This window comes from Pseudoroseicyclus sp. CXY001, from assembly GCF_041714655.1.
GTDB lineage: Bacteria > Pseudomonadota > Alphaproteobacteria > Rhodobacterales > Rhodobacteraceae > Pseudoroseicyclus_A.
Map to the genome: position 1 here is coordinate 1762535 of NZ_CP168219.1, position 112958 is coordinate 1875492.

Consider the following 112958-nt stretch of genomic DNA (forward strand, 5'->3'; position numbering starts at 1 on the left):
CTGGTGGCAGGTGGCGGTGAGCGACCGCGGCCTCGGCATCGCCGGGAAGGATTGCGCGCGGATCTTCAACTCCTTCACCCGGCTGCACAGCCCCGATCAGGTGCAGGGCACCGGGCTCGGACTGTCGATCTGCAAGAAGATCGTCGAGCAGCGGGGCGGGCGGATCTGGTGCGAAAGCGCGCTCGGCGAGGGCGCGACCTTCCGCTTCACGCTGCCGGCCGCCGGGGCGCAGTCGTCACCCGCGAGCGCGCCCGCCAGCCCGGCCGCCAGCCGCCCGGGACCGCGCGATGCTGCCTGACATGGCCGCCCGCGCGCCCTGCCCCGCTCTGCCCCGCCTCACCCCCGCCCCTGGCCACGACGCCGCTTCCGGACCCGCCACCACCGGCCCTGGCCGGAGTGGCATGCGGCGCGCATTCCACCGGCGGTTGACCTTACGGCGACCACGCATAAGGTGGTTTCCGTAAGGACAGTTTGTTTGTCCGGTACCGGGGTGTTCGCCCATGGGCATGCGTTTGCGCCTGATGGCGCCGATGGTTGGTCTTGTCGTTCTCACGGCCCTCGCCATCGGGGCTCTCGTCTTCTTCTCTGCCAGGGCCGCGGTGATGCCGCAGGCGCTGGCGCGCTACGGGGCGCATTCCGTGCAGCTCGCCGAGATGCTGCAGACCGAAGCCACCCAGGCGCGCGAGAATCTGCAGGCGCTCTCCGCTTCCGGCATCGCGCGCGGCATCCTGCGCGCCTCGGAGGGCGGGGGGACCGACCCCGAGACCGGATTGACCCTTGGCGAGTGGCAGGCGCAGCTCGCGGAGAATTTCGTCGCCGAACTCGCCGCAGACCCCTCGATCCTGCAGCTCCGCCTCATCGGCGCGGACGGGATGGAGGAGGTGCGCGTCGACCGCGAGGCCTTCGGCGCCCCGCCCCGGATCATCCCTCCGGAGGGGCTGCAGGACAAGAACGCCTACCCTTACGTCTTCGAGACGCTGGAGCTCGCGCCGGGGGAGATCTACGTCTCCGATCTCAATCTCAACCGCGAATTCGGCGAGGTGCAGGAGCCGCATGTGCCGGTCCTGCGCCTCGCGATGCCGCTTGCGGCGCCGGAGGCGCCTCCGGGCGAGACCTACGGGCTCCTCGTGCTCAACCTCGACATGCAGGCGCCGCTGGAGCGGGTGCGGTCGAGCCGCGCGACCGGCCTCGTCTATCTGGTGAACGCCGATGGCGATTTCCTCCTCCATACCGATCCGTCACGCGAGTTCGGCTTCGACCTCGGCACGCCCTCCCGCGTCTCGGCCGAGATGCCGCAGGTTGCCGCGGCCCTTGCCGAAGAGCCGACCGGCGTCGCCCGCCTGCATCTGCTGAACGGCACGCCGATCGGCACCGGCTGGGCCTCGGTGGCGCTGGCGGGCGGGCCGGTGGTCACGATCATCCGCCTCGCGCCGGAATCGGAGCTTCTTTCCGGCTTCGCCATCGGCCGGGCGGCCTTGCTCGGCGGGCTCGCCGTCGCGGCGCTGGCGGCGCTTTTGGCGATGCTGGTGGCGCGGTCGCTGACGCAGCCCATCGAGCAGATGACGGCGGCCGTCGGCGACGGGGCCCGCCCCCGCCCCGGCGACCTGCCCACCTCTGCCCGGGGGGAGATCGGCACGCTGGCCCGCGCCTTCGCCGATCACATCGACCGCGAGCGCTGGTACGAAGAGATCATCGAGGGCGCCAGCGATGCGATCTTCACCCTGTCGCCTGCCGGCCGCGTCACCCGATGGAACCCCGCCGCCGCGGCGCTCTTCGGTGCCGACGCGGGGCGGATGCTCGGGCGGAAGGTGGACGAGTTCCTGGACGCCGCGGCCCGCGCGGAGCTGGTGGCAGGGCTCGGCCAGGCGATGAAGGGCGCGCGGGTGACGCTGGAGCTCGACGGCTGGCACAACCTCGACGGTGAGCCGCTGGCGCTCTCGGTCACCTGCTCGCCGGTGCGCGGCGCCGCCGGTCAGGTGACCGGCGCCTCGCTCATCGCCCGCGACATCTCGGCGCTCCGCGCGGCGCAGGAGACGCTTCGCGTCCTCGTCGAGGCCTCGCCGATCGGCAAGATCCTCGTCCGCCCCAATGGCACGATCGACATGATCAATGCCGAGATCGAGCGGCAGTTCGGCTGGAAGCGCGAGGGTCTCGTCGGCCGCCAGATCGAGACACTCGTGCCGAATGCCGCACGGGCCTCGCACCCGGCGCTCCGAGCGGAGTACCTCGCCGCGCCGGTGCCCCGCCGGATGGGCAAGGGCCGCGACCTGACGGCCCGGCGGCGCGATGGAACGACCTTCCCGGTCGAGGTGGCGCTCACGCCCGTGGCGACGCCGGACGGGCCGCGCATCCTCGTCGCCTCCATCGACATTTCCGACCGCAAGGCCGCGATGGATGCGCTGCGCGCCCGTGAGGAGGAGCTTCGCCGCTCCAATGCCGATCTGGAGCAATTCGCCTATGTCGCCAGCCACGACCTGCAGGAGCCCCTGCGGATGGTGGCGAGCTTCACCGAGCTTCTCGCGCAGCGCTACGGGGATCAGCTCGATGAAAAGGCGCAGAAATACATCGGCTTCGCCGTCGAAGGCGCGCGGCGGATGCAGCAGCAGATCAACGACCTGCTGGTCTATTCCCGCGTCGGCAGCCGAAAGGAGCCGCCGGTGGCGAGTGATTCCGGCGCCGCGCTGCGCCGCGTCCTCGCCGAGCTCGATGCGCGCATCCGCGAGACGGGCGCCGAGGTCGAGCTGACGGGCGACCTGCCCATGGTCTGCGCCAATCCCGGCAACCTGATCCGGCTCTTCCAGAACCTCGTGGCCAATGCGCTGAAATTCACCGGCGAGGCGCCGCCGCGCATCCGAATCGCCGCCGAGGAAAGCCCCGAGGGCTGGCATTTCACGGTGGCCGACAACGGCATCGGCTTCGACCCCGCCGAGGCGCAGCGCATCTTCGACATGTTCCAGCGCCTCAATGCCCGCGGCAAATACGAGGGCACGGGGCTCGGGCTCGCCATCTGCAAGCGCATCGTCGAGCAATACGGCGGCCGCATCTGGGCCGATGCCGCCCCGGGCCGCGGCGCCACCTTCCACTTCACCCTGCCGGCCGCCGTCGCCGGAACGGAGATCGCCTCATGAGCCTCGATCCGATCCGCGTCCTCATGGTGGAGGACAATCCGGCCGATGCCGAACTCGCCCGCGAGGTGCTGGAAACGGAGCGCCTGCATCTGGAACTGACCATCGCCGTCGATGGCCAGGAGGCGCTGGAGATCCTCTCGGCGGCGTCGCGCACCGGCGGCCCCCTGCCCGACCTCATCTTCCTCGATCTCAACGTGCCGCGCGTCCATGGCAAGGAAGTGCTGGCCGAGATCAAGCGCGACGGGCGGCTGAAGCTGATCCCCGTGGTGATCCTCACCTCGTCTTCCGCCGAGCAGGACATCGTCGAGACCTACGAGCTCGGCGCCAATTGCTATGTCACCAAGCCGGTCGACCTCATGACCTTCCAGAAGATCATCCAGACGATGGAGCGCTTCTGGTTCACCGTCGTGAAGCTGCCGCCGGTCTCGGGCGGGGTGCACTGAGCCATGGCCGGGGTGACGCGGCGGGTCCTCCTCGTGGAGGACAGCGAGGGCGATGCCGAGCTGGTGTCGGAGTATCTCGCCGGCGCGCAGCGCGATACCTACGAGATCACCCATGCCGGCTCCATGGAAGAGGCGGTGAGCTGCCTCGCCACCATGGCGCCCGATGCGATCCTGTGCGACCTGCGCCTGCCCGATTCCGTCGGGGCCGACAGCGTGCGCCGGCTCCATGGCGTCACCGATCTGACGCCGATCATCGTGCTGACCGGCATCGACGACGAGCAACTGGCGCTCGATTGCATCGACGCCGGCGCGCAGGATTACCTCACCAAGGCCGATGTGCAGACGCGCAATCTGGAGCGCGCCATCGGCTATGCGATCTCGCGCCACCGCGAGGCGGAACTGCGCGAGCTGCGCCAGACGGTCGAGCGCTATCGGACGCTGGGATCGCAATCCTCGCGCACCCTCGTCACCTCCGTCGTCGCCGGCATGGGACCGGTGAAGGACCGCCGCCCCGACCGGTTCGAGGATCAGGTGCTGCTCTACCGCAGCCTCCTGCGCGACTATTTCCTGCGTCAGCTCGAAAAGCGCCCGAAGCCCCGCGCCGCCATGGAGCGGCTGGTGAACGCCATGGGCGATCTCGGCGCCGGCCCGCGCGACATGGTCGATCTGCATCTCGCCGCGCTCGACAACCCGATGATCGAGGTGAGCAACGAATCCGGCCGGTCCCTCATCATCGAGGGGCGGCTCATGGCGCTCGAGATGATGGGGCTGCTCGTCGATTACTACCGCACCGGGCTCCGCCGGGGCGAGGAGGGGGGAGACGAGACATGAACTATCGCCTGAGGCTCTACGTGACGGGCCGGACCCAGCCATCGCAGCGGGCCATCCACAACCTCAAGGCGCTCTGCGAGAGCGAGCTCGCCGGGCGCTACACGATCGAGGTCATCGACGTGCTCGAATATCCGCGCCTCGCGGAGAACGAAAAGATCCTCGCGACGCCGACGCTGGTGCGCCAGCTGCCGGAGCCGGTGCGCAAGATCATCGGCGACCTCAGCGACCACGAAAAGGTCCTCCTCGGGCTCGACCTCGTGCCGGACGAGCACAACCGGGCGCGCGGGCTCGGCAGATATCGGGAGGAGGAGCCGAAGGACGATGTTGACGGGAGTGAGAGTGAATGAGCGAGATGCGTGAATTGCCGCGGCTCGAGACCGGGATCCCCGGCTTCGACCAGATCGCCAATGGTGGCCTGCCCGCCGAGCGCTCTACGCTGGTGGCCGGCACCGCAGGCAGCGGCAAGACCGTGCTGGCGTTGCAGTTCCTGGTGACGGGCGTCGAGGATTATGCCCAGAACGGCGTCTTCGTCACCTTCGAGGAAGCGCCGGACGACCTGATGCGCAACGTGCAGAGCTTCGGCTGGGACCTTGCCGGCATGGTGCGCGACGGCCGCGTCGCCGTGGTCGATGCCACGCCCGAGCCGGGGGAGGCGGTGATCTCCGCCGGGGCCTACGACCTCTCGGCGCTGATGGCGCGGATCGAGAACGCGGTGCGCCGCGTGGGGGCGCGGCGGGTCATCCTCGATGCCGTCGGCGGGCTCTTTCCGCAATTCTCCGACCCCAACACCATCCGCCGCGAGCTGCACCGCATCCTCGCGGGCCTGCGCAAGCTCGACGTGACCACCATCGTCACCATCGAGCGCACCAACGAGGAAGGCGGCATCGGCCGCTTCGGGGTGGAGGAATTCGTCACCGACAACGTCATGGTCGTGCGCAACCGGCTGGAGCAGGAGAAGCGGCGGCGGACCATCGAGATCCTCAAGTTCCGCGGCGCGACGCATCAGAAGGGCGAATATCCCTTCACCATCGACAGCGAGGACGGCGTGACTATCATCCCGCTTTCGGCGCAGGAGCTGACGCAGAGCTCCTCGGCCGTGCGCGTCTCGTCCGGCGTGGCCGAGCTCGACAAGATGTGCGGCGGCGGCATGTTCCGCGATTCCATCATCCTCGCCTCCGGCGCCACGGGGACGGGCAAGACGCTGATGGTGACCGAATTCGTCAAGGCCGCCATCCAGGAGGGCGAGAAGGTTCTGCTCATCGGCGCCGAGGAGAGCCGCGAGCAGCTCACCCGCAATGCCGAGGCCTGGGGCGTCGACTTTCTCAAGGCCGAGGAGGAAGGCACGCTGAAGATCATCTCGCGCTATCCCGAGGTGATGGGGCTCGAGGATCACCTCCTCCAGATCAAGCGCGACATCCGCGATTTCGGGCCGAAGCGCATCGCCATCGATTCCATGTCGGCCTTCGAGCGGGTGTCGACGCAGAAGAGCTTCCGCGAATTCGTCATCGGGCTCACCAGCCATATCAAGCATCTGGAGATCACCGGCCTTTTCACCAACACCACCTCGATGCTGGTGGGCGGCGAGTCGATCACCGAGACGCATATCTCGACGATCACCGACACGATCATCCTTCTGCGCTACGTCGAGCTCCTCGGCGAGATGCGGCGCGGGCTGACCGTGCTCAAGATGCGCGGCACCTGGCACGAGAAGGAGATCCGCGAATATGTCATCGACGGCAACGGCATGAGCATCCGCTCGCCCTTCCGCGGCGTGCACGGCATCCTCTCCGGCTCTCCGACCTATGCGCTCGACCTCGAGGCGGCGCAGCTCGGCAGCATGTTCGAGGCGGACCATTCCGGGAGTTGAGGCCACATATGCCGTCGAGGGCCCGCGGGCCGAGACGGCCTGCCACGTGCTCCTGGTGGAGGACAACGAGGGCGACGCCTTCCTGGCCCGCGACCGGCTGGCGCGCGCCCGCTCGCGGGCCTTCTCGGTCGCCTCGGTCACCAGCCTCGCCGAGGCGCGGGTGGCGCTGAGGGAGGCGCGGTTCGACGCCGTGGTGCTCGATCTCGGCCTGCCCGACAGCCGCGGCATCGAGAGCTTCCGCCGGCTCCGCCGCCGCGTGCCCTCGGTGCCGATCGTCATCCTCTCGGGCCAGAACGACGACGACGCGGCGCGGGCGGCGCTCCGCGAGGGGGCGGAGGATGTGCTGTCGAAATCCGGCGAGGGGCTCGAAAGCCTGCCCCGGGCGATCCTCTATGCCATGGAGCGCTTTCAGGCGCGGCAGGCGGATGCGCAGCTTCAACAGCTCATTTCCGACAATCCCGACGGAATGCTCGTCACCGATGCGGGCGGCGCCGTGCAATTCGTCAATGCCGCGGCGCTCGACCTCTTCGGCGTCGACCGCGAGACCTTCATGAGCCAGGAAATCGGCTTCTCCTTCGGCGATGACGCCATGTCGGAGGTGGAGATCCTGCGTGGCGGCGCGCGGCGGACGGCCGAGGTGCGGCTGGGCCATATCCACTGGCACGGGCAGCGCGCCGTCCTTGCGACGCTGCGCGACGTGACCGAGAGCCGGCACATGGCCGACCAGCTCCGTGAGGCGCAGAAGCTGGAGGCGGTGGGGCTGCTGGCCGGAGGGATCGCCCATGATTTCAACAACCTGCTTCTGGTCATCCTCGGCAATGCCGAATTCCTGCTCGACGAGCTGGCGCCCGGCGCGCCGGGCAGCGAGGAGGCGGAGCAGATCATCCGTGCTGCCGAGCAGGCGGCGATGCTCACCGGCCAGCTCCTCGCCTTCTCGCGCCGCGACGAGGCGGTGCCCGAGCTGTTCCGTCCATGCGAGGCGCTCCAGCGGCTCGGCGCCATGATCCGCCGCGTCCTGCCGCCCGACATCACGCTCGAGCTGCCGGCGGGCGCGGGCGAGGCGCTGATCGAGATCGCGCCGACGAGTTTCGATCAGGTGATCCTCAACCTCGTCTTCAACGCGCGTCACGCCATGCCGGGTGGCGGGCGGCTCACCATCTCGCTGGACGAGAGCGCGCCGCACGAGGTGCGGATCTCTGTCCGCGACACCGGCACGGGCATCCCGGCCGAGAACCTCACCCGCATCTTCGAGCCCTTCTTCACCACGCGCGCCGCCGGCACCGGCACGGGGCTCGGCCTGCCGACCTGCCGGCGCATCCTGCACGACGCGGGCGGCGAGATCCGTGCCGAGAGCCCGCCGGGCGGCGGCGCCTGCTTCACGCTCACCCTGCCCCGCAGTGCCCCGGCGCGTGCGGCCGGTGAAGGGGCGACGGCCGGCGAACCCGCGCCCGCGCCCGGCCCGCCGCCGCGCATCCTCTTGGCCGAGGACAATCCCGAAGCGCGGCAGACCATTGCCCGCTCGCTCGAACGCGCCGGCTACCATGTCGTCACCGCCGCCGACGGGCGCGAGGCGCAGGCGCTGATCGAGGCGTCCGGGGCCGAGGGGGCCGAGGGGTTCGACCTGGTGCTCAGCGATGCCGTCATGCCGCATATGAGCGGCGTGGCGCTGTCGCGCTGGCTGGCAGAGACGCGGCCTGCCCTGCCCTTCCTGCTGATCACCGGGCTTTCGACCGAGATCGGCGAGGGGCTCGGCGCGCCGCGCGAGGTGCTGCGCAAGCCCTTCGAGCGCGAGGCGCTGCTGGCAAGGCTGGCGGCGCTGCTGCCGGGCCCAACCTCCGGCCGTTAACCTCGCCTTAGCCCTGCCCGGGGATAGAAGGGGCCTGAGCTGCGAAAGACGGTCGGGGCATGGCACGCGATGAATGAGACGCTGCGGGGGCTGGTGTTCGATGACGAAGGGCCGGTGGCGGCGCTGCTCACCCGGCAGCTTGCCCGGGCCGGGGTCACGGCGCGCGCCGTGACCGGCACCGAGCGCTTCCTGCGGGCGCTTCTGGAGGAGCGGCCCGAGCTTGCCATCGTCGATCTGTCATCGCTGCGCACCAACGAGGCGCGGCTGGCCCCGGCGCTGGCCGCCACGGGCTTCGGCGGCGAGGTGATCCTGATCTCCGGCCTGTCCCGCGCGGCGCTCGAGGCGTCGCGGCTCTGGGCGGAGGCTCAGGGCATCCAGATCGCCGGCACGCTGCAAAAGCCGCATCGCGGCCGTGACCTGCAGGCGCTCGTCGAGCACTGGCTTGCCGGCCGGGCCTGCGGGCGCAGCCACAGCAAGGCGAGCTAGCCCCTAGCCCGCCGGGTCTTTCAGGCCCCGGATCACCAGCACCGCCCCGGGCGCGAGCTCCGGGTCGCCGCTATCGGTCGGGTGCGCCTCCACATCGTATTCGGCCGTCTTGTAGCTCGCCTTGCCGCTGCGGCTTTCGCCTGTCTCGAGCACCTCGGCGACGAGATCGGTGAGGTTGAGGCTGTCGAACCGCGGCTCCACCACCGAAAGCGGGCGGTCGATGTCATGCGCCTCCAGGAGGAATTGCGCGCCGATGAGCTCGCTGAAACGGCGGATGCGGATCGAGTGATCGACGAAGATCACCCCGACGCCGAGCAGCTTCAGCAGCGCCTCGGTGTTGCGGTTGAGCTCCGAGAGCATCTCGATCTTCCGCTCGTGCTCGGCCGAGACGGAGACGAGCTCCTCGTTCACCGCGTGCAATTCCTCGTTGGAGCTCTGCAGCTCCTCGTTGGAGGCCTGCAGCTCTTCGTTCGAGGCCTGCAGCTCTTCGTTGGACGCCTGCAGCTCCTCGCCGCTCGCCTCCAGCCGCTCGGTCACATGCTGCAGCGTCTCTTCGGTGAGGCGGAGGTCGCGCTCGAGCTCCTGGATGCGCCGGGTGAGGAGCGTCACGTCCTCGTTGCTGGAGGACGGCGGCTCCGCCTCGCTGCGGCTGCGGCGCTCTTCGGTGCGGGCCCCGGATTCCCGCTCCAGCGTCAGGGTCACGAGCATGAACCGGTGCTTGGTCGTCTGGTCGAGTGGCTCCAGCGTGACCGTGCAGGTCTGCTTCTCGCCGCCGCCGAGATCGATGTTGATCTTCCGGTCGTAGCTTTCGAGCTGCCCCTGGCGGAGCTTTTCCATGCCGACGTTGATCGTGAAATGCAGATCGGGATGGACTATGTCCTCCACCGTCCAGTCGGCGAGGTTGTTCATCGTGTCGATGAAGAGGCTCGCGGCGCCGAACCAGCTCAGCACATCGCCATCCGCGGTGATGATGATCGACGAGGGCGCATAGCGCTTCAGAAGCGCGTCGTAGCTGCGCACCAGCGTCTCGCGGTTGCGCAGCTCGGCGACGTCATGCGCCAGCGTCTGGGCCGGCGGGCGCGTGGAACGGGAGTCGTCGCGCGACCAGCCATCGTCGCGCGGGCGGTGGTTGATCTTCGTCGACAGAAGCGAACGGTCGACGATCTTGTGGTTCGACGACTTCTGGAAGAGCCGCCAGCGGCTGTTCACCACTTTGAATTCGGGGCCGAACCGCCCAAGGCTCTCGGACGGGCCGAGCAGCATGAAGCCGTCTTTCCTCAGCCCGAAGAGAAACATCGAGATGACCCGCGCCTGCGCCTCGTCATTGAGGTAGATGAGCAGGTTGCGGCACGAGATCATGTCGAGATGCATGAAGGGCGGATCGCTCAGCACGTCATGCACCGAGAAGATGATCTTCTGCCGCAGGATCGGGTCGACCATGTACTGGTTGCGGTGGGTGAGGAAGTATTTCTGGCGGATCCGCTCCGGCACGTTCGAGATCGACTCTTCCGAGTAGAGGCCGGCGGAGGCGATATCGATCGAGCGGCGGTGCACGTCGGTGGCGATGATGCGGAACTTCCGCTTCACGCCCGCCTCTTCCAGCGCCTCCGTCAGCTCGATCGCCATCGTATAGGCCTCTTCGCCCGAGGCGCAGCCGGGCACCCAGATGCGCAGGGGCTGCGATTCCTCCTCGGCATCGGCGAGCGTCGCGAAGGCCTCGCGGCGGACGGCCGTGATGGCGTCGACATCGCGGTAGAACCCCGTCACGCCGATCAGCAGATCGCCATAGAGCTCGTCGCGGGCACCGGAGTTGTTGGCCAGCAGGTCGTGGTATTCCTTGATGGAATTGAGCCCGCGCAGGTGCCGGCGGCGTTCGACGCGGCGCTGCACGTTCTCGGCCTTGTAGGCCGAGAAATCGATGTGAAAATTCTCCTCCAGGATCTTCAGGATGCCCTTGGCGGCATCCGGCCCCTCCGTCTCGCCGACCGGCATCTCCCGCCCGTGGTCGAGGATCTCGTTGATCGCGGCCGGCATCTGCCCCGCCTCGAGCACCCGGTCGACGGCGCCGGAGGTGAGAACCGAGCGCGGCATCGAGGCGAAGGACGCCTCCGACGGGCGCTGCACGATCACCGCGCCGCCCGCCTTGTGCAGCGCCTGGGCGCCCTTGGTGCCGTCGGCGCCGGAACCGGAGAGGACCACCGCCACCGTGCAGGCCGGCTTGCGATCCGTCAGCGACTGGAAGAGCACGTCGATCGGCAGGCGCGGCAGCGAATCCTCCGGCTCGTAGGTGCGCGTCTCGAAGTGCCGGCCCTTCAGTTCGACCATCTGGTTGGGGCGGTTGAGGTAGATCGTGTCGGGCTCCAGCAGCACCCCGTCGTCGATATGCAGGATCTTCAGCCGCGACTTGCGGCCGAGAAGCTCGTCCATCATCGACTTGTAGTCGGGCGAGAGGTGCTGGATCACGATGAACGCCCAGCCGGCATCCTCCGGGGCCGCCTCGAAGAAATCCTCCAGAGGTTCGAGCCCGCCGGCGGAGGCACCGATGGCCACGAGCGGGATCGTGGAGCCGTCGAGCTCCTCAGAGCCAATCGAACCCTCCATGACACGCCCCTTGTTAACAACTTGCCGTATGGGAAAGCGTATCACATACTTCGGGGTGCACAACGTGTGGAGTGACAAGTGGCGAGGATTCTGATCGCCGATGACGACGTCGATTATCTCGACGTTTTCTGCGACGGCATGCGCACCATGGGCCATGAGGTGACGCCCTTCACCTCCGGCGACCAGGTGGTCGAGGCCATGAAGACCCATGCCTATGACATTATCTTCCTCGATGTGCTGATGGCGCGCGGCGGGGCGATCTCGATCCTGCATGACGTGCGCATCGCCGACCCCGTCGTGCCCGTCGTCATCATCACCGGCCGGGCCGAAATGGCGAATTCGCCGGTCTTCCGCCACGGGCTGCGCCAGGCGCAGGCCAAGCTGCAGAAGACGACCACGCTCGGCGAGCTCGATGCGGTGGTCCGCAGCCTGACCGCGCCCCCCGGGTGAGCCGGCCGGGGGGGAGAGCCGCGTGAACCTGATTGCCGGCGAGCTCGGCCCGTTCGAAGCCTCCCCCGCTTATGACCTCACCCGTCTGGCCCGCATCGCCGCCTGGGGCGCGCTGGTGCTGGCGCTGGTGGCCGGGCTCGGCTGGGCTCTGGGGGCGGAGCGGCTCTTCCGGCTGCGGCTCGACTATCCAGCGATGGTGCCGCCGACGGCGCTCGCGGTGAGCCTCCTCGCCATCGGCCAGCTCATGACGCTCGCGGCGCCGGGGCCCGTCCAGAGGGGGGCGCTGCTGCCGATCCTCGGCGCCGGCGGCATCGCGCTCTGGGCCCTCGCCGGCAAACTGGCGCCGGAGGCGCAGCTCGGCGACGACCGGGTGGCGCTGGCGACCGCGGGCGGGATCTCCCTCATCACGGCGGCGCATCTGTCGCGCGGCGTGCCCGCCCTCAACGCGCGCCGCCTGCCGGAGATCATCGCCACGATAGGCCTCCTTCTCACCTGCGTCGGGCTCGACGGGTTTCTCTTCAATGCGCAAGACCTGAACGCCGTCATCCTCTTCAGCGGGCTCTCGGTGCCCACCGCCCTGTCGCTCTGCCTGCTCTTCCTCGCGCTCCTCCTGTCCAGCCAGGCGCCGACCTGGATGCTGCTGCTGCTCTCCACCGGCGCCGGCGGGCAGCTCGCGCGGCGCATCATGCCGGCAGCGGTCTTCGGCCCGGTGGCGCTCTGCTTCGTGGCGCTGATCGTGACCGAGCGGGGCTATATCAACGCCAACACCCGGCTCGCCGGGCTTTCCATCGCGCTCGTCGCCCTCGCCGGGCTGACGACGCTCCGGGCCGCGCGCGTCGCCGCCTCGGCCGAGCTCGAGCGGCTGACCCAGGACCAGCGGCTCCGCCAGGTGATCGACGCCATCCCCTCCGCCGTCTTCGTCTTCTCCGATGCGGCGCGGCTGGTGACCGTCAACGAGAGGGCCGAGGCGCTCCTGGGTGGCCGCCCCGCGCGGGCCTGGCTCGAAGAGGCGCCCTTTCATTCGCTGGAGGATCGCGAGCCGCTGACCGGTGCGGCCCATCCCTTTGCCCGGTTGATGCATGAGGACGGGCCGAGCGACCTTCACGCCGGCCGCATGACGCCGGACGGCGACGAACAGGCGCTGCATTTCACCGTCACCCGGCGGATCGACCCGTCGCGGCGGATGCGCCTGACGATCCTGACCATCACCGACGAGACCTCCGGCTGGGCGATGCGGGCGGCGATGGCGCGCAGCGACCGGCTGGATGCGATCGGGGCGCTGAGCGGCGGCATCGCCCATGAGGTGGCCAATATCCTCGGCGTCATCCAGCTCGCCGCCGATACCGGCGTGATGCAGCGCTCGATGGAGGGGCGGCTGAAGCAGCTCGAGGCGATCCGCCGGGCCTGCGCCCGCGGCGCCGGCTTCACCTCGCGTCTGCTCGCCATGACCCGCGACAATGCCGGCGGCGGCCCGAGCATCGACGTCGCGACGGTCCTGCACGACATCGTCTCCCTCGCCCGGCAGACCCTGCCGGCCGAGATCGCGCTCGAGGAGCGGATCTGCCCCGGCCCCTGCCCCGTCGCCTGCACCGCCTCGGAGCTGGAGACTGCGGCGCTCAACCTCATTCTCAACAGCCGCAACGCCATCACCGAAGCCGGGATGAGCGAGGGGCGGATCACGCTCGCGTTGGAGCGGCATGGCGATACGCTCCGCCTCAGCCTTCGCGACACCGGGCCCGGCATCGAGGCACGGGTGCTGCCACAGGTGAAGGAGCCCTTCTTCACCACCCGCCGCGAGACGGGCGGCACGGGGCTCGGCCTCGCGATGATCGACAGCTTCGCGCAGAAGATCGGCGGTGACTTCCGCCTCTCCTCCCCGCCGGGGGGCGGGGCTCTGGCGGAGCTCGACATGCCGCTCGCCGCCGGCGCGGCGGAGGACGAGCCGGACGAGCCCTCGGACGACCTTCTCGGCGTCTCGGTGCTGCTGGTCGAGGACGACCCGGAGTTCCGCGACACGCTGGCGGAATCGCTCATCTTCCTCGGCGCCCGCATCTATCGGGCGGAGGACGGGCCGGCCGCGCTGGAGCATCTGGACAACGGGGCAGAGATCGACCTCCTGATGACCGACATCACCCTGCCGAAAGGGCTGAACGGCTACGCGCTCGCAAGCGAGGTCACGCGCCGGCGCCCGGGGCTGCCGGTCATCTACCTCTCGGGCTATGCCGAGGGCCCTTCGGAGGCGGCCAAATCGGTGCCGGGGCTGCGGCTGCGCAAGCCCGTGCGCCTTCACGAATTGCCGAACGCCGTTCGCCTGGCGCTGCTCGGCCTTTGACAGGCGGGGCCGCCTGAAGCCCGCCCTCAGGCGATGGCCGCCAGATCGAAACCGCGGACGGCCGGGGCCAGATGCGCCGCATCCACCGGCCGCGCGAAAAGGTAGCCCTGCCCGTAGGTGCAATGGGCGGCGCGCAGGACGCGGAGCTGCTCCGGCGTCTCGATGCCCTCGGCGACGATCTCGAAGCCGGACTTCTCGGCGATGGCGATGAGCGCCTCGACCACGGCGAGGTTGCGCGGCCCGGCCCCGAGGCCGGAGACGAAATGCCTGTCGATCTTCAGGATGTCGATGGGCCAGGAGCCCAGATGCTGCAACCCGCCATAGCCGGTGCCGAAATCGTCCAGCGCGACCTTGGCGCCGCGCATCCGCAGCTCTTCCAGCGTGCGGAAGATCTGCCCCGTCGCCTCGCCCAGCATCACCTTTTCCGTCACCTCCATCGTCAGCGCCGGCCAGTCGACCCCGGCATCGAGGAGTGCGGTCTGCACATCGAAGACGAATTCGCGGTTGAGAAGGTCGAAGGAGGTGACGTTGATCGACAGGCTCGGCGGCGCGGCGCCGCAGGCCCTGAGGTCGCAGAACGTCTCGAGCGCCTGCAGCATGAGCGAGCGCGTCATCTCTTCCGCCAGGCGGTAATCCCCCAGGATCGCGGAGAAATTCTGCGGCGGCAGCACGCCGCGGTCCGGGTCGACCCATCGGGCCAGCACCTCGGCCGAATGGCAGGCCCCCGTCTGCAGATCGACGATGGGCTGGAAATAGGGAACGATGCGCCGCCCCGCCAGCGCCTCGGCGAAGCGGCGGCTGAGCTGCTGGTTGTGAAAGCGCTGATGGCCCTCTTCATCGAAGACGGTCGGCGTGCTCCGCCCGGTGCTTTTCGAGGCATAGAGCGCGGCATCGGCGAGCTGGAAGAGCCCCGCGAAATCCTCCGCCTGCGCGGGATAGAGGCTGGCGCCCATGCTCACCCGGCCGAGATCGGGCTTGCCGAGCATCGCCGTCGCCCGGAGGATTGCGTTGCGGCAGGAGGTGAGAAGGCTCGCCAGATAGGCGCGGCCATGTGAGGGCAGCTCGACCAGCGCCCCGAATTCGTCGCCGCCGATGCGCCCGAGGAGCGTGCCCTCGGGAAAGGCGCTGCGCAGCGCCCGCGCCACGGTCTTGAGATAGGTGTCGCCGAACTGGTGACCGTAGAGATCGTTCACCCGCTTGAAGAGATCGACATCGAGCAGGACGAGCGCCGCCTGCGGCTGGCCGGGCTGCAGCCGCGGGCGGCATTTCTCCTCGAAGGAGGCGGCGTTGACGAGGCCGCTCAACTGATCCGTCTCCGCCACCTGGCGCAGGTGCTGGACGCGCTTCTGGGCGACGACGAGATCGAGCTCCAGCGTCGTGCGGGCCCGGAGCGCCTCGAGCATGAAGGCGGAAAGCCGCGCCGCCGTGTGGCAGCCCCGGTCGAGGACGTCGACCGGCTGATCGGGGGACTTGTAGGCGAAGCCGAGCGCCCCGATGCGGATGCCTTGGGCGTCGATCACCGGGCAGGTGAGGAAGAGATAGGACTCGCCCCCGAGCGATTGCCACAAATGCGTCACGCCGGCGGGATCCTCCGCCGCGCGGCCGGGCCCGGCCGTGCCGATCAGGCGCTGAAGGCGGCTGCGAAGCGCCTCCTCCGCCGGGCCATTGGCCTTCGGCTCGGGCGGTGCGGCGGTGCTGTTGGCGACCGTGGCGGCCGGCGCCATGAAATCGGGGGAGAGCAGCAGCAGGCAGGCATCGGGCTCGGAGACGGAGCAGGCCATCTGCTCGACCATCTCGCGGAGCTGCCCGAGCTCTTCGGCGAGGAAGGCGCCCTCCTCGAAGGAATAGCCATCGCGGTGGCGGCTCATGTCTGCAGCCCTGCGGCCCCCTGCCAACGGCCGGGCGCCGCCGACCAGCGCGCCCGCCGCCGCGGCAGCGGCATCGCGGCGCTGCTGCAGGCTGCGGTCGAATTCGCGCAGGCTTTCCTGCAAGAGCCGGTCGGCATAGGCCCGAAGTGACAAGCCTCGATCCGTCTCGCGCCCAGCAGCAACCATCGCAACATTCCGAACTTCCGGCATTCAACAGGGCCGGTCCCGCCGGGACCCCGCCCCTTCCTCAACAACTCGGCTCAGGTTTGAGCCAAATCGTTGAGATCGCGTTAAGTTCGAAGAAAGGAACGCCCTACCAGAGCGACTTTCGATAGGCTTCGGCGAGCGTGACATCGAGCACATCGGCGCTCTCGACCAGTGCGAGCTGGTCGCGGAGGATCTGCCCGAGCGTCGGCATCTCGGCGCGGTCCGGCCAGCTCTCCGGCTTCCAGAGCTCGGAGCGGATGAAGGCCTTGGCGCAATGCATGAAGACCTCGCGGATCTTCACGACGAGCACCGCCTTGGCGGGCCGCCCGTCGACCCCGAGTTCGGCGCAAAGCCCCGCATCGAAGGTCAGCCGCGCCTCGCCGTTGATCCGCAACGTCTCCTGCATGCCCGGGATCAGGCAGAGGAGGCCGATGGCGGGGTTGTCGATGACGTTCTCCCAGGTATCCAGCCGGTTGTTGCCGGGCCGGTCGGGGATGGCGATGGTCTTCTCGTCGAGGACAGCGATGAAACCCGGCCGGTCGCCCTTCGGCGTCACATCGGCCCGGCCGCCCTGCCCTTCGGAGCCGATGGCGACGAAGGGGCAGCGGGCGAGAAAGGCGCGGCCATGGGCATCGAGCCCCGGCAGCACCTTGCGACTGGCCGCCTCTCCGACCGTGCCGTACCCGGCGCGAAGCTCTTCCCTGGTCTCGATGAATTTCATGCCTGTGCCCTTCCGCTGCCCCCGGCCCTGTCGGTGTTGCCGAGTCGCACTCCGCCTAACACTGGCGCAGAAGCGGGTGTATGGTCACGGCCGAAAAGCATGGAGCGGATCGATGAGCCCGGCGCGAAAAAGGGCCGTTGGAGACCGATCTCCATAGAAGTGGAAACCGCTGAAACCTCTGCGCGCAGACGACGATCGATCAAAGGATGGCGGACAGGGTGGGATTCGAACCCACGAGACGGTCTCCCGCCTACACACTTTCCAGGCGTGCGCCTTCGACCACTCGGCCACCTGTCCGGCGCGGGCTCCATCGCAAAACCGGGGCGGGATTGCAAGGGTGGATCGGGGCTCAAACGTGACTGCGGAGCGCCCTGCCCTCGGCGTCCGAAAGATGCGGCAGGCCGTTGAAGAGATCGAGGCGAAGGTGCCCTTGCCCCGGCACCAGCCGGTGGAGCGAGCTGTTCTCAATCTGCAGGGCCACATGCGAAAAGGCGGTGACGCTCAGCTCCATCGCCAGCTTCATCGCCATGGCGATCACGCCGCCGGAGGTGACGAGCATCACCCGCGTCGCCGCCGCCTCATCGAGGACGGAGCGGATGCGCGCCTCGAAATCGGCATGGCTTTCGCGCGGGGTGTCGATGCGGCCCTCCGCCCAGGCCGCCATGATCTGCGGCAGATGCGTGAGGAAGGTCTCGCGGCTGGTGGGAAACGGCAGGGCGTGGCGGGCATTGGCATCGGCGGAGAGGCCGAAGTAATCGAGCTCGTCGAGCCGCGGGTCCACCTCGGGCGCCAGGCCCATTGCCTCGCCGATCAGCGCGGCCGTCTGTCGCTGGCGCTGGAGCGCGCCGGAGGTGATGCGGGCCGGCGGCGGCTCGTTCTCCGCCAGCCAGGCGCCGAGGCGGCGGGCCTGCTCCTGGCCCTGGGGCGAGAGGCTGTCGTAGCTCGCCTCGTCCTGCGCGGCGCTTTGGGCCTGGCCATGGCGGACCAGCAGGATCTCGGGGGTCATGCGCGGGCCCCTCAGCGCGCCAGGCGGCAGGAGAGGCAGCCGGCGCCGCCCTGATCGCTGGCGCGGGGCAGCATGGTGCGATCGATGGGCGCCACCTCGGCGGGCGGCGCGTTGGCGGAGGGCTCGTCGGCGGGCGGCCAGTCGATCGGCAGGTCGGGGAGCGGGTCACCGCCCGGATCCGGCCGGGGCGCGGGGTAGAAGGTCACGTCCTCGGCGAAATACTGGTAGCTGTCGGCATTGCGGATGGCGCCGAGCGCATCGCGCCGCGCCATGCGGGCGCATTCCGACCGGGAATAGCAGAGGTCGTCGGTGTCGGCGACGACGTGGAAATGGCTCATCTCGTGGATGATCGTACCCTCGCGCGTGCCGTTCTCGAGCTCGGGCGCGCCGGGGCGATGGTCGGTCATGTTCGGCTGCGCGAAGAAGTTCGGGCAGAGATTGATGACGTAGGGCTGGTCCGGATAGACATTGGCATAGGTGTCGCGCAGGCATCCGTCCTCGCCCAGATTGGGGCAGACGGCGACCATCTCGTCGCTGAGCAGCGCCGTATTGACGGCCTTGAGATTGGTGCGCACCGCCTCGGCCCTGTCGCGGCTGAAGGTGCCGAACCAGCGGTTGTAGGCCTCGGTGTCGCCCACCTGCGCCGCCGCGACGAGAACGATGGCGCCGGCACCGGCGAAGGCCTCTTCCGCGATCAGGATCTCGGGCTTCTCGCAGCGCTCGAAGGTCGCCGCGCGGGCGGTGAGCGGCAAGACCAGAAGGAGGGCGGCGAGCAGGACGCGAAGAGTCATGGGCCGAACTTACCCCCCGGCCGGCGTGTCGCCAACCGGGGGAATTCCATGCCCCTCCTCCCCGCGCGCGGCGTCCTGCCGCAGGGTCTCGGGATTGCGCAGCCACAGGTCGTGCTGGGCGAAGGGGATCTCGATCCCCTCTTCGAGGAACCGTGCGTTGATCGCGTGGTTGAGGTTGTTCTGCACCTCGAGGATCGTGCCGATCTCGCGCAGGATCACGCGGATCTCGAAATCGAGCGACGAGGCGCCGAAGCCCATGAAGAGCACCTGCGGCGGCGGGGTGAGGATCACCTGCGGCTGCGCCTCGGCGATCTCGCGGAGGATGGCGTCGACGCGGGCGGTGTCGGTGCCATAGGCGACGCCGATCTTCACGATAAGCCGGCCGACGGCATTGCCGCGCGTCCAGTTCGTCACCTGGCCGGCGACGAGGTCGGCATTGGGGATGATGACGTCCCGGCGGTCGAAGGTCTCGATCCGCGTCGAGCGGACGGAGATTGCCCGCACGATGCCCATCTGCCCGCCCGCCTCGATCCAGTCGCCTTCCGAGATCGGCCGCTCGATCAGGAGGATGATGCCGGAGACGAAGTTGGATACGATGGTCTGCAGGCCGAAGCCGACGCCGACGGTCAGCGCACCGGCGACGATGGCGAGCGACGACAGGTCGACGCCGACGGCGAGGATGGCGACGAGCGCGGCGAGGAAGACGCCGATATAGCCGGTGCCGGAGACGATGGCGTTGCGGGCGCCGACATCGAGCCGCGTGCGCGGCAGGACGGCGGCGCGGAGCGTCGACTGGAAGAGCCGCGTGACGGCGTAGCCCAATGCGAAGAGCAGCAGGAAGATCAGGAAATCGGTCGGAGAAATGCGGCTTTCGCCAAGCGCATAGCCCTCGCGGACCCGCGCCCAGAGCTCGGTCAGATCCTCGACCCGCGCGCCCCAGATGAGCGCGAGGACGGGCACGGCGGCCAGCGCCAGGATGAGCGCGAGCAGCACGGGCAGGAGCGGCCCCGTCTCTTCCGTGCCATCCTCGCCGCTACCGGCGAGCGCGGCATAGAGATCGCCGATGAGCCGTTGCAGGAGCACCACGACGGCAATGAGCGCGAGGGTCAGGATGGCGGGCGGGATGACCGAGCCGGCGGCGGTGTCGAAGCCGAGCGTCGCCAGCACGGCGCCGGCGATGCCGGCGGCCATCGCCGCCTGTCCGAGCACGCGCATGAGCCCGCTCCGGTAGGAAGAGACGGCGGCGGCGCCCTCCTCTTCCTCTGTCTCGCGGCGGGCCATGACCTGGCCGAGCCGGAAGAGCACGAGGGCGAGAAGCAGCAGGATGGGAAAGCGCAGCACCGCCGTCGCCGCCTCGCCGCCCTCTCCGGCGGCCTCGGCGGCGGGCAGGAACCCCAGAAGGATTGCCTCGGCCCCGAGGAGCCAGCCCAGGGTCTCGGTGAGCCGGCTGGCGCGGCGGCGGCCGGCCTCGCCCAGCCCGGCGCTGGCCGCGGGGCCGCGCTGGAAGATCTCTCCGGCCAGCCAATGGGCGAGGAAGATGCTGATGCCCGCCTGCGGCACCGCATAGAGAAGCGGCGTGGCGCGCGGGCCGACAAAACCGCTCTCCTGCACGACCACGGCCAGCAGGAAGAGCCCGAAGACCGGCAGCGTCAGCGATACGACGGACAGAACCGCCCGGGCGACGCGGGCGCGCGGGCGTTCCAGCCGCTTCGGCGTCAGCCGGCGGAGCGCCCGGCGGGCGGGCCAGAGGAGCACCACGCCGATGAGGACGGCGATGAGAAAGCCGCCGGCATCGGTGCTGATGGCCGACCAGCGCGACGGGCTCTGCGTCCGCGCCGCGATCTCGGCGCCCACGGCCGCGGCGCCGGTGACGACGCTGCGGCCCGCCTCGACCCAGGCGCGCGGCGCCAGCGGGCTCGGGCCGCGCGCGAAGAGCTGCTCGGCCTGGGCGGCGCGGTCGAGGGCATCGATCTCGGCGATGAGGCCATTGGCCTCCGCCAGCCGCTCGGCGGCGAGAAGGCGCGGTGTCGCCAGCCGGCGCCGCTCTTCCAGAAGCGTCTCGCGAAGCGCCGTCACCTCGTCGGAGACATCGGCATCTTCGGGGCCGAGCGCGGCGATCTGGGCGTCGAGCGTCTCGATGCGGCCGGCGTGGATCGCCTGTTCGGCGAGGAAGGCGTCGCGCCACTCGCCCAGCTCGCGGCGGAGCGTGCGGAGCGCGAATTCGCTGCCGGCGCCGTGTTCGCTGAGCGAGGCGGCGCGGGCGGCGACGAGATCCCAGGTGTCCAGCTCCTCGTCATCCACGCGCGCATCGGGCCCGGGCGGGCCGGCGCGGGCGGCGGCGGCATCGGCGCCGACGCGCGGGGTGGCCGGGGGCTCGGCGGGGTCGGTGGTCTCGGCCGGGGACTCCTCGATGCCGGGGACGAGCGAGCCGAGCCCCTGCGCGGCGAGGGGCGCGGCGAGAAGGCAGGCGGCCGCAATGCAGGCGGCGAGACACCAGGCGCCGAAGCGCCGGGCCATGTCTCCCCCCTGACGGCCTCCCCTCACGCGTCCTCGAAGACGCCCGGAATCGAGGCGGGCCCCCGCTCCAGCCAGGCCGGAAGCGGCAGGTTCTTCGACTTCAGGAAGTCCGGGTTGAAGAGCTTCGACTGGTAGCGCGTGCCGTAGTCGCAGAGCACCGTCACGATCGTATGGCCCGGCCCCAGCTCCTTCGCGAGCCGCATGGCGCCCGCGATGTTGATGCCCGACGAACCGCCGACGCAGAGCCCCTCATGCTGCAGGAGGTCGAAGACGATGGGCAGCGCCTCCTCGTCGGAGATCTTGTAACCCATGTCTGGGCGGAAGCCCTCGAGGTTCTTGGTGATACGCCCCTGGCCGATGCCTTCGGTGATCGAGGAGCCCTCGGATTTCGCCTCGCCCTCCATGAAGAGCGAATAGATCGCCGAGCCGCCCGGATCGGCCAGCGCCACCTTCACCCCCTTGGGCTGCAGCGCCATGCCGACGCCGGCCAGCGTGCCGCCGGAGCCGACGGCCGCGACGAAGCCGTCGACCTTGCCGCCCGTCTGCTCCCAGATCTCGGGGCCGGTGCCCTTTTCATGGGCGTCGCGGTTGGCGGTATTGTCGAACTGGTTGGCCCAGATCGCGCCCTTCTCTTCGGTCTTCGCCAGCTCTGCGGCGAGGCGCTCGGAATAGCGGACGTAGTTGTTGGGGTTCTTGTAGGGCACCGCCGGCACCTGCACGAGCTGCGCGCCGGCGAGGCGGATCATGTCCTTCTTTTCCTCGCTCTGCGTCTCGGGGATGACGATGACCGTCTTGAAGCCCATCGAGGCGCCGACAAGCGCGAGCCCGATGCCGGTGTTGCCGGCCGTGCCCTCGACGATAGTGCCGCCGGGCTTCAGGTCGCCGCGGCGGACGGCATCCTCGATGATGTAGAGCGCCGCGCGGTCCTTCACCGACTGGCCGGGGTTCATGAACTCCGCCTTGCCGTAGATGTCGCAGCCCGTCGCCTCGGAGGCGGCGCGCAGGCGAATGAGGGGCGTGTTGCCGATGGAATGGGCAAGGTCGGCGTAGGTGCTCATGTTTTTGGCCTTATCTCTGCTGCCAGAATGTCTAGGCGCCGGGCGGCAGAGGTTCAAGCGGCGCCCCGCTCAGAGGGCCATGAGCATGGCGATGAGCGGGCCGATGTTTATCTCTCCCGAGCGGACGAGGCCGAGCGCCCGTTCCAGCGAGACGACATGCACGCGGATATCTTCCCGCTCTTCCTCCAGCCCGCCGTACCAGAGGTCTTCTTTTTCGAGCCGCGTCTCGCCGGCATAGCAATGGAAGAAATCCGTGTTGGTGCCGGGCGAGGGGTAGAAGGAGAAGAGATGCCGGAGCGAGGTGAGCGTGACGCCCGCCTCCTCCTCCGCCTCGCGGCGGGCGGCGGCCTTGGGCGTCTCGCCCGGGTCGATGATGCCGGCGACCGGCTCGAGGACCCAGGGGTTGGGGTCACCGCGCTTCGCCGGCCCCGGGCGGAACTGCTCGACCATGAGGACGAGGCCGGTGTCCGGGTCATGGGGCAGCACGAGCGCCGCGTCGGTGCCGGTGAAGACCTCGCGGGGCACGCCCGTCTCCCGCCCGCCGTCGAAGCGGCGGTGGGCGATGTCGAGCCCCGAGAGCTTGAAGAAGCTGCCGTGGGGCGGCGCGCTGGCGCGGAGCGTGAAGTCCCCCGGCGCCGGGCTGTGGCGGAGCGTCGTGGGCGCGGGCTCGCGCGCCGCACGGAGCTGCGCATCGGCGCGGACCTCCATCATCCGCCACTGGCGGCGAAGTTCCTCCGGCGGCAGCGGCGGCTCGTGGGCGGCCATCTCGGCGGCGGCGAGGCGGATGCGGGGGGCGTCCCCCGCCTGCCAGGCGGCGAGGCTCCAGGGCGTGCCGGTAGAGGTCTGCTCCTCCGGCGGGAGGTAGACTTCCGCCGGGACGGCCCCGCCCTCAACCTCCACGAGCGCCTCGCCGAGCCGGTAGCCCCAGGGCAGCTCGAACCTGTCGAGCCGCGCGCGGCGGGCCTCGTCCAGCCCCTCCCAGAGCAGCCCCTCGGCCGCGGCGCCCTCGCGGCGGACGAGCATGGGAAGGTCCACCCCCATCACCCGTTCGGCGGCCCAGCCTGGCAGACGCGCCGGCCTGGCCCGCCCCGCGCCCTCGCCGGCGACGATGGAGAAGAGCTCCGCATCGCGGAGCGTGCCATAGAGGAAGAGGGCCGCCATGGCGCTCAGCGCCAGTGATGCGAGGTGAATTCCACCAGCATGCCGATCAGGGCTCCGCCGATGGCGAGCGCCAGGAGCACCTCCTGCACCGCCACGATCTGCGCATTCTCCCACATGAAGCGGAAGACATCGACCAGAGCCTCGACCGGCCCGTCGTAGCGCTTGTCGAGCGAGCGGTCGATCATCTGCGCGAAGGAGAAGAGGAAGAGCGACCAGAGCGCCAGCGCCGCCGCCGTCGTCAGCCCGACGCCCACGGCGGTCACATAGCCCTGCCCGGCCCGGACGCCGAGGATCAGCCAGCCGACGACGAGGCCGATGGCGGCGTTGAGCCAGCCGAAGCGCGGCCCGACGACGCCATCGGGATAGAGCGGCTCCACCATCCCGGCGGCCGCCAGCGCCAGGCCTGCAAACAGGAGGGCCGCCACCATCTTCGCCGCCGTCGGCATCGCTCGCTCGCCTCCCAGGGCGGCCCGCGGGCCTCAGGCGGGCCGGCGCACCGTCATCTGCGTCACATCGCAGTTTTCACTGCGAAATGTGGCGGCACAGCCGGTGAGATAGAAGCTCCAAAGCCGCTGGAAGCGCTCGTCGAAGCCGAGCGTTGCAATCTCGTCCCAGCGGTCTTGGAAGGTCTCGTACCACAGGCGCAGCGTGCGGCTGTAGCTCTCGCCGAAGGTGATGGCGCCCGTGACGGCGAGCCCGGCCTTGTCGATCTCCTGGCGAAGGACGCCGGGAGACGGCAGCATCCCGCCCGGGAAGATGTATTTCTGGATGAAATCCACCGAGCGGCGATAGACGTCCCACCGCCGGTCCTGGATGGTGATGATCTGGAAGGTGCCCTGCCCGCCCGGCTTCAGCCGCTCGCGGACGGTGTTCCAGTAGACCGGCCAGTATTTCTCGCCCACCGCCTCGAACATCTCGATGGAGGCGATGCCGTCGTAGCGGCCCGCCTCGTCGCGGTAATCCTGCAGCTTGAGCGTCACCCGGTCGGCGAGCCCGGCCGCCTGCATCCGCTTCTGCGCAAAGGCGAGCTGGGAGGGCGAGATGGTCAGGCCGGTGACCTTCAGCCCCCGCTCCTTCGCCGCATATTCAGCGAAGCCGCCCCAGCCGCAGCCGATCTCGAGCACATGATCGCCGGGCGAAACGCCCATCTGGTCGACCATCGAGGCGTATTTCGCCGTCTGCGCCGCCTCGAGGCTCTGGGCGCCGCCGTCGAAGAGCGCCGAGGAATAGGTCATCGTCTCGTCGAGCCAGAGACCGTAGAACTCGTTGCCGAGGTCGTAGTGCGCCTCGATGTTGCGCTTGGCCTGCCGGCGGGTGTTGGAATGCAGCCAGAAGCGGATGCGCTCGAAGAGCGCCGGCAGCGAGCGCGAGGGGAAGCCGTCGAACACGGCATCGCCGGCCTCGTGGATGAAATCCATGAAGTTCTGCAGATCCGGCGTCGACCACCAGCCGTCCATATAGGCTTCGCAGAAGCCCAGATCGCCCTCGCGCAGGAGCCGCGCGAAGAGCTCGTCATTGTGGATGGTGATCTCGGCCTCGCGGCCCGGTTCCGCCCCCTCCAGCAGGAACTCGCGGCCGTCGGCCAGCTTCAGCACGCAGCGGCCGCGCGCGAGGCCCTTCATCTGCTCGAAGGCTGCAGCGAAATAACGCGGCAGGTCGCGCTGCCCTTCGGTGCTCGTCAACATCTTGAAAGGTCCCACCCTGCATCTTGACCGATACCCCTAATACGGCGGGCGGATGAGCGCAGTTCACTCCCGCCGCCGGGGCTGTAGAAGACTGCCCGCGCCGGCGCCGGGGAGCAAGTCCGCCACGGGCTTTCCGCAGCGGCAGCGCGTTCAGAGCTCGGCGTCGAGCGCCGCGATGAGCTGATCGACCTCGTCGGGGCTCGTGTAATGCGTGAAACTGAGGCGGAGGACGCCCTTGTCGAGCGGGATGCCGAGCGCCCCGAGCGGCCGCACCGCATAGAAATCCCCGCCCCAGGCCATGACCTTGTGGTCCGCGAGCCGCTCCGAGACGGGCTCCGCCTCCCCCTGCAACTCGAGCGCGATGGTCGGGGCGCGGGCGGCGGCGTCGCGGGGCCCGAGGAGGCGCAGGTCGTTGCGCCCGCCGAGGTAGTCGAGGAGCGGCGCCATCAGCGCCTGCTCGCGGGCCTGCATCAGCTTGTGGGCATGTCGCGCCGCCGCGGCCCCGGCAGCGGGCCCGCCGTGATGGGCCGAGAGCGCCTCGATGTAATCGGCGATCCCGGCCGAGGCGGCGACCTGCGCATGATCGGGCCCCGCGGGGGTGAAGCGCTTGTAAAGCGAGCCGTTGTTGAACGAATGCCCCTGCCCCGGCAGCGCCATGCCGAAGTCCTCGCGGATCACCATCAGCCCCTGATGCGGCCCGTAGGTCTTGTAGGCGGAGAAAAGGTAGACATCCGCCCCGAGCGCGCCGACATCCGGCAGCCCGTGTGGCGCGTAGGAGACGCCGTCGACCACCGTGCGCACCCCCGCCTCCCGCGCCAGCGCGCAGATGGCGGCGACGTCGTTGATGGCGCCGATGACGTTGGAGCAATGCGGGAAGCAGAGGAGCTTCGCCCCGTCGAGGAGCGCCGGCAGCGCCCCCATCGGCAGGAGCCCGGTCTCGGGGTCGAGCTTCCATTCGCGCACCTCGATCCCCGCATCGGCCAGACGCCGCCAGACGCCGGCATTGGCCTCGTGATCCTGCTCGGAGACGACGATGGCCTCGCCGGGCGTCAGCCAGCCGCGCACCGACTGGGCGAGCACATAGGTGTTCTGGCTGGTCGACGGCCCGAAAGAGAGCTCGTGCGTGGCGACGCCCAGCATCTCCGCCAGACGGGCGCGCGCCTCGTCCATCTCGGCCCCGCCGGCGGTGGCGGCGGGGTTGGGCGCATAGGGCTGCATCTTCCGCTCGCGGTAGAAGCGGGTCAGCCGGTCGATGACCGGCGCGCAGGCGTAGGAGCCGCCGGCATTCTCGAAGAAGGCCCAGCCGGCGAGCGACGGCTCTGCGAATGCGGGGAATTGCCGCCGCACCCAGCTCGTGTCGATATCCATGCCAATCCCCTCCACCTGATCCGCCGCAGGTCAGCCCGGGCGGGGCGGGAAGTCAATCGCGGGAGGCACCTTCCGCGACGGCCTTTCCCTGCGGCCGGAGCTGCCCTAGCCTCGGCCCATGAGCGAAGCCGCCCGCGCCCGCGAGATCATTGCCGCCCTGCCGCCGGAGGAGCGGGCGCGCCTGACCGCGCGCGCCGATGCCGCGGGACTGAGGCATCTGGCGCTCTACCTCGGCGCCATCGCGCTCTGCTCCTGCTGGATCGCCCTCCGCCTGCCGCTCTGGCCGGTGGTGCTGCTGCCGCAGGGGCTGCTGCTCACCTTCCTCTTCACGCTCGAGCATGAATGCACGCATGAGACGCCCTTCGCCTCCGGCCGGCTGGCGCTCTGGGTCGGCCGGGCCTCGGGCCTCGTGATCCTGCTGCCCTTCACCTGGTTCCGCGCCTTTCACATGGCCCATCACCGCTGGACGAACCTGCCCGGCAAGGACCCCGAGCTGGCGGTGCCCAAGCCCGAAGGCGCGCGGGCGATGCTCCTCCATTATACCGGCCTGCCCTACTGGGCGGGGCAGATCGCGCTTCTGGCCCGGCTCTCCGCGGGGCGCGCGGATGACAGCTTCCTGCCGCCGCGCCTTGCCGCGAAGGCGATCCGCGAGGCGCGGGTGATGGTGGCGGTCTATGCCGTGGCGCTGGCGAGCCTCGCGCTCATTCCAGCGCTCTTCTGGCTCTGGATCCTGCCGCTGATCCTGACCCAGCCGGCGCTCCGGGCCTATCTGCTCGCCGAGCATGGCGATTGCCCTGAGGTGGCGGAGATGCTGGAAAACACGCGGACAACCTTCACCACGAAGGCCGTCCGCTTTCTGGCCTGGAACATGCCCTATCACACCGAGCATCACGCCTGGCCGCAGGTGCCCTTCCACCGCCTGCCGGAGGTCCATGCGGCCTTCCGGGAGCATCTGAAGGTGACGGCGCCGGGCTATGCCGCCTTTACGCGCGGCTATCTCGCCCGGCACCGCTGAGGGTCAGTCCCGCCCCTCCGGCAGGGCCAGCGACAGGATGATCGCCGAGAGACCGGCGAGCGTGATCGGCGTCGCGACCACCTGCTGCACGAAGGTCGGTAGGTGCTGCGTCGCCGCCGGCACCAGCGTCACCCCGAGCGCGAGGCCGAAGCTGATCGCCATGATGTAGACCTTCCGCCGGTCGATGGGCTCGCTCGCGATGATGCGGATGCCCGCGACGGCGATGGTGCCGAAGAGCACCAGCGTCGCCCCGCCGAGAACGGAGGGCGGCAGGAGCCGGAAGAGCGCGCCGATGATCGGGAAGAAACCGAGGATCACGAGGATGCCGGCGATGTAGATCCCGACATGCCGGCTCGCCACGCCCGTCATCTGGATGACGCCGTTGTTCTGGCTGAAGGTCGTGTTCGGGAAGGTGTTGAAGATCGCCGCGAGGCCGGAATTCACCCCGTCGCCGAGGATGCCGCCCTTGATGCGCTTCATGTAGACGGGGCCCGAGACCGGCTGGCCGGAGATCACGGAGTTCGCCGTCAGGTCGCCCGAGGTCTCGATCGCCGTCACCAGGTAGATGAAGGCGATGGGCAGGAAGAGCGCCAGATCGAAGTCGAAGCCGTATTTGAACGGGATCGGCAGCGCGAAGATCGGCGTGCCGGCCATGGCCCCCCAGTTCACCTTGCCGAGGATCGCGGCGATGACGAAGCCGACCACGAGGCCGATCATGATCGCCGAGATGCGGATCATCGGGTTCTTGGTGAAGTTGAGCGCCAGGATCACGGCGACGACGACGAGGCCGAGGAGCAGGTTGGAGACGAGCCCCAGATTCTCTCCCGCCCCCGCGCCGCCCGCGAAATCGGTGAAACCGACGCGGATGAGCGACAGGCCGATGACCGTGATGACGATGCCGGTGACCGTCGGCGTGATGATCTTCGTCAGCCGGTCGATGAACTGGCTGAGGATGATCTCCACCAGGCAGCCGACGAGGCAGAGCCCGAAGATCATCGCGAGGATGTCCTCGTTCGAGCCGCCCCGCGCCTTGACGGCGAAGCCGGCGGCGAGCACCGCGCCGACGAAGGCGAAGCTGGTGCCCTGCAGGCTGAGAAGCCCCGAGCCGACCGGGCCGATGCGGTTGCACTGGATGAAGGTCGCGACGCCCGAGACGAACATCGCCATGGCGATGAGATAGGGGATCTCGGATCCGAGCCCCAGCGCGCCGCCGACGACGAGCGTCGGCGTGACGATGCCGACGATGGCGGCGAGGATGTGCTGCACGGCGGCGAGCGTTGCCGGGCCGGGTGCCGGCTTGTCGTCGAGCCCGTAGATCAGCGACGGCGCGCGGGTCTCCGGCGCCATGTCGCCCGGCCGCTCCGCCGGCATGTCATGAAGTGTCGTATCCGCCATCTGGTCCCCCTTGGCATGATGAAAGACCGGTCCCACCCGGCCCGGGATCATTGGAGCGCCGGAGGGCCGCCCCGCCAAGCACGGAGATGTGATCGGACGCGCCGCCGCGGCATCGCCTTGCCCCGGCGCGAAAAAAGCGGGCATTTTCGGGGAAAAGGAGAGCGCCATGACCGCCGAGGAGATCATCGAGGCCCTGAAGCTCGCCCCGCATCCCGAGGGCGGCTGGTACCGGCAGACCTGGGAGGGCGACGAGACCCCGCGCGCGGCGGGGACCTGCATCTACTTCCTCCTCCGCGCCGGCGAGCGGAGCCACTGGCATCGCGTCGACGCTGTGGAGATCTGGCACTTCTATGCCGGCACGCCGCTGACGCTTCGCCTCGCCCGGGCGGCGGAGGGCCCGGCGGAGGCGCTGCGGCTCGGGCCGGACCTCGCGGGCGGCGCGCGCCCGCAGGCCATCGTGCCGAAGGGCTGGTGGCAGGCGGCGGAGGCGGGGGACGGCTGGGCGCTCGTCGGCTGCACCGTCTCGCCCGGCTTCCGCTTCGAGGGGTTCGAGCTGGCGGGCCCCGGCTTCGACATCCCCGGAGAGCGCCCGTGAGCGCGCCGGTGGAGATCGACGCGCGGGGGCTGCGCTGCCCCCTGCCCGTCCTGCGGCTCAGGAAGGTGCTGGCGGAGCTACCGGAGGGGAGCCTCGTGCGGCTCTTCGCCGACGATCCGATGGCGGTGCTCGACGTGCCGCATTTCGCGCAGGAATCCGGCCACGAGATCGTGGAGGTAACGACGGCCCCGAACAGCTGGCTCCTCCGCCGCCGCTGAGGCCCGGATGTGACAACGCCCGCCCGGGTCTCCCCGGACGGGCGTGAGTGCTTCGGGTGGGGGCGACGTCAGCCGCGCGACCACCAGCCGCGGCGCTTGGGCTTGGCGGGGGCGGAAGAGGCCTCCTCCATCGCGGGCTCGCGTTCGGGTTCGGGCTCGGGTTCCGGCGCGGGCGCCGGGGCCTCGGCCGCAGCAGGCGCCTCGGCGGGCTCGGGCGCCGTGGCGGCCCCGTCCTCGTCGCCGGCGATGTCGGCCAGCGGCGGCGTGGCGACCGCTACAGGCTCGGCCTCGGGCTCGGCTGCGGCTTCCGCGGGGGCCTCCGCCTCCGGCTCGGCCTTCTTTCGGCGCGTGCGGCGGCGCTTGGGCTTCTCCTCCGCCTCGGCCGGAGCCTCGGCAGGAGCATCAGCGGGCGCCTCGGCAGCTTCCGCCGGCGCCTCCGGCGCGGCTTCGGCCTCGGCCTCCGGCTTCTTGCGGCTGCGGCTCCGCCGCCGCTTGGGCTTCTCTTCCGGCTCCGCCTCCGGCGTCGCCTCGGGCGCGGCGTCCGCCGCTACGGGCTCGGGCGCTTCGACCGGGCTGTCGTCGCCGGCATCGTCGCCGGCATCATCGGGGGCATCGTCGGAACTGTCGTCCGAGTTGTCCTCGTCGCGGGACTCCTGCCCCTCGCCGTTGCCGTCGCCATTGCTGCCGCCCCGACGCCGCCGACGCCGCCGGCGCTTCTTCTTCGGGCGGTCGTCTTCGGAGGCCGCGGGCGCCGGCGCCGCCGCCGGCGTCTCGCCGAGCGCGGCGGGGATCTCGTCCTCGTCCGGCGTCTCGTCACTGACCTCGGCCTCGGCCTCTTCCATCAGCTCCGGGCTCGCCTGGATGACGTTGCCCAGACCCTCGGGCACGGCACGCGTCGCCGTCTTGAACTTCTCGACCGTGTAATCGGGCGAGATGAGTGTGGGATCGCCCTCGAGCCGCACGGCCATGCCGTAGCGCTGCTCGATGCCGGCGATATGCTCGCGCTTGGAATTGTAGAGGAAATTGAGGATCCCCACCGGCGCCTTCACCAGTACTTCGCGGGAGCGGCCGCGAACGCCCTCTTCCTCGAGCTGGCGCAGGATGCCGAGCGCCACGTTGTCATCCGAGCGCAGGAGGCCGGTGCCGTGGCAATGCGAGCAGGGCTGCGTCGTCGCCTCCAGCATCCCCGGGCGGAGCCGCTGGCGCGACATCTCCAGAAGGCCGAAGCCCGAGATCCGGCCTACCTGGATGCGGGCGCGGTCGGTCTTCAGCTTGTCCTTCAGGCGCTTCTCGACGGCGGTGTTGTTCTTCCGCTCGTCCATGTCGATGAAGTCGATGACGATGAGGCCCGCGAGATCCCGCAGGCGCATCTGCCGCGCGACCTCCTCGGCGGCCTCGAGGTTGGTCTTCAGCGCCGTCTGCTCGATCGAGCCTTCCTTCGTGGCCCGGCCGGAGTTGACGTCGATGGCGACCAGCGCCTCGGTGATGCCGATGACGATATAGCCGCCGGAGGGCAGCTGCACCGTCGGGTTGAACATCGCCGCGAGCGTCGTCTCGACCTGATAGCGCGCGAAGAGCGGCATCGGGTCGATATAGGGTTTCACGTTCTTGGCGTGGGACGGCATGATCATCTTCATGAAGTCCTTGGCGTTGCGGTAGCCCGCCTCGCCCTCGACGATCACCTCGTCGATCTCGCGGCTGTAGAGGTCGCGGATCGAGCGCTTGATGAGGTCGCCCTCCTCGTAGATCTTCGCCGGCGCGACCGACTTCAGCGTCAGCTCGCGGATCTGCTCCCACATGCGCTGCAGGTATTCGTAGTCGCGCTTGATCTCGCTCTTCGTCCGCTGGCTGCCGGCGGTGCGGATGATGAGCCCCGCCCCCTTCGGCACATCGAGCTCGCCCGCGATCTCCTTCAGCTTCTTGCGGTCGGCGGCGTTGGTGATCTTGCGGGAGATGCCGCCGCCCCGGGCGGTGTTCGGCATCAGGACGCAGTAGCGGCCGGCGAGGCTCAGGTAGGTGGTGAGCGCCGCGCCCTTGTTGCCGCGCTCTTCCTTGACCACCTGGACCAGCATGATCTGGCGGACCTTGACGACCTCCTGGATCTTGTAGCGCTTCGGCCGCGCCTTGCGGGCGGGGCGGACGTCGTCGCTGTCGTCGTCCTGGCCGGCGCTCTCGATCGTCGTGTCCTTGTCGACATGCTCGACGGCGGTGTCGTCATCCTCCTCCTCGGCGGAGGGGGTCTCCACCGGGGTCTCGGCGACCGTTTCCATGGGCGAGGCGCCTTCCGGGGTCTCGCCGTCCTCGCCCTCGTCCTCGCCGAGGTCGATCGTCTCCATCCCCGCGGCCTCGCCGGAGGTGGAGGCCGAGGTCTCGGCGTCGGAGGCCTTGCTGCGGGAACGCGAGCGGGACCGGGAGCGCGGCTTGCGCTTGGTGTCCTCCTCCTCGTCCTCCTCCTTCTGCGCCTCGGCATAGGCGCGCTCTTCCTCGAGCAACGCCTCGCGGTCGGCGACCGGGATCTGGTAGTAATCCGGGTGGATTTCCGAGAAGGCGAGGAAACCGTGGCGGTTTCCGCCGTAATCGACAAAGGCGGCCTGAAGCGAGGCTTCGACCCGTGTTACCTTTGCGAGATAGATGTTGCCGGCGAGCTGACGCTTGGCGGCACTTTCGAAGTCGAATTCCTCGACCTTGTTTCCGTCGGCCACCACGACGCGGGTCTCTTCCGCGTGGGTGGCGTCGATGAGCATTTTCTTAGCCATGTTGCCTGAATGCATTCGGCCGAAGCGCGCCTCCCCGGTGGGGCGGCGGGCCGGGCGGAATGTCTGATTGGGGCGAGGGCGGCGGGAGGCACGGGGGAGGAAGCCGCAGGCCCCGGGGGGGCCGCTGCAATCCTGCCTCTGACAATCGCGCGCGTCATCGCGGTTCTTCTCCGGCGACGAAAGGGATCCGTCGCCCGTTATATCGCCTGGCCTGCCAGTATGGCGGCCGGGGCGCATCGCTGACCCCGGACGGATCCGGCGCCAAATACCTGTCTCAGAGCTCGGGGGGATTGGCCCGGCGCGACTGGAACAGAAACCTCACCGGCGGCGCAGGGTGACCCTGCGAGGGGCCGGTTCTCTCAACATAAGGCCAAGGCGGGGGCCGCTTCAATGGGCAATCGTCCGGCCGGGCTCTGCGGAGGGGGTTATGCGAGGTCGAGGATGAGGGGCCGGTGGTCGGAGACGACGGGCTCCGCGGGGACCGTGAAGGCGGCGACGGGGATATCCGGGGTCACGAGGCAGTAGTCGGCGAAGCGCCCGGGCTTGGGGTAAAGCGCCGTGCGCGTGTCCTTGTGGCCGCGACTGGTGACGAGGTCTTTGAGGCCGGCGCGGGCGAGGATCGCGAAGGTCTCCGCCCCCGGCAGGAGGTTGAAATCCCCCGCGACGACGAGTGGATCGCCAGGAGCGGCCACGTCGCGGACCAGCGCGAGCAGTGCCTCGGCCTGGGCGCGGCGGGCCGAGGTGTCGCCCTTGCCGGAGGGGTCGCGGAGCCCGTGCATATGGGCGACGGCGAGCGCCCGGCCGGTCGCGGGATCGGCGAGGCGGAATCCTTGGGCGGTGCGCGGCACCGGCTCCTCCCCCCAGCCATCCGCGCGAAAGGCGCCGTGGACGAAGCGGCTGAGACTGGCGGTGACCGCCAGATGCGGGGCGATCCAGGTGCCGAGCCCGTGCTCGGAGGGGATCTCGGTGCCGGCGGCATCCTGCAGCGTGCCGCGGGCGGCGGCGGCGAAGGCGGGCTGGTGGCGGGGGAGGAGACGGCAGATGTCGCCGAAGAGATCGGCGCGCTGATCGAGCTGCCGGTAAGGGTCGCGGTAGGTCAGCCAGTCCGGCGAGGGCACGGGCGCGCGGGTGACCTCCTGCAGGAGGAGGACGTCAGGCGCGGCGGCGGGGAGCCAGTCGGCGAGCGCCTCCCAGCACTGACCGCCCCAGGCGTTGAGGCTGACGATGCGCATGGCGGCTGCTCCCCTCTCCCTTCACGGGCAAGTGTCGCGGGTCGGGGCGCCGAGGTCCAGCCGTCGTCAGGGCTGAGAGGCCGGGGGGCCGTCTCCCCCGTCGCCATTGGTGCTCGAACCAATGGCGCACTTGGGTAGCCCCCCAAAGGTATTTGGAAAGGGGCAGAGGCAGGGTGGCCCTGCTGCAGCTGCTGGCGCCTCAGCCGAGGTAATCGCCCCGCGACAGGCCGTATTTGGCCATCTTCTCGTTGAGGGTGCGGCGGGGGAGGCAGAGCTCTTCCATCACCGCGGCGATGGAGCCCTTGTGGCGGCGCATCGTGTTGTCGATGAGCATCCGCTCGAAGGCCTCGACGAATTCCTTGAGGGGCTTGCCTTCGGTCGTCATCGCCGGCTGCGCCTCTTCGCCGTCGCTCATCAGCAGCGAGGCGATGGAGCCGGTGCCGCGTCGCGATTGCAGCACCGCACGTTCGGCGACGTTGATGAGCTGGCGGACATTGCCCGGCCAGGGCGCCTGGAGGAGCTGGGCCGCCTCCTGCGCCGAGAGCTCGGGCGTCGGGCAGCCGTATTCGTCGGCGTAGCTTTCCGCCTTCTGGGTGAAGATCGTCAGGATGTCCTCGCCGCGCTGGCGGAGCGGCGGCACGGTGATCCTGAGCGCGGCGAGGCGGTAGAAGAGATCGGAGCGGATCTCGCTCTCGCAGGTCTTGCCCTCGTCGGCGAGGTTGCAGATCGCCGTGATGCGCGTCTCCGCCGGGGTGCCGAGGTCGTTGAGCGCGGTGAGGAGCCGCGCCTGCGTGGCGCCGGAGAGCTGCTCGATGCCCTCGAGCACCAGCGTGCCGCCGCGCGCCTCCTCCAGCGCGGGGACGGGGCCGCCCTCCTCCGCCGGGCCGAAGAGCCGGCGGGCCAGCGCCTCGTCGTCATAGGCGCCGCAGGGCAGGATGACGAAGGGCTTGCTGGCCCGGGGGCCGACGGCGTGGAGCGCATGGGCCACGAGCGTCTTGCCGGTGCCCGTCTCGCCCTCGATCAGCACATGGCCGTCGGCCTGGCCGAGATCGAGGATATCCTCGCGCAGCCGCTCCATCGCCGGCGAGGCGCCGATGAGCTTGCCCATCAGCGCCGAGCCGTCCGACAGCTCGCGGCGGAGCGCCCGGGCGTCGAGCGAGACGCGGCGGGCCTGGGCGGCCTTCTTGGCGAGCTCGGTCATCCGGTCGGGGTTGAAGGGCTTTTCGAGAAAGTCGAAAGCGCCGATGCGCATGGCCTCTACCGCCATCGGCACATCGCCATGGCCGGTGATCATGATGACCGGGAGCGCATTGTCGACGGTGCGCAGGCGCCGGAGGAACGTCATCCCGTCCATCCCGGGCATCCGCACATCGGTGACGACGATGCCGGGATAGTCGGACGACAGCCCCTTCAGCGCCTCTTCCGCCGAGGCGAAGGTCTCGGTGTCGAAGCCGGAGAGCGCCAGCCACTGGCCGATGGACTGGCGCATGTCCTTCTCGTCATCGACGATCGCGATCTTCATGGCCTTGGTCATTTTCGCTCCTCCCCTTCGGGTCCTGCCTGCTCGCGGCTATTCCGCCGCCTCTATCTGCCGAGCGCCTGCCGGCAGTTCCACTTCGAAAACGGCGCCGCCGAGCGAGGAGTTCCTCGCCGTGAGCCGCCCGCCGAGTTCGGAGACGATGCCGGAGGAGATGGCGAGCCCGAGGCCGACGCCGTCTCCCGGCTGCTTGGTCGTGTAGAAGGGCTCGAAGAGCGCCTCCAGATTTTCGATGCCATGGCCGTTGTCGCGCACGGTGAGGCGAATGGTCTCGCCGGCGGCGAGCACGATGTCGATCGCCGGGTCGGCCTCGTCCTTCGTCGCATCGAGCGCGTTGCGCAAGAGATTGACGATCACCTGTTCGAGACGCAGCCGGTCGCCGGTGGTCATGACAGGAGTGGACGGCAAGGTCCTGGTAATCTTGACCTTTCGGGTCTTGAGCTGCGGTTCCATCATGGCGAGCGCGGACGAGACGGCGGCCCGCACATCCATCGGCGCGAAGGCTTCGGAGCCCTTGCGGGCATAGCTCTTGAGCTGCCGGGTGATGGCGCCCATCCGGTCGATCAGATCGTCGATCCGGTGAAAGCTCGCCAGCGCCTCGTCGGGGCGCTTGCGCTCGAGGAGGAGCCGCGCGCCGGCCAGATAGGTCTTCATCGCGGCCAGCGGCTGGTTCAGCTCGTGACTGACCGAGGCGCTCATTTCGCCCAGAACGGCGAGCTTTGACGATTGCGCGAGGGTCTGCTCGGCGACCTGCAGGTTCTCCTCGGCCTTCTGGCGTTCGGCCATCTCGCGCTGGAGTCGCTGGTTGAGCTCGCGCAGCTCGGCGCTCTCGCGCTGGAAGAGCACCACGCGATTGGCGCTCTTGCGGGAGGAGACCCAGAAACCCCCGGCGAGGAGGATGGCGAAGCCCATGATCTCGAGCGCGAGGACGCCATTCACCCGCTCGCGGACATTGGCATAGGTCGTGAAGGTCACGAGCTTCCAGCCCTGGAAGGGCACGCGAAGTTCGCGGCGGAGCACCGCTTCGCCGGCGACATAGGCGTCGGGCGGCAGGACGGTCCAGTCCTGGGTCATGCGCAGCGCGCGTTCGATGGCGGAGGGCACGGATTGCGTGGCGAGCGCCGCCCTCTCGTCGAGCCCGCGCCAGCGCGGCTCGGTGGAGAGGATGATCCGCTCCTCGCTGTCGAGCACGATCACGGCATCCTGCGTGCCGACCCAGCTCCGCTCGATGGCGCCGAGCGCCGCCTCGACGGCGATGACCCCCAGAAGCGCCCCGCCCTGCTCGACCCGCCGCGAATAGAAGAAGCGGAAGCCGCCGGTCTCGGCCTCCTCCAGCGAGAACATCGTGACGTTGTTGCGCACGGCAGAGAGGAAATGCAGCGTGTTCTTGTGGTTCTCGCCCAGCCGCTCGCGGTTGGTCGCGGCGACGACGCGGCCGTCGCGGTCGAAGAGCATGAGCCCGGCGGCCCCCGATTCCTCCAGATAGGACAGGAGCCGCTGCGAGGAGAGCGAGAAATCGCCGGTGTTCAGCGCCGAGATCAGCTCGGGGTCGCGGGCGAGAAGCTGCGGGACGATGGAATTGCGCTGCAGCTCCGAGACGAGCGAGGCGCCGTAGAGCGCGGCGCGCACCTCGGCGCGGTTGCGTGTGGTCTCGGTGAAGCGCTCGGTCAACAGCGCATTCGTCAGCCAGAGCACGCCGATGACGCTGGCGGTGAAGAGCAGCAGAAGCCCCTGCATCCACAGACGCCGCGACCGCAGGAATGTGCGCCAGCCGTTCATGCGCTGAAACTACGGGCCGCGCGCCGCGCCGGCAAGCGCCGGCTCAGGCGTCCTGCAGCGCGGCGACGAGGCCGTCGAACATCGCCCGCCCGTCGGTGCCGCCATGGCCCTGATCGACGGCGCGCTCGGGATGCGGCATGAGGCCGAGCACCCGGCGGTTGGCGGAGAGCACGCCCGCGATGTCGCCCTGGCTTCCGTTGGGATTGGAAGCGTATCGGAGCGCGATGCGGTCCTCTGCCTGCAGCTCGGCGAGAAGCTCGGGGCCGATGACGTAATTGCCATCGTGATGCGCGATGGGGATCTCGATGCGCTGGCCCTTGCGGTAGAGCCGCGTGAAGGGGCTCTCTTCCGTCGCGACGATCAGCGGCTCGGGGCGCGAGATGAACTTGAGCCCGGCATTACGCATGAGCGCGCCGGGGAGGATGCCCGTCTCGGTCAGCACCTGAAAGCCGTTGCAGATGCCGATGGCGAAGCCGCCGCGCTCGACATGGGCGCGGAGCGCGCCGGTCACCGGCGAGCGGGCGGCAATGGCGCCGCAGCGGAGGTAATCACCGAAGGAGAAGCCGCCGGGCACGGCGACGAGGTCGAGCCCGCCCGGCAGCTCGGGCTCCTTGTGCCAGACCATGGTGACCTCGGCGCCGGCAGCCTTCAGGGCCACGGCGACATCGCGGTCGCAGTTGGATCCGGGAAAGACGAGAACGGCGGCTTTCATCGGGGCACTCCGTAGGGGGGATGGCGCCGCTAGAGCATCGCTTCGCCCCGCGGTCAAGGTGGCAGCGGCGGAGGCAGGGAAATCGGGGGGATTCCCGCGCCCTGCCCCGCGCCTCACGCGGTGAAGTCGGTCACCACGGCCACGCCGGGCGGCGTCGGCCCGTCGAAGGCGGCGAGCTCGGCCGCGACATCCGAGAGCCGCACCTCGCGGCCGATCATGGGCAAGAGGTCGACGGCGCCCGAGGCGATCAGCGAGAAGAGCTGCGGGTAGCGATGCGCCGGCATGCCCTTGGAGCCATAGAGCGCCAGTTGCCCCATGAAGACGCGGCCGAGGTCGATCTCCATCCGCGCGGTATGGCCGATGGGCATGCCGCATTGCACGTGCCGGCCGAGTGGGCGCAGGCAGGCGAGCGAGGCATTGAGCGTCGGCTCGATGCCCACCGCCTCGACGGAGACATGCGCGCCGCCGCCAGTGATCTCGCGGATGCGCTCCGCGGCGCCCGGCTCGGCGGCGTTGACGGTCGCCTCGGCGCCATGGGCGCGGGCATGGGCGAGCTTCTCCTCCACGAGATCGACCGCCACGACGCGTGCCCCCATCGCCCGCCCGATGAGCACGGCGGCGAGCCCGACGCCGCCTGTGCCATGGACGGCCAGCCATTCGCCGGGCTGGAGCGCCGCCCGGTCGGTCAGCCCGTGCCAGGCGGTCATGACCCGGCAGCCGAGCCCGGCGGCGAGCGTCGGGCCCATGTGCTCCGGCAGGCGGGCAAGGTTGTGGGCGCGGGGCACGGCCACATATTCGGCGAAGGCGCCGTCGCTGCCGAGGCCGGGATAGACCATGTCGGGGCAGGTGTGCTCGGCGCCGGAGCGGCAGGCGGGGCAATGGCCGCAGCCGAGAAGGAAGGGCGCGACGACGACATCGCCGATGGCCCACCGCGCGGCAGGGCCGACCTCCACCACCTCGCCACAATACTCATGCCCGCAGATGGCGCCGGGCTTCACGCGCGGATGCTCGCCCGTCCAGGCGTGCCAGTCGGAGCGGCAGATGCCACAGGCGAGAACCTTGAGGACGACGCCATCATCCGGGCAGGTCGGCTCGGGGCGGGTGACGAGGGCCAGCGGGGCCCGGTAGGCTTCGATGATCGCGGCGCGCATGGGGCTCCTCCCTCGGGGTCGGGGAGAGCATGATCGGCGGCGCGCCCGGCGGCAAGGGACGGAGCGAGGGGCTGCCTGCCCTTCGCGCTCCCTGGCGGTATTCGGAGAAAAGCGAGGGGGGCGGTGCTCTCCCTACAGGATAGGCCCGGCCGGCGGCGCGGCCCCTGCCCTCAGGCCAGCTCGACCCGGTAGCTCTCGATCACCGTGTTGGCGAGGAGCTTCTGGCACATGGCCTCCGCCGTTTCGCGGGCGGCGGCCTCGTCGCTTTCGGCGAGGTCGAGCTCGATCACCTTGCCCTGGCGGACGCCCTCAACCCCGTTGAAGCCGAGCGAGCCGAGCGCATGACGCACCGCCTCGCCCTGCGGGTCGAGGACGCCGTCCTTCAGCATGATGGTGACGATGGCTTTCATGGGGAGATTCCGGAAGCTTGGGGGGCGGCCGCAAGGGCCGCCCGGTCAGTTGATCAGCGTCGGCTTCGGCCGGTGCGTGACGTTGGACGGCAGGACGCCCAGCCGCCGGGCCACCTCGGTATAGGCATCCGAGAGCGAGCCGAGATCGCGGCGGAAGACATCCTTGTCGAGATGCGCGCCCGTCTCGATATCCCACAGGCGGCAGGAATCGGGGCTGATCTCGTCGGCCACCACCAGGCGGGGGTAGTCGTTCTCCCAGATCCGGCCGATCTCGATCTTGAAATCGACGAGCTTGATGCCGACGCCATGCATGACGCCGGAGAGGAAGTCGTTCACCCGCAGCGCGAGGCTGACGATATCGTCGAGATCCTGCTGCGAGGCCCAGCCGAAGGCGATGATATATTCCTCGGGCACCAGCGGGTCGCCGAGCGCGTCGTCCTTGTAGGAGAATTCGACGATGGGCCGCGGCAGCGCCGTGCCCTCCTCCATCCCCAGCCGCTTGGCCATCGAGCCGGCGGCGAAATTGCGCACGATCACCTCGAGCGGAATGATCTCGACATGGCGGATGAGCTGCTCGCGCATGTTCAGCCGGCGGATGAAATGCGTGGGAATGCCGATGGACGACAAGCCGGTCATGAAGAACTCGCTCAGGCGGTTGTTGAGCACGCCCTTGCCGTCGATCACATCCTTCTTGGCGCCGTTGCCGGCGGTGGCATCGTCCTTGAAATACTGCACGAGCGTGCCCGGCTCCGGCCCTTCGTAGAGGATCTTCGCCTTGCCTTCGTAGACCTTCTTGCGGCGTGCCATGGTCTCTCCATCATCCGGCGCCGGCCGGGTCGGACCGTCGCGCATCGGCGCTCGGGGGTGGCGCGAGCGCCCTGCCCCCGGGCCCCGGAGGGGCCGGCCGTCTGGCTCGGCTCATACGCCAAGCCCCCCTTGCGGGCAAGAGAGGTGGCGGGCATATGAGACCGTGACCGATGCCGCCCTGAGGCCCATTTTGAGGGGAGAGACATGAGCAGCTTTGACGACCGCGAAAACGCGTTCGAGGCGAAATTCGCCCATGACGCCGAAATGAAGTTCCGCGCCGAGGCGCGTGCCAACAAGCTCCTCGGCCTCTGGGCCGCCGGGCTCCTCGGCAAGGAAGGCGACGAGGCGGAGGCCTATGCGGCCGAGGTCGTGCGCGCCGATTTCGAGGAAGCCGGCAACGAGGACGTCTTCCGCAAGGTGAAGGGCGATCTCGGCGACCGGGCCGACGACGCCACGATCCGCACGCGGATGGCCGAATGCCTCTTGGAGGCCAAGGCCAGCTTCCTCTGAGGCAAGCGACCAGGACGTAGCGCGCGGCCTGCCCCGACGGGGCGGGCCGTTTGCGTCTTGGAGGGGCGGTGGGCCCGAAAACCCACCCTACGCCATGCGGAACAGCTCCGCTAAGTCCCCCGCCCGGTCCGCGCCGGCACGGCGCAGGGCGAGCGCCGGCCCGTCCCGCGGGCTGGCGCTCTCGTGGGGCAGCGCAAAGTTGTCAGCGGGGATGTGGCTGCACGACAAAGTTCGCATCAGATCCGTCACGAGCGCCAACCCCCGGCCCGGCGCTCACCCTCCGCGGCAACCTCCGGCCCATCCCACCCGCGACATCCTTTCCGAGCAATTCGCGCGTTAACACCTCGTTCAACTCCCCCGCCTAAGCCCCGCTCCGGGGTTCAAGAGTTCGGGGGTGCGCGATGTCGCAACATCAACGGCCGGAGCAGTTCCGGCAGGAGGCCGCGGCCGCGCGGCCCTTCCGGCTGCATCTGCGGCGCGTGGCGCTGCCGGTGCTGGCGCTCATTGCCTGCGGCTGGCTCCTTCGGGCCGAGCTGACCTCGCTCAGCCTTGCCGAGGTCGCGGCCGAGGTGAGCGGCTTCTCCGCCGCCGCCTGGGGCGCCGGCCTGGCGCTTGCCCTCGTCGGCCTCTGGTCGATGGGGCGGATGGAGGGGCGGCTCCACGCCATCTTCGCCACCGGCATCGCCCGCCCCCGTGCCCGCCGAGCGGGGATGCTGGCCACGGCCATCGGCCAGGCGCTCGGGCTCGGGGCGCTGACGGGCGGCGCCGTGCGGCTCCGCTGCCTGCCGGAGAGCAGCCTCTGGACGATCTCCAAACTCTCGCTGGCCATGTCGCTCGCCTTCGTCGCCGCGCTCACGGCCATGACGGGGCTCGCGAGGCTCGGGCTCGGCGCCGGGCCCTGGGGTGCGCTCGCCATGCCGCTCCTCCTCGGGATCGCGCTCATGCGCCTCGGCCCGGTGCTGCCGGGGCCGACGCCCGACCGGCGGATCACCGGCGCCGACCTCGCCGCGATGATGCTCTGGACGGCGATCGACGTCGCCGCCTTCGCGCTCGTCATCGGGCTCTTCCTGCCCGGCGCGGTGCCGCCGGCGGAGCTGACGCTTGCGGTGATGACCGCCATGGGCGTCGGGCTACTGTCGCAGAGCCCCGGCGGGCTCGGCGCCTTCGAGCTGGTGCTGCTGGCACTGCTGCCCGCCGTGCCGCAGGCGGAGCTGCTTGCCGCCGTCCTCGCCGCGCGCATCGCCTATCAGGGCGTGCCGGCGCTGGTGGCGGCCGCCCTCCTCCTCCGCCGGCCGCGCCCGATGGCGGAGCCGACGCTCCGCCTCACCCGGGCCGACCCGCGCCTGCCGGCGATGAAGGCGCCGCCGGAAGCCGGCTGGGCCCTCAGCCTGCAGGGCGGCGCGCTGGCGCTCTCCGCCAGCGGGCGGCGCGGCTGGCATCTGCGCCCGGCGCCGGGCACGCTCGCCGCGCTTGGCGCGCCGCTCGGCCGGCCGGATTTCGCCGGGCTCGAGCTGCTCGCCCGCCATCTCGGCCGGCGCCCGCTCGCCTATGACGTGGATGCCCGCACCGCCGCCGCCGCCCGGCTTGCCGGCTGGCAGGTCGTCCGGCTCTTCGACCGCGCGATCATCGACCCGCAGGACTGGCGCGCCGACCGGCCCGCCTGCCGCCAGCTCCGCCGCAAGCTGCGGGACGCGCGCGCCGCCGGGCTGGTGGCCGAGCTCGGCTCCTACGCCCCGCCGCTTGCCGAGATGGGCGCCATCGCCCGCGCCTGGGCGGCCGAGATGGGGGGAGAGCGCGGCTTCTCGACCGGGCGCTACACGCCCGCCGTCATCGTGCCGCAGGTGGTGATCCTCGCCCGCGCCGGCGGCAAGCTCGTCGGCTTCGCCACCTTCCACGCCGCGCCCGGCGAATGGTCGCTTGAGCTCATGCGCTGGCTGCCCGAGGCGCCCAAGGGCACGATGCAGGCCATCCTCGCCACGGCACTGGAGGAGGCGCGGCACGCCGGCATCCCCCGGCTCAGCCTCGCCAACGCGCCCTATCACGCGCCCAAATCCTTCGGGATCGACATCAACGCGCGGCTCGGCGTCGCCGGCCTCCGGCAGTTCAAGGCCGCCTTCGGCCCCTCGTGGGAGCCGCGCTATGCGGCGGCGCCCTCCCGCCCCGTCCTGGCGCTCGGCCTCGCCGCCGCCATGCAGGCGATCTGGCGCCCGGGGCCCCTGCCCGATCCTTTTCCGTTTGAACTCCTGCCCGGCGCGTGTCATTCGCTCAGCGAAAATTCTCTCTCCCTCCAGGAGGCCTCCTCATGCAAGACAAGCTCCGCGCGCTCCTTGGCCAGCGCGACTGGCTCCTCGCCGATGGGGCCACCGGCACCAATCTCTTCAACATGGGGCTCGAAGCTGGCGAAGCCCCTGAACTCTGGAACGAGACGCATCCGGAGCGCATTCAGGCGCTCTACGAGGGCGCCGTCGGGGCGGGATCGGACATCTTCCTGACCAACAGCTTCGGCGGCAATGCCTCGCGGCTGAAGCTGCACCAGGCGGAGGGCCGCGTCGGCCGGCTCAACCGCATCGCCGCCGAGATCGGCCGCGAGGTGGCCGACAAAGCGGGCCGGCCGGTCATCGTCGCCGGCTCCGTCGGCCCGACGGGCGAGATCATGGCGCCGATGGGCCCGCTGACCAAGTCGGCGGCGGTGGAGATCTTCCACGAGCAGGCGGAGGCCCTCAAAGAGGGTGGCGCCGACGTGCTCTGGGTCGAGACCATCTCCGCCGCCGACGAGTTCAAGGCGGCGGCGGAGGCCTTTGCCCTCGCCGACATGCCCTGGTGCGGCACGATGAGCTTCGACACGGCGGGGCGGACGATGATGGGCCTCACCGCCGCTGAGCTGGTGAAGCTGGTGGGCAAGCTGCCCAACCCGCCCGTCGCCTTCGGCGCCAATTGCGGCGTGGGGGCCTCCGATCTCCTCCGCACCGTGCTCGGCTTCTCCGCCGCGGGGCCGGAGCAGCCGCTTATCGCCAAGGGCAATGCCGGCATCCCGAAATATGTCGACGGCCATATCCACTACGACGGCACCCCGGCGCTGATGGCCGATTACGCCGTGCTCGCCCGCGATTCCGGCGCGACGATCATCGGCGGTTGCTGCGGCACGATGCCGGAACACCTCGCCGCCATGCGCGACGCGCTGGAAACCCGGCCCCCGGGCCCCCGCCCTGCGCTCGAAGACGTGGTGGCCAAGCTCGGCGGCTTCTCCTCCGCCTCCGACGGCTCAGGCGACAACGAACCCCAGCGCCGCGCGCGGACGGGCCGCCGCCGGCGCTGATCTGCCTGTTTCATCTGGCCTAAAATACCTCGGGGGTCGCCATTGGTGCGCCATTGGTTCAAGCACCAATGGCGACGGGGCAGAGCCCCCACACGACCTGCGAGCCCGCCCGTCAGGGCGGGCCGAGCTAGCGGCGAACCGCGCCCTTGCCCTCGACGAGATACTTGAAGCTGGTCAGTTGCTCCGCCCCGACCGGCCCCCGCGCATGCATCTTGCCGGTGGCGATGCCGATCTCCGCCCCCATGCCGAACTCGCCGCCATCGGCGAATTGCGTCGAGGCGTTGCGCATCAGGATGGCCGAATCGAGCCGCTCGAAGAAATGCGCCGCCGCCTGATCGTCCTCGGTGATGATCGCGTCGGTATGGTTGGAGCCATAGGTGCGGATGTGCTCGATCGCCTCGTCCACCCCGTCCACCAGCTTCGCCGCGCAGATCATGTCGAGGAATTCCTTGCCGAAATCCTCGGGAGAGGCCTTCACCGTCCCCGGCACCTTGGCCAGATCGCCCGCCGCCCGCACCTCGACGCCCGCCTTGAGGAGCGCCTCGATCAGGATCGGGCCGTGCTGCGTGTAGAAGCGCCAGTCGATCAGCAGGCATTCGAGCGCGCCGCAGATGCCGGTGCGCCTTGTCTTGGCGTTCAGCACGACCTCCAGCGCCATCGCCGGGTCGGCCGTGGCGCCGACATAGGTGTGGCAGATGCCCTCCAGATGCGCGAAGACCGGCACCCGCGCCTCGCGCTGGACGAGCCCGACGAGGCCCTTGCCGCCGCGCGGCACGATCACGTCAATATGCTCCACCATGCGCAGCATCTCGGCCACCGCCTCGCGGTCGCGGACGGGCACGCGCTGGATCGCCGCCTCGGGCAGGCCGGCCTGGCGGAGGCCCGTCACCAGGCAGTCATGGATCACCGCCGAGGAATTGAAGCTCTCGGAGCCGCCGCGGAGGATCGCGGCATTGCCGGCCTTGAGGCAAAGCGCCCCGGCATCGGCGGTCACGTTCGGGCGGCTCTCGTAGATCACGCCGATGACGCCGAGGGGCGTCCGCACCCGGCGGATATGGATGCCCGAGGGCATGTCCCATTCCGCGATGACCTGGCCCACCGGGTCGCGCTGCTCGGCGATGGCGCGCAGGCCCTGCACCATGCCGTCGATCCGGCGCTCGTCGAGCATCAACCGGTCCATCATCGCGGGGGAGAGGCCCTTCTCTTCGCCATAGACGAGGTCTTCGCAATTGGCGTCGATGATCTCCTGCCGGCGCTCCCAGAGCGCGAAGGCGGCGCCCTGCAGCGCCGCGACCTTGCGGTCTTCGGTGGCGAAGGCCAGCTCGGCAGCGGCGGCGCGCGCCTTGCGGCCGATCTCCTGCATCATCGCGTGGATGTCCTGGGCGTCTTTCATGGCTCTCTCCTGTCGGGGGAGAGACTTACGCCCATTCCGCGCCGTTGGGAACATCCGCCAGAGCCCGGCCGAGCGCCTCCGCGAGCGCGGCGTTGAACGCCAGACCCTCCGCGGACCCGCCCCAGGCGCGGGAGAGGCCGGTGAGCGCCAGCGCCCAGGCGAGCGGCCGCGCCGGCTCTTCCGGCGTCAGCGCTTTGGCGAGGGCCCGGATACGGGCGGGGTCGAGCGCGAGGCCGGGCCGGCCGACGGGGTTGCGGAAGAGATTGGCGTGCTCGAAGCCCGGATCGCCCCAGAGCCCCTTGGGGTCGATCACCCGCCAGCCCGAGGGTGTCTCGATGATGTTGTCATGATGGAGATCGCCATGAAGGACGACCGGCGGCCGGGGGCGGGCGAGCAGCGCCCGGGCGGCACGGGCGGGGGCGAGGCCGGGGTCGGTGCTGCCGAGGAGCGGGGCGAAATGGTCCGGCAGATCCCCAAGGGCGGGAAGGGTCGAAGGCGTGGAGGGGGGCTGTCTGCCCCCCGACGCCTGCGGCGCCTCCCCCCGAGGATTTTTCGGGAGCAAAGACGGTGCATGGAGGTGTCGGATGAAATCCGCGAGCCGGGGGAAGGTATCACCGTCGCTGGCGGTGCGGACGCGGTCGCCGAGGGTCGGGCCGTCCAGCCATTCCAGCAACATGGCGTCGGGGGCATGGGCAAGCAGCCGAGCGGCGGCGCGGCCCTGCCAGTGGTGGAGCGCGGTGGCGCCCTGGAGTTCCTCGAGGCCGGCGGGCTTGAGGAGCTTGAGGGCGGCCGGGCCATGCGGGCTGTCGCAGCGCCAGATGCGGGAGGACGGGGTCTCGGCGACCGGGGTGAGCGGGCCGAGGGACCATTGGGCCCGCAGCTCCGCCGCGCGACCCTCGGGGCTCACAGCACCATGTCGTCGCGGTGGATGAGCGCGGCGCGGCCCTTGTAGCCGAGGATCGTCGCGATCTCCGCCGAGCGGCGGCCGCGGATGGCGCGGACCTCCTCCGCCGTGTAGCGGCTGAGCCCGAGCCCCAGCGCCCGGCCCGTGGCGGAGCGGATGGTCACCGGCTCGCCCCGGCCGAAGGCGCCCGTCACCCCGGTCACCCCGGCGGGGAGCAGCGACTTGCCGCCCTTCAGCGCCGTCTCGGCGCCCGCATCCACCACCACCTCGCCCCGCGGCTTCATCGCGGCGATCCACATCTTGCGGGCGACCTGCGGGGTGGTGTGGGCGGTGAACCAGGTGGCGGGGGCGCCGCCTTCGAGGGCCGCGAGCGGCCCAATCGCCGAGCCGAGCGTGATCGCCATGGCGCAGCCGCCCTCCACCGCCAGCCGCGCCGCCATCACCTTGGTGCGCATCCCGCCCTTCGAGACGCCGGAGATGCCGTCGCCGGCCATGGCCTCGATCTCGGGCGTGATCTCGTCCACCACGTCGAGCCGGCGGGCGCCGGGGTCGAGCGAGGGGTTTGCCGTATAGAGCCCGTCGACATCGGAGAGGAGCACCAGCACGTCGGCGCCGATGGTCACGGCGACCTGCGCCGCCAGCCGGTCGTTGTCGCCATAGCGGATCTCGTCGGTGGCGATGGTGTCGTTCTCGTTGACGATGGGGGTCACGCCGAGGGCGAGGAGCGTCTCCATCGTCGCGCGGGAATTGAGGTAGCGGCGGCGGTCGGCGCTGTCCTCGAGCGTCACGAGCACCTGGCCGGTGGTGATGCCATGCGGCGCCAGCGCCTCTTCATAGGCGCGCGCCAGGCGGATCTGGCCGACGGCGGCGGCGGCCTGGGCCTGCTCCAGCGGCAGGGCGCCGGCGGGCAGGCCGAGCGAGAGGCGCCCGAGCGCGATGGAACCGGAGGAGACGAGCACGACCTGCTGCCCCCGGGCGCGGAGGCGCGCCACATCCTCGGCAAGCGCCCGGAGCCAGTCGGAGCGGAGGCCGCCGGGCCCCACGAGCAGCGCCGAGCCGATCTTGACGACGACGCGCCGCGCGTCGCGGAAGGTCGTGTTCAGGGCTCCCACCGCCCCTCCTCCTCGTCGGTCTGCGGAGCTTCCGCCTCCCGCCCCTTGATGATCTCGCGGCGGAGCGCGCGCAGGACGCCCGTCACCCCGTCCCCCGAGACGGCCGACATGGCGTGGACGGGGCCGCCGGTCTTGGCGCGGAAGGCGGCGACCAGCTCTTCGAGGTGATCGGCCGGGATCGAATCCGTCTTCGTCACCACTGTCACCCGCGGCTTGTCGGCCAGCGCGCCGCCATAGGCCTCGAGCTCGCCGAGGATCGTCGCGTGGTCTTCAAGCGGGTCGATCGCCGTGCCGTCGACGAGGTGGAGGAGCACGGCGCAGCGCTCGACATGGCCGAGGAACTGGTCGCCGAGCCCCCTGCCCTCGCTCGCGCCCTCGATGAGGCCGGGGATGTCGGCCACCACGAATTCCGCCCCGTCGACGCCGACCACGCCGAGGTTGGGCACCAGCGTCGTGAACGGGTAGTCCGCGATCTTGGGGCGGGCGTTGGAGGTGGCGGCGAGGAAGGTGCTCTTGCCGGCATTGGGGAGGCCCAGAAGCCCCACATCGGCGATGAGCTTCAGGCGCAGCCAGATCTCGCGCTCCACGCCCTCCTGCCCCGGGTTGGCCTTGCGGGGCGCCTGGTTGGTGGAGGTCTTGAACCGCAGGTTGCCCCAGCCGCCGTTGCCGCCCTTGGCGAGAAGCACGCGCTGGCCCGGCGTCGTCAGGTCGGCGATCAGCGTCTCGCCATCCTCGGCGAGGATCTCGGTGCCGGCGGGGACTCGAAGCGTGATGTCGTCGCCATCGGCGCCGGTGCGCTGGCTGCCCTGGCCGGAGCGGCCGTTCTTGGCGAAGAAATGCTGCTGGTAGCGGAAGTCGATGAGCGTGTTGAGCCCGTCGACCGCCTCGGCCCAGACATCACCGCCCCGGCCGCCGTCGCCGCCGTCGGGCCCGCCGAACTCGACGAATTTCTCGCGCCGGAACGAGGCGGCGCCGTTGCCGCCCGCGCCGGACCGGATGGTCACCCTAGCCAGATCGAGAAATTTCATGCCGCCAATGCCCTAACCTGAGGCGTGGGGCTTACCTCAGGCGGGGCGCGCGCTCAAGCGACTCTCCTGCGCGCTTCTGGCGGTCACCCGCCCCAGTCGGCGCGCGCGAGGCGGAAACGGCGGATGGCCACCACCTCGCGGCGCGACTTCGACCAGTCGAGCTGCAGCGGCAGCTCCTGAAAGCCGAGCTTGAGGAGGACCCGCGCCGAGGCGGGATTGTCCGCCCAGGCGGAGCCGGTGATCGCCTCCACCTCGCCCGCGAAGGCCGCCGTCAGCGCGGCGCGCCCGGCGCGGGTGGCGATGCCGCGGCCGGCGAGGTCCATCCGGTACATGTAGCCGAGATCGTTGTTCACCACGCCCACGGTGCCGAGAAGCCGCCGGCCCTCGAAGACGCCCCAGACGAAGCCGTCGCCGCCATAGGGAGCCGAGCGCGCCTCGCTGAACTCTTTGCGCGGCGGCCAGGGCCAGCCGCCGAGCTGGCGCACGACGGCCCAGTCGGAGGCGATCTCGTGGAGCTGGGCGGCATCGCCCGGGCCGAGATTGCGATAGCTGAGCTCATCCATGGCTGGCCTGCCAGTCTGCCCGCGTCAGCACCAGCTCCACCCCCGGCAGGTCGTGCCCATGCAGGCGCGAGGGCCTCGTGACGCGCGCCGTCTCGCGAAAGCCCAGCCCGGCCAGCAGCCACGCCGAGGCGACATTGGCCTCGAAATGGCCGGCCTCGATCGCCTCCAGACCGGGGCGTGTACGGAAGGCATGGGCGATCAGCGCCGTGGCCGCCTCGCGCGCCACGCCCCGGCCCCAATGCTCCCGGGCGATCATCAGACCGAGCGAGCCGTCCACCAGAGTGACACGGCCCAGATAACGCCCGCCTTCCAGGATCGAGAGCCGCCAGCCGCGGGCCGGGTCGAGCGACAGGAAGCGGGCGGTCACGACCTCCTCCACCGGCGGATGCGGCCAGACGGCGCAATATTCGATGACCTCCCGGTCGCTCACGAGGGCGCGGAAGGCCGCGCGATCCTCCTCCGCCTCGGGGCGGAGGGTCAGGCGGCCCGTGTCGATCACCGTGTCGATCACCGCACCGCCTCCCACGCCTCGCGGGTCAGGACCATTTCCTGCAGGGCCAAAGTCTGGCCCATCGGGCAGTGAAAGCGGGGGAGGAGGCGGGTGGGCGCGAAGCCGAGCTTCGTCAGCACTGCCCGCGAGGGGCCGTTGCCGAGGAAATAGCCCGACAGGAGCGGCGCCTGATCCTCCACGAACCGCCAGCCCAGCACCGCCCGGGCGGCCTCGCTCATGATCCCCTGCCCCCAGACGGGCACGGCCAGCCAGTAGCCGAATTCGTCAGCGGCATCGACGATGCCGACCACCCGGCCGCCCATCTCGATGGCGAAGGCCCCGGCGGAGGCGTCATCGCCGATGAACCATTCCGCATCCGCCAGCCTGTAGGGCCAGGGCGGCGAGGAGAGCCATTGCATGACCCGCCAGTCGCCGATTCCCTCCGCCACCGCCGGCGCATCCGCCGCCTGCAGCGGGCGCAGCCGCAGGCGGGCTGTCCGCAGCTCGGGCAGGCTCATCGTTTCAGCTTCAGCGTATAGGTCCAGGTCGGCACATTGGCGTCGCGGGCCAGGCAGAAGGCCTCGGCATCGCCGAGATAGTCGAAGCCGCAATTGGTCAGAACCCGGGCGGAACCGGGATTGTCCTGAAAGACCTCGGCGAAGAGCTGGGCACTGTCATGCGGGTTGGCGGCGATGAGGGCGCGGAGCGCCTCGGTCGCGAGTCCGGTGTTCCAGAAGGCCGGGGCCACCCAGTAACGCACCTGGGTCTGCGCCCGCTCCAGCGGCGTCAGCACCACGAGCCCGAGGAACTCGCTGCCCCCCGAGGCGGAGCTGTCGAGCGCCCAGACATCCTCAATCCGGTCGTCCGCGCTGGCGCGGGCTATGAAGGCCTCGGCGGCCCCCGGCGGATAGGGATGCGGGATGTTCGGCGTCGCCCGCGCAAGGCGGCGGTCGCCGGCGTAATGCGAGATGAGCCCGGCATCGGAAGGCCGCAGCGGGCGCAGCGAGAAGCGCTCGGCCTCGATCACGGGCTGCACCCTCGACTGGCTCATGTCTTGCGCAGTGGTCATTGTCTCCTCCTCGGCGGATCACCGCCCTAACGGATGGACCTGAAGGAAGCGCGAACCTCGACAATCGTACGAAAAGAAATGCGAAAGGGGGCCGGCGCTGTCGCCGGCCCCCTGAATGTGTCCCTGGTGGGCCGGCCTATTCGGCGGCTTCGGCCACCGGAAGAACGGAAATGAAAGTGCGGCCCTTGAGGCCTTTGTGGAAGGTCACGCGGCCTTCGGCGGTGGCGAAGATCGTGTGATCCTTGCCCATGCCGACGCCGGCGCCCGGCCACATCTTGGTGCCGCGCTGACGCATGATGATGTTGCCCGGGATGACGACTTCGCCACCGAACTTCTTGACGCCGAGACGGCGGCCGGCGCTGTCGCGCCCGTTGCGGCTGGAACCGCCTGCTTTCTTGTGAGCCATGAGTTCTGTCTCCTCTTACTTGCCGGCGGCCAGGTCTTTGGCCTGTTCAACCCAGCCTTCACGGTCGATGCGGCCCTTGAAGTCGAGCTTCTCGTCCATCTCGGCCACGTCGGCCTCGGTCCAGGCGGCGATCTGGGCGAAGGTGGTCACGCCCGCGTCGTTGAGCTTGCCGGCCAGCACCTTGCCGACGCCGGAGAGCTTGGTGAGGTCATCGGCCTTGTCGGCCTTCGGCGCGGCGGCTTTCTTCTCGGCCTTCGGGGCCTCGTCCTTGGAAGCGGGCTTCGCGGCGGGCTTGGCAGCGGCCTTCTTCGGCGCGGCGGCCTTCTTGGCCGGCGCCTCGGCGGCGGCGGAGGCCGACACGGAGCCGGCGCCGATCGCGGCCTTCACGCCGGTCTTGTCGGCGCCCTTTTCCACCAGCTCGGTGATGCGCAGGAGCGTCAGTTGCTGGCGGTGGCCCTTGGTGCGCTTGGAGGAATGCTTCCGCCGGCGGCGCACGAAGTTGATGACCTTCTCGCCCTTGATCTGCTCGATCACCTCGGCCTGCACGGCGGCGCCGGAGACGAGCGGAGCACCGACGGTGCCACCCATGAGGAGAATGTCGTTGAACTGCACCGTGTCGCCGGCTTCCGCAGCCAGCTTCTCGACCCGCAGGATATCGCCGGAGGCAACCTTGTATTGCTTGCCGCCGGTCCGAAGAACCGCAAACATCTGTCTTTCCTTCTTGCCCCGCGCCCTGTGGTCCCCTTCTCGGGTGTTTTCGGCCGGATCGGCCACCTCGGGCAGCGCGCCCGGAACCCGGGCGTTCGTTGATGACTTGACCGGCAAGGCCCCGCGCATGAAGCGAAGGGCAAGGCGAACCGCTTGCCGGGATGCGGGCTTATCTGCGCATGTCGCCTTCAAGTCAAGCCCCGCCGCCCCGGCGGCAGAGAAGGAAACCCGATGCTCCGCACCCCCCTTTCCGTTGCCGCCGTGCTCGCCGGGGCGCTCGCCCTGTCGGGCTGCGCCACCGACCCTCGCGACAACCCGGTCACCTGGCCCGTCTATGCCGCCCGCATGGCGGCGGAGGATCCCGGCTATGCCGACCGGCGCGGCGAGGTGGAACGGCTCCTCAAGTCCGATCCGCCGGCCTTCTGGGCCGAGGTCGACGCCGGCGCCGGCCCGATCCTCGCGCAGACCTTCGCCGCCGCCGGCGTGCCGCCCGCCCGCCAGCCGCTGGTCCTGGCGGCACTGCGCGCCGACGACCAGATCTACGGCACGAGCTACGACCTCCTGATCGCGGCATTCATGGCGAACGGGGGGTAACGCCCCCAAAGGCGCACGGCCGGGCCCTTGGCCCGGCGGGCGCGCCTAGAGCTGCTGCCCCACCATGTAGCGCGCCGCGGCCCGGCCGAGGGCGCGGCTCATGTCGTTGTACATCTCGTCGAAAGCCTCGAAGAGCCCGTCGTTGAGCGCCTGGCCGGGCTCCGTCTCGGAGAAGGCGATATAGGCCTCGAGATCGGCATCGGGCAGCGGCTCGTAGGCGAGGGTCAGGAAGGAATAGGTCCATTCCTGGGTGTTCTGGCGGATCTCGGGCTCCTGGCTCCAGACCCGGGCGAAGATGTCGCCCTCGGCCATGCCGGGCAGGCCGCCGCCCTCCGACAGGCCGAGCATGAAGTTGAGGGAATCGTTGAGGCCAGAGGCGACATTGGCCTCGATCAGGTCGTTCACCTCGATGAACCGCGTGAGCTGACTGTGGCGGGGCGTCTCGTCCGCCATGGCGATGGCGGCCGCCTCGCGGGCCATCTGCTCGACATCCTCGTCGCGCAGAGCCGCGCGGGCGGAATGCTCCAGCCCGGCGATGGTCGCGCCCGGCTCCGCCTCGAAGAAGGCGGTCATGGCGGCGATGTCCTCGCCCTCCAGCACCTCGCCCAGATTGGCGAGGAGGATGTCGGTCATCTCCTCGGCGTCGTAGATCGCCTCGACGGCCTGCTGCCAGTCGGCCAGCGGCGCGTCGGGAAAGAGCTGCTCGGCGATGGAGAGCCCGTAATCCATCCCCTCCTCCTGCATGATGGCGACGATGCCGGGGAGCTGCATCGCCTCGGCCAGGGCCGCCACCTCCTCCGGCGCCGCCTCGGCAGGGGCGGCAGCGAGGGCGAGGGGGATGAGGGGCGCGGCGAGGAGGTGACGCATGAGGCTGCTCCGGGGTCGGGAATGGGTGGGTCTTCTGTCGAGGTGACGATAGGAGCCCCCTGCCGGGCCGCCAAGGCTTGCCGCACCCGCTCTCGCGGGATTGTCAGCCCTGTCGGGCCCGGGCCACGGGCGGCGGGGTGCACTGGGCGGCCGGGAGGGCGGCACGTCGAAGGGGCTTGCACGGCGCCCCGCGAGGCCTTAGACGGCCCACGCGATCACGGAGAGGTGCCGGAGTGGTCGAACGGGGCGGTCTCGAAAACCGTTGACCCTTCACGGGGTCCCAGGGTTCGAATCCCTGTCTCTCCGCCACTTTCCCCTGCATTTTGCCTGTCATTTGCCTGAGCGCAGCCGCCCTCGGGCGTTCGGCGCGCTCGGAAAGCCGCAGAAGGCCGTCTGGCCCCCCTCGCCCAAGCCCCCCCAGCTCACCTGCCTTGATTCGACGGCCCGCCCGATCCCGCGGGTCAGCCACGGGCCGCGCACCACCACCCGCTTCGCGCTGCGAAGTCGCGTTCGAAAATCCCTTATCTCTGATAGCATACCCCCCTAGGGTATATGGGTTTTTCAACGCTTTCAGCGCCTTAGGGGTCGACGCCCTCTCTGGTCGTGCTAGTCACATGGCCGAGGAGCCGGCGCAGACCGGGAGGAGGCCTCATGTTGCTCAACCATCGGCCCGCCGCCGCGGCGGGCGCCGTCATTCCGCACGCGGGCGCCGCGCCGTGAGCCTGCGCTTCGATCTGGCCGGCTTTGCCCGCGAGGGGAGCCTCGGCGATCACGCCCGGATCATCGCGCTGGCCGAGCGGGCCGACGCCCTCGGCTATGGCGGCATCTGGTTCAACGAGTTCCACTTCCGCGGCGCGACCAATCCCTATCCGCACACCCTGCTTCTCGGCGCCGCGATCCTGGCGCGGACGGAGCGGCTGCGCTTCGGCACCTCGATCCTCGTCCTGCCGCTTCAGCATCCCCTGATGCTGGCCGAGCAGGTGGCGCAGCTCGATTTTCAAAGCGGCGGGCGGCTCGATGTCGGCGTCGGGCGGGGGACGGATCCAGGCAGCTTCACCGCGCTCGGGCTCGACCTCTCCGCGAAGGAGCGCTTCAGCGAGGCGCTGGACATCGTCATCGGGGCCCTCGGCGGCGCGTCCGTCTCGGCCGATGGCCCGACCTGGCGGTTCGAGGAGGTCGCCGTCGGGCCGCCGCCCGTGCAGCGCCCGCATCCGCCGATCTATGTCGCGGCCGTCTCGCCCGCGACGATGGAAATCGCGGTGCGGCGGCGGCTGCCGATCCTCCTTTCGCTCGAGCCGAACGAGACGCGCCAGCTCGCCCCCTTCAGCGAGGCGCTGGGGGGCGATCTCGGGCCGCTCCGGGCCTCGTCCCTTTCGCGCTATATCGTCATCGACCGCGATGCCGGCGCGGCGGAGGAGAAGCTGCAGGCGCTCCTCGCCCGTCTCAACGCCCGCAAGGCCGAGCGCGCCGCCGGCAAGGGCGAGCCCCCGCCCCTGCCCCGCAGCCGCGCCGAGATGCTGGAGGGCTTCGCCATCGCCGGCACGCCCGAGGTCTGCGCCCGGCAGATCGAGGCGCTGACCGCCCGCACCGGCGTGCACTCCATCCGCCTCTTCCCCTCGGCCAACGGCGCTTTGCCCCTTGCCGAGGCGGAGCGCACCATCGACCTTTTCGCCCAGACCGTGCTGCCCGCCTTCGCCGGCAGCGCGGCCCCGGCCCCACGCGTCAGCACAGGAGCCAAACCATGATGCGACCCGCCCTCACCGCCGCCACCCTCGCCCTGATCGCCGGCAGCGCCGCCGCGCAGGACGGCGGCTATCCCTATACCGACGAGAATTGCGGCGTCACCACGATCTACGAGGCCGCGCCGGAGCGGGCCGTGACTCTGTCCAACAACGCCACCGAGCTCATGCTGGCGCTGGGGCTGGAAGAGCACATGGCCGGCACCTCCTATATGGCGGGCATGGAGATCAGCCCGGCCTACGCGGCGGCCTATAACGAGATACCGACCCTCTCGCCGCTCGTCGCCACCACCGAGCAGCTCGTCGATGCCGAGGCGGATTTCGTCTATGCCGGCTATCCCGACGGCTTTTCCGAAAGCCGCCACACGCGCGACCAGCTCCATGACCTCGGCATGAAGACCCGGCTGAACACCGAGGGCTGCAACCTGGGCCGCTTCGGCTTCGACGAGCTCTATGACGAGATCCGCTCCATGGCCGGCATTTTCGGCGTGCCGGAGCGCGGCGAGGCGCTGATCGCCGAGATGCAGGAGGGCGTGGCCGAGGTCGAGGCGGCCGTCGCGGGCCGCGAGCCCGTGCCCGTCTTCATCTACAACGGCGGCGAGGATGCGCCGCGCGCCGTGCTCGGCAATGCGATGCTCAGCCATGTGGTGGAGCGCGCCGGGGGGCGGAACATCCTCGGCGAGGAGAACAACCGCTACGGCAGCACCTCCTGGGAACAGCTCGTGGCCGAGGCGCCGGAGTACATCGTCGTTTTCTACTCGGGCACCGAGAGCGGGCAGGTCGTGGATGATCCCTCGAACAACATCGGCCAGGCGCGGGTGGATTTCCTGATGCAGCAGCCGATCATTGCGGGCGTGCCGGCCGTCGCCGAAGGCAATTTCATCACGATCTCCTCCGTGATCGGCCAGCCCGGCCCGAGCTCGCTGACGGCGCTGGAAGAGCTGGCCCGCGCCTTCCACCCCGAGGCGTTCGACTGAGCATGAGCGCGGTGGCAGGAGACAGGGCGGAGGAGACCGCGCCGGAGGATCGGCAGCGCGCCGACCTTCTGGCCGTCCTGCGCAGCCCGCCACCGCCCAAAAGTGCGGCGACCCAACCTCCAATGGGCGCCCTCGACGCCGGCGGCCTCAGTGCCGCCGGCACCCGGCGAGGGCCACATCTCCTCGCCCTCGCCGGGATGGCCGGCCTCGTCGTGATCGCGGGGCTCGCCGGGCTGATGATCGGCTCCGTACACATTCCGGCGGGCACGGCGGCGGCGATCTTTCTTCACTGGATCAGCGGCGGCTGGCTCTTCGAGCCTGACTGGCGCGAGGCCTACGAGATCATCGTCGTGCAGACCCGCGTGCCCCGCGTCATCCTCGCGGCGGTCGTGGGCGGCAGTCTCGGTGTCTGCGGCATGGTCATCCAGGCCATCGTGCGCAACCCGCTGGCGGGGCCGTCGATCCTCGGCGTGTCGTCCGGGGCGGCGACGGGCGCGGTGGTGGTCATGCGCTTCGGCCTCTTGACCCTCGGCGCCTTCACCCTGCATGTCGCGGCCTTCCTCGGCGGGCTCGCCACGCTCTCCATCGTCTTCTGGATCGCCCGCACCGGCGGGCGGATGACGCCGACGCGGCTCGTGCTCGCCGGGGTGGCGATGAGCGCCGTCCTGTCCGCCTTCACATCGCTGCTCGTCCTCACCTCCCCCGACCCGCAGCTCGCCGCGCGCGTGCTCTTCTGGACGCTGGGGGGCTTCGGCGGCGCGCAATGGAAGCTCCTGCCCATCCCCGTGGCCGCCCTGGCCGTCGGGCTGGCGGTGATGCTCGCGCAGGCGCGCCGGCTCAACCTGCTCATGGCGGGGGACGAGAGCGCGGTCGCGCTCGGCCTCAATGTCGAGGCGCATCGGCGCGCCATGTTCGTGCTGACGGCGGCGCTCACCGGCATCACCGTGGCCGTCTCGGGCGTCATCGGCTTCGTCGGGCTCATCATGCCGCATATCGTGCGGCTGATGGTGGGGGCCGACCACCGGATGGCGCTGCCGGCCGTGGCCCTTCTCGGCGCCGCCTTCACCATCGCCGCCGATCTCGTCGCCCGGTCGATCATCGCGCCCCTGGAGCTGCCGGTCGGCATCGTGACGGCGCTGGTGGGGGGGCCGTTCTTCATCTGGCTCCTGCGCCGCGACGCCCGCTCGCTGGGAGGCGGCGCATGAGCCTGCCCCCCGCAAGGCTGAGCCCCGGGCGGCTGACCCTCGACCGTGTGAGCTTCGAGGCCGGCGGCCGGCCGCTCCTACAGGCCGCCTCGCTCGACATCGCGCCGGGCGAGATGGTGGGGCTCCTCGGCCCCAACGGCGCCGGCAAGTCGACGCTGCTGCGCACCATCTACAGGATCAACCGCCCGACATCGGGCCGCGTGCTGGTCGATGGCGAGGAGGCCTGGGCGCAATCCGCCGCCTGGGTGGCGCAGCGCGTCGGCGCCGTCCTGCAGGACATGCCGGCTGACTTTCCGCTGACGGTGGAGGAGGTCGTGGCCATGGGCCGCTCGGCCCACAAGCGGCTCTTCGAGCCCGACAGCGCCCATGACCATGCGCTCATCGAGGCCGCCATCGCGCTTTTGCAGCTCCGGGAGTTCCGTGCCCGCGCCTTCCGCACGCTGTCGGGCGGCGAGCGCCAGCGGGTGCTGCTCGCCCGCGCCATGGTCCAGCAGCCGCGCATCCTGGTGCTCGACGAGCCGACGAACCACCTCGACATCCGCTTTCAGCTCTCGCTCCTGCGCTTCGTGCGGCAGATCGGCGTGACGGTCATTGCCGCGCTCCACGATCTCAACCTCGCCGCCATGTTCTGCGACCGGCTCTGCGTGCTCGACCAGGGCCGCGTCGTCGCCGTCGGCCGGCCGGAGGAGGTGCTGACCGCCGAGCGCGTCAGCGCGGTCTGGGGGACGGAGATGCTCGTCCAGCGGCATCCGGTCAGCGGCAAGGTCTGGCTGCTGCCGGCGTGAGCGCGGCGGGGCCGGAGGTCACTCCCCGGCCCCGCCCTACCGTCTCAGTAGTCGAACGCCCGGCTCCAGGCGCGCGAGAACACCTTCTCGTCGCCCTCGAACGCCTCGTAATGCGCATCGAGGCAGAGCTTTCCGTCCTTCCAGGAGACATGCGAGCGCGTCTCCATCCGCACCTGCCAGCCGCCCTCGCGCCAGTAGCGCGAGCTGGCCTTGAAGGTGGCGCGGGTCTTGCTGCCGTCGCGCGGGTCGACGACGCTGGTGTGCCCGCCGTCGCCGGCCATGACCATGCCGCCGAGCTCCCAGGTGGCGCGGCGGTTTGTCACCACCATCTCCACCTCGCCGCTCGCCAGGTGCCAGAGGATGTCGCGGCTGATCTCGCCGGGCTCCAGCACTTCGGAGGGCACCGGGCAGGCGTGGATCGCGGGGCCGTACTCGGGCTGGCTGTGATCCGCCTCGGGCGGCATGCCGGGGAGGTGGAACGCCATCGTGCCGGGCTCCAGCGTGATGGCGTTCTTCTCGCGCTCGGGCCAGACCATCGGCCAGTAGCTGGTGGAGAGCGCGAGGCGCATCCGGTGGCCGGGGGAGAATTCGTGGGCCACGCCCTTCATCGGGATCTCGACCTCGAAGCTCTCGCCTGGCGCCACGCCATCGGGGCGCTGCAGGCGCCGGACGGCGAAGGTGACGCGGCCCGAGGTGCCGTCGGGCCAGACCTCGTTGAGGCGGAGCACGATCAGCGCCCTCTCGCCCTCGAAGGACAGGCGCAGCTTCAGGACGGGTACGCCGACGACATGAAGCGGCTCGGTGAGCGGCGGCGTGTCGAAACAGAGCGACATCCCGTCATCCGCCCGCGCGTCGCCCGCGAATTCCGGCCCGTTGCCGCCGCCGTCCAGCGGGCACCACTCGCCGCCCCAGGTGCCGAGGGCGAGGGGCGAATCGAGGACGATCGTCTCCTCCGTCGCGCCGCGCTCGGGCGACAGGCGGCGGTCATCGGGGTAAAAGGTCTGCTCCGGCGCCTGCGGCGGCCAGGCCGGCAGGCCGATCCAGCGGCCGCCGATATCGGGGGCCTTGGTGTCGGGCAGCGGGTCCTTGCCGAGCCAGAGCTGCAGTTGCGGCTCGTCCATGATGCCGGTGTCTTCGTCCATCAGCCAGTGCTTCCACCAGCGCATCGCGTCCTGCAGGAAGCCGATCTGCGGCCCGGGCTGGCCCCAGGTGGGATACATATGCGTCCAGGGGCCGATCAGGGCCTTCTTGGGCGCTGAGAGGTTCTCCATCAGCCGCAGGATCGGATCGGTATAGCCGTCGACCCAGCCGCCCACGGCCCAGACGGCGGCCGTGATGGCGCTGTAATCCTCGCAGACGGAGCCGTGCTTCCAGAAGTCGTCATAATCGGTGTGCGCGAGCCAGCGGGCCAGCGGAGGCTCTTCGATGCCGTCGAGCCGCTCCAGCCACATCTCGCGCCAGCGCTCCCCGACATGCGCCGGGTCCGGCGGCCGGCCGAGCTGCGCGAAGAGGCCCGAGCCCCATTGCATCCCGTCATGCAAAAGCGCGCCGCCCATGAAATGCACGTCATCCGTGTAGCGGTTGTCGGTCGAGCAGGCGGTGATGATGGCCTTCAGCGCCGGCGGGCGGCGCGCGGCGATCTGGAGACCGGCAAAGCCGCCCCAGGAGATGCCGATCATGCCGACATTGCCGTTGCACCAGTCCTGGCCCGCGAACCAGGCGATGACCTCGCAGGCATCGTCCTGTTCCTGCTTGAGGTATTCGTCGATCAGAAGACCGTCGGAATTGCCCGAGCCGCGGATGTCCACCCGTGCGGCGGCGATGCCGTTCTCGGCGAAATAGCCGTGCATCATGCTGTCCTGCAGGGCCGTGCCGTCGGACTGGCGATAGGGGATCCACTCCAGCACAAGCGGCACCTTCTCGGCGGCCGGCACCTCCGGCAGCCAGAGGCGGGCATGCAGGATCGTGCCGTCCGAAAGCGGGATGGTGATCTGCTGGAAGGGCGCGGGCGTGTCGTTTGTCACGCTGACGGTGAAATTCTGCATGGGTGGTCCTTTCGCTGGTCCCTTGCGGTGCAGATGGGCGCCTCAGGGCGCGGGCGGGATGGAGCGCGCGGCATTGGCGGCGCTGCGTTCGGGTTCGATGTCGGGCCCGTCGAGGCCGGGCCCGGGATGGCGGGCGCGGTGCCAGGCGGCGACGAGCGCGGAGAGCGAGCAGAGCACGCCGCCGATGACGAAGACCGCCGGCATGCCGATGGCATCGGCCACGGCGCCGGCAATCAGCGAGCCGATCGGCACGGTGCCGAGCATCATCATCGAGTAGATGGCCATGATCCGGCCGCGGTAGCCCGGCGGCGCGAAATGCTGCAGGAGCGTGTTGGAGGCGAGGTTCTGGCTGAGGATCGCAAAGCCCATCGGCAGCGCCATCAGCGCCGTCAGCCAGACCTCGCGCGAGAGCCCCATGCCGATGAGGAGCAGCCCCAGCCCGAAGGCCGACCAGACGGGCCAGACGCGCATCCCCTCGAGTCTGTCGGAGAAGGTCAGCGTCAGCCCGGCAGCCACGGCGCCGATGCCCGAGATCGACATGAGCGTGCCGGCAAGCCCGGCATCGGCGCCGAGCATGTCGCCCGCCAGAATGGGCAGGAACGAGAAATAGGGCACCGAGGTGAAGGAGCAGATGCCGACGAGAAGGAGGATCCGCCCCGCCTCGCTATGCGTCCGCACGAAGGCCAGCCCCCTGCGCATGTCGTCGAAGAAATGCCCCCGGCTCATCGGGTCGCGATGCGGCAGATGCATCGTGGCGACGACATAGGCGGGGGCGAGGAAGGCGGCCGCCTTGAGGAAGAAGGCATAACCCTCCCCCACCCAGGCGGCGACGACGCCCCCGATGGCCGGGCCGATCAGGCGGGCGGCATTGAATAGGAGCGAGTTGAGCGCAAGCGCGTTGCGCAGATCCTCCGGCGGCACGAGCTCGGCCACGAAGGTCTGCCGCGTCGGGCTGTCGAAGGCCTGCACGATGCCGATGAGCGGCGTGATGGCGAGGAGGAGCCCGATGCTCACATGGTCCGTCACCGTCATCACCGCGAGGAAAGTGACGAGCGCGAAATTGAGGCCAAGGAGCGTGAGCATCAGCTTGCGCCGGTCCACCCGGTCGATGACCGTGCCGGTGACGGGGCCGAGCAGGAAGGTCGGGCCGAGGTCGCAGACGGCGAGAACGCCGAGCATGAAGGGCGAGGCCGACAGCCGCCACATCAGCCAGCCGAGGGCGATGGAATGGATCCAGGCCCCCACGACCATCGGCACCTGCGAGAAGAAATAGCGCCTGTATTGCGGATGGCTGAGGGCGCGAAAGGCCCGCCGCCAGCGCGCGAGCGCCGGCGATGCCACGGGTGAGGTCGTCACGTGCTGTCACTCCCGCCGCGCCCCGATGAGGGCGGGCTCTACTTGGGTCTTGGGGTTTGGTGCACCCCGGGAGCACGCCGGCCCCCGGGGTGACCGGCGCTCAGGCGCCCTTGAAGTCGCGCAGAAGCGCCCATTGCGCGTCGGCCGAATAGGCGGCCTCCACATCCGTCTTCGAGACCCAGGCGTTCACGCCGTGGTAGAGGAAGACATAGGCGCCCGTTTCCTCCAGCTCGTCCTGGAGCTCGATGTACATCTGGTCGCGGATCGCGGGATCGGTCTCTTCCGACGCCGCGGCGTTCTTGGCATCCCATTCGGGCGTGCCGGTGCGCTGGAAGTTCCAGACGCCGATCTGCCCGCTCGTGAACCATTCGGTGACCCAGGACGGGTCGGGCGCGGTGGTGAAGGTGTTGAAGAAGAGCTCGATCTCCTTGTAGCTGCCGCCCTCGTTGTCCTGCTGCTGCGCGGTCAGCGTCGCGCCGTCCATCTGGCGGATGGAGAGGCTGATGCCGACGGCGGCGAGCTGGGCCTGGATCACCTGCGCCGCGATCAGCAGATCGGGGTCGGCGCCGAAGAACAGCGTCACCTCGAGACCTTCGGCCCCCGCCTCGGCGAGCAATGCCTCGGAGGCGGCGGGATCGTAGGGATAGAGCGTCTCGTAGCGGGCACCGAGCAGCGGCGGCGGCACGATGCCATAGGCCTGGGTCACGGCCTCGCCGAAGGTGGCGACGACCACCTCGGTCGGGTCGATGGCGCGCTGGATGGCGCGGCGCACGCGCACGTCCTGGAGCTTCTCGTTCTCGATGTTCATGCCGAGCCAGGTGTAGGCGAGCGCCGGTTTCACGACGAGATCGTCCGCCTCGGGGTCGCGCACCGGGATGGAGTTCACGGCGATCTGCGTGGCATCGAGGTCGCCGGCATCGAAGGCCGTCTCGGCCGCCGTCAGATCGTCGATCGGCAGAAGCTCGATTACGTCGAAATAGGGCTCGGGGCCGGTCCAGCCGGGGTTGCGGCTCAGGCGGATCAGCTCGCGCGGGCGCCATTCGTCGATCTGGTAGGGACCGGAACAGGCGAGCGGATCGGTCTCGATCACCGCGCTGCCGGAGGCCTCGAGCGCGGCCTTGGAGACGATGAGCCCCGAGGCATGGGGCATGGTCGAGGTGAAGAGCGGCGCGAAGGGCTGCTTGAGATGGATGATGCCGGTATAGGTGCCGGTCACCTCCACGCTGTCGAGCGCCGCCCAGTCGGAGCCGTAGACGGCATCGACCGCCGGATCGAGGAAGCGCTCGTAGGAGAATTTCACATCCTCCGCCGTCACCTCGCCGAAATCGCCGGTGAACATGATGCCGGGGCGGAGCGTGAAGCCGATGTGAAGCGGGTCGCTGTCGTCGATGCTCTCGGCGGCGTCGAGCTCCCAGCCCCAGGCGTCGCCGGAGGGGTAGCGGATCAGGCCCGAGAAGATCGCGAACATGATCGTCTCGTCATACCAGCCGCCGCGGGTGGCCGGATCGAGCCGGCGGATGTCGCCGTCGTTGCGGATGCGCAATGTCGTGCCGTCCTGAGCGAAGGCCGCACCGGCGGAGAAGAGGCTTCCCGCCGAAAGGGCGAGGCCCCCTGCCCCGAGGCGCTGCATGAGCTGGCGCCGTGTGAGATTGATTTCCGTCATAGTCGAACTCCCCTGAGTGGATCTCAATTGCTGGTGCTGCGCCGCGCCCTGGGGGGCAGCGTCGCGACATTGGTGGGTCGGCCCGCTGCCGGCGCGGGTGCGGGCGCGGGCTCTGCGAGCTCCGCCCCGGCATGATGGCAGGCCGCGATATGGCCGGGGCCGAGCGCCCGGCGTTCCGGCGCGAGCTGGCGGCAGATGTCGGTGGCGCGGGGGCAGCGGGTGTGGAACTCGCAGCCCGCCGGCCGGGCCTTCAGGCTCGGCACCTCGCCCTCGATGGGCGGCGCCTGCTCCCCCGGCCTGCCGGAGCGTGCCTTCAGGAGCGCCTGGGTGTAGGGATGGGCCGGCCGCGCGAAGAGCCTGTCGGACGGCCCCGTCTCGACGATGCGGCCGAGATACATGATGGCAATGCGGTCGGTGACGTGGCGCGCCACGGCGAGGTTGTGGGTGATGAGCAGGAAGCTCACGCCCAGGCGCTCCTGCAGCTCGTTGAGTAGGTTGAGGAGTTCGCCCTGCACCGAGAGGTCGAGGCCCGCCGTCGGCTCGTCGGCGATGACCAGCGCCGGGTCGAGCGCCAGCGCCCGCGCCACTGTGACCCGCCGCGCCTGCCCGCCGGAGATCTCGTGCGGGTAGCGACGGGCGAAATCGGGGCCGAGCCCGACCTTGCCGAGGAGCTCCACAGCCTTGTCCATCCGGTTGCCCTTGAGCATCCGGTGGATCACCAGCGGCTCCGTCACCGAGCGGCCGATGCTCATGCGCGGGTCGAGCGCGGCCTGCGCATCCTGGAACATCAGCCCGACATTGCGGCGGATGCGCGCCCAGGTCTGGCCCGAGGCCTGCGAGGTGACCTCCTCGCCGATGCGGATCGTGCCGCCGGAGATTGGGGTGAGCCCGAGCGCGGCGCGGCCGAGCGTGGTCTTGCCCGAGCCGCTCTCGCCGATGAGGCCGAGCGTCTCGCCCCGCTCGATGCGCAGCGACACGCCGGGCAGGATCGTCACCTCATGCGGCGCGCCCCTCAGCCGCTCGATCAGCGTGCCGGAGGGGTAGCGGACGACGAGATCGTTGATCTCCAGAAGCGGCAGGCGGGGCGTCGGGGTCATGGCTCAGAGCTCTTCGGCGAAGTGGCAGGCGCTGGCGCGCTCCGGCCCGAGGGGCCGGCGGGCCGGCTTGTTGACGGTGCAGTCGGACCGCGCCATCACGCAGCGGGGCGCGAAAATGCAGCCGGCCGGCAGGGCACTTGGCGCCGGGACCGTCCCCGGGATCGTCGGCAGATGCCGCGTGGGCGTCACGATTCCCGCCGGGTCGCATTCGAGAAGCGCGCGGGTATAGGGATGCTTCGGGCGGGCCAGCACCTCGGCCACGGGGCCGGTCTCGACCAGCTCGCCGGCATAGAGCACGGCCACCCGGTCGCAGAGCCGGCGGACAACGCCCATGTCATGGGTGATGAAGACGACGGCCCCGTCGATCAGCCGCCGCGCCTCGCGGATGAGCTCGATGATCTGGTCCTCCGTCGTCGCATCGAGCGCGGTCGTCGGCTCGTCGGCAATCAGAAGGCGCGGCCCGGCGAGGAGCGCCGCGGCGATGGAGACCCTTTGGCGGATGCCGCCCGAAAGCTGATGCGGATATTGCCGCATCCGCGCGGCGGGGTCGGAGAGGCCGACGCGGGTCAGCATCTCTTCCGCCCGGGCCGCGAGCGCGCGCCGCCCCTCGCCCCGCCAGTGCTGGAACTCCACGAGCTGCCGGCCGATGCGGGTGACGGGGTTGAGCGAGGTGAAGGGGTCCTGCGCGATGGTGGCGATGGCGCTGCCCCGCAGGCGCCGCTGCGCCTCGGCCTTGAGCGAGGCCATGTCCTGCCCCTCGAAGCGCACCTCGCCCGTTACATGGGCGCCGTTCGGCAGAAGCCCGGTGATGGCGGAGGCGAGGCTCGACTTGCCCGAGCCGCTCTCGCCGACGAGCCCGAGCGTCTCGCCCGCCGCCAGCTCCAGCGACACGCCGCGCACGGCGGCGACATGGCCCCGGCCCTTGGCGTAATTGACCGAGACGTCGTTCAGGGAAAGGACAGCGCTCATGACCGCCCCCTCGCCCGCGGGTCGAGCGCGTCGCGCAGGGCCTCGCCGAAGAAGGTGAAGGCGATGGTGGCGAGCACGATCGGCGCGCCGGCCGTCAGGGCGATATGCGGGGCCTGGCGGAGATAGGCATAGCCCTCCGACAGCATGTTGCCCCAGCTCGCCTCGGGCGGCTGCACGCCCTGGCCGAGGAAGCTCAGCCCGCTCTCGATGCCGATGACCGCCGGGATGTCCATGGCGATGAGCACGAGGATCGGCCCGATCAGGTTGGGCAGCAGATGCGTCGCGGCGAGCCGCAGCTTCGAGGCGCCCATCGCCTCGGCGGCGGTGACGTAATCGGCATTCCTCAGCACCATCACCTGGCTGCGCACCACGCGGAAGTAGCCGGGCGCCATCGAGATGGTGATGACGACGATCAGCGTCGCCATCGATGGCCCGTAGATCGACACGAGCGCCAGGGCGAAGAGCACCAGCGGCAGCGCCTTCAGCGAGTCGCTGACAAGCACCAGAAGGCTGTCGAGCCATTTGGGCGCGAGGCCCGAGACGAGCCCGAGCGAGAGCCCGACCACCAGCGCCCCGGCGGTGCCCGTCAACGCCACGCGCAGCGCGGTGCGGGTGCCGTAGATCAGGCGGCTCAGCACGTCGCGGCCGAGCTGGTCGGTGCCGAACCAATGCGCGAGCGAGGGCGACTGCATCCGCTCGCGGGGCGAGATGGCGATGGGGTCATAGGGCGCGATCAGCGGTGCGAAGAGCGCGACGAGGAAGAGCGAGAGGATCACGGTCAGCGAGATGGCCCCGGCCGGATTGGAGAGAAGCTGCCGGAGCGGCCCCTGCCGGAGCGACAGCCGGAGGCCACGGCGGGCGGGAAAGGCGGTGACGTCGGTCATCCCTCAGCCCCCTTCCGCGACGCGCGGGTCGAGAAGGCCTATCACCGCATCGGCGATCACATTGGCCGTCACATAGAGCCCGGTCGTCACCACCACGGCGCCCAGAAGCACCGGGAAGTTGCGGCTGATGACGGCGTCATAGGCGAGCGAGCCGAGCCCGGGGCGCGAGAACACCACCTCCACCAGCACGGCGCCGGAGAGGAGGTTGCCCATGCCGACACCGAGGACGGAGACGACGGGGACGACCGCGATGGGCAGCGCGAAGCGCAGCGCAATGCGCAGGTCGGAGACGCCATAGGCACGATAGGTGCGCACGTGGTTCTCGCTCAGGGTCTCGATCAGCGCGACGCGCACCAGCCGGGCGATATAGCCCACCCAGGCAAGCCCCACGGCCAGCGCCGGCAGGACGAGATGGCTGAGCTGGTCGCCGAGATCGCCCGGCTCCCCGGCGCCGATGGCCGGAAACCACCCGAGGGTCACCGAGAAGAGCATGAGCCCGTAGATCGCCATCAGGAAGGCCGGCAGCGCCACGACGGAGGTCGAGATCACGGCGACGATCCGGTCGGTCAGGCTGTTGGGCTTCAGGGCCGAGACGATGCCGAGCGGCAGGCCGATCAGGATGGCCCAGCCGAGCCCCGTGACCGCCAGCATCACCGTGCGCGGCAGGGCGGTGAAGACGAGATCGGCCACCGGGCGCTGGGTCAGAAGGTCATTGCCCATGTCGCCCCTGAGGATCTGCCCCAGGAAGCGCAGCGCCTGGAAGAAGAGCGGCTGGTCGAGCCCCATCCGCTCGCGGAAGGCGATCTTCTGCGCCTCGCTGGCGCGGGGGCCGAGCGCGATCGTCGCCGGGTCGCCGGGCACCGCATAGATCAGCAGAAACAGGACCAGTAGCGCGATGATGAGGACGCCGAGCCCCAATCCCACGCGCCGTGCCAGATATGCCCCCAAGGTCTTTCCCCTTCCCGGCCCCGCTGTCGCCGGCCCGTCTCGTTCAGATACTCACTGTGATATATTACGAGAAACATTGCCCGGGGGAGGGCAAGCCCTTAAGGCTGTTTGAGAGGGCATCGCGCCGCCCGGCGCCCGGTTTGTGGGCGGGACGACGGAGGGATTGGGGAGAGAATGAGCGGTCAGCGAACCGAGCGCGCCTATCAGCTGCAACCTCAGGATGAGGATGCGGCGGCCAAGGGCGCCTCTCTCGCCGATCAGGCCCATGCCGCGATTCGCCAGCGGATCATCAGCTGCGAGATGCTCCCGGGCTCGGAATTCATTGAGGCCGATCTGGCGGGCGAATTGCAGATGAGCAAGACCCCGGTGCGCGAGGCGCTTCTGCGCCTTCAGGTCGAGGGGCTGGTGCAGGCCATCCCGCGCCGCGGCTATCAGGTGACGCCGATCCACATCTCCGACATCGACGACATCTTCGACTTCCGCCTCGCCATCGAGGGGGATTGCGCAGCCCTCGCCGCCGAGCGCGCCGGCCCCGAGGCGATCGACGAGCTCGATTATCTGGCCGATGCGACCAATGCCGAGCAGCACAAGCTCGCCGGCAACGACATCGACAGGATCAGCGCCCAGAACCGGCTGAACAACGTCTTCCACGAAAGCGTGGCGCTGGCCGCCGGCAATGCCAGGCTCCACCGCACCGCCGTGCAGGTCCTGCGCGAGTTCGAGAGGTTCTTCTTCCTCGAATGGAACTCCCCCGCTCTCTACGCGCCCGACCACAAGGACCATTACGAGATCGTGCGCCACATCCGCGCCGGCGATGCGGCGCAGGCGCGGGCAACGATGGTCGGGCATGTCGACAGCTCGCGCCAGGCGCTCCTTTCCGTCCTGACCTCGCAGAGCCGCAGCCTCGGCTGGCTGACGCGGATCTAGGGCGGGGCACGGCGGCGGCTCCGGGCCCCTGCCCTCCCCCCTCACGCGACTTTCCGCCGTGACGGGCTTGCCTCCGGCTTCCCGAGCATTTTTATAGTGGTTCTAAATTCTCCCCCGATATTGCCATGAGGAGCCCAATCCGATGGACACCAAACAAGACACCGGCGGCTGCCCCGTCCATGGCGGCAAGCGTGGCCACAGCAATCGCGACTGGTGGCCCGAGGCGCTCGACATCGCCAAGCTCCACGCCAATTCGCCCCTCGCCGATCCGCTGGGCCCGGATTTCGACTATGCCAAGGAATTCCAGACGCTCGACCTCGATGCGGTGATGGCCGACCTCCGCGCCGTCATGACGGACAGCAAGGACTGGTGGCCGGCCGACTTCGGCCATTACGGCGGCCTCTTCATCCGCATGGCCTGGCACTCCGCCGGCACCTACCGGATCACCGACGGCCGCGGCGGCGCGGCGGCGGGGCAGCAGCGCTTCGCGCCGCTGAACTCCTGGCCCGACAACGCCAATCTCGACAAGGCGCGCCGGCTGATCTGGCCGATCAAGCAGAAATACGGCCGCAAGCTGAGCTGGGCGGACCTGATGATCCTCACCGGCAACGTCGCGCTGGAATCCATGGGCTTCAAGACCTTCGGCTTCTCCGGCGGCCGCGAGGACGTGTGGGAGCCCGAAGAGCTCTACTGGGGCCCCGAGGGCACCTGGCTCGGCGACGAGCGCTATTCGGGCGAGCGCGAGCTCGCCGACCCGCTCGCCGCCGTGCAGATGGGCCTCATCTACGTGAACCCCGAGGGGCCGAACGGCGACCCCGATCCGCTCAAGTCGGCGCATGACATCCGCGAGACCTTCTTCCGCATGGGGATGAACGACGAGGAGACCGTAGCGCTGATCGCGGGCGGCCATACCTTCGGCAAGACCCATGGCGCGGGCGACCCCTCGCTGATCGCCGCCGATCCCGAGGGATCGGAGATCGAGAGCCAGGGCCTCGGCTGGACCTCGAGCCACGGCACCGGCATGGGCGCCGACACCATCACCGGGGGCCCGGAAGTCATCTGGACGCAGACCCCCACGCAATGGGGCAGCCTCTTCTTCAAGAACCTCTTCGAGCATGAATGGGAGCTGGAGGAGAGCCCGGCCGGCGCCAAGCAATGGGTCGCCAAGACCGACATCGCCGACGTCCCCGCGCCCGACGAGGGCGGCGCGCCGCGCAAGCCGCGGATGCTGACCACCGACCTCGCGCTGCGCTTCGACCCGGAATACGAGAAGATCTCGCGCCGGTTCTTTGAAGACAATGCCGCCTTCGCCGATGCCTTCGCCCGCGCCTGGTTCAAGCTGACGCACCGCGACATGGGGCCGAAGGCCCGCTACGTCGGCCCGCTCGTCCCGGCCGAAGACCTGATCTGGCAGGACCCGCTGCCGGCGGGCGGCAAGGTGCTCTCCGACGCCGATGTGGCGCAGGTGAAGGAGCGGGTGCTGGCCTCCGGGCTTACCGTCTCCGAGCTGGTCTCGACCGCCTGGGCCTCCGCCTCAACCTTCCGCCGGTCTGACAAGCGCGGCGGCGCCAACGGCGCCCGCATCCGCCTTGCCCCGCAGAAGGACTGGGAGGTGAACCAGCCCGAGGTGCTCGCCAAGGTGCTTGGCGTTCTCGAGGGCATCGCCGCCGAGATGGGCGCTTCGCTGGCCGATGTGATCGTCCTCGCCGGGGCTGCGGCGGTCGAGAAGGCGGCGGCGGATGCCGGCGTCACCGTCACCGTCCCCGTCTCCACCGGCCGCGTCGATGCGGGCGAGGAGCATACCGACGAACAGAGCTTTAAGGCGCTCTGGCCGCGGGCCGACGCCTTCCGCAACTGGCTTTCGGGCCGGCAATTCATGGAAGCCGAAGAGGCGATGGTCGACCGGGCGCATCTTCTCGGCCTGACGGCGCCGCAGATGACGGCGCTCCTCGGCGGGATGCGCGTCCTCGGCGGCAATGTGGGCGATGATCCGCGCGGCGTCTTCACGCATCGCCCGGGGGTCCTCTCCAACGACTTCTTCCTGAACCTGCTGACGATGGACACCGTCTGGCAGAAGACGGCCGAAGGTGACTACGAGGGCCGCGACCGCGCCACCAACGAGCCGAAATGGACGGGCAGCCGCGTCGACCTGATCTTCGGCTCGCATTCGCAGCTTCGCGCGCTGGCGGAGGTCTATGCCTGCGACGACAGCCTCGAGAAGTTCGTCCACGATTTCGTGGAGGCCTGGACGCAGGTGATGGAGGCCGACCGCTTCGACCTCGACCGCGGCGCCAACTGAGCGCTCCGGCAGACAGACATGGAAAGGGCCGCCCCTCGGGGCGGCCCTTTTGCTTGGGGGAGAGGCCGGGGACCAGCACCCGGCATATCTCCGGCCAGATGAAGGGGCCGGGCCTTTTCAGTGGCCGCCGTGATGGGCGGGCGGGCCGCCCATGTCCGGCGGGCGGCGGACGAAGAAGCCGGCCACGATCAGCCCCAGCGAGATGATCGCGGCGGCGAGGAAGCCGGCGTGCAGCCCCTCCGCCGTCGCCGGCAGCGCGTCCACCCCCGAGGCCAGCGCATTGCCCGTGCGGATCGTCATGATCGAGACGAAGAGCGCGATGCCCGCCGCGCCGGATACCTGCTGCGCCGTGCCGAGCACCGCCGAGCCGTAGCTGTAGAGCTTCGGCGGCAGCGAGCCGAGCGACGAGGTGAAGAGCGGCGTGAAGAGAAGCGCCAGGCCGATGGACAGCACCACATGGCCGCCGAGCACGACGAGGATCGGCGTGTCCATCCCGTAGCTCTGCATCGTCCAGAGCGCGCCGGAGACGAGCACGGCCCCCGGGATCACCAGCTTGCGCGCGCCGATCCTGTCGAAGAGCCGCCCGACTATGGGCGCCATGAGCCCCATGACGAGCCCGCCGGGCAAGAGGAGCAGGCCCGACGACAGCGCGGAAAGCCCGAGGACATTCTGCATGTAGAGCGGCAGCAGGATGATCATCCCGAAGAGCGCCATCATCGCGAGGCACATCATGGCGACGGAGACGGAGAAGACGCGGATCTTGAAGGTCCGCAGGTCGAGGAGCGCCCGGTCCTGCGGCGCCAGCACGATCTGCCGCCAGATGAAGAGCGCCAGCACGACGCCGCCCACAACCAGCGGCACCCAGAGCGGCACCAGCGCCTCATGCGTCGGCGCGAGGCTCTCGCCGATGGACGACAGCCCGTAGACCAGCCCGCCGAAGCCGATGGCCGACAGCGGCACCGACAGAAGGTCGAGCTTCGGCCGCCGGGGTTCGGTGACGTTCACCAGCTTCAGCGCACCGAGAAGCAGCGCCGCAAGACCGATCGGCAGGACGATCCAGAACATCCAGCGCCAGTGCAGGTAGTTGAGGATGATGCCCGAGATCGTCGGCCCGATGGCCGGCGCGACGGAGATGACGATGGAGATATTGCCCATGGTCTGGCCGCGCTTCGCGGGCGGGACCAGGGTCATGACCGTGGTCATGAGAAGCGGCATCATCATCGCCGTGCCCACCGCCTGCACGACCCGCCCGCCGATCAGCATCGGCAGACCCGGCGCCAGCGCGCAGATGAGCGTGCCGAGCGAGAAGAATCCCATGGCGGCGAGGAACACCGGCCGGGTGTGGAACCGCTGCAGCAGGAAGCCGGTGATCGGAATCACGACCGCCATGGTCAGCAGGAACGCCGTCGTCAGCCATTGCGCGGCGCTGGCGGTGACGCCGAGATCCGACATCAGCCGCGGCAGCGCCACGGACATGATGGTCTCGTTGAGAATCACCGTGAAGGCAGAGACGAGCAGAAGCCCGATCACCAGCGAGTTGCGGGCGGAATCGTCGGGTCCGTCCGGGGCGGATGCGTTGGTATCAACCGTTGTCATGGGACATCTCTAAATGCGAATGGCCGGGAGAGTCCGGCCATGGCGTGCTGCCTCGCCCGCACGGCCCGGGAAGTCAAGCCGCGGCGCCCCTGCCCTCCGCGGAATTTCGCCCTTGGCCCTCGCTCAGCGCGACAGCGCGGCGATGGCGCCCCGAAGCTCGGCGAGGCCGACATGGCGGCCGACGAGCGGATAGCCGGGCTGGGCGCGGCGGCGCGAATCGTCGGACATGTCGAGCCCGTGGTCGGGGCGGTAGGGGATCGAATGGTCCGTGCGGCCCTCGGAGCGGCGGCGGGCCTCTTCCGCGAGGATCGCCTTGATCAGCGCGAGCATGTCGACATCGCCGGTCAGATGGCCGGATTCGTGGAAGGTGCCCTCGGGGCCGGCGCCGTCGCTGCCCTCCCGCGCTACATTGCGCAGGTGGATGAAGGGCACGCGGTGGCCCCAGCGGCGCATGATGGCGGGCAGGTCGTTGTCGCCCCGCGCGCCGAGCGAGCCGGAGCAGAGCGTCATGCCGTTGGCCGCCGCATCGACGGCAGTCAGGACGGCGGCGTAATCCGCCTCCGTCGACATGATCCGTGGCAGGCCGAGAAGCGGGAACGGCGGGTCGTCGGGATGGCAGCAGAGCCGCACGCCGAGGCTCTCGGCGACGGGCACCACCTCTTCGAGGAAGGCGATCAGATGGGCGCGGAGGCCTTCCGGCCCCAGATCGGCATAGGCGGCGAGCTCGTCGCGGAGCTTGGCGAGCGAAAGGCCCTCGGGCTCCCCCGGCAGGCCGAAGAGGATGGCGCGGGTGAGCTGATCGCGGGCGGCCTCGTCCATGGCGGCGGCGCGGGCTCCCGCGGCCTCGGCAATGTCATCGGGATAGGAGGCCCCTGCCCGCTCAAGCACATGCAGGTCGAAGGCGGCGAAATCGACATAGTCGAAGCGCATGCAGGTGGCGCCGGAAGGCAGCGGCCAGGCGAGGTCCGTCCGCGTCCAGTCGAGGACCGGCATGAAATTGTAGCAGATCACCTCGATCCCTGCCCGGGCGAGGTTCTCGAGGCTCGCGCACCAGGTGGCGATGTGATCGCGCCATGGGCCGGTCTGGCGCTTGATTGCCTCGCTGACCGGCAGCGATTCGACGACCTCCCAGTTCATGCCGCCGGCACGGACCTCCGCCTGGCGCCTGGCGATCTCTTCCGGTGTCCAGAGTTCGCCGGGGCGCAGGTGGTGGAGGGCCGAGACCACGGCGGGCACGCCGGTCTGGCGGACATCCTCGATGGAAACCGGGTCCTGCGGCCCGAACCAGCGCCAGCTCTCGCGCATGAAATCTCCCCCCGTCCCAACACCTTGCGGCCCGTCTCTCGCCTATGGCTTTTCGCCTCTGCGGGCGGAGCCGTCCAGCACATTGTTGACTAGTATGGTAGAATGGTGCAACCACGACGTCAGGGAGTGAGGATGACAATTCAACCGGACCAGCGTGCGCTCGACGACAGCCAGCCCATCGGCGGCCAGCTCTACGACATGCTGCGCCTGCGCATCGTGCGGGGCGAGCTGGCGCCGGGGATGCGCCTGTCGGAGGCCGGGGTGGCGGCGGAATTCGCCATCTCGCGGCAGCCCGTCCGCGAGGTGTTCATCCGCCTCGCCGAGGACGGCCTGCTGGAGATCCGGCCCCAGCGGGGCTCCATCGTTCCCAAGATTTCCCGCCAGCGGGTGGAGGAGGCGCGCTTCGTGCGCGAGGCCATCGAGGCCGATGTCGTCAAGCTCGCCGCCCGGGCGCTCGCGCCCTCGGCGCTGCAGGAGCTCGACGCCCTCCTCGCCCGGCAGGAGGCGGCGGCGGATGTCCATGCCTTCGTCGAGCTCGACGATGCCTTCCACCGGGCGCTGGCCGAAGGCGTCGGCCGGGCCCATGCCTGGGCGGTGATCGAGACGCTGAAGGCGCAGCTCGACCGGGTGCGCTACCTCAGCCTCACCCGCTTCCCCAAGGCGAAGCTCATCGGCCAGCACCGCGCCGTGGTCGAGGCGATCCGCGCCGGCGATGCCGCCGCCGCCGAGACCGCCATGCGCACGCATCTCAATACCATCGTCGACGATCTGCCCGTGATCGCCGCCGAGAACGAGACCCACTTCACGTGAGGACAAGCGGGGGGAGAGAGCCCCGCACCAACAGGAGGAGACCCATCATGAAACACCTGACCGCTGCCAGCGTCCTGGCCCTCTGCGTCGGCTCCGCCGCGCTCGCCCAGGATTTCACGCTCAACATCAACACGGCCCTCGCCACCTCCGACCCGCTCTATGCCGGGCTCGAGGCGCTGCGCGACAATGTCGCCGAGGCCTCAGGCGGCCAGCTCGCAATCGTGCTCTACCCCAATTCGCAGCTCGGCCCCGATGAGGACGTGCTCGAGCAGGCCCGCGCCGGCGCCCCCGTGGCCGTCGTCGTCGATGGCGGCCGGCTCGCCGTCTATCAGGAAGAGATGGGCATCCTCGGCGCGCCCTTCCTCGCCTCCGGCTACGAGGGCATCCGCAATGTCGTGACCTCGGATGTCTTCCAGGGCTGGGTCGACGAGATGGCCGACACGTCCGGACTGCAGGTGCTCAGCTTCAACTGGTGGCAGGGCGAGCGGCACCTTCTGACCAACAAGGCGATCACCGGGCCGGAGGACCTCGCCGGCATCCGCATGCGCACCCCCGGCGCGCCGGTCTGGATGGGCACGATCGAGGCGATGGGCGCGACGCCCACGCCGATGCCCTGGGCCGATGTCTATTCGGCGCTGTCGTCGAATGTCATCGACGGGGCGGAGGCGCAGTTCCCCGCCATCGTCGGCGCCAACCTGCAGGAGGTGATCGACCACGTCACCAAGACCGGCCACATCAACCTGATCACCGGCCTCGTGACCTCGGCCCAATGGTTCGACACGCTGCCGGAGGATCTGCAGGCGATCCTGCTGGAAGAGAGCCTCAAGGCCGGCGACATCGCGTCTTACGGCACGCAGGACAGCCTCGACGCCATAGAGCAGCAGCTCGTCGATGCCGGCGTGACGGTCGACGAGATCGACACCGCGATCTTCCGCGACGCCACGGCGAAGGTCTACGACGACCTCGGCTATGGTGACCTGCGCGACCAGGTGCAGGCGATCGCCGCCGGCAACTGACGCGCGAGATGGCGCGGCGGGCTTTCGGGCCCGCCGCCTGACCCGTCGGGAGGGGGAATGCAAAAGCTCTACACCCGCGCCGAATTCATCACCGGCGCGCTGATCCTGTCGGCCATCACCGGGCTGGTCTTCGTGGCAGCCGTGATGCGCACCTTCGGGCATCCGCTCGTCTGGTCGGTCGACCTCGCGCAGCTTCTCTTCATCTGGCTCTGCTTCATCGGCGCCTGCCGGGCGCTGCGGCAGCGCGCGCATCTGGGCGTCGATCTCGTGATCCGGCTCCTGCCCTATCGCGCCCGCCGCTGGGTCGAGACCGGGATCGCAATCCTGACGCTGGCCTTTCTGGCCGTCCTCGCCGTCGAGGGCGTGAAGCTCACACTTCTCAACATCGAGCGGCAGTTCGGGGATTCCGGCCTCTCTTACGCCTGGGTGACCATCGCCGTGCCGGTAGGCTCGCTGCTCTTCGCCGGCAACATCATCGCCAATCTGGTGGATGCCTGGCGCTCCACCGACCGGCTGGTCTTCGACCGCAACCTTCCGCCCGACGCCGCCATGGCCGTCGAGGGCCGGACGGAGACGATCTGATGGGGATGATCTCGCTGGTCTTCGTGATCCTGATGGTGCTCGGCGCCCCCATCGCCATCGCCATCGGCATGGCGGGCTTCACCTTCTTCCTTGAATCGGACGTGATGCCGCTCTCCATCGCCGTGCAGAAGATCGCGACGGTGAGCCAGAGCTTCCCGCTCCTCGCCGTGCCCTTCTTCATCTTCGCCGGCCACCTGATGAACGAAAGCGGCATCTCCGAGCGGCTCTTCCGCTTCTCGCATGTCGCGGTGAGCTGGATGGCGGGCGGGCTCGCGCAGGTCTCGATCATCCTCTCGACGCTGATGGGCGGCGTCTCCGGCGCCGCCGTGGCCGATGCGGCGATGGAGGCGCGGGTGATCGGGCCGCAGATGCTGGCCCAGGGCTATTCCAAGGGATTCACCGCCGCCGTCATCGCGCTGTCGTCGCTCATCACCGCCACCATCCCGCCGGCCATCGGGCTGATCCTTTACGGCTATGTCGGACAGGTCTCCATCGGGCGGCTCTTCATGGCCGGCATTGTGCCGGGCCTTCTGATGATGACCTTCCTCATGATCGCCGCCTGGGCGATTTCGCGCCGGCGCGGCTATCGCGACCCCGAGGCGGTGAAGCCCACCGCCCGCGCCCTCGGCCGCGCGGCCTGGGATGCGAAATGGGCGCTCCTGTTCCCCGTGCTGCTGATCGTGTCGATCCGCGGCGGCATCTTCACGCCCTCCGAGGTCGGCGCCTTCGCCGTCGTCTATGCGATCCTCGTCGGCACGCTGGGCCACCGCGAGATGACCTTCGCCAGGCTGAAGGCCGCCATCGGCGATGCGCTCTCCGACATCGGCATGGTGATGCTCATCATCCTCTTCTCGGGGATGCTCGGCTTCGCCATCATCTTCCTGCGGGTGCCGCAGGAGGTGGCGGACACGCTGCTCACCGGGCTGCAGAACCCCATCGTCATCGTCACCGTCGTGCTCGCGGCGCTCTTCGTGGCGGGGCTCTTCATCGAGAGCACGATCCTCGTGCTGCTGCTGACACCGATTCTCGTGCCGGTTGCCAAGGCCGCCGGGGTCGACCCGGTGCACTTCGGCATCCTCATGATGACCATTGTGACGCTCGGTTCCATGACCCCGCCGGTGGGGGTGGCCATGTATACAGTTTGCTCACTGCTCGGTGTGCGGGTAGAGGATTACGTGAAGGAATCTCTACCGTTCTTTCTGGCGATCTTCCTCGTGGTGGTCGTCATACTGTTCTTCCCGGGCCTCGTCCTCTTCCTCCCGAACTGGATGTTTGGCTGACAAAGCCGGGGAGATGCCGGTCGGCGTGCCTCCTCGCGCCGGCCGGCGCCTAGGCATCTTCCGCGAAAGATCCCTGCCCCTCACGCCTCGGCGAGCACCTCGGCGAGGACGGAGACCGCCAGCGTCCGCGCATCCCGCGCCGACCGCACGAGGCCGATGGGCCCTTTGAGCCGCTCAAGGTCGCCCGCGCTCGCGCCGAGCGCCTGCAGCTCCATGTCCCGCAGCCCCCGTGCCCGCTGGCTGCCCTGAGCGCCGATATAGAACGCCGGCGTCTCCAGCGCCGCCTTGAGGATCGGCGGCTCCCAGTCGTGGTCGTGGAAAAAGAGCACGATGGCCGAGCGGTCGTCGGGGCGGATGTCGTCGGGCATCTTCGGGCCGGTCAGGTGGCGCGTGGCGGCGCCCGCCGCCTCGGCCATCGCCAGCGTCTCGTCGTCGGAGGTCAGCACCATCGCCGGATAGCCGGCGGAGCGGACGAGCGCCGCGAAGCTCGAGGTCTCCGGACCCTTGCCGAAGATGTAGAAGGCAATCTCCGGCGCGATATGCACGGCGAAACGCCCGCCCTGCCAGCCGGTCTCGCCCTCCCCGAGCGCCATCGCGCCGGTTTCGGCATCGACGAGCAGCGTCACCGGGCGCCGGGCGGCCCAGGCCTCGGCCACATCACGCAGCACCGCGCGGTCGGGCTCTGGCACGAGCAGCACATCGAGCCCGCCGCCGCAGGGCAGCTCGATGTCCTTGAAGGGCGAGCCCTGCCCGTAGCGCACCTGCGCCGGCCGGCCGTTCGCCCGCGCCTCCTCCGCATGGAGCGTGATGTCGGCCTCGACGCAGCCGGAGGAGAGCGAGCCGGCCCGGCGCTGGCCGTCCATCACCGCCATCATGGCGCCGATGGGCCGGTAGGAGGGCCCCTCCGTCCCGGTGATCAGCGCCAGAATGCCCGGCGCCTCCGCCTCCAGAAGCGCGTGGACGGGGCCGATGACGGAGGGCGCGGTGAGGGCTTCCATGGGGTCTCTCGAGAGGAAGGGGTGTTTACGTTGATATCATCTATTCCCGCCTGCGCCAGCTTCAACTGGCGCCGCCTTAGCGGATCGTCCGCGCGACGGCATCGGCCCAGGCGGCGCGGCGCTCGTCGCGCACGGGCGCGTCCATCTGCGGCTCGAAGCGCTCGTCGAGCTGCCAGGCCTCGGCGAAGCCTTCCTGATCGGGCCAGGCGCCCACCGCCTGCCCCGCCAGCCAGGCGGCGCCGAGCGCCGTCGTTTCCTGCACCACGGGCCGGTCGACGGGGGCGCCGAGGATGTCGGCGAGGAACTGCATGGTCCAGCCGGAGGCGCTCATGCCGCCATCGACTCGCAGCACCGTCTCGCCCATCTCGGGCCAGTCGGCGCGCATTGCCTCCATGAGGTCCGCCGTCTGGTAGCCGACGCTCTCGAGCGCCGCCCGGGCGATCTCCGCCGGGCCGGAATTTCGGGTGAGACCGTAGAGCGCGCCGCGCGCCTCCGGCGCCCAGTGCGGGGCGCCGAGCCCGGTGAACGCCGGCACGAGGATCAGCCGCTGGCCCTCGTCGGCCGTCTCGGCGAGGGGTGCGGCCTCCGGCGCCGCTTCGATGATCTTCAGCCCGTCGCGGAGCCACTGCACCACCGCGCCGGCGATGAAGATCGAGCCCTCGAGCGCATAGGTCACCTCGTCGCCGAGCTGATAGGCGATCGTGGTTAACAGGCGGTTATCGGAGCGGACGGGCTCCGCCCCCGTGTTGAGCAGCGCGAAGCAGCCTGTGCCATAGGTGCTCTTCATCATGCCGGGCCGGAAGCAGGCCTGCCCGAGCGTCGCCGCCTGCTGGTCGCCCGCCACGCCGCGGATCGGGATGGTGCCGCCGAAGAGCCGCGTCTCGCCGAAATCGGCATCGGAGGCGCGGACATCGGGGAGCATCGTGAGGGGGATGCCGAGCCGGGCGCAGATCTCCTCGTCCCAGGCGCCTTCATGGATGTCATAGAGCATCGTGCGGCAGGCGTTAGTGGCGTCGGTCGCATGGGTCCGGCCCTCCGTGAGGTTCCAGATCAGCCAGGAATCGACGGTGCCGAAATGCAGCTTGCCGGCCTCGGCCCTGGCGCGGGCGCCGTCCACGTTGTCGAGAAGCCAGGCGAGCTTGGTCCCGCTGAAATAGGGGTCGATGATCAGCCCGGTGCGGGCAGTCACCGCCTCCTCCAGCCCCTCATAGCGCAGCGTGCGGCAGAGTTCGGCAGTCCGGCGGTCCTGCCAGACGATGGCATTGTGGATGGGCGTTCCGTCCTCGTCCCATACGATGACGGTCTCGCGCTGGTTGGTGATGCCGATGGCGGCGGCGGTCTCGCCGGCGAGGGCCTCCTTCGCGGTGGCGAGCGTCGTCTCCCAGATCTCCGCCGCGTCGTGCTCGACCCAGCCGGAGCGCGGGAAATGCTGGCGGAATTCCTTCTGCGCGATGCGCCCGGGGGCGCGGTCATCGCCGAAGAGGATCGCGCGGCTGGAGGTGGTGCCCTGATCGAGCGCGAGGATGCTCATCGGCAGGGATTCCAGGGGCTTGCGCGGCGGTCTTGATGTAATCTCGTCATGGGCCCTCCTCCACCAGATTTGGCGGCATGGGCGCCGAGGTCAAGCGCCGAGCCAGTCGGCCAGCGCCTGACGCTCGGTGGGGCTCATATGGAGCCCCAGCTTGCTGCGGCGCCAGAGGATGTCCTCCGCCGTCTGCGCCCATTCGTGGGCCTTCAGCCAAAGCACCTCGCGCTCGGTGAGCGTCGCGCCGAAGGCCTGGCCGAGGTCGGCCTCGCTCGCAGCATCGCCGAGGATGTCCCGCGCGAGGGTGCCGTAAGACCGGATGAGCCTCGACGCCCAAACCTCTGTCAGGAAGGGATATTCCCGCCGCAACGCCTCGACCAGCGCCGGGCCGCCGTCCACCGGGAAATCCCCGCCCGGCAGCGGCGCGCCGCCTGTCCAGTCTCCCGAGCCGCCGACGAGCGGCACCAGCTTCTCCATCGCCTCCTCCGCCAGCCGGCGATAGGTGGTGATCTTGCCGCCGAAGACGGAGAGGAGCGGCGGGCTGCCCTCCAGCTCCAGCCGGTAATCGCGGGTCGCGGCATTCGCGTCCTGGCCATCGTCCTGCAGCGGGCGGACGCCGGAATAGGTCCAGACGACATCCTCCGGACGCACCGGCTGGCGGAAATAGCTGGAGGCGAAGTCGCAGAGATAGGCGATCTCGGCCGCGCTCGCCTCGGGGCGCTGCTCGGCGGAGGGATGCTCCGCCTCGGTCGTGCCGATCAGCGTGAAGGCGCCCTCATAGGGGATCGCAAAGATGATGCGGCCGTCAGTGCCTTGGAAGAAGTAGCTTTTCCCGTGGGTGAAGAGCTGTGGGACGATAATGTGGCTGCCACGGACGAGGCGGATCTTCGGCGCCTCTCGCTCCGCCAGCGGGCCTTTCAGCACCTCGGTCACGAAGGGCCCGGCGGCATTGACGAGCGCCCGCGCCGCGACCTCGCGGCTGTCCGACAGGCTGACCTGCCAGAGCCCGCCCTCGCGCCGGGCGCCGGTGACGGCCGTGCGCGGCCAGACCTCCGCTCCCCGCGCCGCCGCGTCGCGCGCGTTGAGGATCACCAGCCGCGCGTCATCGACCCAGACGTCGGAATACTCAAAGGCCGTCTCGAATTTTTCTTTTAGAACTGAACCTTCCGGCCCGTTCCTCAAGTCCAGACGCGCCGTTGCCGGCAGGCGGTCGCGGCCGCCCAGATGGTCGTAGAGGAAGAGCCCGGCGCGGATCATCCAGGCCGGCCGCCGGCCCTTCGTCCAGGGCATGAGCCGCGAGACGAGGGTGGTGGTGTCGAAGCGCATCTCGGTATCGAGGGGCAGGATGAAGCGCATGGGTCGGGCGATGTGGGGCATCATGGCCCAGAGCCGCTCCCGCTCGCCAAGCGCATGGCGGACAAGGGAAATCTCGCCGTATTCGAGATAGCGCAGCCCGCCATGGAAGAGCTTGGTCGAGGCGGAGGAGGTCCCCGAGGCGAGGTCGCCCTTCTCGGCCAGCGCCACCTTCAGGCCGCGGCCCGCCGCGTCCCGCGCGATGCCGGCGCCGTTGACGCCGCCGCCGATGACCAGAAGGTCGAACGTCACCCTTTGAACCCCGTCGCCACCACGAATTTCTCGGAGGAATCGGAGCGGGAGGCCGGCGGCTTCACGTTCACGACCTTCTCGAAGCGCTGTTTTAGCAGCACCTGAAGGCTACCCTCCGCCCCGCCCGCCAGCACCTTGGCGACGAAGGTCCCGCCCTCGTCGAGCACGTCGAAGGCCAGCGCCGCCGCCGCCTCGCAGAGCGCGATGATGCGCAGGTGGTCCGTCTGCTTGTGGCCGGAGGCGGAGGCGGCCATGTCGGACATGACGACATCGGCGCGGCCGCCGAGCCAGGCCTTCACCTTTTCGTCGGCATCATCCTCCATGAAGTCGAGCTGATGGATCTCGGCGCCGGCAACCGGGTCGACCTCCTGCAGGTCGACGCCGATGATCCGCCCCTGCGGCTTGCCCGCCCTGTCGCCGAGCGCGTTGATGCGCGGCACGGCGACCTGAAGCCAGCCACCGGGCGCGCAGCCGAGGTCGACCACCCGGGCGCCGGGGACGAGAAACCGGTATTTCTCGTCCAGTTCCAGGATCTTGAAGGCCGCCCTGCCTCGGTAGCCTTCCGTCTGCGCGCGCCGGACGTATGGGTCGTTGAGCTGCCGCTCGAGCCAGAGCTTCGACGACAGCTTGCGGCCGCGCGCCGTCTTGACCTTGACGGTCAGGTCGCGCTGCCCGCGGCCGGAGGTGTTCTTCGGTCCCTTGCCCATGCCTCTGGGCTAGGCGAGCCGCCCGGCCAGCGCAAGCCCGGACAGATCGCAAAGAATCGTTTGCAAATGTCTCTTTGCGGTTTATGTGAGGGCCATGACCCGCGATATTCGCTCCTATACCCCCGGCCCCGAGGCGCTGAAGGCGCTGAGCCATGGCGACCGCCTGAAGATGCTCGGCATCCTGCGGCTCGAGGGGCCGCGCACGGCCTCCGGCCTTGCAGCCGAACTCGGCCTCAACTCCGGCGCCACCTCCTATCACCTGCGCCAGCTGGCAAAGCACGGCTTCATCGAGGAGGCGCCGGAGCTCGGCAATGGCCGCGACCGCTGGTGGCGCTCGGCGCATGAGATGACGACGACGCGCGACGAGGCCGCCCCCGGCTCGCCGGAGGCCGAGGCGATGGGCGGCTATCTCGCCAGCGTCGTCGAGCGCCAGGTGGAGCTGATCTTCGCCGCCCTCGCCGCCCATCCCGGCCTGCCGGTGGAGTGGCGGCGCGCCTCGACGGCGAGCGACGGCACCTATTGGCTGACCGCGGCGGAGGCCGAGGTGCTCTCCGAACGGCTGAGTGCCGAGCTCGTGCGCCTCAAGGCCGAGACGCCGCCGGTCGACGCGCCCGGCCCCGAGGGCACGCGGCGGTTCTCGGTGCAGATCCACGCCTTCCCCCACCCCGGCTTTCCCCAGCCCGGCCTCAAGGACACCCCATGACCCGCCGCCCCTTTCTCGCGCTGGCGCTGGCGGAGGGGCTGGCGCTCCTCGGCACGCGGCTCTCCATGATCGCCGTGCCATGGCTGGTGCTGACGGAGCTGGGCGATCCGCTTCTCGCCGGCACCGTCGCCTTCGCCGAGATGGCGCCCTATGTGCTCGCCAAGGCGCTCGGGGGGCCGCTGATCGACCGGCTGGGGACGCGGCGTGTCTCCATCGCGACCGACCTCGGCTCCGTCCTCGCCATCGGCGCCATCCCCGCGCTCTATCTGGCCGGGGCGCTCGCGCCCATGGTGCTCGTGCCGCTGATGGCGCTCGTCGGGCTCCTCCGCGGCCCGGCGGATGCGGCAAAATACGCGATGATCCCGGCGGTGGCCGAGATGGGCGGGATGCCGATGACCCGCGTCACCGGCATCATCTCGGGCATCGACCGGCTCGCGGGGCTGATCGGCGCGGGGCTCGCGGCGGCGCTGGTGGCCCTCATCGGCCCGGCGGAGGCGCTTTTCGTCAATGCCGGGCTCGTCGGCCTCGCGGCGCTGGTGGCGCTGGCCGGGCTCCGCCGCCTTCCGCCGCCGGAGGCCGAGGCGGCAGAGCCCTATCTCGCCCGGCTCGGCGCCGGCTGGCGGTACCTGAGGAGAGACGGCACACTCCTCGCCATCACGCTGATGGTGGCGGCGACGAACCTCCTAGACCAGGGGATGGGGGCGCTCCTCTTGCCCGTCTGGGCGGAGCGCACCGGTTCCGTCGGCCATCTCGGCGCCGTGCAGATGGCGATGGGCGGCGGGGCGGTGGCGGGCTCCGTGCTCGCCTCGGCCTACGCAGACCGGCTCCCGCGCCTGCCCACCTATGCCATCGCCTACATGATCGTCGGCCTGCCCCGCTTCGTGCTCTACATCCTGCCCCTGCCCTTCGCCGGGCTGGTCGCCGGTGTGGCCATCACCGGCTTCGCGGCGGGCTTTCTCAACCCGATCATCGGGGCGCTGATCTTCGAGCGGGTGCCGAAGGCGCTGACGGGGCGCGTGACCTCGCTCTTCACCGCCATCGCCTGGGCGGGGATGCCCTTCGGCGGGCTTCTCGCCGGGGCGCTGGTGGAGGGCGCGGGGCTCCGCGCTGCGTTCCTCCTCTTCGGGGCCGCCTATTTCGTCGCGACCATGGCGCCGCTTCTGGTGAAAAGCTTCCGGCGGATGGATGCGGTGGCGCCCGAGGCGCGCTCCGCCGCCTAGGCCTTGCCGGCGTCCGGAGTCTCCCCCCGCGCGCCGGCAGGGCCGGCCCGCTCCCCGTTGTCCCCCGGGGGGCGGGCATATCGTTTTGCGAGCCGCGCCCGGCGAGGGCGCGGCCGAGCCGGCCTCAGGCCCGGCGGCGCCGGCCACCGGAGGAGCGGCGGCTCTCCGCCCCGGCCGCCCCGGCCGGGCGGTTGAAGCGGATCCAGTCGGCGCCCGAGGGGTCGTTGTTCAGAAGGAAGTTCGCGGCGCGGATCGCCTCCATCTCCTTGCCCGGGCGGGCCTGGGTGGAGCCGAGGTTGAAGAGCGTCAGGAACGTCTCGTCGTCCATGTCCTCCGGCAGGATGATCCCCGCCGCCGCCACCGCCTCGCGCTTCTCGGCGATGGCCTTGGGGCCGATCGGCAGCGCGCAGGGGTTCATGATGGCGGAGGTCATCCCCGCCGCCGCCGCCATCGGCAGGAAGGCATTGTTGATGCCGTGCCGGTTGGGCAGCCCGAAGGAGATGTTGGAGGCGCCGCAGGTGGTGTTCACGCCCAGCTCGTCGCGCAGGCGCCGCACCAGCGTGAAGACCTGATGCCCCGCCGTTGCCATGGCGCCGATGGGCATGACCAGCGGGTCGACCACGATGTCATGCGCGGGGATGCCGTAATCCGCCGCCCGCTCGACGATCTTCTTGGCGACCGAGAAGCGCACGTCGGGGTCTTCCGAGATGCCGGTGTCGTCGTTCGAGATCGCCACGACCGGCACGTCGTATTTCTTCACGAGCGGGAGGACGAACTCCAGCCGCTCCTCCTCGCCCGTCACGGAGTTGACGAGCGGCCGGCCCTTGGCGGCCTTCAGGCCGGCCTCCAGCGCCGCGGGGACGGACGAGTCGATGCAGAGCGGCACGTCCACCAGCCCCTGCACCAGCTCGATCATCGCCGTCATGAGCGGCGGCTCGGTCTCGTTGGGGTTGGGGTTGGAATTGTAGACGACGCCGGCATTCACATCGAGCACCGTCGCCCCGCAGGCGACCTGGGCCAGCGCGTCCTTCTCCACCGTGGAGAAATCGCCGGCCTCGAGCTCGGCCGCGAGCTTCTTGCGGCCCGTGGGGTTGATCCGCTCGCCGATCACGCAGAACGGCTGATCGAAGCCGATGATCGCCGTCTTGGTGGCGGAGGAGACGATCGTCTTCGTGGTCATGCGGGTACTCCTGCAAGGGCGTCGAGCACGGGCCCGAGCGCGGAATCGTTGAAATCCTGGATCGTGAGGCTGGCGCCGGCGTCGCGCAGGGCCGCGTCGGTAAGGTTGGTGCGGATGCCGATCACCTTCGCCCCCGCCGCCGCTCCGGCGCGCACGCCCGAGGCGCTGTCCTCGAAGACGAGCGTCGTCTCCGGGCTGGCGCCGAGCGCGGTCATGCCGGCGAGATAGGGGTCGGGATGCGGCTTGCCGTGGGCGCATTCCTCGCCGACGACGAGCGCCTCCATCCGGGCTCTGAGGCCCACCGCATCGAGCATCGCCTCGGCATTGAGACGGGGCGCATTGGTGACGACGCCGAGCCGCCAGCCGGCGATCTCCGCCCGGTTCACCAGCGCCGAGAGGCCCGGCGTTTCGGGATAGGGCCGCGGCAGATGGCGGCGGAAGGTCGCCTCCTTCTCTTCCGAGAGGCCGACGGGATCGGGGTGATCGGGAAGGAAATCCGCGAACATGTCCTCATTCAGCCGGCCGAGGATGTTCTCCATGTAGAACGCCTCGTCCACCTCGATGCCGAAGGGGCTGAGGAGCTCGGCGAAGACCGCCCGGTGGAGCGGGTCGGTGTCGAGCATCGTCCCGTCCAGATCGAAGAGCAGCGCTTTCTGCGCCATCAGGAATCCTGCGGCTCGGCGGGGGCGGCAGAGACGCCGCCATGCTCGCGCGTCCAGGTGGCGCAGGTCTTGATGCCGCCGAGCGGGAAGAAGTGGACCCGCTCGATGTTGAACTCCGGATGCGCGGCCTTGTGCTCGGCCAGCTCGGTCAGGAAATCGTCGGGCTCGAAGGGCAGCACCAGCTTGGTCACGTCCTTCGCCCGCTTCTGCAGGACCTGCAGCGACGGACCCACGCCGCAGGCGAGCGCGAACTTGATCATCGTCTGCAGCTTGGCGGGGCCGGCGACGCCGATATGGATCGGCAGGCGGATGCCCTCCTCGCGCAGCCGGTCGGCCCAGGCGATGACGGGCTTGGCCTCGAAGCAGAATTGCGTGGCGATGGCCATCTCGGCATCCGTCCGCTCGCTGAACGCCTGCTTCCACCGCAGCGCGTCGGAGACATTGGCGTCGGAGCCGTCGGGGTCGATGTCGCGGTTGCCCTCGGGGTGCCCGGCGACATGCAGGCGCTTGAAGCCGTGCTCGTCGAAGAGCCCCGTTTCCAGAAGCTGCATCGAATGCTCGAAATCGCCATGCGGCGCCTTCACGCCGCCGGCGAGCAGGAGCGCCTGTTCGACGCCCGCCTCGCCCTGGTAGCGGGCGATCCAGTCCTGCAGGGTGGCGTGGTCCTTGATGATCCGCGCCGGGAAATGCGGCATGACCGAGAAACCCTCGCCGGCGAGCCGCTTGGCGGTCGCCACCATGTCCTCGATGGGCGTGCCCTCGATATGGGCGATGTAGACGCGGGTGTGCTGCGGCAGGAGCGCGCGGAAATTGTCGACCTTCTCGGCCGTGCGCGGCATAACCTCGATGGAGAAGCCCTCGAGGAAGGCCTCCAGCGCGGCGTTGGAGCTGTCCTGCGCCTCGGCGCGGCGGCGGAAGGGAAGCAGCGACATCAGTCTCTCCTTGAAGCGGGATCCGCGGGAGCGCTCGGGCGTCCGGGGGTCAGGCACGTCCATCATTGTCGATCAGCGCCTTCAGGCGCGGCTGGTCATACTCGCCCTCGATCCGCGCGGCGATATCGGCGGCGATGGCGTCGGCCTCCCCCTCGGCGCTGCCGGAGGGGACCTTCTTGAAATCGGCGAGATAGGCATCGGTTTCGGCGGCGCCGGAGCGCATAGCGGCCCGGTCGATGGCCTGCTCGAAGCGCTCCGGCAGGGCGCGCTTGGCGGCGCGGCGGCCGGAGCCCACGATCACCTGCGCGGGAATGTCCCGCCAGTAGATGATGGTGATCTCGGGCATCTGATCCTCCCCACGCCGTCTCGGCGCATCTAAGCGGACGGGCGCGGCGCCCCCCGTTCGATTCCGACCCGTTGATACCGCGCTGCGACTTTGCTGGCGACCCGCGACCTGCGTTTTCGCTTTCCGCGGAAATCACTGCCCGGGAAAACCGGCCCGCCGGGCGCCGCCAGCCTTGCCCCGAGGGTCTGCGCTGCCTATGCTTTGCACAACTTGATATCGGAGGGCGTTCCCATGGCGCCCAAGCGCCCAGAGGGCGCGCGAGCCTCCCTGAAAGCGGTCGAGAGCCCCGCGCCCGCAGCTATAGACCCGGCGACGCTCTATGCGGCGCTGGACCTCGGCACGAATTCCTGCCGGATGCTCATCGCTCAGCCGAAGGGCAGCCAGTTTCATGTGATCGACAGCTTTTCGAAGACCGTGCAGCTCGGCCACGGGCTGGAGAACACCGGCCGCCTCTCGCGCGCGTCGATGGCGCGGACGATTTCGGCCCTCAAGGTCTGCCGCCAGAAGCTGCAGCGCCACAACGTCAGCCATATGCGCCTCGTGGCGACGGAGGCCTGCCGCCGCGCCAAGAACGGCCGGGCCTTCCTCAAGCAGGTGCGTCGCGAGACCGGGCTCAACCTCGAGATCATCGAGCCGGAGGAGGAAGCACGCCTCGCCGTCATCTCCTGCGCGCCTCTGGTCTCGACCCGCACCGAGCAGCTCCTCGTGGTCGATATCGGCGGCGGCTCGACGGAGCTCGTCTGGATCGACCTCTCCGCCGTCGCCCCGCGCGAGCGGCCGCGGGCGATCATGCGGCTCCATGCCGGGTTCCGCCAGGCGCCCTCGCCCTTCCCGCATGCCAAGGTCGTCGACTGGATCTCCGTGCCCCTCGGCGTCGCGACGCTCCGCGACCAGTTCCGCGATGTCGATGACGACGCGGCCCGCTTCGCGCTCATGTCGTGGTTCTTCGAGGAGAACCTCGCCGGCTTCGCCCCCTCGGCCGAGGAGCAGGCGCGCGAGGGCTTCCAGATCATCGGCACCTCCGGCACCGTCACCACGGTCGCGGCCAGCCACCTCGGCCTCCGCCGCTACGACCGAACCAAGGTCGATGGCCTCCGCATGACGTCGGACCAGATCGACGCCGTGATCCGCGAATATCTGTCGCTCGGCCCCGAGGGCCGCCGCCGCGATCCGCGCATCGGGCGTGACCGGCAGGCGCTGATCATGTCGGGCTCCGCCATCCTTCAGGCGCTCATGCGCCTTTGGCCGACCGACCGGCTTTCCGTCGCCGACCGCGGGCTCCGCGAAGGCCTTCTTTATGCCCAGATGAGCGCCGATGGCGTCCTCGAAGACGCCCCCTATTGAGGACTCCCCATGACTGACACCTCCGAAATCACGGCCCTGGCCGACACCTATGTCGCCGCTGCCTGGGACAAGGATGTCGAGCGGTTCCTGTCGATCTATGACAACCAGATCTTCAGCTATGACACCTGGGAATCCTGGTCCATCGCCGGCATCCGCAACTGGGAGGCGATGGTCCGCGAATGGTTCGGCTCGCTGCAGAAGGAACGGGTGCGCGTGACCATCGAGCCCGAGCGCGTCGAGATGTCCGACGGGCTCGCCTTTGTCGCCGCCGCCATCAGCTATGCCGCCATCGCGCCGGATGACCGCGAGCTCCGCTCGATGACGACGCGCATGACCTGGGTCGCGCGGAAGACCGATGCGGGCTGGCGGGTCATCCACGAGCACGGCTCCGCCCCCATCGGCTTCGCCGACCTCAAGGCCGATCTCCGCGGCCCGCAGAGCTGAGGCGCCTGCCCCGGTCTTTGCTCCCGAAAAATCCTCGGGGGGTCGCCATGGAGTGCGCCATTGGTTCGAGCACCAATGGCGACGGGGGCAGAAGGCCCTCCTGCCCCTCGCGAGGCCGGCCCGCAAGGGCCGGATGAGCCGGGCCCTAGCGGTAGTAGAGCGACTGCCCGTTCGCGAAGATCTGCACCTTCTCCGGCGCCGCGCCGAGCGCCACCTCGGTGCCCCGCGCGTTCGGATGGATCCCCGGCAGCTTGGCGATGACCGGCTGCTCCGAGCCCGCCTTCTCCTCGAAATAGAGGATCGTCACCTCGCCCAGGGCCTCGGTGATGTTGACGCGGCCCGCGTAGATCGGCGTGCCCGTCGTCTCCACCAGATCCTCCGGCCGGACACCGACATTGACCTTCAGCCCCTTGTCGGCCGCCTGCGTCGGCACCGCAGAGACGGCCGTACCGCCGGAATCGAGCTTCACCACCGTCTCTGCCCCCGTCTCGACGATCTCGCCGGAGAGGAGGTTCATCGCCGGCGAGCCGATGAACTGGGCCACGAACTCGTTTTCCGGCCGCTCGTAAAGCTCGAGCGGCGTGCCGACCTGCGCGATGCCCTTGTTGGCCAGCACCACGATGCGGGTGGCCAGCGTCATCGCCTCCACCTGGTCGTGGGTCACGTAGATCATCGTCTTGTCGGGCATCGATTCCTTGAGCTGCGCGATCTCGATCCGCGTCGCTACGCGGAGCGCCGCATCGAGGTTCGACAAAGGCTCGTCGAAGAGAAAGACCTTCGGCTCGCGCACGATCGAGCGCCCGATGGCCACCCGCTGCCGCTGGCCGCCGGAAAGCGCCTTCGGCAGCCGGTCGAGATAGGGCTCGAGCTGCAGGATCTTGGCGGCCTTGCTGACGGCGGCGTCGATCTCGTCGGGCGTCTTCTTGGCGAGCTTCAGGGCGAAGCTCATGTTGTCGCGCACGGTCATGTGCGGATAGAGCGCGTAGCTCTGGAAGACCATGGCGATGCCGCGCTGCGCAGGCGGCACGTCGTTGACGACCACCCCGTCGATCTCCAGCGTGCCGCCCGAGATCTTCTCCAGCCCCGCGATCATGCGCAGGAGCGTCGACTTCCCGCAGCCCGACGGGCCGACGAAGACGATCAGCTCCCCGGTCTCGATCTCGAGGTCGATGTGCTTGAGCACTTCGACGGAACCGCCATAGGTCTTTGCGACATCCGTCAGTTTCAGATCTGCCATGTCTCTCCTCCCGTTAGACGGCCCGTGCCACGCACAGGCCCCACCCCCCGAGTTGCGCCACGTCTTCGGGGTCGACGCCGCCAAGCGTGGCGGCAGCATTTTCCCATTTGCCGGCAGGCAGTTGCAGCGCCGAGGCGCCGGCGCCCAGATTGAAGGCGCAGAACAGCCGTTCCTCGCCGACATGCCGCTCGAAGCTCAGCACGTTGCCCATCGCCTGCGGCAGGGTCATCGTGCCCCGCTGCAGCGCCGGCGAGCCGCTCCTGAGCTCGATGGCCCGGCGGTAATGGTGCAGGATCGCGCCGCTGTCGGCCTCCTGCACATCCACCGCCTTCGGCACCTGGGCCGGGCCGATGGGCAGCCAGGGCCGCCCATGCGTGAAGCCGGCCGCATGGCCGTGGCTTTCCCAGACCATCGGCGTCCGGCAGCCGTCGCGGCCCTTGAATTCGGGCCAGAAGCGGATGCCGTAGGGATCCTGCAGGTCCTCGTATTCGAGCTGCGCTTCCGGCAGCCCCAGCTCCTCGCCCTGATAGAGGCAGACGGAGCCGCGCAGGCACATCAGAAGCACGATATAGGCCCGCAGCCCCTCGTCGGTCAGGTTCCAGCGGGTCTTCCAGCGCACCACGTCGTGGTTGGAATAGGCCCAGCAGGGCCAGGCATCCGGCGCCGCCGAATAGAGCCGGGCGAAGATCTCCTCCGCCCCGTGCGCCGTCAGCTTCTGCGGCTGCAGAAGGTCGAACGGGTAGCACATCTGCACCTTGTCGCCGCCAGAGGTGTATTCGGCCATGATCTCGAGCCCGCGCTGGGCATCGCCGACCTCGCCGACCGCGGCGGCGCCGTAGGGCTCCATCTCGCGGCGGAATTTCTTCAGGAACGCGAGGTTCTCCGGCTGGTTCTTGGAATAGAGATGCCGCTGCCAGTTGTAGGGGTTCACCGCCGGCGCGATGCTGTCGTTGCGCTCATGCGGCGGCAGGGCCGGATTGTCGCGCAGGAGCTTGTCGGCGAAGTAGAAGTTGATCGTATCTAACCGGAAGCCGTTCACGCCCCGCTTCAGCCAGAAGCGCTCGACGTCGAGCAGCGCCTCCTGCACCTTGGGGTTGTGCATGTTGAGGTCCGGCTGCTCGGTCAGGAAGTTGTGCAGATAATACTGCATCCGCCCGCCGTGCCATTCCCAGGCCGAGCCCCCGAAGATCGACAGCCAGTTGTTGGGCGGCGTGCCGTCGGGCTTGGCATCCGCCCAGACATACCAGTCCGATTTCTCGCCGGTGCGGCTCTTCTTGCTCTCCTTGAACCAGGGATGCTGGTCGGAGGTATGGGAGAGCACGAGGTCGATCATGACCTTGAGGCCGTGGTGATGCGCGGTGGCGACGACGAGGTCGAAATCCTCGAGCGTGCCGAACATCGGGTCGACGCCGCAGTAATCGCTGACGTCATAGCCGAAGTCCTTCATCGGCGAGGTGAAGAACGGCGAGATCCAGATCGCATCCACGCCCAGCGAGGCGATATAGGGAATCCGCCGGGCAATGCCCCTCAGGTCGCCGACGCCGTCGCCGTTGTCGTCCTGATAGGAGCGCGGGTAGATCTGATAGATTACCGCGCCGCGCCACCATTCTCTGTCCACACAAGTCTCCGCTGATGTCCGCTATTTGACCGAGCCGGCAAGCAGCCCGCGGACCAGATATTTTTGCATCGCGAAGAACACAACGAGGGGAACGGCGATAGAGACGAAAGCTGCCGTGGCGAGAATTTCCCAATTGCCGCCGCGGGTGCCCAGAAGCTCGACGATCTGGTTGGTCATCACAGTGGTCTCGCCGGTGGCGTCGATGAGGAACACCTTGGCGACGAGGAGGTCGTTCCAGGTCCAGAGGAACTGGAAGATGGCGAAGCTGGCGAGCGCGGGGAACGACAGCGGCAGGATGATGCGCACGAAGATCTGGAAATCCGTGGCGCCGTCGACCTTGGCGTTCTCGATGATGTCGCGCGGCAGGCCGACCATGTAGTTGCGGAGTAGATAGACCGCGAGCGGCAGGCCGAAGCCCGTATGGGCAAGCCAGACGCCGAGGTAGCCCTTGCCGATGCCGATCTCCAGATGGAGCCGCAGGAGCGGGATCAGCGCGAGCTGCAGCGGCACGACAAGCAGGCCGACGATGAAGGCGATGAGCAGCGCCCGGCCCGGAAAGTCCATCCACGCCAGCGCATAGGCCGCGAAAGCGGCGATGACGATGGGGATGATCGTGGCCGGTATGGTCACCGTCATCGTGTTGAAGAAGGCCTTGGCCATGGAATCGGTCGTCTGCGCCCCGGCCACCCGTCCGTCGGAGAGGCCGAATATCCAGATGGCGCCGAAGAAGACGACGAGCCCCAGCCCCCAGGCCAGCAGCTTCTCGCGCCCCGGCATCACGGAGCGGCCGCCATAGAAGGCGACGGCCCCGACGACGGCCCCGGCGAGCGCGTAGACAACGAGATTTCGCAAGACGTTGCGGCCGAGCACCGTGTCGTAGTTGCGCAAGGTGAACTCCGGCGGCACCGTCGCCGTCACGAAGATCCTCTGACCATTGCCCGAGAGCTGATCCTCGTTGCCCGTCCAGGTATAGTCGCCGCCCTCGACCAGCGTCAGCGTCTCGCCGTCGCCGAGATCGGCGGTCTGGCCGAGCTCATAGGCCGCCACATCGCGGGACGAGACGCCCCAGGCCTTGATCGTGCTTTCGGAGCCCTCCGCGAAGACATTGCCCTCGACCACGAAGACGCCGTTGCCCTGGTCGATGCGCACGTCGTCGGGGTCTTCCGTGCGGTAGGTGAGGCTCTGCTCGGAGGGCAAGAGCGCGTTCCACCAGCCGGTGGTGGCGATCTGGTCGGCCGTCCGGAAGGACGAGACGAGCAGGCCCACCGTCGGGAAGATCCAGAGCAGCACCAAGAGCAGCACCGAGATATGCACCGCCCAGCTCAGGCCCGCCTTCTCGCCGGCCATGCCGTCGTCGTTCGACACCGCCTTGGGCTTCAGCACGCGCTCGGCGGCCGGATCGGCGGTCGGATCGAGGGTTTCCGTTGCCATGTCTCTCGCCTCCCCTTCAGCGCATTTCCTTGCGCGCGTTGTAGACGTTCCAGACCAGGATCGGCGTCACCAGAAGCATGATGACCATGGCCGAGGCGCTCCCCACGCCCCAGTCATTGGCGCGGAACAGCTTGTCGTACATGTAGTTGGCCAGGACCTGCGTCTCCCACTGACCGTTGGTCATGGCGAAGACGATGTCGAAGATCTTGAGGACGACGAGCGTGATCGTCGTCCAGACCACCACGATGGTCCCCATGATCTGCGGCACCTTGATCGAGAAGAAGATCTGGAACGGGTTGGCGCCGTCGACGATGGCGGCCTCGACCGTCTCCTCCGGGATGCCGCGGAGCGCGGCGGAGAGGATGACCATGGCGAAACCGGTCTGGATCCAGATCAGCACCACCATGAGGAAGAAGTTGTTCCAGAAGGGCACGGTCAGCCAGGTCTGGGGCGAGCCGTAATTGTAGCGGAAGGTGGCGAGGTTGATGAGGCCGCTGATGCATTGCCACAGAAGAAAGAGCACCACGAGCAGCCCGATCGCTCTGAGGATCATCTGCCCGGCCGACAGGCGCCGCCCGCCGGAGCGGCCCTTGATGACGGGTTCGGCGAGCCGCCAGCCGACAAGCGCCGTGGCGGCGCCGAAGGCAAGCCCGAGAATGGCCGGCACGATCTTCAGGATCAGGATCGACCAGATGCCGCCCTCGAACTGCAGCCAGAGCGCATTGAGGATGCCGATCTGCTGCTGGTCGACGGGGCGCGTGTCATAGACGAGCTTGAAGATCACCGCCGCACCGACGAAGGAGATCGCCATCGGCATGAAGACGAGGCTCTTGGCGATGCTGCCCCAGCCGATCCGGTCGGTGAGCTGCGCGGCGAGAAGCCCGCAGGCGGTGGCCGCGGCCGGCACCACCACGAGCCACATCATGTTGTTGCGCATGGCCTCCCAGAATTTCGATTCTGAGGCCATCTGGATGTAGTTGTCGAGCCCGACCCAGCGCAGCCCGCCGCCCGGGATGCGGTCGGTCAGCGACAGGCGCAGCGTCTCCAGCACAGGATAGGCGAGGTAGAGGCCGAGCGCGAAAATGGCGGGAAAGAGGAAGAGCCAGGGGCGCACCATATTGGCGCGATTGATGTTTCGCCCCGCGTTCTGGCCCTTCGCCGGGAAGATCACCCGGTCGAGAACGAGGTTCGAAAAGTAGAAGTAGCCGATACATCCGCCGACGCCGATGACGATCGTCAGCAAGCCCTGCAATGCCGGGTTCATGGCCCCCCTCCCTCATTGGACCTCGCCGTCCGGGGTCGCCCCCGGGGCGATGGGGCGGCCCGTCATGGGCCGCCCCTTGTCGTATCAGCCGCGCTTACTTCAGCGCGTCCCAGGCCGCCTGGATCTCGTCGGCGACGGATTGGGCATCCTGGCCGCCGGCGAAGTCGACCATGCCGGTCCAGAAGGCGCCGGCGCCGATGCCGCCGGGCATCAGGTCGGAGGCGTCGAAGCGGAAGGTCGTCGCCGAGGTGAGGATCTCACCCAGGGCCCGCTTCGTGTCATCCGAATAGGTGTCGAGATTGGCGGTGGTCAGCGGCGTCAGGAAGCCCTGGCCGGGGATCGCCATCCAGATCTCGTGCGCGATCGGCGTTTCCAGGAACTCGATCAGCGCCTGGGCGCCGGGGCTGTCCTGCGTGATCGCGAAGAGCGTGCCGGCGCCGAGCACCGGAGAGCCGAGATCCTTCTCCGCATAGGCGGGGAAGTAGAAGAAATCGGCATCGACGCCCACTTCGGTGCCTTCCGGGAAGAAGGCCGGGATGAAGCTCGCCTGGTGGTGCAGGTAGCATTGCGGCGGGGCAGAGAAGAGGCCCTGCGGGCTGTCGCGGAAGTCGGTCGAGGCAACGGTGCCCATGCCGCCGGCGACATGCTCGTCCTGGATGAAGTACCCGAATTCCTCGATCGCCGCGACGACGCGCTCGTCGTTGAACGGGATCTCGTTGGTGACCCAGCCGTCATAGACATCCGGCGTCTGCGTGCGCAGCATCAGGTCTTCGACCCAGTCGGTCGCCGGCCAGCCGGTCGCCCCGCCGGAGCCGAGGCCGACGCACCAGGGCGTCTCGCCGTCGGCGACGATCTGCTCGGTCAGCGCCTTGAGGTCTTCCATCGTCTCGGGGACCTCGTAGCCGGCATCCTCGAAGTTCTCGGGGACGTACCAGACGAGCGATTTCACGTCGGCCTTGTAGGGGAACGCGTAGAAATGCTCGTTGCCATCGGGGTCGGCATAGGTGCCGAGATCGACCCAGGACTGGCCGGCAGCGTAGTTCTCGGCCATCCAGTCGGCCGCGCCGTCGGCGAGCGGCACGAGGAAGCCGCGGGCCGCGAGATCGGCCGCGAGGCCGGGCTGCGGGAAGACCGCGACGTTCGGGGCCGAGCCGGCCTCGGCGTCGATGACGATCTGCTGCTCGAAGCTGTCGGAGCCGGTGTAGCGCACATCGGCGCCCGTCGCGTCGGCGAAATAGGCCAGGACGGCCTCGATGGCCTCCTGGTCGGGGCCGAGCCAGGGGCCGAAGACGGTCACCTGCTCGCCGGCGAGATCGGTGCCCGCGGCGAAATCGTCATAGGATTGCCAGTTGAAATCGCCCGAGCCCGGCTCGAACATCAGGTCCTGAGCCGAAGCGGAGCCGGCAGCAAGGGCCAGTGCCGCCGCAGAGGCGCACAGCATCTTGTTCATGATATACCTCCCATCGTGCCGGGTCGGACCCGGGCACATTTGGTTTGAGACGTCAAAAAGCACCCTGATCACGTCAAAGCGCTTTGGACAGCGTCACCCTGAAGGGATTCTCGTGAGCTGTCAATGAGCGCTCCGCCTGGCGAAATTCTGCGCACGCATATCAAGGGCCTTTGCAATTGCAGCATAATTTCGGTCCGTGAAAAATGATGGCATTGGTTTTGACGCCCCGTCGCGCGGCGGCTACGGTCACCCCGCCCCTGCAAGCGCTTTGGAAAGCGGACGGACGTGAATCTCAAGGAACTGGCACAGAATCTCGGATTGTCGCAGACCACGGTGAGTCGTGCTCTGAACGGCTATCCCGAGGTGTCGGAAGAGACGCGCCGCCGGGTTGTCCTTGCCGCAAAGCAGCACAACTACCGGCCGAACACCCGCGCCAAGGGGCTGGCGACGGGCCGCGCCATGGCCATCGGCCATGTCATCCCGATGGCGACGAAGCATGAGATGGTGAACCCGATCTTTGCCGATTTCATCGCCGGCGCGGGCGAGACCTATGCCAAGGCGGGCTACGACATGATCCTCTCCGTCGTCGAGGATGGCGACGAGCCGCGCATCTATCGCGCCCTGAAATCCCGCGGCACGGTCGACGGCGTCGTGCTGCACGGCCCCCGCAGCGTCGACCGTCGCATGGCGCTTCTCGACGAGATCGGGCTGACCTATGCCGTGCACGGCCGCTCGACGAGCTATGACGCGCCCTATTGCTGGCTCGACATCGACAACGAGAATGCCTTCCGCCGGGCGACGGAGTTCCTCCTCGACCTCGGCCACCGGCGGATCGCGCTGATCAACGGCCTCGAGTTCATGGATTTCGCCCAACGCCGCCGGGGCGGCTTCGAGGCGGCCTTCGCGGCCCGTGGCCTCGCGGCGGATCCCGGCCTCATGCGCGCCGACGAGATGACGGAGGATTTCGGCCACGACTCGGCGACCGAGATGATGCTGGCCGACGCGCCGCCGACGGCCTTCCTCGTTTCGTCCATCATCGCCGCCATGGGCGTGCGCCGCGCGATCGAGGATGCGGGGCTGAAGATGGGGCGCGACATCTCCGTCATCACCCATGACGACGCGCTCAGCTACTTCCCGAACGGCCGGCGCGGCGGCCGCGGGCGGCCGATCTTCACGGCCACCCGCTCCTCCGTCCGCCAGGCGGGGCGGAGGCTGGCGGAGCTGCTGCTCGACAGGATAGAAAGCCCCGGCGCGCCTCCGGGCACCGAACTTATGGAAGCAGAATTGATGGTCGGCGGATCAACCGGCCCGGCCCCGAACGGAGTCTAGCAGGCATGAGCGATCTTTCCTTCAAGCGCAGCGATTTCCCCGAAGGGTTCCTCTTCGGCGCCGCGACCGCGGCCTATCAGATCGAGGGCGCCAAATTCGGGGGCGCCGGCTCCTCGCATTGGGACACGTTCGCGGCGACGCCGGGCAACGTGGTCAACATGGATGACGGCGCGCTCGCCTGCGACCATTTCCACCGCTACGAGGAGGATTTCGACCTCCTGAAGGCCGGCGGCTTCGACGCCTACCGCTTCTCGACCTCCTGGGCGCGGGTCCAGCCCGAGGGCAAGGGTGCGCCCAACCCCGAGGGGCTCGACTTCTACGACCGGCTGGTCGACGCGATGCTGGCGCGCGACCTCAAGCCCTATCTCACGCTCTATCACTGGGAGCTGCCGTCCCCCCTCGCCGATATCGGCGGCTGGGCGAACCGCGAGATCCCGGAGCGCTTCGCCGAATTCTCCGAGATCGTCATGGGCCGGATCGGCGACCGCGTCGCGGCCACCGCGACGCTGAACGAGCCTTGGTGCATCGCCTTCCTCAGCCATTTCCTCGGCGAACATGCCCCCGGCCTGCGCGACATCCGCGCGACGGCACGGGCGATGCATCACGTCATGCTGGCGCATGGGCTCGCCACCGAGCGGCTGCGCGGGCTCGGCCACAAGAACCTCGGCATCGTCCTCAACTTCGACCGCGCCCTGCCCGCCTCCGACGATCCCGCCGATGTCGCGGCCGCCGCCCTGCAGGATGCGACCTTTAACCGCTGGTTCATCGAGGCGATCACCAAGGGCGCCTATCCCGAGGAGACTTTGGGCCTTCTCGGGCCCCATATGCCGAAGGGCTATGAGGAGGATCTGGCCAGCACCATCAAGGCGCCGCTCGACTGGCTGGGGGTGAATTACTACACCCGTCACGTCTTCAAGGCCGACCCGGACGGGCCGGGCGGCATCAGCGACGTGCCCGCGAGCCTGCCCGTCACCCAGATGGGCTGGGAGATCTTCCCCGAGGGGCTGGAATATTTCCTCACCTGGCTCGCCCATGCGCAGGTCGGCGATACGCCGATCTATGTGACCGAGAACGGCATGGCCTGGGACGACAAGGTCGAGAACGGCGCCGTCTACGACCCCGAGCGGATCGGCTATATCGACGGGCATTACCAGGCGGCGCTCCGCGCCATCGAGGCCGGGGCGAATGTGAAGGGCTTCTTCTACTGGTCGCTCCTCGACAATTACGAATGGGCAAAGGGCTACGAGAAGCGCTTCGGCATGGTGCATGTCGATTTCGACACCATGGTCCGCACGCCGAAAGCGAGCTATCACGCCCTCAAGGCCGCTCTGGCCCGCTGAAGGACGCCCATGCCCAAACATCCCCCGAACCGCTATTCGCTGGTCGCAGATATCGGCGGCACCAACACCCGCGTCGCCCTCGCCGATGGGCGGCGGATCCTCGGCGACACCGTGCGCCGCTACGAGAACGCGCAGTTCCCGGGGCTGGAAAGCGTGCTGCGCCAATATGTTGAAGACGAAGACGGCGTGGATACCCGCGCCGCCTGCGTGGCCGTGGCCGGCCCGGTGCGCGACGGTCGGGCAACGATGACCAATCTCGACTGGTCGATCGACAAGGCGGTGCTGGCGCGGGCCACGAAGGCCGAGGTGACCTCGATCCTCAACGATCTGCAGGCGCAGGGCCATGCCATCGGCCATCTGGCGGAGGAGAACCTCCGCCAGATCCTTCCCTTCCCCGAGGCGAGCCCGCAGGCGGCGAAGCTCGTCATCGGCGTCGGCACGGGCTTCAACGCGGCGCTGGTGCTGGAGGCGGCGGCGGGCCGGGTCGTACCGCCGTCGGAAAGCGGGCATATCAACTTGCCGGTGCAGAGCGAGGAGGACATGAGCCTCGCCCGCTATGTGGGCACGGCGCATGGATTTCCCGCCGTCGAGGACGTGCTGTCGGGCCGCGGGATCGAGCGGGTCTACGCCTGGCTCGGCGAGGTGGCGGGCGAGCCGGCCGAGAAGAAGGGCCATGCGATCATCGCCGGGCTCGAGGACGGCAGCGACCCCCGCGCGGCGGAGGCGGTGGCCGTCTTCGTGCGGATGCTCGGCAATGTCGCCGGCAACCTGGCGCTGGTGCAGCTGCCCTTCGGCGGCGTCTATTTCGTCGGCGGCATGGCGCGGGCGGTGGCGCCCTATCTCGCGCGCTTCGACTTCGGCGAGGCCTTCCGCGACAAGGGGCGCTTCGCCGGCTTCATGAGCAATTTCGGCGTGGCCGTGGTCGAGGACGATTACGCTGCTCTGACGGGCTGCGCCGCGCATCTGGTGCATCTGACCGCGACCTGAGCCTCGCCCGCCCCCTCATCGGGCCCTTGCGGGCCCGCCTCGGAGGGCCGGGCCGTGGCTCTACTGGAGCTGCTGCTGCACCTTGTCGGTGAGATCGGCGAGCGAGAAGGGCTTGGCGAGGAAGACCGAATTCGGAATGAGCGCCTTGTGCTCGGCGAAGCTGTCCTCCGCATAGCCCGAGACGAAGACGACCCGCGTGTCGGGCCGGGCCCGCAGCGCCTCGCGCACCCAGGTCGGGCCGTCCTTGCCGGGCATGATGACATCCGTGACGAAGATATCGACCGAGAGGTCGGGATCGTCGAGCAGGTCAAGCGCCGCCTCGGCGCTGTCGGCCTCCAGCACCGTGTAGCCGCGCATCCTGAGCGCGCGGGAGGCGAAGGCGCGGACCGGCGCCTCGTCCTCCACCAAAAGCACGACGCCATGTTCGCTCTCGTCCGGCAGCGCCAGGCGCTTCGGCGGGCGGGGCACGGCGGCGGGCGCCTTGCCGCGATGGGCCGGCAGCCAGATCGAGAAGGTGGCGCCCTCCCCCGGCTCTGAATCGACGAAGATGAAGCCGCCGGTCTGCTTGACGATGCCATAGGCGGTGGAAAGGCCGAGCCCGGTGCCCTCGCCCGGGCGCTTGGTGGTGAAGAAGGGTTCGAATATCTTGGCGCTTTTCTCGGGCGGGATGCCCATGCCCTCGTCCGTCACCCGGATCACCACCCAGTCGCCCGCCACCACCGTCGCGCGGTCGCGGACAAGCGGCTGGCGCAGGGTACGGTTCTCCGTCTCGAGCCGGATCTCGCCGCCGTCGGGCATCGCGTCGCGCGCATTGACGACGAGGTTCACCAGCACTTGTTCGAGCTGCCGGCGATCGGCGCGGATGGGGCGGAGGTCGGGGTCGTGGTTGAGGGTCAGTGTCACCTTCTCGCCCACCAGCCGGCCGAGGAGATGGCCGAGGTCGGAGAGCGTGTCGCGGAGGTCGATCACCTCCGGCATGAGGTTCTGCTTGCGCGAGAAGGCGAGGAGCTGGCTTACCAGCGCCGCGGCGCGGTTGGCGTTCTGGTGGATCTGGATGAGATCGGCGTAATCGGCATCCCCCTCGTCATGCTTGAGGAGGAGGAGGTCGCAATGGCCCGAGATCGCGGTCAGCAGGTTGTTGAAATCATGCGCGACGCCGCCGGCGAGCTGGCCGACGGCCTGCATCTTCTGGCTCTGGTTGAATTGCTCCTTGAGCGATTCCAGTTCGGTGACGTCGGAGAGGACGACGACGACATGCGGATCCTCCCCCGCCCCGGCGAGGTTGAGCCATATCTGCAGGAAACGCTCGTCGCCGCCGCCGACGCTTTTCAGGAACTGCGGCCCTTGGGGGCCGCGGCCCTCGAACACCTCCTCCACCCAGTCGATCACGGGGCGGCCGAGGCCCTCCACGAGGTCGCTGAAGAGCGTGCGGGGGCCGACGGGCGTTGGCAGAAGCTCGCGCGCCTCGCGGGTGGAGGCGAGCACCTGGCCCGCGCGCGACACCTTGAGGAGCGGCACGGGCAGATCCTCGATCGCATCCCATCCGACGCCGCGCCGTTCGGGGTCGGCGGCGCCGGCGGGCAGCAGGTAGATCTCCGTCCGGCCGGCCAAGCCCTTCACCTCGGCGACGAGGCAGGAAACCGGCCCCTCGGCGGCGCGCACCGTATGCAGGCGGCCGGATTGCAGCGGCAGCTCCTCGAAGAGGCGGGACAGGCTGCGGACGCGGCCGCCGGCGAGCTTGCGGGCCGGCTCGTTCATGAAGAGGATCGTGCCGGAGGCGGCGGCGGTGATCATCGGCAGCGACACCGCCTCCGCCGCGCGGCCGCCCGGGCTGCCGGAGACATCCTCGAGCCGCCAGAGAAAAGCGCCAGAGGCGATGCGGCTGACGGTGACCTTGAGGTGATCGCGGCGGGTCACGACCTCTTCGCGCGCGCCGCCGAGCGCCTCCGCCCGTTCCTGCATCTGGGCGAGCATCTCGCCGGAGGAGGCGAGGAGTTCGTCGAAGACATCGCCCAGCCTGGCCGGCGGCTCGGCGCCGCGGTGGCGGGCCCGGGCCTGCAGGTTGGCGGTGAGAATGCGCCCCTCGCGGTCGGAGATCATCATCGCCGTCTCGTCGCCCTCGAAGGCCTCCCCCAGCGTCGTGACGACGCGCGCGAGGCCACGGCGGCGCAGAAGCGCCCCGGCGGCGACAAGCAGAGCGGCGGCGAAGAGCGCGCCGGCGGCGAAGGTCGCCCAGGTGGAGATCGGTTGCGGCAGCACCGTCCAGGCCGCGGCGATGGCCGCGGCGGCGAGGCAGAGAAGCAGCACACCGCGGTTCGCCTGCAGCGTGCCCCGCCCGGAGGCGGGGTCCCTGCCGGGCTGCGCCGCGATCTGTTCGCTCTGCCGCACGTCGATGACCTTGCTGTCGTTCACTCGCTACGCACCTTCCCACAGGAAAATGGTTAATGGCACGTTTACAACAAGGGATGATGGCTCCTCTATGGCGCCAATGCGCCGGCCCGGGGGAGCCGGGGCCGATCAGCCCGCGCGGGTGAGGAGCGCCAAGAAGAAGCCGTCTCCGCCGTCGTCCGGTGCGCGGGACCAGGCGGGCGCGAACTGCCAGCCGGAATTGGCGGCGGTGAAGGCGGCGATGCGGTCGGCGTTCTCCTCCTTGAGGATGGAGCAGGTCGCGTAGGCAAGCGTGCCGCCGGGCGCCACATGGGCGGCTGCCTCCTGCAGGATCTGCGACTGGAGCCCCGTCAGCTCGGCGAGGCGCTCGGGGGAGAGGCGCCACTTCGCCTCCGGCGTCCGCCGCCAGGTGCCGGAGCCCGAACAGGGCGCATCGACCAGCACGAGGTCATAGCTGCCGAGCCGGGCGCGCTCGGCAATGGTCACGGAGAGCCCCGCCCGGGCCGCGCGGGCCGGCAGATCCGCCATGCGCGGCGAGTCGGCATCATGGGCGGTGAGGCGCACCGGCGCCAGGGCCCCCATGGCGAGGCTCTTACCGCCACCGCCCGCGCAATAGTCGAGCACCTGCGCCCCGGCCGCGAGCGGCAGGCGAAGGACGGCGGCCTGCGAGGCGGCATCCTGCAGCTCGACCAGACCCTCCCGATAGGCGGCGGATCCGGCGATCTTCCGCGCGCCTTCCGTGACGCGGAGCGCGGTGGCGACGTCGGGATGCGGCTCGGTGGCGACGCCCTCGGCGGCGAGGGCGCGGGCGGCGTCCTCCCGCCCTGCCTTGAGGAGGTTGGCCCTGAGGAACACCGGCGCCCGGCCGCGCTGGGCGCTCATGAGCTGGCCGGCCTCGGGCCCGAGCCGCTCCCAAAGCCAGTCGGGGCAATCGGCGCGGACGGGCGCGGGGGCACCGGCGAGATCCTGGCCGCCCTCCCCCTCGCCGAGCGGCGCCGGGTCGTGCCGCTCGCCGGTGAAGAGCGGCGCCACCTCGCGGCCCTCGAGCCGCAGGAGCCCGAGCACCAGCGCCCTGCCCGTCTCGGCCCCGCCGACCCAGGCGGCGGAGCGGCGGCACCGCAGCGCCTCATAGACGTGATCGCGCACGGCGGCGCGGTCGCCCGAGCCGGCATAGCGTGCGCCTCGGGCCCAGCGGGTGAGGCACCGCTCGGCGGGCTCGCCGGCGAGGATGTCGTCGAGGATCTCCATGGCGGCAGAGAGGCGGGCACCGGGGGTCATCGGGGGCTCCTGACAAGGCCCCGGCCCTCTAGCCGCCGCGCGGGCCCCGGTCAAATGGCGCGGCGCCCGCCCCTTCGCCCAAAAAGGCTTCGGCGGGAGGATTTCGGGGCCGCGGGCGCCTTCAGCCCTCTTCCCTTTCCCGCAAGGCCGGGAGAGGATCGCCCCCATGAACCCGCTCCACCGCAACGACCGCCCCGCCACCTATCCGCCCTCCTGGTATGCCGCGACGGCGGCGCCCGGGCCAGACCGCCCTGCCCTCGCCGGCGATGCGGAGGCGGATGTCGCCATCCTGGGCGCCGGCTTCACCGGGCTCTGGGCCGCCAAGGTGCTGGCGGAAAAAGGCTTCAAGGTCACGCTTCTCGAGGCGCATCGCGTCGGCTGGGGAGCCTCGGGGCGGAACGGCGGGCAGGTCGGCTCGGGCTACAACAAGCCGATGCGCTGGATCGCCGCCCGCATGGGCGAAGAGAAGGCCCGCGCCGTCTGGCAGGTGGCGGAGGACGCCAAGGCGCAGCTCCGCGCCTTCTGCGAGACCCATGCGGTCGAAGCCGACTGGAAGGCCGGCGTCGCCCATGGCGCCTATTCAGAGGCCGAGGCGGCAGAGGATCACGCCGAGGCGGAGTATCTCGCCAAAACATACGGCTATGCCGACGCCGAGCCGATGGACGCCGCGCGCTTCGCCGAGCTGGTGAAGTCGCCGCTCTACAAGGGCGGGCTCCTCGACCGGGGCGCCGCCCATATCCATCCGCTCAATTACGCGCTCGCCCTCGCCCGCGCGGCGGAGGCAGCGGGCGCCGTGATCCACGAGCGCTCGGAAGTGACGGCGGTGGACACCGGCCCCCGGCCCTCGCTGACGACGGCGCAGGGCGTGCTCCGGGCGAAGCACCTGATCCTCGCCGGCAACGGCTACCTGCCGGTGATCGAGCCGCATATGTCGGCCCGGGTCATGCCGATCAATTCCTTCATCGCGGCGACGGAGCCGCTGGACGACCCGCGAAGCGTGCTCGCCGAGGATATCGCCGTCGCCGACAGCAAGTTCGTGGTGAACTACTACCGGTTCACAGCTGACGGGCGCTTCCTCTTCGGCGGGCGCGAGAGCTACGGGCTCGGCTTTCCCGATGATATCAGGGGGCCCCTCGTGGCGCGGATGACGCGGCTCTTCCCGCAGCTCGAGGGCGTCGGGATCAGCCATGTCTGGGGCGGCACGCTCGGCATCACCATGACCCGCCTGCCGCATCTGGCGCGGCTGGGGCCGACCACGCTTTCCGCCGCCGGCTTCTCGGGCCACGGCGTGGCGCTCTCGGGCATGGCCGGGCGGCTGATGGCCGAGGCGGTGGCCGGCCAGGCGGAGCGCTTCGACGTGATGTCGGAGCTGCCCGTCCAGCGCTTCCCCGGCGGCGCGGCCTTGCGCGCGCCTTTGATGACGCTGGCGATGAGCTGGTACGCGATGCGCGACCGGCTCGGGCTCTGACCTTCAGCCTTCCTTAAGCGTGGCGCCCTATCCGGGCGCCATGCACCCCGCCCGCCGCCTCCGCCATGCTGATACCAGGCCCCGGACCCCCGGGGACCGATTGGCGCCACCCGGCTGGTGGATCCTGCCGATGGCGGGGCTCGGGGCGGGCGTCTGGGCTCTGCTTCTGAGGGCGATCTTCTGACCCGGTCGTGACCGCCCGCCGCCGCAGCGCGGCGGAAGCTGTCTTTGCACTGTCACACGCGCCATGTTAGACTTTCCGAAAGAGATCTTCGGGAAATCCAAAATGACAGACTCGAGCGAGCAGATCACCCAGACCATCGACGTCTACAGTGCCGAGGCCATCCCCGCCGCCGCGCGGGAAGAGATCGAGCGGATCCTCGCCTCGGGCGACCTCTTCCGCTACACGGCCAAGGCGGACTCGCCCGTCACTCTTCTGGAGCGGGAATTCGCCGAGATGCTCGGCAGCCGCTACGCGCTCGCCGTCTCCTCCTGCTCCGCCGCGCTGTTCCTCTCGCTCGAGGCGCTGCAGCTGCCGAAGGGCGCGCGGGTGCTGATCCCCGCCTTCACCTTCGCGGCCGTCCCCTCCTCCATCATCCATGCCGGCATGGTGCCGGTGCTGGTCGAATGTGCAGACAACTACCGGATCGACATGAAGGATTTCGCCCGGAAGTTGCCGGGCGCCGATGCGGTCATCATCAGCCACATGCGCGGCCATACCTCCGACATGGACGCGATCATGTCGCAATGCGAGAGCGCCGGCGTGCCGGTGATCGAGGATGCCGCCCATTCGCTCGGCACCAAATGGGCCGGGCGGAACATCGGCACCATCGGCAAGATCGGCTGCTTCTCGTTCCAGAGCTACAAGCTGCTCAATGCCGGTGAGGGCGGCGTGATGGTGACGGACGATCCCGAGATCATCGCCCGCGCCGTCATCATGTCCGGCGCCTACGAGCATTCCTGGAAGAAGCACGACCGCGACGAGGCGCTCGATGCCGCGCTCGCCCGCTGGCAGAACAAGCTGCCGCTCTACAACCTGCGGCTGAACAACCTCTCCGCCACGCTGATCCGCGCCCAGCTTCCCGAGCTGCCGCGCCGGGTGCGCGACGGGCGGCGGAACCACGACCTGGTGGCGGAGCTGCTGAACGTCTCGCCCTGGCTGCAGGTGCCCGAGAAGCTGGCGAACGAGAAGCGCGCGCCGGATTCGATCCAGTTCAACATGGTGAGCATGGACCGCGCGCAGGCGGAGGCCTTTGCCGAGGCCGCCATGCGGCGGAACGTGGCGATCCAGATCTTCGGCCTCTCGACGGACAATGCCCGCGCCTTCTGGAACTGGCAGTTCCTCCCCGAGGCGCCCGGCGAACTGCCCCAGACCCGCGCCATGCTGATGAACGCCTGCGACATGCGCCTGCCCGCCCGCCTGACTGAAGCCGATTGCCGCGCCATCGCGGCGGCGGTCATCGAGGCGGTGGACGAGGTCATGGCCGAGCGGCTCGCCTACGGGACCTGACCGGGCACCCGGTCGAGCGGCCGGGGGGCTGTCGGCCCCCCGGACCCCCCCGAGGATTTTCTGGGAGCAAAGACGGGCGCGGCTGGGTCGAGCCCTGCTCTCCGCATTTACTCGCTCCGCGCCCGGATATCCGTAGGGTGGGTTTGTAACCCACCTTCCCCCGCACCCTCGCGCAACCTCGCCGCGCGGGGCGAGGGCCGGCCCGGGGGGTGGCGCTCCGACGGTGAGACGGAGCGCTTTATGGTGCCGCGCCCCTCCAACCTTATAGCGATGCGCGCCCTCTCGGAGCGCCAGCCCGCGGGACGGGCCGGCGCTCGCCCTGCGCCGTGCCGGCGCGTACCGGGCGGGGGCGCCGCACGACCGTTGCGCTGACAGTGGGTTGAAAACCTACCTTACGGGGCAGCGCGGTCAGCCCGCCACGCCTCACTCCCGCCCCAGCACCTTCAGCCTTCCCTCGAGCCACGGATGTTCCGCCACCACCGGGGCCACGATGAACTCCGTCAGGAGCGGACGGAGCCGCGCGGCCATGTCGGCCGTCATGTCTCCCAGCACCCCCTCGCGGGAGATCAGCGAGATCGAGCGCGAGAGCGGCGCGAAGGGCATCGGGCGCAGCTCCACCGAAGCGTGGACGCGCTCCGCCGCCAGCCAGCCCATCGGGGTCAGCACCGTCCAGCCGGTGCCGGCCGCCACCATGGCCATCACAGCGTGGTAGCTGTCCATCTCGAAGCGATAGGGCAGCACCACCCCCTCCCGCGCCAGATGCGCGGCGATGGTGCGGCCCATGTGGTGGCGCGTCGTGTAGCGGATCATCGGCAGGCGGCGGAGCGCGCGCGGTTCGGCCTCACCGAAGCCCTTCGGCACCGCGAGCACGAAGGGCTCCTCGAAGAGCGGATGCCGCTCCATCCCCTCGCCGCCGACCCCGATGTCGGCCGCCACGATCACGTCGAGCGCCCGCGCATCTAGGAGGTCGTAGAGCCGGTGCGACGGGCCAGTCTCGAGCAGGAACTGGCAACGCTCCAGCTCCTCGCCCATCGAGGCGAGGAGGCGCGGCGTCACCTCCGCGTCGAAATCCTCGATCATGCCCAGCCGGAAGCGGGTCAGCGAGGCGAGCTGGCGGAGGCCGAGCTCGGCCCGCGCCTGGTCGGCCTCGTTGAGGATGGCATTGGCGCGGCGGAGGAAGATCTCTCCCGCCGGCGTCAGCCGCACCGGCCGGGCCGCCCGGTCGAGGAGGCGCACGCCGATGGCGGCCTCGAGATTGGTGAGCTGCTGCGAGACGGTGGCGGGAGAGGCGTCGAGCCGGCGCGCGGCGGCGGAGAGCGATTCCTCCTCCGCCGTCGCCACGAAGACCTCGATGCCCCAAAGGCTGATCCGCCCTTCCGATGCCGTCATGACCGTTCCCCGCTGCCCCGCGGCGAAAGGGTAGCGGCCGGGCGCCGGCCCGTCCATGCCGGGACTGCCGGGGCGCGCGACGCCCTGATTGAACCCCCGGCGGCGCGGGACTAGCATCGCGCGTAACACGACCCATCAAAGGTGAGAGCCATGCGAGAGAGCAATCCGAACAGCTGGGAGTCGCGCGCCGACGCCCATTCCTTCTACGGCTTCACCGACTTGCCGACGATCGCGGATCGGGGCGCCACCATCGTCGTCTCCGGTCACGGCCCCTACATCACCGATGTGCATGGGCGGGATTATCTGGATGCCAATTCGGGCCTCTGGAACATGGTGCTCGGCTTCGACAACAAGGAGATCGCCGCCGCCGCCAAGGCGCAATACGACACGCTGCCGGGCTATCACGCCTTCTTCGGGCGGATGTCGGATCAGGCGGTGATGCTGAGCGAGAAGCTGATCGAGGTCTCGCCCTTCTCCGACGGCAAGGTGTTCTACACCAACTCCGGCTCCGAGGCGAACGACACGCTCGTCAAGATGCTCTGGTTCCTCTGGGCGGCCGAGGGCCAGCCGCAGCGGCGGAAGATCATCACGCGCAAGAACGCCTATCATGGCGTGACGGCGGTTTCGGCCTCGATGACCGGGAAGCCCTACAATTCCGTCTTCGGCCTGCCGCTGGACGGGTTCTTGCACCTCACCTGCCCGCATTACTGGCGCGAGGGCCGCGACGGCGAGAGCGAGGCGGAGTTCACGGCCCGCATGGGGGCCGAGCTGGAGGAGATGATCGAGCGCGAGGGCGCCGACACGATCGCCGGCTTCGTGGCGGAGCCGGTCATGGGCGCGGGCGGGGTCATCCCGCCGTCGGAGGGCTATTTCCAGACCATCCAGCCGATCCTGCAGAAGCATGGGATTCCGCTTGTCTCCGACGAGGTGATCTGCGGCTTCGGGCGGACGGGCAGCGACTGGGGCTGCCAGAGCTACGGCTTCATGCCGGATGCCATCATCTCCTCCAAGGTGCTCACCGCCGGGCTCTTCCCGATGGGCGCCGTGATCCTCGGGCCGGAGCTCTCCGAGCGGCTGACACGCGCCTCCGAGGCGATCGAGGAATTCCCGCACGGCTTCACCGCCTCTGGCCACCCGGTCGGCTGCGCCATCGCGCTGAAGGCGATCGAGCTGGTCATGAGCGACGAGATCAAGGGCAACATCGCCCGGCTCATCCCGCAGTTCGAGGCCGGCATGGCGCGGCTGGCGGAGAAGAAGAATATCGGCGAATGGCGGGGCCGCGGCCTCATGGGCGCGCTTGAGGCGGTGCAGGACAAGGCGACGAAGACGCCCTTCCCGGGCAATCTCTCCGTCTCGGAGCGGATCGCCAATGCCTGCACGGATCAGGGGCTGATCTGCCGGCCGCTCGGCCAGAGCATCGTCCTCGCACCGCCGTTCATCCTGACGGATGCGCAGCTTGCCGAGATGTTCGACAAGCTCGAGGCGGCGCTCGACAAGGTGTTCACCGAGGTGGCGTAAGGGGGTAGGGCGGGTCCCCGCCCTGCCCGCTCAGACGGTCGGCATCGCCCAGGCGTAGGGTGGGTTTGCAACCCACCTTGCCCGGCCACATCAAGCGCTGACCCCGCCGCGCAGGGCGAGCGTCGGCCCGGGGGTTGGCGCTCCTGCGAGTTGGACGGCGCGCTTTATGGCGCAATCCACCTCCCCGCTCACCGGCCGGGCCAGGCTTCACCAGAGCGCCAGCCCGCGGGACGGGCCGGCGCTCGCCCTGCGCCTGCGGCGCGTTACCCGGGCGGGGGCACCGCAGGAGCGTTGCGCCAGCGGTGGGTTACAAACCCACCCTACGCCCCGTGCCGTAGGGCGGGCTTTCGGGCCGCAACCACGGAACACCACCCGCAATGCGCCACCACCGCGCACGAGGCGGGGCATCACACGAGCGCCATAGGGGGCGAACCCCGGAGGGCGGGCTTCAGCCCGCCACCCCCTAGCTCATCTTCGAGAGCTTCTCCTGAAGCTCGGCGAGCTGGCGGCGGATGTCGGTCAGCTCTTCCTCGCCCTTCTCGGCCGCGGGAGCGCTGCCGGCCGCGCCGCCGCCCCCCATCATGCCGCCCATGGCCTTCAGGAAGGCCTCCTGCTGGGCGCGCATCGCCTCGAAGCCGGGCATCTGCGCCATGGGATTGGCGCGGGTCATCGTCTCCATCATCTGGCTCTGCCCCTCGCGGAGCATCTCGAAACTGGCGGCGAGGAATTGCGGCACCACGGAGGAGGCCTGGCTCGTGTAGCTGCGGACGAGATCCGTCAGCACATCGACCGGCAGGACGCTTTCGCCCCGGCTCTCGTGCTCGGCGATGATCTGCAGAAGGTACTGCCGCGTCAGGTCGTCACCCGATTTCAGATCGACGATCTGCACCTCGCGGCCCTCGCGGATGAAGGCGGCGATGTCTTCCAGCGTCACGTAATCGCTGGTCTCGGTATTGTAGAGGCGCCGGCTGGCATATCGCTTGATGAGCAGAGGTTTCCCTGCGTCGGCCATTCTGCGTCCCTCCCCTGGCATTTTGCAGTGCAGAAGAAAGTCTACGCCCCGAATTCGAAAAGGAAAGGGCGAGCTGCATGTCCTGCAGCCCGCCCCTGTCTCTTAGCGTCTCTCAGCCGGTCGGCCCGCATCCGGGGCCAGGCGCTTACCAGACGCTTACGAGGTGGCGTTCTCGGCGGCCGAGCTGGCGGCGCCCTGGGCCTTGCGGGCCGCGGTGGTCATGTCGTCGGTCATGTCCTTGCCGGCGGCGAGCATGAGCTCGAGCGTCTCGGTCTGCACCGATTTGGCGATCTCGGCGAAGGCGGCCATGTGCTCGGCGGCGCTTTCGGCGGAGGAGGAGGCGAAGTCGGTGACCGACTTGGCATAATCCGTCGGCTCGTCCTTGGCGCGGGTCATCTCGGAGAGCTTCCCGAGCGTCTCCTGCGTCCATTTCGCCGAGAGATCGCTGGATTTCAGCGCGGCGTCGATGGCGACGTGGGACATCTTCTCGGCAAGCGCGGATTGCGACTTGAACATGGTCTCGACGGCCTTCGTGTCCATCGGGAACATGGACATCATGTCCTTGAAGGCGGCGGTGTAGTCGGGCGTGCTCGGCGTGTAGGCCATGGCTTCGATCCTTCCATTCTGTCGGCGGGGCAGGCCTTCGGGGCGCCCTCTCGCCATGGCAGGAATATGGATGCTGCAGTGCAGCATTTCAAGCTTTTTCTGCAGTGCAGCAAAAGGAAGTTCCGTTGCGGCAGAAATTCAGGGGCTTAGCCCACCCCCTGCCCCGTTCCCTGCCCCGCCGGAGCCGGGAGCACATAGGTCCCGGGCGCCGGGCCGAGGCTCGGATGAGCCGAATCACCAGGGGTCCGGGCGGGGACCTTCTTGCCCGAGCGTTCGCGCAGCCAGGCCTCCCAGAGCGGCCACCAGGAGCCGTCGCTCCGGTCCGCCCCGGCCTTCCACGCCTCGGCGGAGCCATCGAGCGGGCCGCCCGTGTAATGGCCGTATTTCTTCTTCGACGGCGGATTTACGATGCCGGCGATATGGCCGCTCTCCGACAGGATGAAGGTCTTGTCCTTCGCGCCATATTGCCGGACGCCCTCGTAGCAGGCGCGCCAGGCGGCGATGTGATCCGTCTCGCAGGCGATGGAGCAGAGCGGCACGGTGACGTCGGAGATATGCAGCCGCTCATCCCCGAGCGGCAGGCCTGTCGTCGCGAAGAGATCCTGCTGGCAGAGGCCGCGCAGATACTCGGTCGCCATCTTCGCCGGCAGGTTGGTGCCGTCGCCGTTCCAGTAGAGCAGGTCGAAGGCGGGCGGCGCCTCGCCCATCATGTAGCTGCGGATCGCGGGGCGGTAGATGAGGTCGGAGGCGCGCAGGAACGAGAAGGTCCGCGCCATGTAGAACTTGTCCATGATGCCGGTGCGGGCGGCCTCCGCCTCGATGGCATCGACGAAATCGTCGTTGAGGAAGACGCCCATCTCTCCCTGATCGGAGAAATCCGTCATCGTCGTGAAGAAGGTCGCCGCCTTCACGAGCTTCTCGCCGCGCTTCTTGAGAAGGGCGAGGGCCAGCGACAGGGTCGTGCCGCCGATGCAATAGCCGATGGCGTTGACGCTCTTCGTGCCGCAGATGGCGCGGGCCTCGCGCATGGCCGTCAGGTAGCCCTCCTCGATATAGTCGAGGAGGCCGGTCTCCTTGAATCCCGGCTCCGGGTTCACCCAGGAGACGACGAAGACCGTATAGCCCTGCGCCACGACCCAGCGGATGAAGCTGTTCCGCTCGGTGAGGTCGAGAATGTAGAACTTGTTGATCCAGGGCGGGAAGATGACGAGCGGGGTCTTGCGGACCTCTTCCGTCGAGGGCGCGTACTGGATCAGCTCGAAGAGCCGGTTTCGGTAGACGACCTCGCCGGGGCTGGTCGCCAGGTTGCGCCCGACCTCGAAGGCCTGCTTGTCGGCGAGCGAGACGATGAGATCGCCCGCATTCGCCTCCAGATCCGCCACGAGGTTCTCCAGCCCATCGACGAGGCTCTGCCCCTCGGTCGCGAGCGCGCGTTCGAGCGCGTCGGGATTGGTGGCGAGGAAGTTCGTGGGCGCCATGAGATCGACCATGGCGCGGGAGAAATAGCTCAACCGCCGCTTCTCCGCCGACTCCAGCTCCAGCGCCTCGACGGCGGAGGCAATGGCGGCGGCATTGGCGAGGTATTGCTCCTTGATGGTGTGAAACCAGGGGTGGCTGTCCCAGAGCGGGTTGGTGAACCGCTTGTCGGGCCTGCCCTCCGCCGCCGCGCCCTCCGGCCTTGCGGCGGGCAGGAGCTCGCCCCGGGCGAGGCTCGCCTGCATCTCGGCGTAGTGCTTCAGCGTCTCGCCCCACCAGCCGATCTGCCCCTCGATCAGCTTCGCAGGGTCATGCATCGCCGTCTGCCACCAGGCGGTGGCGGCGCGGGCATAGAGCTCCGGCCCCGGGCCGGCGAGCCCCTGCGGCACCTGCCGCGCCTGCGAGATGGCGGCGAGAAACCGTGTCGTCAGCGCCTCGATCCGGACGAGATTTTCCTCGAGCCGTTTACGGTTCGTTTGCGATTCTGCGCGGTTATCGGTCTCTTCCGTAGACATGTTAACGCTTCGGCCCTACTTTGCACCTGCAGCATCGCGAGTCCCGCGGCCGTCCTGGTGCGGGATCGCAGGCAGGATTTCGGCGGACCACCGGAGGGTCTGATGAAGAACATGTTCACCTATGACTTCATGGAGACCATGCGCAACACCAACCAGTGGTTGGGCGCGACGGCGGAGGCCATCGGCTCCTATCCCGCCATGGCCGCCCATCCGATGGCGCCCTGGCTGAAGGCCTGGGGCGCGGTGACGGAGCGCAGCTTCGGACGGATGGTCGAGAAGCCCGCCTGGGGCATTCCCACCTTCGCCGGCGAGGACGGGCGCGACCATACAGTGCGCATCATGAAGATGGTCGAGAAGCCCTTCGGCGATCTCGTCCATTTCAAAGTCCCGGGCCGCGCGCCCAAGGCACGGCGGGTGCTGCTTGTCGCGCCGATGTCGGGCCATTACGCCACCCTCCTGCGCAAGACAGTTATCTCGCTCCTGCCCGATTGCGAGGTCTTCGTCACCGATTGGCATAATGCCCGTGACATTCCGGTGTCGGAGGGCAAGTTCGATGTCGAGGATTACACGCTCTATCTCGTGGAGTTCATGCGCGCGCTCGGCGCCGATCTTCACGTTATCGCCATCTGCCAGCCCGCGCCGCTGACGCTGGCCGCCACCGCCTATCTGGCGGAGGAGGAGCCGGAGGCGCAGCCGCGTACGCTGACTCTGATCGGCGGCCCGATCGACCCGGAGGCGAACCACACCGAGGTCACCGACTTCGGCCGCTCCGTCACCATGGGCCAGCTCGAGCAGGGCGCCATCCAGCAGGTCGGCTTCAAATATGCGGGCGTGGGGCGGCTCGTCTATCCGGGGCTCCTTCAGCTCGCCTCCTTCATCTCGATGAATGCCGAGACCCATGCCGAGGCCTTCCAGAACCAGATCGTCCGCGCCGCCAAGGGCGAGGCGGAGGACAACGACCGCCACAACGTCTTCTACGACGAATATCTGGCGGTGATGGACATGACGGCGGAGTTCTACCTCTCCACCGTCGAGCGGATCTTCAAGAACCGCGAAGTGG

The 112958-nt window shown here is 69.5% G+C and carries 96 protein-coding genes, 2 tRNA genes and 1 pseudogene (2 of these 99 running past the window's edge); 39 read left to right on the forward strand and 60 right to left on the reverse strand.

From position 1 onward, the window contains the following. The 8 genes from ACAZ03_RS08550 to ACAZ03_RS08585 all read left to right on the forward strand — a co-directional run. Positions 1-298: the 3' end of an ATP-binding protein gene (locus ACAZ03_RS08550; protein WP_373352716.1), read on the forward strand. 932 nt of this gene lie to the left of the window's left edge; the window shows 298 of its 1230 coding nt (coding positions 933-1230); its start codon lies off the left edge, out of view; its stop codon occupies positions 296-298. A 208-nt stretch (positions 299-506) separates the two neighbouring features. Beyond that, on the forward strand, positions 507-3128 hold the full coding sequence (locus ACAZ03_RS08555; RefSeq protein ID WP_373352718.1) for a PAS domain S-box protein: 2622 nt from the start codon (positions 507-509) through the stop codon (positions 3126-3128). Continuing rightward, positions 3125-3571 carry a response regulator gene (locus ACAZ03_RS08560; protein WP_373352719.1) on the forward strand — a complete coding sequence of 149 codons (447 nt, stop codon included), beginning with the start codon at positions 3125-3127 and terminating at the stop codon, positions 3569-3571. Before ACAZ03_RS08555 ends, ACAZ03_RS08560 begins: the two co-directional genes overlap by 4 nt. 3 nt (positions 3572-3574) lie before the next feature. Beyond that, a complete protein-coding gene (locus tag ACAZ03_RS08565; protein WP_373352721.1) occupies positions 3575-4402 on the forward strand; it encodes a response regulator in 828 nt (275 codons plus the stop codon). Next, on the forward strand, positions 4399-4749 hold the full coding sequence (gene kaiB / locus ACAZ03_RS08570; protein ID WP_373352723.1) for a circadian clock protein KaiB: 351 nt from the start codon (positions 4399-4401) through the stop codon (positions 4747-4749). The genes ACAZ03_RS08565 and kaiB overlap by 4 nt, the downstream gene beginning before the upstream one ends. Further along, positions 4746-6269 carry a circadian clock protein KaiC gene (gene kaiC / locus ACAZ03_RS08575; RefSeq protein WP_373352725.1) on the forward strand — a complete coding sequence of 508 codons (1524 nt, stop codon included), beginning with the start codon at positions 4746-4748 and terminating at the stop codon, positions 6267-6269. Before kaiB ends, kaiC begins: the two co-directional genes overlap by 4 nt. A gap of 46 nt (positions 6270-6315) precedes the next feature. Further along, positions 6316-8115 (forward strand): response regulator, encoded by a 1800-nt coding sequence (locus ACAZ03_RS08580; protein ID WP_373352726.1) that lies wholly within the window; start codon positions 6316-6318, stop codon positions 8113-8115. Positions 8116-8184: 69 nt separating this feature from the next. Continuing rightward, the gene (locus ACAZ03_RS08585; RefSeq protein ID WP_373352727.1) at positions 8185-8601 is read left to right on the forward strand and encodes a hypothetical protein; all 417 of its coding nucleotides are present in this window, start codon (positions 8185-8187) and stop codon (positions 8599-8601) included. Between the two features lie 3 nt (positions 8602-8604). Here ACAZ03_RS08585 and ACAZ03_RS08590 read toward each other — a convergent pair whose 3' ends face one another. Beyond that, positions 8605-11202, reverse strand: coding sequence for a chemotaxis protein CheB (locus ACAZ03_RS08590; RefSeq protein WP_373352729.1), 2598 nt, complete (start codon positions 11200-11202; stop codon positions 8605-8607). Between the two features lie 78 nt (positions 11203-11280). Between ACAZ03_RS08590 and ACAZ03_RS08595 the strand changes: the two genes are divergently transcribed. Both ACAZ03_RS08595 and ACAZ03_RS08600 read left to right on the forward strand, forming a co-directional pair. Continuing rightward, positions 11281-11652, forward strand: coding sequence for a response regulator (locus ACAZ03_RS08595; protein WP_373352731.1), 372 nt, complete (start codon positions 11281-11283; stop codon positions 11650-11652). Between the two features lie 22 nt (positions 11653-11674). After that, positions 11675-13984 carry an ATP-binding protein gene (locus ACAZ03_RS08600; RefSeq protein WP_373352732.1) on the forward strand — a complete coding sequence of 770 codons (2310 nt, stop codon included), beginning with the start codon at positions 11675-11677 and terminating at the stop codon, positions 13982-13984. A gap of 26 nt (positions 13985-14010) precedes the next feature. Here the strand turns inward: ACAZ03_RS08600 and ACAZ03_RS08605 are convergent, their stop codons facing one another. From ACAZ03_RS08605 to ACAZ03_RS08655, 11 genes are all read right to left on the reverse strand, one after another. Next, entirely contained in the window at positions 14011-16005 is a 1995-nt protein-coding gene (locus tag ACAZ03_RS08605; RefSeq protein WP_373352734.1) for a putative bifunctional diguanylate cyclase/phosphodiesterase, read from the reverse strand. 160 nt (positions 16006-16165) lie between these two features. Next, on the reverse strand, positions 16166-16780 hold the full coding sequence (locus tag ACAZ03_RS08610) for a pyridoxamine 5'-phosphate oxidase family protein (protein ID WP_373352736.1): 615 nt from the start codon (positions 16778-16780) through the stop codon (positions 16166-16168). Positions 16781-16987: 207 nt separating this feature from the next. Further along, positions 16988-17077, reverse strand: a tRNA-Ser gene (locus ACAZ03_RS08615). 52 nt (positions 17078-17129) lie between these two features. Continuing rightward, positions 17130-17786 (reverse strand): histidine phosphatase family protein, encoded by a 657-nt coding sequence (locus ACAZ03_RS08620; protein WP_373352738.1) that lies wholly within the window; start codon positions 17784-17786, stop codon positions 17130-17132. 11 nt (positions 17787-17797) lie between these two features. Then, on the reverse strand, positions 17798-18577 hold the full coding sequence (locus ACAZ03_RS08625) for a M35 family metallo-endopeptidase (protein ID WP_373352739.1): 780 nt from the start codon (positions 18575-18577) through the stop codon (positions 17798-17800). A gap of 9 nt (positions 18578-18586) precedes the next feature. Then, on the reverse strand, positions 18587-21094 hold the full coding sequence (locus ACAZ03_RS08630; RefSeq protein ID WP_373352741.1) for a DUF3772 domain-containing protein: 2508 nt from the start codon (positions 21092-21094) through the stop codon (positions 18587-18589). A gap of 23 nt (positions 21095-21117) precedes the next feature. Continuing rightward, complete coding sequence (locus tag ACAZ03_RS08635; protein WP_373352743.1) at positions 21118-22152, reverse strand: cysteine synthase A; 1035 nt, start codon at positions 22150-22152, stop codon at positions 21118-21120. 69 nt (positions 22153-22221) lie between these two features. After that, complete coding sequence (locus ACAZ03_RS08640) at positions 22222-23313, reverse strand: NUDIX domain-containing protein (RefSeq protein WP_373352744.1); 1092 nt, start codon at positions 23311-23313, stop codon at positions 22222-22224. A gap of 5 nt (positions 23314-23318) precedes the next feature. Beyond that, positions 23319-23759, reverse strand: coding sequence for a TrgA family protein (locus tag ACAZ03_RS08645; RefSeq protein WP_373352746.1), 441 nt, complete (start codon positions 23757-23759; stop codon positions 23319-23321). Positions 23760-23792: 33 nt separating this feature from the next. After that, positions 23793-24998 carry a class I SAM-dependent methyltransferase gene (locus tag ACAZ03_RS08650; protein ID WP_373352747.1) on the reverse strand — a complete coding sequence of 402 codons (1206 nt, stop codon included), beginning with the start codon at positions 24996-24998 and terminating at the stop codon, positions 23793-23795. Between the two features lie 150 nt (positions 24999-25148). Beyond that, on the reverse strand, positions 25149-26366 hold the full coding sequence (locus ACAZ03_RS08655; protein ID WP_373352749.1) for an aminotransferase class V-fold PLP-dependent enzyme: 1218 nt from the start codon (positions 26364-26366) through the stop codon (positions 25149-25151). A gap of 118 nt (positions 26367-26484) precedes the next feature. Between ACAZ03_RS08655 and ACAZ03_RS08660 the strand changes: the two genes are divergently transcribed. After that, positions 26485-27381 carry a fatty acid desaturase gene (locus ACAZ03_RS08660; RefSeq protein WP_373352751.1) on the forward strand — a complete coding sequence of 299 codons (897 nt, stop codon included), beginning with the start codon at positions 26485-26487 and terminating at the stop codon, positions 27379-27381. Positions 27382-27384: 3 nt separating this feature from the next. Here the strand turns inward: ACAZ03_RS08660 and ACAZ03_RS08665 are convergent, their stop codons facing one another. After that, the gene (locus tag ACAZ03_RS08665; RefSeq protein ID WP_373352752.1) at positions 27385-28776 is read right to left on the reverse strand and encodes a uracil-xanthine permease family protein; all 1392 of its coding nucleotides are present in this window, start codon (positions 28774-28776) and stop codon (positions 27385-27387) included. A gap of 166 nt (positions 28777-28942) precedes the next feature. Here ACAZ03_RS08665 and ACAZ03_RS08670 point away from each other — a divergent pair, with 166 nt between their 5' ends. Continuing rightward, complete coding sequence (locus tag ACAZ03_RS08670) at positions 28943-29371, forward strand: cupin domain-containing protein (RefSeq protein ID WP_373352754.1); 429 nt, start codon at positions 28943-28945, stop codon at positions 29369-29371. Beyond that, positions 29368-29589 carry a sulfurtransferase TusA family protein gene (locus tag ACAZ03_RS08675; protein WP_373352755.1) on the forward strand — a complete coding sequence of 74 codons (222 nt, stop codon included), beginning with the start codon at positions 29368-29370 and terminating at the stop codon, positions 29587-29589. Before ACAZ03_RS08670 ends, ACAZ03_RS08675 begins: the two co-directional genes overlap by 4 nt. Before the next feature lie 68 nt (positions 29590-29657). Here ACAZ03_RS08675 and ACAZ03_RS08680 read toward each other — a convergent pair whose 3' ends face one another. From ACAZ03_RS08680 to purC, 8 genes are all read right to left on the reverse strand, one after another. Then, positions 29658-32345, reverse strand: coding sequence for a ribonuclease E/G (locus ACAZ03_RS08680; protein WP_373352757.1), 2688 nt, complete (start codon positions 32343-32345; stop codon positions 29658-29660). Positions 32346-32770: 425 nt separating this feature from the next. After that, entirely contained in the window at positions 32771-33577 is an 807-nt protein-coding gene (locus tag ACAZ03_RS08685; protein WP_373352759.1) for an endonuclease/exonuclease/phosphatase family protein, read from the reverse strand. A 199-nt stretch (positions 33578-33776) separates the two neighbouring features. Beyond that, the gene (locus tag ACAZ03_RS08690) at positions 33777-35111 is read right to left on the reverse strand and encodes a sigma-54-dependent transcriptional regulator (protein WP_373352760.1); all 1335 of its coding nucleotides are present in this window, start codon (positions 35109-35111) and stop codon (positions 33777-33779) included. A gap of 36 nt (positions 35112-35147) precedes the next feature. After that, entirely contained in the window at positions 35148-36893 is a 1746-nt protein-coding gene (locus ACAZ03_RS08695) for an ATP-binding protein (RefSeq protein WP_373352762.1), read from the reverse strand. 43 nt (positions 36894-36936) lie between these two features. Then, positions 36937-37605 carry a phosphoribosylformylglycinamidine synthase subunit PurQ gene (gene purQ, locus ACAZ03_RS08700; protein WP_373352764.1) on the reverse strand — a complete coding sequence of 223 codons (669 nt, stop codon included), beginning with the start codon at positions 37603-37605 and terminating at the stop codon, positions 36937-36939. Positions 37606-37718: 113 nt separating this feature from the next. Beyond that, entirely contained in the window at positions 37719-38756 is a 1038-nt protein-coding gene (locus ACAZ03_RS08705; protein WP_373352766.1) for a zinc-binding dehydrogenase, read from the reverse strand. Positions 38757-38926: 170 nt separating this feature from the next. After that, positions 38927-39166, reverse strand: coding sequence for a phosphoribosylformylglycinamidine synthase subunit PurS (purS, locus tag ACAZ03_RS08710; RefSeq protein ID WP_373352768.1), 240 nt, complete (start codon positions 39164-39166; stop codon positions 38927-38929). Positions 39167-39211: 45 nt separating this feature from the next. Next, the gene (purC, locus tag ACAZ03_RS08715; protein ID WP_373352770.1) at positions 39212-39973 is read right to left on the reverse strand and encodes a phosphoribosylaminoimidazolesuccinocarboxamide synthase; all 762 of its coding nucleotides are present in this window, start codon (positions 39971-39973) and stop codon (positions 39212-39214) included. A gap of 204 nt (positions 39974-40177) precedes the next feature. On the opposite strand from purC, the gene ACAZ03_RS08720 reads away from it, so the two are divergent. The 3 genes and pseudogenes from ACAZ03_RS08720 to bmt all read left to right on the forward strand — a co-directional run bounded on the left by ACAZ03_RS08720 (position 40178) and on the right by bmt (position 43799). Continuing rightward, the gene (locus ACAZ03_RS08720; protein WP_373352772.1) at positions 40178-40483 is read left to right on the forward strand and encodes a DUF1476 domain-containing protein; all 306 of its coding nucleotides are present in this window, start codon (positions 40178-40180) and stop codon (positions 40481-40483) included. 1352 nt (positions 40484-41835) lie between these two features. After that, positions 41836-42618: pseudogene (locus tag ACAZ03_RS08725) on the forward strand (DUF2156 domain-containing protein); the annotation flags it as partial. A gap of 167 nt (positions 42619-42785) precedes the next feature. Then, complete coding sequence (gene bmt, locus ACAZ03_RS08730) at positions 42786-43799, forward strand: betaine--homocysteine S-methyltransferase (RefSeq protein WP_373352774.1); 1014 nt, start codon at positions 42786-42788, stop codon at positions 43797-43799. Positions 43800-43926: 127 nt separating this feature from the next. On the opposite strand, the gene ACAZ03_RS08735 is transcribed toward bmt, so the two are convergent. The 10 genes from ACAZ03_RS08735 to ACAZ03_RS08780 all read right to left on the reverse strand — a co-directional run bounded on the left by ACAZ03_RS08735 (position 43927) and on the right by ACAZ03_RS08780 (position 51472). Further along, complete coding sequence (locus tag ACAZ03_RS08735) at positions 43927-45192, reverse strand: glutamate-5-semialdehyde dehydrogenase (protein WP_373352776.1); 1266 nt, start codon at positions 45190-45192, stop codon at positions 43927-43929. A 25-nt stretch (positions 45193-45217) separates the two neighbouring features. Then, positions 45218-46099: an aminoglycoside phosphotransferase family protein gene (locus ACAZ03_RS08740; RefSeq protein WP_373352778.1), complete on the reverse strand. Its 882-nt coding sequence runs from the start codon at positions 46097-46099 to the stop codon at positions 45218-45220. Beyond that, on the reverse strand, positions 46096-47208 hold the full coding sequence (gene proB / locus ACAZ03_RS08745) for a glutamate 5-kinase (RefSeq protein ID WP_373352780.1): 1113 nt from the start codon (positions 47206-47208) through the stop codon (positions 46096-46098). The genes ACAZ03_RS08740 and proB overlap by 4 nt, the downstream gene beginning before the upstream one ends. After that, positions 47196-48236, reverse strand: a complete 1041-nt coding sequence (gene obgE / locus ACAZ03_RS08750) for a GTPase ObgE (protein WP_373352782.1) — start codon at positions 48234-48236, stop codon at positions 47196-47198. The genes proB and obgE overlap by 13 nt, the downstream gene beginning before the upstream one ends. Positions 48237-48319: 83 nt before the next feature. After that, positions 48320-48799, reverse strand: a complete 480-nt coding sequence (locus tag ACAZ03_RS08755) for a GNAT family N-acetyltransferase (protein WP_373352784.1) — start codon at positions 48797-48799, stop codon at positions 48320-48322. Then, positions 48792-49310 carry a GNAT family N-acetyltransferase gene (locus tag ACAZ03_RS08760; RefSeq protein WP_373352786.1) on the reverse strand — a complete coding sequence of 173 codons (519 nt, stop codon included), beginning with the start codon at positions 49308-49310 and terminating at the stop codon, positions 48792-48794. The genes ACAZ03_RS08755 and ACAZ03_RS08760 overlap by 8 nt, the downstream gene beginning before the upstream one ends. Next, on the reverse strand, positions 49307-49807 hold the full coding sequence (locus ACAZ03_RS08765) for a GNAT family N-acetyltransferase (RefSeq protein ID WP_373352788.1): 501 nt from the start codon (positions 49805-49807) through the stop codon (positions 49307-49309). The genes ACAZ03_RS08760 and ACAZ03_RS08765 overlap by 4 nt, the downstream gene beginning before the upstream one ends. Next, positions 49804-50358 carry a GNAT family N-acetyltransferase gene (locus ACAZ03_RS08770; RefSeq protein ID WP_373352790.1) on the reverse strand — a complete coding sequence of 185 codons (555 nt, stop codon included), beginning with the start codon at positions 50356-50358 and terminating at the stop codon, positions 49804-49806. The genes ACAZ03_RS08765 and ACAZ03_RS08770 overlap by 4 nt, the downstream gene beginning before the upstream one ends. Positions 50359-50494: 136 nt before the next feature. After that, the gene (gene rpmA, locus ACAZ03_RS08775; RefSeq protein WP_373352792.1) at positions 50495-50764 is read right to left on the reverse strand and encodes a 50S ribosomal protein L27; all 270 of its coding nucleotides are present in this window, start codon (positions 50762-50764) and stop codon (positions 50495-50497) included. 15 nt (positions 50765-50779) lie between these two features. Next, positions 50780-51472, reverse strand: coding sequence for a 50S ribosomal protein L21 (locus ACAZ03_RS08780; protein ID WP_373352793.1), 693 nt, complete (start codon positions 51470-51472; stop codon positions 50780-50782). Between the two features lie 231 nt (positions 51473-51703). Between ACAZ03_RS08780 and ACAZ03_RS08785 the strand changes: the two genes are divergently transcribed. Next, positions 51704-52066 (forward strand): hypothetical protein, encoded by a 363-nt coding sequence (locus ACAZ03_RS08785; protein WP_373352795.1) that lies wholly within the window; start codon positions 51704-51706, stop codon positions 52064-52066. Positions 52067-52111: 45 nt separating this feature from the next. On the opposite strand, the gene ACAZ03_RS08790 is transcribed toward ACAZ03_RS08785, so the two are convergent. Continuing rightward, positions 52112-52933, reverse strand: a complete 822-nt coding sequence (locus ACAZ03_RS08790; RefSeq protein ID WP_373352797.1) for a hypothetical protein — start codon at positions 52931-52933, stop codon at positions 52112-52114. 219 nt (positions 52934-53152) lie between these two features. On the opposite strand from ACAZ03_RS08790, the gene ACAZ03_RS08795 reads away from it, so the two are divergent. The 5 genes from ACAZ03_RS08795 to ACAZ03_RS08815 all read left to right on the forward strand — a co-directional run bounded on the left by ACAZ03_RS08795 (position 53153) and on the right by ACAZ03_RS08815 (position 57639). Further along, positions 53153-53242: transfer RNA gene (locus tag ACAZ03_RS08795), tRNA-Ser, on the forward strand. 407 nt (positions 53243-53649) lie between these two features. Beyond that, positions 53650-54678, forward strand: a complete 1029-nt coding sequence (locus ACAZ03_RS08800; RefSeq protein WP_373352799.1) for an LLM class flavin-dependent oxidoreductase — start codon at positions 53650-53652, stop codon at positions 54676-54678. After that, on the forward strand, positions 54675-55649 hold the full coding sequence (locus ACAZ03_RS08805) for an ABC transporter substrate-binding protein (protein ID WP_373352800.1): 975 nt from the start codon (positions 54675-54677) through the stop codon (positions 55647-55649). Before ACAZ03_RS08800 ends, ACAZ03_RS08805 begins: the two co-directional genes overlap by 4 nt. Before the next feature lie 2 nt (positions 55650-55651). Then, entirely contained in the window at positions 55652-56854 is a 1203-nt protein-coding gene (locus tag ACAZ03_RS08810; protein WP_373352802.1) for a FecCD family ABC transporter permease, read from the forward strand. After that, entirely contained in the window at positions 56851-57639 is a 789-nt protein-coding gene (locus tag ACAZ03_RS08815; RefSeq protein WP_373352804.1) for an ABC transporter ATP-binding protein, read from the forward strand. The genes ACAZ03_RS08810 and ACAZ03_RS08815 overlap by 4 nt, the downstream gene beginning before the upstream one ends. Positions 57640-57683: 44 nt before the next feature. On the opposite strand, the gene ACAZ03_RS08820 is transcribed toward ACAZ03_RS08815, so the two are convergent. The 7 genes from ACAZ03_RS08820 to ACAZ03_RS08850 form a co-directional block, all read right to left on the reverse strand. Beyond that, positions 57684-59684: a CocE/NonD family hydrolase gene (locus ACAZ03_RS08820; RefSeq protein WP_373352805.1), complete on the reverse strand. Its 2001-nt coding sequence runs from the start codon at positions 59682-59684 to the stop codon at positions 57684-57686. Between the two features lie 42 nt (positions 59685-59726). After that, entirely contained in the window at positions 59727-61040 is a 1314-nt protein-coding gene (locus ACAZ03_RS08825) for an MFS transporter (protein ID WP_373352806.1), read from the reverse strand. Positions 61041-61140: 100 nt separating this feature from the next. Then, entirely contained in the window at positions 61141-62703 is a 1563-nt protein-coding gene (locus ACAZ03_RS08830) for an ABC transporter substrate-binding protein (RefSeq protein WP_373352808.1), read from the reverse strand. Positions 62704-62726: 23 nt separating this feature from the next. Next, on the reverse strand, positions 62727-63800 hold the full coding sequence (locus ACAZ03_RS08835; protein ID WP_373352810.1) for an ABC transporter ATP-binding protein: 1074 nt from the start codon (positions 63798-63800) through the stop codon (positions 62727-62729). A 3-nt stretch (positions 63801-63803) separates the two neighbouring features. Further along, complete coding sequence (locus ACAZ03_RS08840; RefSeq protein WP_373352811.1) at positions 63804-64769, reverse strand: ABC transporter ATP-binding protein; 966 nt, start codon at positions 64767-64769, stop codon at positions 63804-63806. Beyond that, a complete protein-coding gene (locus ACAZ03_RS08845) occupies positions 64766-65653 on the reverse strand; it encodes an ABC transporter permease (RefSeq protein WP_373352813.1) in 888 nt (295 codons plus the stop codon). The genes ACAZ03_RS08840 and ACAZ03_RS08845 overlap by 4 nt, the downstream gene beginning before the upstream one ends. Positions 65654-65656: 3 nt before the next feature. After that, positions 65657-66601 (reverse strand): ABC transporter permease, encoded by a 945-nt coding sequence (locus ACAZ03_RS08850; protein ID WP_373352815.1) that lies wholly within the window; start codon positions 66599-66601, stop codon positions 65657-65659. Between the two features lie 174 nt (positions 66602-66775). Between ACAZ03_RS08850 and ACAZ03_RS08855 the strand changes: the two genes are divergently transcribed. Together ACAZ03_RS08855 and katG are read left to right on the forward strand one after the other, a co-directional pair. Next, complete coding sequence (locus tag ACAZ03_RS08855; RefSeq protein ID WP_373352817.1) at positions 66776-67528, forward strand: GntR family transcriptional regulator; 753 nt, start codon at positions 66776-66778, stop codon at positions 67526-67528. A 142-nt stretch (positions 67529-67670) separates the two neighbouring features. Beyond that, entirely contained in the window at positions 67671-69827 is a 2157-nt protein-coding gene (gene katG / locus ACAZ03_RS08860) for a catalase/peroxidase HPI (RefSeq protein ID WP_373352818.1), read from the forward strand. A gap of 117 nt (positions 69828-69944) precedes the next feature. Here katG and ACAZ03_RS08865 read toward each other — a convergent pair whose 3' ends face one another. Next, positions 69945-71423, reverse strand: a complete 1479-nt coding sequence (locus ACAZ03_RS08865) for an MDR family MFS transporter (RefSeq protein ID WP_373352820.1) — start codon at positions 71421-71423, stop codon at positions 69945-69947. A 123-nt stretch (positions 71424-71546) separates the two neighbouring features. Beyond that, complete coding sequence (gene uxuA / locus ACAZ03_RS08870; protein ID WP_373352821.1) at positions 71547-72728, reverse strand: mannonate dehydratase; 1182 nt, start codon at positions 72726-72728, stop codon at positions 71547-71549. Between the two features lie 132 nt (positions 72729-72860). Between uxuA and ACAZ03_RS08875 the strand changes: the two genes are divergently transcribed. Genes ACAZ03_RS08875 through ACAZ03_RS08890 form a run of 4 tightly spaced genes read left to right on the forward strand, consistent with a single transcriptional unit; the run spans position 72861 to position 76416 of the window. Beyond that, positions 72861-73538 (forward strand): GntR family transcriptional regulator, encoded by a 678-nt coding sequence (locus ACAZ03_RS08875; protein WP_373352822.1) that lies wholly within the window; start codon positions 72861-72863, stop codon positions 73536-73538. A 47-nt stretch (positions 73539-73585) separates the two neighbouring features. Continuing rightward, complete coding sequence (locus ACAZ03_RS08880) at positions 73586-74554, forward strand: C4-dicarboxylate TRAP transporter substrate-binding protein (RefSeq protein WP_373352824.1); 969 nt, start codon at positions 73586-73588, stop codon at positions 74552-74554. Between the two features lie 57 nt (positions 74555-74611). Continuing rightward, entirely contained in the window at positions 74612-75136 is a 525-nt protein-coding gene (locus tag ACAZ03_RS08885) for a TRAP transporter small permease (RefSeq protein WP_373352826.1), read from the forward strand. After that, positions 75136-76416, forward strand: coding sequence for a TRAP transporter large permease (locus ACAZ03_RS08890; protein WP_373352827.1), 1281 nt, complete (start codon positions 75136-75138; stop codon positions 76414-76416). Before ACAZ03_RS08885 ends, ACAZ03_RS08890 begins: the two co-directional genes overlap by 1 nt. 80 nt (positions 76417-76496) lie before the next feature. Here the strand turns inward: ACAZ03_RS08890 and ACAZ03_RS08895 are convergent, their stop codons facing one another. From ACAZ03_RS08895 to ACAZ03_RS08910, 4 genes are all read right to left on the reverse strand, one after another. Beyond that, a complete protein-coding gene (locus ACAZ03_RS08895; protein ID WP_373352829.1) occupies positions 76497-77414 on the reverse strand; it encodes an XdhC family protein in 918 nt (305 codons plus the stop codon). 76 nt (positions 77415-77490) lie between these two features. Then, entirely contained in the window at positions 77491-78945 is a 1455-nt protein-coding gene (gene glpK / locus ACAZ03_RS08900; protein ID WP_373352831.1) for a glycerol kinase GlpK, read from the reverse strand. Positions 78946-79035: 90 nt separating this feature from the next. Then, on the reverse strand, positions 79036-80544 hold the full coding sequence (glpD, locus tag ACAZ03_RS08905; RefSeq protein ID WP_373352833.1) for a glycerol-3-phosphate dehydrogenase: 1509 nt from the start codon (positions 80542-80544) through the stop codon (positions 79036-79038). Continuing rightward, positions 80541-81251: an RlmE family RNA methyltransferase gene (locus ACAZ03_RS08910; RefSeq protein ID WP_373352834.1), complete on the reverse strand. Its 711-nt coding sequence runs from the start codon at positions 81249-81251 to the stop codon at positions 80541-80543. Before ACAZ03_RS08910 ends, glpD begins: the two co-directional genes overlap by 4 nt. A gap of 94 nt (positions 81252-81345) precedes the next feature. Between ACAZ03_RS08910 and ACAZ03_RS08915 the strand changes: the two genes are divergently transcribed. Both ACAZ03_RS08915 and ACAZ03_RS08920 read left to right on the forward strand, forming a co-directional pair. Next, positions 81346-81954, forward strand: coding sequence for a helix-turn-helix domain-containing protein (locus ACAZ03_RS08915; protein WP_373352836.1), 609 nt, complete (start codon positions 81346-81348; stop codon positions 81952-81954). Then, positions 81951-83174: an MFS transporter gene (locus tag ACAZ03_RS08920; protein WP_373352838.1), complete on the forward strand. Its 1224-nt coding sequence runs from the start codon at positions 81951-81953 to the stop codon at positions 83172-83174. Before ACAZ03_RS08915 ends, ACAZ03_RS08920 begins: the two co-directional genes overlap by 4 nt. A gap of 124 nt (positions 83175-83298) precedes the next feature. Here the strand turns inward: ACAZ03_RS08920 and ACAZ03_RS08925 are convergent, their stop codons facing one another. From ACAZ03_RS08925 to ACAZ03_RS08940, 4 genes are read right to left on the reverse strand one after another with little or no spacing between them, the layout of a single operon-like run. Next, entirely contained in the window at positions 83299-84354 is a 1056-nt protein-coding gene (locus ACAZ03_RS08925; RefSeq protein WP_373352839.1) for a methyltetrahydrofolate cobalamin methyltransferase, read from the reverse strand. Beyond that, positions 84351-85016 carry an HAD family hydrolase gene (locus tag ACAZ03_RS08930; RefSeq protein WP_373352841.1) on the reverse strand — a complete coding sequence of 222 codons (666 nt, stop codon included), beginning with the start codon at positions 85014-85016 and terminating at the stop codon, positions 84351-84353. The genes ACAZ03_RS08925 and ACAZ03_RS08930 overlap by 4 nt, the downstream gene beginning before the upstream one ends. Further along, positions 85016-85948 (reverse strand): methylenetetrahydrofolate reductase, encoded by a 933-nt coding sequence (locus ACAZ03_RS08935; protein ID WP_373352843.1) that lies wholly within the window; start codon positions 85946-85948, stop codon positions 85016-85018. The genes ACAZ03_RS08930 and ACAZ03_RS08935 overlap by 1 nt, the downstream gene beginning before the upstream one ends. Before the next feature lie 49 nt (positions 85949-85997). Beyond that, on the reverse strand, positions 85998-86294 hold the full coding sequence (locus ACAZ03_RS08940) for a virulence factor (RefSeq protein WP_373352844.1): 297 nt from the start codon (positions 86292-86294) through the stop codon (positions 85998-86000). 231 nt (positions 86295-86525) lie between these two features. On the opposite strand from ACAZ03_RS08940, the gene ACAZ03_RS08945 reads away from it, so the two are divergent. Together ACAZ03_RS08945 and ACAZ03_RS08950 are read left to right on the forward strand one after the other, a co-directional pair. Continuing rightward, the gene (locus ACAZ03_RS08945; RefSeq protein ID WP_373352846.1) at positions 86526-87638 is read left to right on the forward strand and encodes a Ppx/GppA phosphatase family protein; all 1113 of its coding nucleotides are present in this window, start codon (positions 86526-86528) and stop codon (positions 87636-87638) included. Between the two features lie 9 nt (positions 87639-87647). Beyond that, positions 87648-88082 (forward strand): SgcJ/EcaC family oxidoreductase, encoded by a 435-nt coding sequence (locus ACAZ03_RS08950; RefSeq protein ID WP_373352848.1) that lies wholly within the window; start codon positions 87648-87650, stop codon positions 88080-88082. Positions 88083-88227: 145 nt separating this feature from the next. On the opposite strand, the gene ACAZ03_RS08955 is transcribed toward ACAZ03_RS08950, so the two are convergent. The 5 genes from ACAZ03_RS08955 to ACAZ03_RS08975 form a co-directional block, all read right to left on the reverse strand. Beyond that, complete coding sequence (locus tag ACAZ03_RS08955; protein WP_373352849.1) at positions 88228-89319, reverse strand: ABC transporter ATP-binding protein; 1092 nt, start codon at positions 89317-89319, stop codon at positions 88228-88230. A 13-nt stretch (positions 89320-89332) separates the two neighbouring features. Next, complete coding sequence (locus ACAZ03_RS08960; protein WP_373352851.1) at positions 89333-90937, reverse strand: alpha-glucosidase; 1605 nt, start codon at positions 90935-90937, stop codon at positions 89333-89335. A 21-nt stretch (positions 90938-90958) separates the two neighbouring features. Continuing rightward, a complete protein-coding gene (locus tag ACAZ03_RS08965; RefSeq protein ID WP_373352853.1) occupies positions 90959-92368 on the reverse strand; it encodes a carbohydrate ABC transporter permease in 1410 nt (469 codons plus the stop codon). A gap of 16 nt (positions 92369-92384) precedes the next feature. Then, positions 92385-93632 carry a carbohydrate ABC transporter permease gene (locus ACAZ03_RS08970; RefSeq protein ID WP_373352855.1) on the reverse strand — a complete coding sequence of 416 codons (1248 nt, stop codon included), beginning with the start codon at positions 93630-93632 and terminating at the stop codon, positions 92385-92387. 94 nt (positions 93633-93726) lie between these two features. Further along, positions 93727-95082, reverse strand: coding sequence for an ABC transporter substrate-binding protein (locus ACAZ03_RS08975; RefSeq protein ID WP_373352857.1), 1356 nt, complete (start codon positions 95080-95082; stop codon positions 93727-93729). 285 nt (positions 95083-95367) lie between these two features. On the opposite strand from ACAZ03_RS08975, the gene ACAZ03_RS08980 reads away from it, so the two are divergent. The 3 genes from ACAZ03_RS08980 to ACAZ03_RS08990 are packed head-to-tail and all read left to right on the forward strand — an operon-like array spanning position 95368 to position 98738. Continuing rightward, entirely contained in the window at positions 95368-96411 is a 1044-nt protein-coding gene (locus ACAZ03_RS08980) for a LacI family DNA-binding transcriptional regulator (protein WP_373352858.1), read from the forward strand. A 5-nt stretch (positions 96412-96416) separates the two neighbouring features. After that, the gene (locus ACAZ03_RS08985) at positions 96417-97751 is read left to right on the forward strand and encodes a GH1 family beta-glucosidase (protein ID WP_373352861.1); all 1335 of its coding nucleotides are present in this window, start codon (positions 96417-96419) and stop codon (positions 97749-97751) included. 9 nt (positions 97752-97760) lie between these two features. Continuing rightward, the gene (locus tag ACAZ03_RS08990; protein ID WP_373352863.1) at positions 97761-98738 is read left to right on the forward strand and encodes a glucokinase; all 978 of its coding nucleotides are present in this window, start codon (positions 97761-97763) and stop codon (positions 98736-98738) included. Positions 98739-98798: 60 nt separating this feature from the next. Here the strand turns inward: ACAZ03_RS08990 and ACAZ03_RS08995 are convergent, their stop codons facing one another. Next, a complete protein-coding gene (locus ACAZ03_RS08995; RefSeq protein WP_373352865.1) occupies positions 98799-101150 on the reverse strand; it encodes an ATP-binding protein in 2352 nt (783 codons plus the stop codon). Between the two features lie 105 nt (positions 101151-101255). Then, positions 101256-102404 (reverse strand): RsmB/NOP family class I SAM-dependent RNA methyltransferase, encoded by a 1149-nt coding sequence (locus ACAZ03_RS09000; protein WP_373352867.1) that lies wholly within the window; start codon positions 102402-102404, stop codon positions 101256-101258. A 166-nt stretch (positions 102405-102570) separates the two neighbouring features. Here ACAZ03_RS09000 and ACAZ03_RS09005 point away from each other — a divergent pair, with 166 nt between their 5' ends. Continuing rightward, positions 102571-103872, forward strand: a complete 1302-nt coding sequence (locus tag ACAZ03_RS09005) for an NAD(P)/FAD-dependent oxidoreductase (protein ID WP_373352868.1) — start codon at positions 102571-102573, stop codon at positions 103870-103872. Between the two features lie 286 nt (positions 103873-104158). After that, complete coding sequence (locus ACAZ03_RS09010) at positions 104159-105382, forward strand: DegT/DnrJ/EryC1/StrS family aminotransferase (protein ID WP_373352870.1); 1224 nt, start codon at positions 104159-104161, stop codon at positions 105380-105382. 423 nt (positions 105383-105805) lie between these two features. Here the strand turns inward: ACAZ03_RS09010 and ACAZ03_RS09015 are convergent, their stop codons facing one another. Then, positions 105806-106771 carry a LysR family transcriptional regulator gene (locus ACAZ03_RS09015; protein ID WP_373352872.1) on the reverse strand — a complete coding sequence of 322 codons (966 nt, stop codon included), beginning with the start codon at positions 106769-106771 and terminating at the stop codon, positions 105806-105808. A 150-nt stretch (positions 106772-106921) separates the two neighbouring features. Between ACAZ03_RS09015 and ACAZ03_RS09020 the strand changes: the two genes are divergently transcribed. Continuing rightward, positions 106922-108289 carry an aminotransferase gene (locus ACAZ03_RS09020; protein ID WP_373352874.1) on the forward strand — a complete coding sequence of 456 codons (1368 nt, stop codon included), beginning with the start codon at positions 106922-106924 and terminating at the stop codon, positions 108287-108289. A 463-nt stretch (positions 108290-108752) separates the two neighbouring features. Here the strand turns inward: ACAZ03_RS09020 and phaR are convergent, their stop codons facing one another. The 3 genes from phaR to phaC all read right to left on the reverse strand — a co-directional run bounded on the left by phaR (position 108753) and on the right by phaC (position 111898). After that, positions 108753-109301 (reverse strand): polyhydroxyalkanoate synthesis repressor PhaR, encoded by a 549-nt coding sequence (gene phaR / locus ACAZ03_RS09025; protein ID WP_373352876.1) that lies wholly within the window; start codon positions 109299-109301, stop codon positions 108753-108755. Between the two features lie 156 nt (positions 109302-109457). After that, positions 109458-109907: a phasin family protein gene (locus ACAZ03_RS09030; protein WP_373352877.1), complete on the reverse strand. Its 450-nt coding sequence runs from the start codon at positions 109905-109907 to the stop codon at positions 109458-109460. Between the two features lie 146 nt (positions 109908-110053). Then, complete coding sequence (gene phaC, locus ACAZ03_RS09035; RefSeq protein WP_373352878.1) at positions 110054-111898, reverse strand: class I poly(R)-hydroxyalkanoic acid synthase; 1845 nt, start codon at positions 111896-111898, stop codon at positions 110054-110056. Positions 111899-112000: 102 nt separating this feature from the next. On the opposite strand from phaC, the gene phaZ reads away from it, so the two are divergent. Continuing rightward, positions 112001-112958: the 5' portion of a polyhydroxyalkanoate depolymerase gene (gene phaZ, locus ACAZ03_RS09040; RefSeq protein WP_373352880.1), read on the forward strand. Its footprint extends 377 nt past the window's final position; 958 of the gene's 1335 nt are visible here — the first part of the coding sequence; it begins with the start codon at positions 112001-112003; its stop codon lies beyond the right edge, outside the window.

Excerpts from the sequence above, each read along its gene's own strand:
- ACAZ03_RS08630 (WP_373352741.1), bottom strand. The coding sequence starts at position 21,094 with ATGGCCCGGCGCTTCGGCGCCTGGTGTCTCGCCGCCTGCATTGCGGCC.
- ACAZ03_RS08840 (WP_373352811.1), bottom strand. The coding sequence starts at position 64,769 with ATGAGCGCTGTCCTTTCCCTGAACGACGTCTCGGTCAATTACGCCAAG.
- ACAZ03_RS08755 (WP_373352784.1), bottom strand. The coding sequence starts at position 48,799 with ATGGATGAGCTCAGCTATCGCAATCTCGGCCCGGGCGATGCCGCCCAG.
- ACAZ03_RS08690 (WP_373352760.1), bottom strand. The coding sequence starts at position 35,111 with ATGACCAAGGCCATGAAGATCGCGATCGTCGATGACGAGAAGGACATG.
- ACAZ03_RS09005 (WP_373352868.1), top strand. The coding sequence starts at position 102,571 with ATGAACCCGCTCCACCGCAACGACCGCCCCGCCACCTATCCGCCCTCC.
- rpmA (WP_373352792.1), bottom strand. The coding sequence starts at position 50,764 with ATGGCTCACAAGAAAGCAGGCGGTTCCAGCCGCAACGGGCGCGACAGC.
- ACAZ03_RS08695 (WP_373352762.1), bottom strand. The coding sequence starts at position 36,893 with ATGAACGGCTGGCGCACATTCCTGCGGTCGCGGCGTCTGTGGATGCAG.
- ACAZ03_RS08940 (WP_373352844.1), bottom strand. The coding sequence starts at position 86,294 with ATGCCCGAGATCACCATCATCTACTGGCGGGACATTCCCGCGCAGGTG.
- ACAZ03_RS08965 (WP_373352853.1), bottom strand. The coding sequence starts at position 92,368 with ATGGCAACGGAAACCCTCGATCCGACCGCCGATCCGGCCGCCGAGCGC.
- ACAZ03_RS08975 (WP_373352857.1), bottom strand. The coding sequence starts at position 95,082 with ATGAACAAGATGCTGTGCGCCTCTGCGGCGGCACTGGCCCTTGCTGCC.
- ACAZ03_RS08635 (WP_373352743.1), bottom strand. The coding sequence starts at position 22,152 with ATGAGCACCTACGCCGACCTTGCCCATTCCATCGGCAACACGCCCCTC.
- ACAZ03_RS08660 (WP_373352751.1), top strand. The coding sequence starts at position 26,485 with ATGAGCGAAGCCGCCCGCGCCCGCGAGATCATTGCCGCCCTGCCGCCG.
- glpK (WP_373352831.1), bottom strand. The coding sequence starts at position 78,945 with ATGAGCATCCTCGCGCTCGATCAGGGCACCACCTCCAGCCGCGCGATC.
- ACAZ03_RS08720 (WP_373352772.1), top strand. The coding sequence starts at position 40,178 with ATGAGCAGCTTTGACGACCGCGAAAACGCGTTCGAGGCGAAATTCGCC.
- ACAZ03_RS08970 (WP_373352855.1), bottom strand. The coding sequence starts at position 93,632 with ATGAACCCGGCATTGCAGGGCTTGCTGACGATCGTCATCGGCGTCGGC.
- purS (WP_373352768.1), bottom strand. The coding sequence starts at position 39,166 with ATGAAAGCCATCGTCACCATCATGCTGAAGGACGGCGTCCTCGACCCG.
- ACAZ03_RS08925 (WP_373352839.1), bottom strand. The coding sequence starts at position 84,354 with ATGACCACGAAGACGATCGTCTCCTCCGCCACCAAGACGGCGATCATC.
- ACAZ03_RS08625 (WP_373352739.1), bottom strand. The coding sequence starts at position 18,577 with ATGACTCTTCGCGTCCTGCTCGCCGCCCTCCTTCTGGTCTTGCCGCTC.
- ACAZ03_RS08935 (WP_373352843.1), bottom strand. The coding sequence starts at position 85,948 with ATGTCGCTGCTTCCCTTCCGCCGCCGCGCCGAGGCGCAGGACAGCTCC.
- ACAZ03_RS09030 (WP_373352877.1), bottom strand. The coding sequence starts at position 109,907 with ATGGCCTACACGCCGAGCACGCCCGACTACACCGCCGCCTTCAAGGAC.
- phaR (WP_373352876.1), bottom strand. The coding sequence starts at position 109,301 with ATGGCCGACGCAGGGAAACCTCTGCTCATCAAGCGATATGCCAGCCGG.
- ACAZ03_RS08885 (WP_373352826.1), top strand. The coding sequence starts at position 74,612 with ATGCAAAAGCTCTACACCCGCGCCGAATTCATCACCGGCGCGCTGATC.
- ACAZ03_RS08770 (WP_373352790.1), bottom strand. The coding sequence starts at position 50,358 with ATGACCACTGCGCAAGACATGAGCCAGTCGAGGGTGCAGCCCGTGATC.
- ACAZ03_RS08920 (WP_373352838.1), top strand. The coding sequence starts at position 81,951 with ATGACCCGCCGCCCCTTTCTCGCGCTGGCGCTGGCGGAGGGGCTGGCG.
- ACAZ03_RS08985 (WP_373352861.1), top strand. The coding sequence starts at position 96,417 with ATGAGCGATCTTTCCTTCAAGCGCAGCGATTTCCCCGAAGGGTTCCTC.
- ACAZ03_RS08955 (WP_373352849.1), bottom strand. The coding sequence starts at position 89,319 with ATGGCAGATCTGAAACTGACGGATGTCGCAAAGACCTATGGCGGTTCC.
- purQ (WP_373352764.1), bottom strand. The coding sequence starts at position 37,605 with ATGAAAGCCGCCGTTCTCGTCTTTCCCGGATCCAACTGCGACCGCGAT.
- ACAZ03_RS08670 (WP_373352754.1), top strand. The coding sequence starts at position 28,943 with ATGACCGCCGAGGAGATCATCGAGGCCCTGAAGCTCGCCCCGCATCCC.
- ACAZ03_RS08930 (WP_373352841.1), bottom strand. The coding sequence starts at position 85,016 with ATGGCGCAGAAAGCGCTGCTCTTCGATCTGGACGGGACGATGCTCGAC.
- phaC (WP_373352878.1), bottom strand. The coding sequence starts at position 111,898 with ATGTCTACGGAAGAGACCGATAACCGCGCAGAATCGCAAACGAACCGT.
- ACAZ03_RS08810 (WP_373352802.1), top strand. The coding sequence starts at position 55,652 with ATGAGCGCGGTGGCAGGAGACAGGGCGGAGGAGACCGCGCCGGAGGAT.
- kaiB (WP_373352723.1), top strand. The coding sequence starts at position 4,399 with ATGAACTATCGCCTGAGGCTCTACGTGACGGGCCGGACCCAGCCATCG.
- ACAZ03_RS08665 (WP_373352752.1), bottom strand. The coding sequence starts at position 28,776 with ATGGCGGATACGACACTTCATGACATGCCGGCGGAGCGGCCGGGCGAC.
- ACAZ03_RS09000 (WP_373352867.1), bottom strand. The coding sequence starts at position 102,404 with ATGACCCCCGGTGCCCGCCTCTCTGCCGCCATGGAGATCCTCGACGAC.
- uxuA (WP_373352821.1), bottom strand. The coding sequence starts at position 72,728 with ATGCGCGAGAGCTGGCGCTGGTTCGGGCCGCAGGACCCGGTTTCCATC.
- ACAZ03_RS08915 (WP_373352836.1), top strand. The coding sequence starts at position 81,346 with ATGACCCGCGATATTCGCTCCTATACCCCCGGCCCCGAGGCGCTGAAG.
- ACAZ03_RS08620 (WP_373352738.1), bottom strand. The coding sequence starts at position 17,786 with ATGACCCCCGAGATCCTGCTGGTCCGCCATGGCCAGGCCCAAAGCGCC.
- ACAZ03_RS08610 (WP_373352736.1), bottom strand. The coding sequence starts at position 16,780 with ATGAAATTCATCGAGACCAGGGAAGAGCTTCGCGCCGGGTACGGCACG.
- ACAZ03_RS08865 (WP_373352820.1), bottom strand. The coding sequence starts at position 71,423 with ATGACAACGGTTGATACCAACGCATCCGCCCCGGACGGACCCGACGAT.
- ACAZ03_RS08785 (WP_373352795.1), top strand. The coding sequence starts at position 51,704 with ATGCTCCGCACCCCCCTTTCCGTTGCCGCCGTGCTCGCCGGGGCGCTC.
- ACAZ03_RS08910 (WP_373352834.1), bottom strand. The coding sequence starts at position 81,251 with ATGGGCAAGGGACCGAAGAACACCTCCGGCCGCGGGCAGCGCGACCTG.
- ACAZ03_RS08765 (WP_373352788.1), bottom strand. The coding sequence starts at position 49,807 with ATGAGCCTGCCCGAGCTGCGGACAGCCCGCCTGCGGCTGCGCCCGCTG.
- ACAZ03_RS08815 (WP_373352804.1), top strand. The coding sequence starts at position 56,851 with ATGAGCCTGCCCCCCGCAAGGCTGAGCCCCGGGCGGCTGACCCTCGAC.
- ACAZ03_RS08640 (WP_373352744.1), bottom strand. The coding sequence starts at position 23,313 with ATGGCGGCCCTCTTCCTCTATGGCACGCTCCGCGATGCGGAGCTCTTC.
- ACAZ03_RS08735 (WP_373352776.1), bottom strand. The coding sequence starts at position 45,192 with ATGAAAGACGCCCAGGACATCCACGCGATGATGCAGGAGATCGGCCGC.
- ACAZ03_RS08895 (WP_373352829.1), bottom strand. The coding sequence starts at position 77,414 with ATGGAAGCCCTCACCGCGCCCTCCGTCATCGGCCCCGTCCACGCGCTT.
- ACAZ03_RS08645 (WP_373352746.1), bottom strand. The coding sequence starts at position 23,759 with ATGCCGACGGCGGCGAAGATGGTGGCGGCCCTCCTGTTTGCAGGCCTG.
- ACAZ03_RS08855 (WP_373352817.1), top strand. The coding sequence starts at position 66,776 with ATGAGCGGTCAGCGAACCGAGCGCGCCTATCAGCTGCAACCTCAGGAT.
- purC (WP_373352770.1), bottom strand. The coding sequence starts at position 39,973 with ATGGCACGCCGCAAGAAGGTCTACGAAGGCAAGGCGAAGATCCTCTAC.
- ACAZ03_RS08875 (WP_373352822.1), top strand. The coding sequence starts at position 72,861 with ATGACAATTCAACCGGACCAGCGTGCGCTCGACGACAGCCAGCCCATC.
- ACAZ03_RS08845 (WP_373352813.1), bottom strand. The coding sequence starts at position 65,653 with ATGACCGACGTCACCGCCTTTCCCGCCCGCCGTGGCCTCCGGCTGTCG.
- ACAZ03_RS08705 (WP_373352766.1), bottom strand. The coding sequence starts at position 38,756 with ATGCGCGCCGCGATCATCGAAGCCTACCGGGCCCCGCTGGCCCTCGTC.
- ACAZ03_RS08555 (WP_373352718.1), top strand. The coding sequence starts at position 507 with ATGCGTTTGCGCCTGATGGCGCCGATGGTTGGTCTTGTCGTTCTCACG.
- ACAZ03_RS08565 (WP_373352721.1), top strand. The coding sequence starts at position 3,575 with ATGGCCGGGGTGACGCGGCGGGTCCTCCTCGTGGAGGACAGCGAGGGC.
- ACAZ03_RS09010 (WP_373352870.1), top strand. The coding sequence starts at position 104,159 with ATGACAGACTCGAGCGAGCAGATCACCCAGACCATCGACGTCTACAGT.
- ACAZ03_RS08820 (WP_373352805.1), bottom strand. The coding sequence starts at position 59,684 with ATGCAGAATTTCACCGTCAGCGTGACAAACGACACGCCCGCGCCCTTC.
- ACAZ03_RS08890 (WP_373352827.1), top strand. The coding sequence starts at position 75,136 with ATGGGGATGATCTCGCTGGTCTTCGTGATCCTGATGGTGCTCGGCGCC.
- ACAZ03_RS08590 (WP_373352729.1), bottom strand. The coding sequence starts at position 11,202 with ATGGAGGGTTCGATTGGCTCTGAGGAGCTCGACGGCTCCACGATCCCG.
- ACAZ03_RS09020 (WP_373352874.1), top strand. The coding sequence starts at position 106,922 with ATGCGAGAGAGCAATCCGAACAGCTGGGAGTCGCGCGCCGACGCCCAT.
- ACAZ03_RS08560 (WP_373352719.1), top strand. The coding sequence starts at position 3,125 with ATGAGCCTCGATCCGATCCGCGTCCTCATGGTGGAGGACAATCCGGCC.
- ACAZ03_RS08650 (WP_373352747.1), bottom strand. The coding sequence starts at position 24,998 with ATGTTGACGAGCACCGAAGGGCAGCGCGACCTGCCGCGTTATTTCGCT.
- bmt (WP_373352774.1), top strand. The coding sequence starts at position 42,786 with ATGCAAGACAAGCTCCGCGCGCTCCTTGGCCAGCGCGACTGGCTCCTC.
- katG (WP_373352818.1), top strand. The coding sequence starts at position 67,671 with ATGGACACCAAACAAGACACCGGCGGCTGCCCCGTCCATGGCGGCAAG.
- ACAZ03_RS09015 (WP_373352872.1), bottom strand. The coding sequence starts at position 106,771 with ATGACGGCATCGGAAGGGCGGATCAGCCTTTGGGGCATCGAGGTCTTC.
- ACAZ03_RS08655 (WP_373352749.1), bottom strand. The coding sequence starts at position 26,366 with ATGGATATCGACACGAGCTGGGTGCGGCGGCAATTCCCCGCATTCGCA.
- ACAZ03_RS08585 (WP_373352727.1), top strand. The coding sequence starts at position 8,185 with ATGAATGAGACGCTGCGGGGGCTGGTGTTCGATGACGAAGGGCCGGTG.
- ACAZ03_RS08805 (WP_373352800.1), top strand. The coding sequence starts at position 54,675 with ATGATGCGACCCGCCCTCACCGCCGCCACCCTCGCCCTGATCGCCGGC.
- ACAZ03_RS08780 (WP_373352793.1), bottom strand. The coding sequence starts at position 51,472 with ATGTTTGCGGTTCTTCGGACCGGCGGCAAGCAATACAAGGTTGCCTCC.
- ACAZ03_RS08880 (WP_373352824.1), top strand. The coding sequence starts at position 73,586 with ATGAAACACCTGACCGCTGCCAGCGTCCTGGCCCTCTGCGTCGGCTCC.
- ACAZ03_RS08990 (WP_373352863.1), top strand. The coding sequence starts at position 97,761 with ATGCCCAAACATCCCCCGAACCGCTATTCGCTGGTCGCAGATATCGGC.
- ACAZ03_RS08830 (WP_373352808.1), bottom strand. The coding sequence starts at position 62,703 with ATGACGGAAATCAATCTCACACGGCGCCAGCTCATGCAGCGCCTCGGG.
- ACAZ03_RS08790 (WP_373352797.1), bottom strand. The coding sequence starts at position 52,933 with ATGCGTCACCTCCTCGCCGCGCCCCTCATCCCCCTCGCCCTCGCTGCC.
- ACAZ03_RS08950 (WP_373352848.1), top strand. The coding sequence starts at position 87,648 with ATGACTGACACCTCCGAAATCACGGCCCTGGCCGACACCTATGTCGCC.
- ACAZ03_RS08685 (WP_373352759.1), bottom strand. The coding sequence starts at position 33,577 with ATGCGCATCGTCAGCCTCAACGCCTGGGGCGGTCAGTGCTGGGAGGCG.
- ACAZ03_RS08680 (WP_373352757.1), bottom strand. The coding sequence starts at position 32,345 with ATGGCTAAGAAAATGCTCATCGACGCCACCCACGCGGAAGAGACCCGC.
- ACAZ03_RS08945 (WP_373352846.1), top strand. The coding sequence starts at position 86,526 with ATGGCGCCCAAGCGCCCAGAGGGCGCGCGAGCCTCCCTGAAAGCGGTC.
- ACAZ03_RS08835 (WP_373352810.1), bottom strand. The coding sequence starts at position 63,800 with ATGACCCCGACGCCCCGCCTGCCGCTTCTGGAGATCAACGATCTCGTC.
- kaiC (WP_373352725.1), top strand. The coding sequence starts at position 4,746 with ATGAGCGAGATGCGTGAATTGCCGCGGCTCGAGACCGGGATCCCCGGC.
- obgE (WP_373352782.1), bottom strand. The coding sequence starts at position 48,236 with ATGAAATTTCTCGATCTGGCTAGGGTGACCATCCGGTCCGGCGCGGGC.